Here is a 115,343-nt window from a genome sequence, read left to right as displayed (position 1 = left end):
AAACGTGCCCTTCGATATGATTGACGCCGATCAAAGGCTTTCCGATGCCGTAAGCCAGCGATTTGCCGTAGCATACGCCGACCAGAAGCGATCCGATCAGCCCTGGGCCCTGCGTGATCGCGACCGCATCGATTTGATCAAATGTCACACGGGCATCGGCCATCGCCTGTGAGACTATCCCGTCGATCTTCTCCAAATGTTCACGCGAGGCAAGCTCCGGCACGACACCGCCCCACGGCTTGTGCATATCGATCTGAGATGCGATGACCGAAGACAGTATGATCCGCCCGTCGCTCACGACGGCCGCGGCTGTCTCATCACACGAACTCTCGATCCCCAAAACCAGCATCTCTTTAGAATATCAGTTTACTCGGAATAAAACGCGGTCAATACATCCCAAGTGTCTCGAGAAAGTTCGATGCCGGTCGGAAAATGATCGGCGAAATCATCGCGGAGACGGCTCGCGTGCTCCTTCAGATATCGGCTTAGAGCCTCGCGGTCGTGCGCCTCGTACCTGATGCGGTATCGGGCGTTGTTGCGCGAAAATATCGCCGTTGCAAAGCATCCGGTTTCCATCAGATGCGGGATGTGGCGGTCGATCATATAGTTTTCATAACTCTCGATCAGTTCGGCTTGGACGGTCGCTGTAATCTCGTAGGTGATCATAATTTCAGATAGTCGATCGATCATTACAAATGCCGAATGTTGCCTAAATACTTGACTCGACCGACCTTATAGGTATAAAACTTGTTCATTCGGTTAAAAAAGGAGGACTCGTATGGGACGCAAGATATTAGCTTTGGTCGTGGCAATGATCGTCGCATTTGCCGTGATAATGATCGTCGGAATGATCGACGCGGTTCAACTCGCACGGCCCTCGGCCGAAGTAATGAAAGACCCTGCAAAGGTCGCGGAGTATATGGCAAATGGCCCCGCCTCCGCCTATATAGGGATTTTGATCGGATACATCATCGCATCCTTTGTGGGCGGATTTATCGTGACCAAAATGAGCCGCCAGGTAAGTAAGGGCACGGCCCTGCCGATCATAGTCGGCGTTTTGCTAATGATCGTCGGCATCCTTAATTTTATGATGCTCCCGGGCCAACCGGTCTGGTTCATGGCTGCGGCCCTTTTGACATTTATTCCATTGTCGCTAGTCGGCCATCGATTCGCTCGTTAGGGCTTTTTACCCTCGACCCAGGTCGGAATAAAGTTTGAATTAACGAGCCACTGCACCGGTGCGATCATCGAGTTGATCGACCGCGTCATATGTGTAAAGTCGATCGTCTTCACCTCATCGCTCGCGTGATGATAGTCGGTATGCAGTCCAAAACTCGAAACGGTATGGGCGATGATGCCCGCCCGTGCGAGCTGAATATTATCTGATCGCATAAAGAAGTTTTCTTCCGGGTGCGGGTCCTGAACGAGTTTTGCACCTCGCTTTGCGAGCTCCGGCCCTAGGTTTGAGCGTTCGTATCCAGTCAGCCAGAGTTCTTCGGGCTTGACCTTGGCATCGGGGCGGCCGATCATCTCAAATTCTAGATTGGCAACAAGCTTTTCCTTCGGAAACGGCATATTTTCGACAAAGTGACGAGCACCGAATCCGCCTGCCTCTTCGCTGCCAAAGCATACGAAGTAAACTGTGCGTTTTGGCTTCTTGCCTGCGGCGAGAATGCGGGCGAGTTCGAGAACCGCGACGGAACCGGAAGCGTCGTCATCAGCACCGTTAAAAATTTTGTCTGCGCCGGGTGCATTTTCGCGAACGCCGAGATGGTCGAGGTGTGATGTGAGCAAAATGACCTCTGAAGCGAGTTTCGGATCAGTGCCGGTGATCTTACCCATTGCGTTCCAGGTGTATGTCACTACGCCCGGAGCAAATTCGGCGTTGAGGCTGATCTTAGTACCATCGGGAAGCTTGCCCAATTCATCGCTTAAGCTATTAGCGACTGCGAGCATGGTGCCGCCCCGCCTCGAAAGCGAGGTCTTTCGATCAACTACCGAATCCCAATTTTCACGAATTTCCTTAGTTTCGGCGAGCAGCACTGCGGCGGCACCGTCCTTTTGAAATTTGGCGACTGCAGCCTGAAAGGTCTCAAATTTGTCGTCCGGCGACAGCATCAGCAGCACGACCGAACCGGCCTTTGCGGTATCACCGATCTTGAGCTTTTGCAGTTCTCCGCTGATCGCTTTCGATGTGATCGAAAAGACAATGAAGTCACGCCCGATCTTGGCATTTGCGGCCGAGTTGATCTCGAATTTAATATTCGAGAGCGTCTCGCGTCCGGCGACCTCGACGGTTTGAACGAACGTCGCCTTCCCGTCCGGGGCTTTTTCGCCCGCCGGTTCAAGCCCAAACTGCATAAATTGCGAGCCGATATACTCGGCGGCGATACGCTCAAACATCGTGCCGCTACCACGTCCTTGCATCGCATCTCCGGCCAGGAAGTTCATCTCGGCCCGCACGTTGCGTTCGTCGATCAGCGGAGCTTTTGCCTTTTGCGAATATCCGCTGACAGCGGCGACGAGCACAAACAAGACGGTGAGAGACGATCGGTACAAATGATTTTTCATAACACCTAGTACGGCTGATGCAAAATATTGTTCTCAATTAATCGACGTTTTCAGCTTTGCGGATAATGTGCGGCGGCTAAAGGCCTAATTCACCGGATAGTACCGCCAACTTGTCTTAAAATCCTTGGTCAGTGTCTGTTTCGTCAGGATGGCCCGAACCATCTCGACCGGAATTGGGCCTTGCTTGAGAATCGCGTCGTGAAATTCCCGATCGGTCATTTTCTTGGTATCGACGAGGTCGCGGTGAAGTTGGTGAAACTGTAGCCCACCCATCATATATGCCATCTGGTAGAGCGGCCCATAATCCCCTGCAAAAGAGCGACGCACCTCAGCCAGAGCGTTGTCGCGCTCGTGGCCGACCTTGTTTACGAGCAGATCGACGCACTGCTCGGGCGTCCAGTTTCCGAGGTGAAAGTTGAGCGAAAATATGATGCGTGCCGCACGATGCGAACGCCAAAACAACGCACCGATCTTGTCCTCAGGCGTTTTGTTAAACCCTCGGTCCCACAGCAGAAACTCCCAATACAGAGCCCATCCCTCGGTGTTAAATGGCGTGCGAAAATCGCGTCGGTACGGCCTGTATCGCTGCGACATAAAACTCTGCAGATGGTGGCCGGGAATTAGTTCGTGATGCGTGACAGCGCGTGCGAAATGCGGGTTATTGCCGCGCATCGACATAAGCTTTTGCTCGTGCGTCATTCCGTCGGTCGGATAGCTGACGAGGATCGTTTCGCCGCCGAGAAAAAATGGTGCGACGAGTTGACGTTCGGGCGTCATCATCTCCATTCGCCAACCGTCGCGGGCAAGCTTTGGTACGGTTACAAGATCATTCTTTTCAACGTAGTCGATCGCCTCATAAGCAAACTTTTTGATCAGCTCGGACTGCTTGCCCGGCTCGACATATTTTTGCTTGACGGCCTCGATGGCCTTCATATAGTCGTCGCCAAAGCCCATCTCGCGTGACGCCTTTTTGAGTTCGACAATGCACCATTCAAACTCCTTATTGGCGATCTGCACGAGTTCCTCGGGCGTGTACGGGATCATCTCGTGCTTGAGTTCGTCAATCAGTGCTTCCCTGCCGATAGGGTCGCCGATGATCGTCGTCTTGTCGTCCGGGGCGATACCGACTAGCTTTGTCGTAATAAATGTTTGATATTTTGCGAGTGCTTCGTCCGTCGCCTTGTACGGTGCCTCGCACCACCACGTAAACATCGGATCGTAGCCATTATAATAACCGTACCAGCGCCTTAGAGTGCTTCGCAGATCGCCGACGGTGCGGGCGGCACGGTTGGCGACCGTTCGATTCGGCTTTGTCGCCGAAGAGCTTTCGAGAGACTTTTGAGTATCGGCAATTTGTTTGGCGAGTTTATTGAGCAACGCCGCAGCTTTCTCCTGGTCGATCTCATCTAGCCGCCGCCGAGTGTCTTCCATCTCATTGATCTTGATGGCGAACGGCATCAGCGGAGCCATCTCCTCGACCTGAGCATCAAGCCTCGCTTGCTCCTTCACTTCGTGCTCAAGATAGTTCTTGAACAGCACATAGTCCACCTGCTCGTCGTGATTGAGTTTGTCAAAATCGAGGCCCGCCACGACCGCTAGATTGTCCGTGTAGAGCTGCCGCATCCGTCCCGAACGGTTTGCCGACGTGGGAGCCGAATAGAACCGATCCAGTATCCCGTAATCAGCATCAAACCGCTCGATCACACCCCGCAAGCGCGATGGCGGATCATTGAAATCATCAAGGTTGTCGGGTATCTCGCGATATCGCGTCGCCGGATCACGAAAGGTTCCAGGTTCGCTCTTGACCGTCTGAGCAAAGCCCAACTGGGCAAACATCGACACGATAAACGCAGAAACAATGACTTTTCGCATACATCGCATTCTAACGCCGACCGACTGGAGCGGCAAGCATCCTCCGTGCCAAGTCAGAACCGGGAGCGATAGCAGGCGGCCAGTTTGCAATCCCGACGAAGCAAAATCATTACAGTTCGCGTCGGTCGGAGTCGAGTTCGTCGGCACACCCAACCGCCGCGAAGTTGGTTCCAATCGTTCATATCCGTTTCTGATCGCCGCGAAGCTGTTGCCGAACTTCTCGAAGTAAGATTTAAGGGCCGCGAACCGCTTGACAACCATGAAAGCGAGCGTATGATAGTCGTGGAGCTACGTCTTCCCTCTAAAAAACAGAATTGCGAGGTTCATTTATCGCTGTGAACGTCAAAAACCTCAGAAACTTGAGTCCGGCCAGTGTTGCCGCACGTGACTATGAGGTTGACTTCGGCCTACAGGATTCCGCCGTCGGCAGTCGCATTGCCAAAAACGCCGAGATCAACGACAAAATGGCCGAGATGACATCTCTAAAAGCCACCGTCGGCCACATGGTCCCAAACTTCTGCTCCGGCAACCCCGGCGCCATCGCCGCCTGGCGCGCCGCCGCCCACGTCGAAGTCATCAACAAAAAGAAACCACCAACACCGTAACCCACGACTATGGATTTGCTAGATCTAAACAGCCCTGACCCGAACGACTACAGGCAGCCACAATTTGAAGCGGAAGACGAATTCGATATCGCCGAGCGATATCGAATTCGAGTAGGATCGAAACGTGAAAATCTGGAAAAGGCGAAGGTGTTTTATCGTCACCGTCAGGATGCAGCTAAAGTTGCGACTCAGGCCTATGAATCGGCAAAGCTCTATCTCGAACAATTAAGAAGCGGGTGGGGTGCTCCAATCGCTTGGGTTGGGCCGGCAACGCTTTATGAATTCGGGTTGACGATTCCGACCTACAGCGGCCCACTTAAGGGTTTTAGTGCTTCGTCGAGTCAGACGGGGCAAATCCAGCACGTTAGCCACGTGACAAGCAAGACTACATCTGGGGCGGGCTGTGCAACCTTAGGTTGTTTGGCTGCTGGGCCTATCGGAGCGGTCGCTGGAGCCACAATGGGCAAAAAGAATGACGTAAGGACAAATGTTCAAGTTATTGACAATCGAAGATTCGAGATTCAAATAATCGGTCCAAGCGTAGCATGGTCGCATGTTGGCAATTACACAATCGAAGAGTCGGTTCGCTCGTTCCGTGATTTATTACTTGCGCGTTCGTCGAATATGGATGATCCCAAAGTCCTCGCCCTGTCACAAGAACAGGTTGTAACCGTGAAAAACCGTTCGACTGATATTGAATACACGAAGCTTCAGGAAGCGGATGAAAGGCTTCGAGGAGCCCAATATGCCTACGAGACAGCATGGTCTGAATTCGAAGCTGCTCGACTTCCGGTCGTCACCGATTTATTGGCGAGATGGAAGAAGAGTAATGTTGGCATGAAAATAGCCTCTGTTGTGTTTGGGCCGGTACTTCTTCTCGCATGGATTGCAGGTATCATATTCGGTAATCCAAACACCTCGCCGATCGTTGCCATCGCCGTGCTAGCAGGCTTTGTTCAAGTTTTATCGGTGGCTTTTCTTGGCGTTTACTATCGGATTGAATATCGACTATTGAAGACGCTCCCATCGGAGTCCTCGAACTTCGAATCTATTGTTCGCTTTTTCGACAAACTTCACAAACGTCGTAACGGCGCATAGCCAAGACGCGACCTACTTCTCCAAAAGCTTAGCAATCCCCTTTTTTATAATCGGAGGTCATGCGGGCGGCGGCGTTGGTTTCGACGGGTTTGGGAAGAGAGTCGTGTTAGAATAATGATATGTCGGGAAACTACATATTGAGCGATTACGTCGAGGTGGCCCTTGAGCAGGCAGAGTACGACAAGCTTGACGACGAAACATTTGCCGGGCGCATACCGTCGTGCAAGGGTGTCGTCGCTTTTGCCAAAACTTTGCGTGAATGTGAAAGCGAACTGCGCTCGACGCTCGAAGACTGGGTTTTGGTCGGGCTAAAGCTCGGACATGAATTGCCGGTTCTCGCAAACTTAAACCTCAATCGAGCTCCTGCGTATGTGGAATCCGTGTAAACGAAGCGACTTTATTCGTCGGCTCAGGCGGCTCGGTTTTGATGGCCCGTACTCCGGTTCGAAGCATCAGTTCGTTACCCTCGGCGACAACCGTCTCACAGTTCCTTCAAATTCAGAATATTCGGTTCCACAGTTGAAATTTATGCTTCGCGAGATCGCCGAAATCATCGGCCGCGAAATCTCCGCCGACGAATGGAACAAACTAAAGTAACCTCACCACGTTACTTCGGAAACCGTACTTCTCCAAAAACTTAGCAATTCCCTTTTTACAATCGTCTGCGACGCGAGCATTCGCCTTTACCATCACGCCGTTTTCCATAATTATCCCAACGTCGGAGTGGCTCGGAATTGTCCTATATATGCAACGTTTATCAACACTTGACACGTATGATAGAATTGAAATAGAAGCTCGATCTTTGAAAACTCAAAACTGTAAACACAGTTTAGGACTAACTTGCGGAATGTAAACCTATTGGAGGACTAAGAGCATAAAACTGTAAACTTATTTCAGGACGACACACAAAAACTGAAAAAATCGTGGGACAGTGGGACAAGATGTGGTTATATCAATAGCTGCAACAGTTAACTTGTCCCACCTTTTGTCCCACTTTAAGTATTAGTGGGACAAATTCCGAACTATAGGGCAAATTGTCGTACATATTCCTGCGATTCCCGTTATAAAGTACTGATCTTGATCTTAAGAGACGGCAGACACTTCCCCAAAAAACTAACCCCATCCTCACTAAAACGTCGAAGTTCTCAGCGATCGTCTGGCCGTTTGAAAATATTTCGCATCGCTATCAAAGCGGGCGGGACGGAACTCGCAGCAGGTCCGCTACGCGGCTTTCAACATCCCCGAGGCCTCATATTCGGGAAACATAATTATCGCCGGATGGACGCCAAAAGCATTTGCCAGTTGCTCTGCACGACGCTTGCCGATATCGATACGGTCGTTTTCGAGGGCACTCAAATTCGTCGCCGAAATACCGCTCTTTGCGGCAAGATCTTCCTGAGTCCAATGCTTGAGTTCACGGAGCATTCGGATCACCTCGCCGGTGGTTGAACTCGAGTGAGACCGGGCCGACACAAAATCTTTAGGATCGATATTCATAATTCAGATCAATATTCGTGGGGCGTTAATGACAAAACGAAAACCGTTACGACATCCCGCTCAACGTAATAGATGACTCTATATTGCCGATTTAACCGCGACGATCGCTGGCCACTGCGAACGCCTTTCAACGCTTCGTCGTTGAAGCCTGAAAATTCCTTTAACTTTTCCGGGCCGTGCATCATCACGATCTCCTTCCAAAGCTCGTATTTCTTTACGATCTCGACCGGTAAATTGCGACAGGTCTTTGCGATGTCGCGGTGTTCATTGACCTGCCACATTATTAATTATAATAACTTATTGTATTTAATAGGTCAATGCCGGCCTTCTAAATCTCGCCCAAAAAGCTAACACCGTCCTCAATAACCACACCAAAGTTCTCCGCGATAGTTTGGCCAATATCGGAGAGCGACTGACGAGTTGCGAGATCGACGCCGTTTGCGGCAGTTTTGCCATAGACGAGCAGCGGGACGTATTCGCGTGTGTGATCAGAACCGGGAAAGCTCGGGTCGTTGCCGTGGTCGGCGGTCATTATCAGCAGATCGTCGTCGTTCATCGCGGCAAAGATCTCAGGCAGACGGGCGTCGAAATGTTCGAGAGCCTTGGCATAACCCTCGACATCGCGTCGGTGGCCGTAGAGCATATCAAAATCGACCAGATTGCTGAATATAAGCCCGTGTGAGTCGGCGTTTAACGCCTCGATCGTCACATCGATGATCTGTTCGTTATTCTTTGCCGTGAGATCCTCGGTAACGCCCATATTGTCGTAGATCGACGCGATCTTTCCGATACAGACTACATCGAGTCCGGCGTCCTTGAGCAATGGCAAAAGGTTTCCGCTCGGCGGCGGCACGGCGTAATCGTGGCGATTCTCAGTGCGTTTGAAATCGGCGGCGTTTGAACCCAGGAAAGGTCGAGCGATCACACGAGCGACCTCATCGTCACCGTGGAGGATGTTTCTGGCGATCTCGCATATCTCATACAGCCGATCGATGGGTACGATCTCTTCGTGTGCAGCGATCTGAAAAACGCTGTCCGCCGAGGTATAAACGATCGGTTTGCCGGTGGCGATATGCTCTTCGCCAAGGTCTTTAATGATCTCGGTGCCACTCGCCGGAATGTTGCCGAGGATGCCGGGAAGCTTTGCCTGTTCGACAAACGCGTCGATGATCCGCGGCGGAAAACCGTCTGGAAACTTCGGAAAACCTTGCTTCAATATGATGCCTGCCATTTCCCAATGCCCGGTCGTCGTGTCTTTGCCGTCAGATTTGAGCGTGCATTTGCCGTAATTTCCCGTCGGCGATGCCGCAGGTTCGACTCCCGACAGCGGAGCGATATTTCCCAAACCCATTGCCGCAAGATTTGGCACATTTACCTGTCGCGAAGCAAAAATGTGCCCAAGTGTATTTGCTCCGGCGTCGCCCCACGCCGCAGCATCCGGCATCTCACCGATGCCCGCCGAATCCAAAACCACCAAACAAATGCGTCGAAATTTCGTTGCCATACTTTGATTTTGCCACGAATTGCACGAATAACACGAATATCAAGCCAATTTCATTCGTGCTATTTGCGTAATTCGTGACTAACTTTCCTATTGTGTTGGAGCGGTGTAGCCATCGCGGGCACGAACCAAGGTTGCTTTTGGCAAGCCAATGACGTCGACGCGGATCTTTCGATAGGTGCCGTCACGTTTTTCGTTTGAGGGGTTATATCCGAGCGTGTATTTTGAGCCTAGTTCGGCGGCGACGCTCTTGAAAGCATCGCGGGCGTCACTCAATTCTGCGAGCGGAAACACCTTACCACCCGAAATTTTTGCGACCTCAAGCATTTCGGCGTCAGCGATCTCGTAGAGCTTTTTACTGACCGCCAGGCGTTCAAATTCGCCAAGCTGGCAAAAGCTCGTCGCCTTTTCATAATTCCCTTTAGCACCGAGCGAGCGGTAATAGCGGCGGATCTGGGCGGTCGAGAATCGGGTTGCGGTCTGACAATCACCTAGTAGTCCTTCTTCGAAAAACTCCCGGGTGTCGACCTTGATAAAAAAGCATACGATACCGAGTTTGCCAAGTTTTTCCTTGATCTCCGCAAATCCCGTCGAACTCGTCGAATCCACGCCGTCCGTTAATGCAACGAGCGCCCGGCGACCGCGAAAGTCTCCGGCCGGAGCATCGCGAAATATATCCTCGACGATCTGGATGATCGAATCGTAGAACGGCGTGCCGCCGCTCATTTTCGCACGGGCAATTGCATCGCGAAGTGCCGCTCGATCCCCGGTCAGACGGCTGAGGGTTTCGCTGACCGCAAACGCACGTCCGTCCGCAACGTCGCTACGATATGCGGTGACCGACACCCGATCGCCACTCCGGAGCGATGAAACAAACTCATTTGCCGCCCGCTGGATCAATTGCAGATCCGAACGGGTCGATCCGGATGTGTCGAGCAGCAGTGCGACCTCAAACGGTTCCGACGTCGCCGAAAAATCGACGATCTCCTGTAATTTACCGTCCTCAAAGACCCTAAAGTCTCCCTTTTTGAGTCCAGCTACGGCATTTCCTTTCTCGTTGACCACCGCCACCGGCACGTCGACAAGCTGTGTATCGATTCGGATGACGTCATCCTTGTCTGCAGGCGGTTTGATCTGAGCCGCCGTCGTCGCCGTTAGAAACACGACCAAAAGCAGAAAAAACGTAATACTAGTTTTCATAGCCGCAAACCTCACCTGGATTCAACAAAATTGTAACAGAAATTTGGTGATGCTCGGCCACTGATAACGACTCCATCGCCTAGTAATATGAGCCTTTTATGCTATCCTGTCAGAAAGGAAATTTTGTGTTGTGAAAAGTTCATTGGCACTTGTCGGTTCGCCGTCAACTAATTTTATGCTTAGATGACTAGAAATTTGTAGCCCAAAATGGGTCAAGTAAGGGAAAAGTTATGATCAAAAAATCAATTTTAGGTACGTTTATTGCGATCACAGCGATCGCAACATTGGTGGTCGGCACACAGGTGCTTGCCGGGGTCGATAGGAGTTCAAAGAACTCTTCGGATGCTCAATTGGCATCGACTACGTTGGTCTTCAGCCAAGTATTTGGCGGCGGTGGCGGTACAACCGGCACTTATTCTGCGGATTACGTTGAGATCAAGAATGTCTCGGCCGTACCGCAATCCCTCGACACGCTGCGTATAATGTACGGTTCGGCAACCGGGCAGTTTGGCAGTAGTGCCGGCAATATTTATGCGTTGCCGAACACGACACTTGCACCCGGGCAATACTTCCTGATCCAACTTGGAACTGTGGGCGGGCGGACTTCCGGTACCGTCACCCGACGTGACCAATACATCAATGAACTTGGGAGGTGCAAGCGGCAAAATGGCACTTGTGACGGCGGCCTTTACGGGCAACACCTGCGGTGCTACAGCGACACCGTGCACCCTGCCGAATGCGAATATGATCGACGTCGTTGCGTACGGTGTAGCAAACAACGCCGAAGGCGGCACGTCCGTTAACAACGGTTCGGTACTCGTCTCCACTGAGGGCGCCGTTCGAAAAACCGGCGGTTGTACCGATACAGACAACAATAATCTCGACTTCGATGTGGTGACCGCTCCGGTTCCGCGAAACATGGCAACCACACCGGCTCCATGCGGTGCCGCCCCGACCGGTAAGGCTCCGGTGGATTTTGATGGAGATGGTAAGACCGACTACTCTGTAGTTCGTAACGTAGGCGGCGGATCGGGCGGTCAGGTTCGATGGTACTGGAACATTAACGGATCGGTAGCACCGACCGCAGCAGCGGATTGGGGACTTGCGACCGATTTCTTTATCTCCGGCGACTACGACGGTGACGGCAAAGATGACATCGTTGTCTGGCGTCCCGGTGCTGCGACCGTTGCAACCTACTACATCCTGAACAGCGCGACCTCAACGCTTCGTCAGGAGGCCTTTGGCCAAACCGGTGACGATGTGACGGTCGTTGGTGATTATAACGGCGACGGCAAGGATGATCTGGCTGTGTACCGTGCGGGAGCTACTGCCGGTGCCCAGAGCACCTGGTATTTCCGCACGGTTGCAAACGGAGCTGTCTCATTTGTGCCCTGGGGCGTAAATGGTGATTTTCCGGCACCCGGCGACTATGACGGAAATGGAAAGGCCGACTTCGGCATTCAGCGCAATGCCGGCGGCGGCCAAGCTGGATTCTGGATCCTCTCGGATGCCAATGTCGCACAGCCGACCGTGATCTTTGGAACACCGACTGACCTTATTGTTCCCGGCGACTACGATGGCGACGGCAAAACGGATATTGCGACAGTCCGAGGCGTCTCCGGTGCTATGCAGTGGCAATGGCGAAACAGCTCGGATGCCGCGATCAACTATCGCACATTTGGAGCGTCCGCGACCGACTTTCCCGTACAGGGTGATTATGACGGTGACGGCAAGACCGATGTCGCTATATGGCGTCCGACGGCTGGAGCAAATGCTTTCTGGTCGCTCGGAACGTCTTCGAACGCCGTTACTACATTTGCTTTCGGTGCAAACGGTGACTTTCCGATTGCCAACTACAATGCTCACTAAGTCGTAGAACTTGATAGGGTCAACTGAAGAAGCCCCGTCGAAATCACTTTCGACGGGGCTTCTTTTCGGTCTGCTGATCAATAACCTAAGAAATAACTAAACGTACTTCCCAACTACCTTAGCGATCGCTTCGCGGTTAACCGCACCGACGATCCGCTCCTGCTCCTGGCCGCCCTTGAAAACTATCAATGTCGGAATACCACGGATGCCGAACTGATTAGGCACCATTGGGTTTTCGTCGACGTTCATCTTAAAGACGTCAACCTTGCCGGTGTATTCCTCGGCAATCGCCTCTACCGACGGGGCTATCATACGGCACGGTCCGCACCATTCGGCCCAGAAATCTACAAGTACTGCCTTGTCCGACTTCAGTACATCACTATCAAAATTCGAATCCGTCAATTGTTTAGCAAAAGTTCCCATTATTATCTCCTATCAAATATTGCTGAAATTATATCTTAGCCCCGAGCGTCACCGCAAAATGCGAACTGACAATCCTAATGCCCATATCAATACTGTAACAAATATAGTTACAGTTCGCAAATCCATCTCCGCGCGGCTAATATGTTCAACAGTATGCTAGCCGTTGGAGCTTTACTGTGGTCTAAATCGATCCGGCAGCTTTCGCCAACGTCGGATAATCTGTATATCCTTTCTCGCCGCCAGCGTAAAACGTCGACTGATCCGGTTGATTCAATTCTGCATTTTGCTCAAATCTTGCCGGAAGGTCCGGGTTTGCCAAAAACTTGACGCCAAATGCTATCGCGTCGGCCTTACCTGCTCCAAGATATTCTGCTCCGCGATCGCGGTCAAAATTGCCGCCAGCAATGTAAACTCCTGAATATAACGGCCGGAGTCTATCGTGCCAGCCGGCGTCGCTCTGTGCGGCGACGTGAACATACGCCAAACCCTTTTTGGACAGCTCGGACATAATAAACGGATACACTTCGTCGGCATCCGGTTCCTGAATATCGTTGTAGGGCATCTGGGGCGAAAACTTCACGCCAACACGCTCTTTGCCAATAGCGTCGGACATCGCATCCAGAATTTCGAATACGAATCGTGTACGATTTTTGACCGATCCGCCGTACTCATCGGTCCGCTGATTGACAGGCTGCATCAGGAACTGGTGAACCAGATATCCGCTCGCGGAGTGGAGTTCGACTCCGTCAAAGCCGGCCTCGATCGCATTCGTTGCCGCGGCAGCAAAATCGCGAACGGTTTCCTTGACCTCTTCGGTCGTCAATTCACGCGGTTCGACAAAATCCTTCATACCGCTGTCGGTGTAATTTTGTCCCGCGGCCTTTACCGCCGACGGAGCGACGGGCTGGGCATTGTCCGGCAATAGCTCAGGCAACGCGATCCGGCCAGTGTGAAATATCTGCATAAAGATCCTGCCGCCATTCGCGTGAACCGCCGCAGTCACCTGTTTCCACGCATCGATCTGCTCAGGAGTATAGATTCCCGGCGTACGTACATATCCCTTGGCCATAGGCGAGATGTTTGTTGCTTCCGATATCAGAAGCCCGCCCGACGCCCGTTGAGCGTAATACTCAGGCACATAATCCGGCTGAATGCCATCGTCATTAGCCCGACTCCGCGTCATCGGAGCCATCACGATCCGATTTTTGAGTTTCAGATCACCAATCATTAATTCGTCGAAAAATTTTGTCATAAAGTTCCCCTTGATCCGCTATGTGTCGCCCTAGTATTCGATAACGATCTTTCCAAAATGTGCACCGCTCTCCATATGTCTGAATGCCGCTTTTACGTCGTCGAAGTTAAAGACCCGATCGATGACCGGCTTCAATTCGTTAACGCTGACCGCACGGTTCATATCCTCAAATATTGACCTTGAACCCGTGAAAACTCCCTGAAGACGTACGGACTTCATAAAGAGCGGGACCGGGCTGAAATCTCCTGCAGCCAATGCTCCGATCATAGCGACGTGACCGCCGATACGAACCGCGTTGAGCGATTTGGCAAGCGTTCCCGAACCTCCGACCTCTACGACGTGGTCGACGCCGCGTTTATCCGTAAGGTCCAAAACCGCCGCGTCCCAATCGTCGCGCGTACGATAATTGATGGTTTCATCGACACCAAGTTCTCGAAGCCGTTCGATCTTTTCGTCACTGCTGGAGGTCGCGATCACGCGGGCTCCAAACATCTTTGCAAACTGAACAGCGAATATTGAAACGCCGCCTGTGCCGAGCGTCAAAACCGTGTCGCCCGCCTTGATCTTGCCCGAAACCGCCAACGCATTCCACGCCGTAATGGCCGCACACGGCAAGGTTGCCGCCTCCTTATACGAAAGGTGCTCAGGTATTTCAACCACCGAATCCTCATTAAAAGCCCCCATCTCGCGGAGCACACCGTCCCATTGTGGTCCCGCACCCAGAGCCGTTCGGCGCTTCTCTTCGGTTGATTCGCCCTCAAACCAACGCTGGACAAAGATCGGCATAACGCGTGCCCCGACTTTCCATTTCGTCACTGCGGCACCAATTGCGATAACCTCACCCGCACCATCAGAAAGTGGAATAGCGGGCGTCTTCATTCGCGGATTGTACGTCCCGTTCACGACCATATAGTCGCGGTAGTTGAGCGAGGCCGCGTGAAACCTGATCAACACTTCATGTGCCGCCGGCGTCGGTTCGTCACGCTCGTTAAGTGTTAATTCGTCAATGCCAAATTTTTGGATCTCATAGACTTTCATATTTTATCCTCGCTCGAATATATCGACGCTTTGTCACGCCTAAGGTCATCATCTGCCCTTGTCGTCCGCATAATAGCCTTATTTACCGCTGGCCGCAGAGCGTTCGCCTACCCAATTCTGCGCTAATTCTGCAATTTCGAGTTGAAGCGAGCGGCCTTTGTCATCGTTATACCAACGCTGTAGCTTTTCATTGATGGCCGGTTTGTCGAGTCCCTGAGATTTAAGGGCAGTAAAATAGTCCTGTGCCTTACGCGGACGCGCACTCCAACGACCGAGCACATTATATGTTGCCGTATCGATCGCGATCAAAACAGGGATCGAACGCGTGCCGTTTGTTAAAAACTGATCAATAAGTTCCGGATGCTGGTCCCGCAGAATGTATCGAGTTTCGATATGGTCATTAGCCGCGGCTAACTTCTCGATCACGGGTATGTTCTGCGCCGCATCACCACACCATCCCTCGGTGATAACGAGCCAAACTTGTCCTTTTTCTAGTTGCCCGATCAATCGCTCAGCTTCAATTTCCAATTCCAACGTCTTCTCCAAACGGCTCATTCGTTGACGATTAAGCCGGGCAAATTGAAACATCTCATCCGACTGCACCGGGCCCGTTGTTTTGCCTTCGGCCAAAAGTTCGTCGAGCATTTTGACATACTCGTCGAATGACATCGACTGTTCTATAAATTCTCTCATAATGCCGATCCCGTAAATCTTCTTTCCCCGCCTCAAAACCCCATAAACCGCGCAATGAGTCTTAGTAGCTCAACTGCCCTCGGCGTCCAATTAATGAATAATACTGTCATTGTTTTGCCTATTGCCACCTCTTTGTAACTTCTTTTGATACAGATGGAGGTAAAAAAAACTTAGACCTGAACCTCATCGATTTGTTCGATCAGGTCCTGCAAATGGTATTGGCCCAACTTCTCGCCAACACTTCTATCTATTTCCTTTTGTAAATTGCACAGAACTGCCTCGATATTTTTGCCGATCGGGCAATCCTGGCTTGGTGCCTTGCCGTGCAATGCGAAAACTTCGCCGCACGACACTGCCTTGTATATCTCGCACAGAGTGATCTCACGCGGACAACGCGCGAGGCGTGTGCCGCCGAAGGCACCGGTCTGCGAGATCACCAACTTGGCTGCTGACAACTGCCCCAAAAGCCGTCTGATGACAACGGCATTGGTATTGACGCTTGCGGCAATGTAGTCAGACTTCAGATTAGCGTCGTCCGCCATTGCCAGCATCGTTAAAATGTGGATCGCCATTGCAAACTGGCTGTTAGCTGCCATAACTGTAACAAGTATAGTTACAAATCATCGACTGTGTCAAGTGTAGGCATATGTCAAAGAAAAGGACCGGAGCGATGTAACGCCCCGGTCAGTTAAAAATACTAAACGTATTATCGATCTATTTCGATATTGGTATTTTGATCTCACGACCTGCCGGCAACACCGAATTAGGCAGCAAACCGTTGTACTTAGCGACCTCAGTCGGATTAGCACCGACTCGTTCGGCAAGCTTGGCAACCGTTTCGCCCGCCTTAGCCTTGACGACCTTGACGTTGCTCGCGTTTGTCACGACCGATTGATTCGTCGGACGTGAGTACGAGATCGTGTTTACCTTGTTACCCGCAACGGGCACAAATACCTTGCCGGCCGGTGACTTCATACCCGGATTCGCGGCCATCAGTTCATTGACGGTCACGCCGGTCCGGTTTGAAATATTCTGCCAACTCTCACCCGCCGATGAGTTTGCAAGGTTCGTATTGTTGACCTTTGACGCCGGGATACGACGGAATAGTGCGACAACATCGTTTGCCTTTCCTGCCGGAACATTGACGATGTAAGGCACCGGCGGCGTTGAATTGGTCCGCAGATGCGGGTTAAGGTATCGCAGATACGGCACGGTCGTGTCTGCCGCCTGGGCCAGCAGTGTCAGGTTGGTCGACGCCGGTACACGGATACGATCGTAGTTGAGCGAGGGGGCCGGACGAATGTGGCCAAATCCGTATTGGTTCGGATTGTTAGCGATCAGGATCGTAGCCAAGATGTTCGGAACGTAATTGCGCGTCTCCTGAGGCAAATATGGGTATGCCAGCCAGAAGTTGGAAACACCGGCACGTCGGATCGCTCGATCGACATTGCCCTCGCCGCAGTTGTACGCGGCCATCGCCAATTCCCAGTTACCGCCATAGCGATTCGCCAAAAACTTCAAATATCGAGCCGATGCTCGCGTGGCTTCGTCAAAGCTATTGCGTTCGTCCACCTGTGCCGTACGCTGCAAGCCGAATCGTGATCCGGTGCCCGGAATAAACTGCCACAATCCGGATGCCGCGGCACTGGACACCGCACTCGGTTTCCACGCACTCTCGACCTGCCCGAGCCAGGCGACGTTCTCGGGTACGCCCTCTTCCTTAAAGATACGGCGAGCCATACGCATAAACATTCCCGAGCGGTAAAGCCCGACTTCCATCGTGGTGCGTCCGCGACCGCGATAGTAGTTGATGTACTGCTGGATCAGCGGATGCACCTGAAACGTAAATCCAAGTGATTTGTTAGCAACCGCATACTGAATATATTGATATTGCTGTTGGGCGACCGGATTGTTGTCGATCTGCTGTTCGTCAGATGTAAGCTCAAGCTTTGCTAATTCGTCCAGCGGCGAGGCGTCAAACTGCTGGCTGTTAAAGCCTGCGTTCGTGCCGTTGACCTTAGGGCCGACGGCAGTTACGGTTTCGCTCGGTGTCACATTTTCCACCGGACGAGCAAGTTTTGCGACTCCGTCGGAGAGCGACGCGTCGATATTCCAGCCACAGGTCATCGCCAACCCGCGAACCTGCGGCAGTTGGGTATCCAACGGAAATTCGATCCGATACACGGTTTCGATAAGTTGGTTATAGCAACCCTGCAGTCGCTGGTCACGCTGGATGTCGAGCGTTGAGTACAAAAAGGTCTCAACAGATTTGTTAAATTTCAAACCTGCCTCAGAACGCCGATTCTCTACATATGCCTGGAGGGCTTCTCGGAAAGACTTTCCGGATTCGGCCAAAACAAGATTTACCGCATCCTCGGCCTTCGCGATCTCGGCCGTGCGGGTATCATTATTAGATCTGGAACTCGTGGTCTGAGCCAATCCTAGTGAGTTAAATACAATTATTAAAAATGCTGCAAAACTAAAAAATTTATATCCGATAATTTTCATCAAGTTCGTCTATACTCCTACTTACTTCCTCGGGGTTAGGGCGAATTACAATACGGCCTAAAACAAATTTATATTATGGTAACGCTCCGGCCGGCCTAAAGTTTCATTATCCGGGCACGAGCACACTACCCACATATTATCCTCGTTAGGATAACAGTTTGCGCCTTATACTGTCAAAATTACGCCTATTTCACGAGTCTTCAGTGACGCCGGTCACTAATGGGCGAATAAACTTTGCTTTATATGCCTTTCGTCTTTGAGCCGGAATTAGCGGACTCTTTGATAGTCGATTTTCGAAGAGCCGCGTCAAACACCTCTAAGACGTTTTCAACAAATATAAACGTCAAATCATCAAGAATTTCCTGCGGCATATCCTCAAGGTCACGTTTATTCGGTGCCGGCATTATGACGGTTTTGATTTTAGCCCGCCGAGCCGCAAGGAGCTTTTCTTTGACACCGCCGATCGGCAGCACGTTGCCCCGCAATGTGATTTCACCGGTCATTGCTACTTCCTTTCTCACCGGACGTTGGGCGAGGACCGAAACCATCGCGGTCGCCATCGTAATGCCCGCAGAGGGACCGTCTTTCGGGATCGCTCCCTCGGGAAGGTGTATGTGGATGTCGTAGCCCTCAAGCGTTTCCGCGGAAATACCGAGGTCCTTGGCCCGGGCCTTGGCGTACGAGAATGCGGCCTGTGCCGACTCCTGCATCACGTCCCCGAGTTGACCGGTTAGTTGAAGCCTTCCCTTTCCCTTCGTCATCAGAGCCTCGATAAAGAGTATGTCGCCGCCGACCGCAGTCCACGCCAGTCCGGTGACAGTACCTATCGTGTCCTTTTTGAGTGCACCTTCGTTGAAGATACGCGGTGCTCTGAGATACTCAGCAAGATTGTCGGCAGTAATGTGGCTCTGTGTGTATTCGCTCTCGAGTTCGGCCTTTTTCCGTGCGACCTTTCGGCAAACCTTGCCGATCTCGCGTTCGAGGTGACGAAGCCCCGCTTCCTGAGTGTATTCGCCGATTATCCGGACGACGGCCTTTTTATCAAACTTGATATCGGTCTTTTTGAGTCCGTTCTCTTCAACCTGTTTTGGTATCAAATGCCGCTTTGCGATCTCATACTTCTCTTCTTCGGTGTAACCGGAGAGAGAGATTATCTCCATTCGATCTCGAAGCGCCGGTTGAATGGTCTCGAGCACGTTCGCGGTCGTCATAAACATCACGTTGGAAAGGTCGAATGTGATGCCGAGATAGTTATCACGAAATGTTGAGTTCTGTTCAGGATCGAGAACTTCCAGCAGAGCTGAGCTCGGGTCACCGCGAAAATCCGAGCCGACCTTGTCGATCTCATCAAGCATTATCAACGGATTATTAGTGCCGACCTGCTGGATCGCTTGAATGATGCGACCCGGCATTGCTCCGACATAGGTGCGCCGATGTCCACGGATCTCCGCCTCGTCGTGGAGGCCGCCAAGGCTAAGGCGCGAAAATTTACGGTTAAGAGCCCGAGCTACAGATCGACCAAGCGACGTCTTTCCGACTCCGGGAGGGCCGACAAGGCACAGTATCGAGCCCTTTGGCTTTTCCAGCAGTTTGCGGACAGCCAAGGACTCGACAATGCGTTCCTTTACCCTTTCGAGACCGTAATGATCTTCGTCAAGGATCTTCTCGGCCTTTTTCAGATTAAGATTGTCCGTCGATGCCACTGACCACGGCAACTCGGTCATAATATCCAGCCAGTTTCGAAGTGTCGCGGTCTCGGCCGTATCCGGATGCATCCGCTCGAGTTTTTTGAGTTGCCTAAGAGCTTCTTCCTCGGCATTTTCGGGCATTTTGGCTTTTAGAATTTTATCGCGATACAGCTCGATCTCTTCGTAAAGCTCGTTGCCCTCACCGAGTTCCATCTGGATCGCTTTGAGCTGTTGCCGCAGAAAGTATTCTCGTTGCGATCGATCTATATCGGCGCGTGCCTGAGTATTGATCTCCTGCTGCACAGTCAGAACATCTATCTCTTTACTAAGCAGATCGTTGACGCGCCGCAACCGCGGTACCGGATTATGAATATCCAGAACGCTTTGCGCGTCTTCGACCTTTAGCTCGAGATTGGAGGCCGAAAGGTCGGCCAAGCGGCCCGCATCGTCAAGATTGGCGATGATAGCCAAAACTTCAGGGGAAATATTCTTGCCGAGGCTGGCAGCACGCTCCATTGAACCGCGTACATTTCGCACAAGGGCCTCGACCTCAAGTGAATTCTCGGGAGCCAGCGGCTCAGATATCGGCGTAACATTTGCTTTTACGTATGAGCCGCCGCCATCGACCGAATCGACCTGACAACGCGAGAGACCTTGAATCAGAATGCGTATGCGGCCATCGGGCAACTTCAGCATTCTCATTATTATCGCCACCGTTCCGACGGTGTAGAGGTCATTTTGTTCCGGTTCTTCTTTGTTGAGATCCTTTTGCGAAACCAAAAGGATCATCCGATTTTCGCTTAGAGCAGTTTCGACCGCCTTTACCGAACGGTCGCGCGACACGAAAAGCGGCACGATCATAAACGGATAGATGACAATGTCACGCAAAGGCAACACAGGTAACTCCGGCGGGATCTGCATCATCGGTTCGAGTATGTCGCCCTCGCCCAACGAGACCGGAAATTCTTCGATTTCGTCCATATACTTCTATGTTAAGGATTTCGCTTGCAAAGGGCAAAGCCGAGGTTGACCGTAGTTTGGCAAGAAAATGTGTAGAAAGGTGTGGGACAGCCTATTTTTTCTTTTTCTTCTTAGCGGCGGCAGTCGCGGGACGACTTTGCGAACCGACAAGTACCTTGAGTTCGGTCATAAACTCTGAGACGTCGGCAAATTCCAGATAGACTGAGGCAAATCGAACATACGCGACCTTATCGAGTGCCTTCAGACGCCGCATAATTATTTTGCCGATCTCAGTCGTTGCAAGTTCACGATCAAGCGAATCCTGCACATTCTTTTCGACCTCGTTGGCTATTGTCTCAAGTTGTGTGGTCGAGATCGGGCGCTTTTCACTTGCGCGGAAAAGGCCGGACAACACCTTGTTTCGATCAAATCCCTCGCGCTTTCCGTCCTTCTTGACGACCATATACGGGATCTCGTCGATCCTTTCATATGAGGTAAATCGTCGGCCGCAACCCAGGCATTCCCTGCGGCGTCGGATCGAATCACCGTCTTTGGATTCGCGGGAGTCGACCACCTTATCCTCAATATGTGCACAAAACGGACAACGCATAATAACTCGTGTTAACGGCCGACATCCAGACGCTCGTCGGTAAAATCAGGCGAATCAGATTCGATCTCGCGCTCGGCGTTTTCGCTAGACATTAGTGAACGAAATCGCTCAATACTTATATCACCCTTGAAGAAATAATATAAGCCAAAAAACACTGCCGGGGCAAAATAAACCAGATGCATCGCGATCGACACTGCGGCGGCATCCTCGCGGCTGATGTCATTTTTTAGAAATAAGATGCTCGCCGCCGTGGCGGTATGAAATGCACCGGCGGCACCGCCCGGCGTCGGAATAACGGAACTGACCGTCGCAAATCCCATTATAAAGAGCGAATCACTGAAGGTCAGCGGAAGCCCGAAAGCAAGCAGAACGAGCCAGGTCGGGATCGAGATCGTAAACCACAGGGTCACGGTCCAAAATGAGACCCAAAAGGTCTCACGCCAATCCCGCAAGATCGCGAGCGCAGATGCGAGTTGTCTAAAGACACTGAGAATGATCTTCTGCAAACGGTCCGGGATCCAACTTCGATCGATCGCCTTCTCAGTCCAGTCGATCACACGAACCGAGATCCGCTGAAATACGATCAGAGCGATAAAGCCGAAGATCACGCCGGCCACCATCAGCCATCCCGCCCACTCGACATATTCAAACTCTGTCTCACGGCCCGGTTGCGGCGTAAACCAAAGCAGATTTACCGCAAAGAAACTCGCAAGAGCAGCCAGATCGAATACGCGCTCGAGCCCAAGCGTCACAAGTGCGGCGGAAGGCCGTACCCGGCGATCGCGCATTGGCAACCACATAGGGCGAACGATCTCGCCCATTCTGCCGATCAGAAATATCGCTGTAAATCCGACGGTCGTAGTCGCGAAAAGCTCTCGGAGGCTCGACTTGGTGATCGGTTCGAGCAATACCTTCCATCGGACAGCCCGCAAAAAGTAGCCCAAACATATCCCGAGAGTCGCCAGACCGAGATAGAAAAGGTTCGCCTTTTTAAGGCTCGAACTAACTGCCTGCCAATCGAGATTTCTACCAAAAAACCAAAAGATGGCTATCGTAAATAGCAGCAGAATTATAAATTTGAGGTATTTGCGCAAGGGCTGTACTTTTTGGCCGTCGTGAAGCCCGGCCGATCTAGTTCATATTAGCCGCGTCCGCCAACGCTCAGTCGAAGCGAACACACAGCAAAGACACAAAGATACAGTATTTGACGTCAAACTTCTAAAGTGTCATCCCCTTTAATGCATCAGTGAGAGGTCAGAAACTCACTCAAGCGAATCTTGATCTCGTCGCGCACGCGGCGGAAAAGTGCGAGTTGTATAGCAACAGTACCGACGGCCTCAGCCGGATCGTCAAAACTCCAGTGAATACGTTTCGCCCTCCCCGGAAAGATCGGACAAGTCTCGTTGGCGTTGTCGCAAACGGTTATGACGTAGTCGAACGACTGTCCGAAAAACTCATCTAAGCATTTTGAACGGTGTCCTGAGATGTCGATCCCAATTTCGGCCATCACGGCGATTGCCTGAGGACGCACAAAACTCGCTAATGTTCCGGCACTCACGACGTCAAACCGATCGCCCGCAATATCTCGCAAAAGCCCCTCGGCCATTTGGCTACGTGCTGAATTTCCGGTACAGAGTATCAGTACTTTTTCCTTGTCCATTTTTAAGCTGCGTCAGCCGCAAAATATCTCTTTTGAAAGAACAGTGCGACACTGACCAGTCCGATCAGTGCCGGAACCTCGACCAGAGGGCCGATAACGGCCGCAAATGCCGCCCCCGAATTGATCCCGAAAACGGCAACGGCGACGGCGATGGCGAGCTCAAAATTGTTGCTCGCCGCCGTAAACGAGAGCGTCGCCGTTTTAGCGTAATCGGCTCCGACCTTTCGCCCCATATAAAAGCTGACCAAAAACATCAGAACAAAATAGATCAGCAGCGGAACGGCGATCCTGACAACATCTAGGGGCAGTTGGACGATCAGATTTCCCTTTAGGCTAAACATCACAACGATCGTGAATAGCAAGGCTATCAAGGTCAGCGGACTGATTCGCGGAATAAACTTGTCGTGATACCACTCTTTGCCCTTGGCATTGACAAGCACAACACGGGTCAGGATCCCGGCAATGAACGGTATCCCTAGATATACGAAAACACTCTCAGCGATCTGACCGATGCCGATGTTCACAGCAATGCCGGTCAGGCCGAACAATGGCGGGAGCACCGTTAAAAATATCCACGCATACAGGCTATAGAACAGAACCTGAAATACGCTGTTGAATGCGACGAGGCCCGCCGCGTATTCGGTGTCTCCGCCGGCGAGTTCGTTCCAAACAATGACCATCGCGATACACCGCGCCAGACCGATCATTATCAACCCGACCATATAATCCGGTTGATCGCGCAAAAAAATGATCGCGAGGCCAAACATCAAGACCGGGCCGATCACCCAGTTTTGAACAAGCGAAAGACCCAGTATTCGCGTATTTCGAAAGACCTTGCCGAGGTCCTCATACCGCACTTTCGCGAGCAGAGGATACATCATCAATATCAGTCCCGCCGCGATCGGAATATTTGTAGTTCCGATATTAAACCGATTGAGTACGCCATCGACCGCCGGATAAACGAATCCGATAGCGACGCCGACCGCCATCGCAAGAAATATCCAAAGGGTCAGGAATCGATCCAGAAATGAAAGGCTCCGGACCGTGTTACTGTCGGATGAAGACATATTTTTATATAGATCGGGCCGTGTCCCAAACTTAGTCTTTTCAGCAACAGGCGGTTGACGCGATCTGGATGACTAGGTGCAAAAGAGCTCTGCGGCCGGCAAACGGACATTCTTAAGCGCCAGTTTGAGCGGCGAACCATTTACGCCAAACTAGGCGTAAACCTTAATATAACTCCAAATTTCAATCCAACATTTATGTTTACCCATAATTGTAATGCCAGAGTACTCCCGCTATATATTTATGTCAAGCCATAATTGTGACGTGTTATAATCCTATCTGTATGGTTGGTCCAAACACTTTTGACGCAGCACTTTTCTTCTCAGCCCTTGCTGACCGGACCCGTCTGCGGTTACTCAATCTAATGCGTGACGGCGAGGTCTGTGTCTGTTTTTTTGCGGAGACACTCGACACTAACAACCCAAAGATCTCACGTCATCTGGCGTATCTAAAGCGTGCAAATTTAGTTGCCGGACGACGTGAGGGCAAATGGACGCACTACCGAGTAAACGAACCATCCGACAAATTCGCTGCGGACGTCCTTACGGCGACGATGAAGTTGCTCGAAAACGATCCGGCAATGAAACTTGATCGAGCTAGATTAGCCGCCGGTTGCTGTTCGCCGGCGACAACTGTCTCTATCCAGAGCCGAAAATAACGGCGACCCTTGTTAACAAACTTGTGTGATCCGCTATTTGATCTTTTTCAAACTTCCCTGTCCGCTGATCTGCCGGTTTCCGGCCACTTTCTCCATCTGAGTCATCGCCCGGAGCATATTTTCGCCAAGTACTTTCCGGACATCAACGTCCGAATAACCACGCCTGAGCATCTCGTAGGTGACAAGGACAAGGTCCTCGACGCCATTCATACCTGCGGGCAAGAACGGTACGCCGTCGAAGTCCGAACCGATGCCGATATTGTCGATTCCGGCAACCTGTTTAATATGGTCGATGTGGTCAACGATACGCGTATATGGAGTTACGTAGATCGGGTTGTCGGCAAATAATTTACGTTCGGCCTCGTTATAAGCGACACGATCATTTTTGTACTTTTCGCGGAGGGCGTTGATCTGCGGTTTGAGTCGTGCAGTTCGGTCATTTTCTTCCTTATTCGTGCGGGCGTCGAGAAATGACGGATAAAAGTTGATCATTATCACACCGCCGTTCTTTGCCACGCGCTTTAGTACGGCATCCGAAACGTTTCGGGTGTGGTCATCTAAGGCCCGGGCGTTTGAGTGAGATGCGATCACCGGAGCAGTTGTGATATCGAGCACGTCGTTCATAACCTTTTCCGAGACGTGCGAAATATCAACAAATATCCCTAGCCGATTCATTTCCCGAACGACGTCCTTACCAAAATCAGACAATCCATTGTTTTTCGGGGTGTCGTTGTGAGCGTCCGCCCAGTCGTGTGAGACGTTGTGAGTCAACGTCATATAGCGGATCCCGAGGCGGTAAAAGTCGCGTAGCGCGTAGAGTGAATTTTCGATCGCATAGCCACCTTCGATGCCCATCAGTGCACATATCTTGCCTTGCTTTTTGGCAAGACGGATCTCTGCGGCGGTGGTACAACTTTTCAGTTGGGCAGGGTGGCGTTCGACTTCCCGGTAGGTCGCGTCTATCAGATCCATCGCCCTTCTCATAGCTCCACCCGATTTCAAGGTCGAACCGGAAACGTATATTGAAAAGAATTCCCCGGTCATTCCGCCCGCCTTGAATCGTGAAAGATCGGTGTGAAACGGGTCGCCGTCCAAATGATACTTACCGGTCGAACTCATAGCTAGATCAAAATCTTCGTCCACCATTGGCGAGGTGATATCGTTGTGGCCATCGATTACGATCGAGCTCTTATGCAGTTTTACAGCCCGTGCCCATAGTTTGGGGTCAGCATCCTTGGGCATTGTCTGTGCCAGCGTTACGGCCGTAAATGTGAAAAAGAGGATCGTCGAAATAATTTTTTTCATAATCTTAAATCGGTCAGCACTAATACGTTTCGGCGCAATTCTAACGCTTTTTGTTAAATTTCAATAACGGCCTGACTAAATGTTTCATTTAGTACCCCGCAAACTGTTAAACAATGCAAAAAGATATTGTCATCCAGACCAATAACGTGATAATATTTGAGTTGTCGTATGTCTGTATGGATATATGCCACTAGTAAGCCTCCGGAGTTCCTATTAGTTTCTCGACATTTTGACTTGCCGCAGCAACGACTCCACAAACTCCCCTCGCGTGCCCTGAGACTAGGTAACCTAACTAATATTCGCTCTCTATGTCCAAAAAGCAACGGACAAATTCTGAACAAGTGATCTCGACACCCCTTGATGATGCGTTAGTATCCTCGTCCGGTGCGGCCAGCACTGCGATCAGCGACAGTACCTTTCGGGGATTTATTGAAAATCTGCCGATAATGTTTTACGCGGTGGAACCTGTTTCGCCGTATAAACCCATTTACATTAGTAGAACCGTCGAAAAATTTGGATATCACTATGACGAGTGGATGAATGATGCCAATATCTGGGCTCGAGTCATCCATCCTGAAGACCGCGACCAGGTTTTGGACGGCACACGAAGTGCAATGCAATCGGGCGAAGGAATCGATTTTGAATATCGCCTGGTTGGCAGTGATGGTTCCATTTTTTGGGTTCGTGACCGCAGTTGTTTTATTAAGGATGCGAACGGCATTCCTATCTGCTGGCAGGGTGTGATACTTGACGTCACGGAACGAAAGATCGCGGTGCTCGAATTGCAGAAGCGCGAACGCTTGTATCGCACCCTTGCACAACACATACCCGAGACGGCCGTACTACTCTTTGACCACGACCTTCGCTATACACTTGCCGAGGGTGACCAACTCAAATATCACAATTACGACGCCAAGATGTTTGAAGGCAAGACGCTGAGGGACATTTTCGACGGCGATGATTATGGTGAATGGGAGAGCATCTACCGCCGAGCTCTCGCCGGTGAGAAGATCGTTTTGGACACCGACCGTAATGGTGTGAGTTACCAGGTACATATAATCCCGGTTCGCGACGAGTATGGTGCCATATTCGCCGGTCTTGTAATGTGGCAGGACATCACTGAACGGCGTCGAGCGGACCTCGCATTGACCGAAAGTGAAGCACGATATCGTCAATTATTCGAAAACGCAAACGACATCATTTACGTGCACGATCTTCACGGCAACTACATCTCGATCAATGACGCCGCATCGAAGATCTTCGGCTATACCAAAGATGAGGCGATGTCGCTAAATATGGCCTCGGTCACGGCCCCGGAAGACCTGGAAGTGATGAAGCAGAATCTTGCCAAGAAGATCGCGGGTGACACTGATCAGACCGTTTATGAAGTAGCGTGCTTTAAGAAGGACGGCAGCCCCATTACTCTCGAGGTAAACAGCTCTGTGATCCGCAAGAACGGAGAGGCCGTGGCTATCCAGGGTGTTGCTCGCGACATCACCGAGCGGAAACGGACCCAAGAGATCAATCGAAAGAACGAGGAGCGTTATCGCGACCTTTTCGAAAATGCGAATGACTTGATCTACACCCACGATCTCGAAGGCAACTTCACTTCGCTGAATCGTGCCGGCGAGAGGATAACCGGCTATAGCCGCGTAGACGCCGTTGGAAAGAATATAGCTGATATCGTCGCCACCGAGTTTCTAGAAACTGCGCGCGCGATGACTGCCTCCAAAATGTTCGAGGATCGGCCGACCACCTATGAACTAGAGGTGATCGCCAGTGATGGCCGCCGCGTGCCGTTGGAAATGAGTACGAGGCTGATCGTAAATGATGGCGTTCCGGTCGGTGTTCAGGGCATCGGTCGAGACATCAGTGAGCGTCGCCAAGCCCAAGAGTCTTTGGTCAATACGATCTCGCTATTTGCTTCGACATTCGAATCGACTGCCGACGGTATTGTCGTTATGAGCCTCGATCGCGAGATCGTCACCTGCAATACCAAATTTCGTGAAATGTGGGATGTCCCGTCCGCCGTTGTTGAAGTGGGTAAAGGCGAATTGCTCGTCCAACATATAACCGAGCAGATGGCCGAACCCATACAATTTGCGTTGAACTGCGAGTCACTGTTCGCTGATCCGTTGGGCGTCCACACGGATATCATCGAACTGCGTGATGGTCGGATATACGAACGGTACTCTCAACCTCAGTTTATCGAAGATAAGCCCGTCGGCCGTGTCTGTTGCTTTCGCGATATTACAGAACGCAATCGAGCCGAAGAGCGGCTTCGTCACTATGCACTCCACGACACGTTGACCGAGTTGCCGAATCGCGTTCAATTTATGAATCACCTCCGGCAAGCGGTCGACCGTTCGGATGGAAATAATTTTGCTCGATTTGCGGTCCTATTTCTAGATCTTGACCGCTTTAAGGTTATCAATGACAGCCTCGGCCACGCAGTGGGAGACAAGTTATTGGTAGCGATCGCCGAGCGACTCCTGGCAGGCGTGCGTCCCGGCGATGTAGTATCCCGGCTTGGCGGCGACGAATTTGTGATCCTGCTGAATCGATGTGGTGATACTAACGAGGTCGCCCGTGTCGCCGAACGTCTCCAAGCCCGTATCTCTGAGCCGTTTAAGATCGACAACTACGAAGTTTTCACCACCGCGAGCATCGGGATAATCGTCTCAAGCGATGCTCATCGTCAACCGGAAGACTTTCTTCGTGATGCCGATGCGGCTATGTATCGTGCGAAGGAAGCGGGTAAAGCAAGATACGAGATCTTCGATCGTGAAATGCACGTTCGCAATATGAACTTGCTACAGATCGAAACTGACCTTCGCCACGCCGTCGAACGAAATCAGTTCGAAGTGCTCTATCAGCCGATCGTTCAACTTTCAACCGGTTGCGTATATGAATTTGAGGCCCTGATCCGTTGGCGCCATCCAAAGCACGGCCTGGTTTTGCCAAATGAGTTCGTCGGCGTTGCTGAGGAAACCGGATTGATCATCCAGATCGGAAAGTGGATCATGAATGAGGCCTGCTGCCAGATCGCCGAATGGCAAAAGAAATTTGGCAGGCCGCTGTCGGTGAGTGTCAATCTATCTGCCAAACAGTTGATGCATCCCTCCCTGACCGCTCAGGTCGAAGAGGTTTTGGCTAACTCCGGACTTGATTCACGTCAATTAAAGCTCGAAGTCACCGAGAGTACCGTTATGGAACACAGCGAACGGTCGCTAAAGGTGCTTTCAGATCTGGATGCCCTCGGGATCGAACTTTCGACTGACGACTTTGGCACGGGATACTCGAGCCTTAGTTATCTGCAGAAATTCCCGTTCGAACGATTGAAGATCGACCGATCCTTTGTCCAGATAATGGACGAGGATGAAAAGAGCGGTGCCATTGTCAAAACCATCCTGATGCTGGGCGAGAATTTGAATATCGAGGTAGTTGCTGAAGGGATCGAGACCGAAAGCCAACTCGAGAAATTGCGGGCTCTCGGCTGCACACTTGGCCAAGGATACTACTTTTCAAGGCCTATCGACGTCCAAACGGTTGAACGCCATCTGGTAAACGGACCGGATATGTTTGGTTTTGGCGACCAGCCCCAATTCCGATCAGCGGACCTAACCATCGAAGTTCCGAAGATCCAATAGGACTATTTCGAGACTGTCACGTTATTGACCGACAGCGTGTTGCCGATCGATCGCTGAAATGCGGATATCGCCTTGTTCAGATCAGTTTGGGCCTGTAACTCTCGCCCGCGTGCTCCCAGCAGATCGGTCTGTCGCTGGAGAACAAGGTAGAATGTGGTTGTTCCGCTTCTGAATTGTCTCTGTTCACTCGCGTACAGCTCCTCTGAGGCGATCCGGGCAGCGGTGGCTGACAAAAGCCGGGCATCCGCCGAACGTAGAGTCTGCAGCGCATTTCGGACCTCTGCCTCGATCCTTTGCTCAGCCTGCGCACGCAAATTGCGGATCTGTTCGGCCTCAACCCGATTCTGGCCGAGATTTGCCTTAGCCGTTCGGTTGCCCCACGGCAACGATATCGAGACCCCGACCCGAAAAGTCGGATAATCCTGTTGGAGTAAGTTTCCGAGCGAGTTAAAATAGCCGCCGACGAGATTAGACGGAACACGACTTAGACCCGTCGTTGGACTGATTGCGGCGGGCGTCTCGGTTCCGGCAAGTCCGGCCGTCGTGTAGATCCCGTAAAGGTCGATCTGCGGCTTTTTCTGATCCCGGAAATACCTTTCGTCGATCTTATTTATCTCCTCGGTGACCGCCCATTGATCGACCTCGGGCCGATTCTTCATCGCTTGTTGAACTGCCACATCGAGTGTGACATCCGGCGATCGGCGTGATACCGGCGTGACCGGCGTCAATGGACGCACCCACTCCGGCGACGCCCGGTCGGGCAACAAAAGTGTTTTTAGAGAATTTTCAGCACGCGTAACGTTTTCCTGAGCGAGAAAGACGGTTTGTTCAAAGGTCGATATCTGAGCGTTAGCGGCCACGATCTCGATCGGTGCCAGAACGCCCTTTGCGACCAATCGTTTGTTACTCTCAAGCTGTTCCTTTGCTTGCTTGAGCGTGTCGGTCTGCACCTGTAGGTTTCTTAACGCAAATGTCAGGTCCCAATATGCTGACTCGACACCTGAAATGACGTCGATCGCCTTGATACGTAATTGTGCGTCGCTGATCGACCGATTTCGCTTAGCGATCTCGATCGAACGCCGATTGCCGTCAAACTTCCTGTCGCGCATCAATGGTTGCGTGTAATTGAACGTCATCGACGATGGGTATTGTGGATTGAGAAAGGAGTTGGTGTTGCTGGTCGTCGTCCTGGATGAATTGAACAATACTGAATACGATCCGCCTGCAGCAGGTGTAAACCCGCTCACGCCCGCCGAATTAAAAAATCGGGTCTGCGTGACCGCACCGTTAACTGCTCCGCCGATCGCCGATGCGGTCGGCGTCGTTGCCCGTTCATAATAGTTATCCGACGTTATCAAGGGATCGTACACGCCGCGTGCTCCGTCAAGTCGAAGGTCCGTAATCTGAGAGTCATTACGCGACGAATCAATATCGTTATTATTTCGGAGCGCCATCTCGATCGCCATTTCAAGCGTTATCGAAAGCGTGTCAGCCGAATTGACTCCGATCCGCTCGTTACTTGGCATTGGTGTCGACGGCAATGCCAGATCAGGCGAAATGGGCGGCGGCAGATCCGGCGTAGGCGTCGGCGACTGACCGTATGCTCCGATCGCAAACGCCGCGAATAATACAAAAACTGCAATTACGTTCTTGAGGCTGTCCAGTTTCAGCCGAGTTTGAAAATAGGTCAAAGACATAAAGCTAGGCCGACTCCTCCGATTCGCCACCGGCCTTCTGCCGTTTGAAAACTGAAAACAGGCCACGGACGCCGCCGGAAAGCGATTGCCAGACGCCTGACCCCTTAGCGTCGTCAAATAGTGAGTAGAAAACAGGTACTGCCAATAGTGTCAGCAACAAGCACATCGATTGGCCGCCGACCACAAGGACGCCGATCGAACGATTGGTCGCGGCACCCGCTCCGCTGCCAAGTATCAGCGGTATCATACCGGCAACGAGAGCGATCGTCGTCATAAGGATAGGCCGTAAGCGATCCCGGTTTGCCTGGATGATTGCGTCGTATCGGTTAAGCCCACTGGCTCGAAGTGTATTCGTGTGATCGATCTGCAGAATAGCGTTCTTTTTGACGATCCCGAAAAGCAGCAGAATCCCGAGTGCGGAAAAAATATTCAGCGTTTGCCCGGCCATCGCTGTCGACAAGAGAGCGAACGGTATCGCGAGCGGCAGTGTCAAAAGGATCGTCACCGGGTGGATAAACGACTCGAATTGAGCCGCGAGGATCAGATACATAAATACGAATGACAAAAGGAACGCCAGCAAAAACGATTCATATGCCTTTTGCAGTTCCTTTGACTGACCGCTGACTCCGGTAATATATTCCGGCCCCATTTTAAGATTCGTCGCCAGCTTTTGCAGTTTTGCCAAAGCGTCCGACTCGGACGAGTTGGGCGGCAATCCGGCAGAGATCGTCACGACTCGTTGCCGATTAAGCCGACTGATCGACGATGGGCTTAAACCTTCTTCGACCTTGATCACCTTGTCCAGACCGACCACCGCACCGCTCGTCGACGCAACGGCAAAGTTTTGGAAACTGCTGCGGTCGCGTCTAAAGGGCTCATCTGCCTGTATGATCACATCATACTGGACCGAATTCTCGTTAAACGTTGACACCCTTTGCCCGGCAGCCAGTATGTTGAGAGCCTGAGCCACATTGCCCGCCGCAACGCCAAGATCAGCCGCTTTGGCTCGGTCTATAAGCACACGTAATTCGGGCGTCCCAATGTCGATCGAATTGTCAGGATCGCGAAATGACGGATCCTCCTTCATTTTGTCGACAAGTTGATTGGCATACAAGGTCAACTTATCCATATCGGGGCCGGCGATGAAAAATCCAATACCGCTGCCGCCGCGGCCGAGTCCGATGCCCTGTGCGATCGACGACGATGCCGAAACGGTCACCTGATATTCTTTTGACGCATATTTCTTGACGAGCGCCCGAGACTGATTGATCAGGTCCGCCTGTGATTTTTTACGATCACCGACCGGAAGTAAGCTGACGTTGATAAAACCGTTATTTGGTCCCGAACCGCGCCCGAAACCGGCGAGAACAAGCGTATTTTTAACGCCGGGCAATTGTTCGCGAACATCGCGGGCGATACGGTCGAGTATGGATTGCGTCGCCGAGAGTGACGTTCCCTGAGGGGCTCGCAGATTTATCTGAAACAGAGATTCGTCCTCATCCGGCAAAAACGCCATACCGACGAATTTATAAAGCGGCACGATCGACGCAACGGTCAGGACGCAGATCAAAACGACAGCCCACCGATAACGCATCGATAATTTCAGCAGCCACGTATACGTTCCATCGACCTTGCTGTAAAACCACCCTGCCTTCGAATCAGACCGATCGTGACCGGCGGCTTCGCTGTTCTGCTCGAGTCCCGGTTCATTCGCGACGGCGTATGCATCGTCTACTTCAGGATCGTTCGTCGCTCCGACAGGATGTTTCTTGGCTTTGATCCATCTGGCCGCGAGCATCGGCGTGATCGTAAATGACACGATCAGACTGACAGCGATCGCCGCCGCCGACGTTAGTCCGAAGGATGACATAAACCGGCCGACGATGCCGGTCATAAACCCGACGGGGATAAAAACCGCCAGTAGCGAGAGTGTCGTGGCAAGGACGGCAAGTCCGATCTCCTTGGTGCCTTCGACTGCGGCCTCAAAGGGATTCATCCCTTTTTCCTCGACGAACCGATAGATGTTTTCGAGCACCACGATCGCGTCATCGATCACGATGCCGACCATTAAGGTCAGAGCCAACATCGTCATCTGATTAAGCGAATAGCCCAAGGCCGCGATGACCGCGAAAGAGGCAATGATCGAGATCGGTATGGCCAGAGCGGCGATGATCGTCGTCCGGAAATTCCAAAGGAAAAAGAAAACAACCACGGCCGCAAACAATCCGCCGAGGATCAGATGTTCCTCGATCGCCGTCAAACTATTTTGGATAAATTCTGATTGATCGCGGATCAATGCGAATTTCATATCCGGCGGCATATTCGGCAGGATCTCTGCCATTCGCTTTTTGACGTTTTCGATAACGGCTATCGTGTTGGCTCCGGATTGCTTTCTGATACCGAGGCTGACCGCCTGAACGCCGTCGAGCGATGCCGCTGTGCTGGCATCAGCACCGGTCGACTCCACACGCGCAACGTCTTTTATCTTGATCGGATATGAATTTCGAGTCGTAATTACGATGTCGGCGAACTGGCTCACCTCCGTCAGCTTGCTCATTGTGCGGACGCCGAGGGTTTTGGCACCTTCGACGAGACTGCCGCCGGGCAACTCCTGATTCTGCCCACGGACCGCATTTGAAATTTCCGTAACAGACAGATTGTAGGCCTTGAGCCTGTCGGGGTTTACGAAGATCTTGATCTGTTTTTCGCGTGCCCCCCAAATGAAGACCTCGCCGACACCATCGGCCGACTCGATCCGCTTTTGGAGGAGATTCTGGACGAGCGTAGTCAGTTCGGTCAGATCTCGCGGAGCACTGACCGAGTACATTAGAATTGGCTGCGAGTCCGGATCTGATTTCTGAACTGACGGCGGATCGGCGTTTTCCGGCAGGCGGTTTACCGCACCGCTGAGTTTTTGCTGGATCTCCTGAAACGCCTGATCCGGATTCTTCTCAAGATTGAACGTAAGATTTACGCTTGAGCGTCCCCGAGATGATGTCGACCGCATTTCTTCGACACCAGGCACCGTGTTCAGGGCACCTTCGATGATATCGGTCACCTCCGTCTCGATCTCCTGCGGAGCAGCTCCGCTATTACTTGTCGATACCGAGATCGTCGGCAGGTCGATTTTCGGAAATCGATCCACACCTAAGGTGAAGAAACTAAAACCTCCGACAACCGTTAGAAACAGTACGATGACGGTCGCAAAGACCGGGCGATGAACACAAATTTCGGCTAACCACTGCATAATACTTCTATGTCACAAAATCTAATACCAGATCGACGGATGTCCCTACGATATGCGGCCCACAGAGCAACGGCACCGACATCAGAATGTCACTTTCGCACCTTCATACAGCTGTCCGAGGTTGCCTGTTGCAACTGTCAGATCAGCGTCTACGCCCGAGACTATCTGAACAAAATCACCTTCCTCGAGACCGATCTGCACTGTGAGGAGCTTGGCAACGCCCTCCTGAATCGCAAAAACTCGATATGACTGCGTCGCTTCGTCCTTGATCACCGCGAAACGCGGAACAAACACTCCCTTGGTCCCGCCCTCTTTGTTAATACGGACATTTGCGAACATTCCCGGTCGCAGTGCATTATCACCATTCTCAATAAGGGCTTCGATAATGGCCGCTCGCGAAACCGGATCGATGGCCGGGTTTACCGACGACACCGTTCCGGCAAACTTACGATCTTTGTAGGCGTCTACCTCAAGCGAAACTCCGCGGCCCGCGGCGATGAACGGAGTATCGGCTTCGGCAACTTGTATCTGCACCTTTATCGGGTTGGTACGCAGGATGGTCGCCACAACCGACGCAGACGAGACATATTCACCGACCGCCGCCGGACGGCTACTCACAAATCCGGAAAAAGGTGCCCTAATAATGGTGTCGACGATCGCTTGCTGGGCGTTAGCCACTTGGGTCTGGGCCGATTCAACCTGAGCTTCCGCACTAGCGATTGCCTGATTACTCTGCCGTGCTGTATTGATCGCTGCCTCAAACTGCTCCTTGGCGGCATTTGCACGGGTGCGGGCGGTATCACGCTGTGTCCGAAACTGCTCATATGTGATCATCGCCACATCGCCGGACTCAGTAAGTTCACGATATCGCTTTTCATTGGCCTCGGCTTGTTTCAATTCGGCCTGAGCCTGTTCATAATTCGCATTTGCGACCCGCACTTCCGGGATGGATGTCGCGGTAAACTTTCCGTTCCCAAGCAGCCCCAAGCGAGCCTCGGCCTGTCGTACGGACGATTTGGCAACTTTTACCGCCGCGAGTGCCGACGCAAGTTGTAATTTGGCGTCACGGTCGTCAACCCTTGCGATCACCGCTCCGCCGACGACGAAATCACCGATGTCCACGTTTAAGTTTGCGATCTTACCGGCGGACTTTGGCGCGACATTCGAAGTTTCGTTGGCAATTAGACTACCGGTTGCGCGGATGGCTGACGCCACGTCCCGGGACTCACTCTTTCCAATCGTGATACTGATTGCCGGAGCCGACAGGGCTTCGTCGTTCTTGGCATCGCCTGAGCTTTTCTTTTCTCCGCCGGACGATCCACAGGCGATCGCGGTTGCGGCTATAGTAATGGCGATCAAAGGTCTGATGACTGGTTTCCACATAAGATAAATTAACGTAAGTTCAGTATTTTATAATACTTTCGCCCGACGCAATGGTTTTGGATTGTAAATTTTTGTAAACCGCGCGCATTAGTCCCCGGCATACCTGATTTCGACGGACACGCGGCGAATTGGATAATCTCAGTCCGCAAATGCTAATATTTATATAACAAACATTAGACCGATAGGAGATACGGAAAAGACCATTATGAATGAGATCACAGCCAGCGACCTTAAGGCCCGTTTAGATGCAGGTGACGACATACAGCTAATTGATGTCCGCCAACCTGACGAATACGCATTTGCGAGAATTGCGTCGGCTAAGCTTATCCCGCTTGGTGAGGTCATCTCGCGGATCAATGAGATCGACCCAACACGCGAGACGGTTGTTCATTGTAAAATGGGCGGCCGAAGTGCTCGGGCGATCGACGTACTCGCCCAAATGGGATTTAGCGGCAAGATGTATAACCTGGTCGGCGGGATCACTGCGTGGTCGAATGACGTCGACCCGAGCATTCCCAAATATTGATGTCGATGGGCGATCGAGCGAGTCGCCTATTCACCCGCAAGATCGATCTCGTCCGACATTCGGATAATACGCATATCGGGTTTGACGGTCGTTCGGCAGGCGATGACTGCCTTTTCCTTATCGCCATTTTGAAGCCAGACCTGACAATTCAGACAGTCGCCGTTCCAGCAAAACTCACCGTATGAGATGCTCTCCATTGATAAATACTGGAAACAACGTAGTAGCGAATTGTTTTCAGGTACCAAGCGCTTCTCGCCAAGTATTTCGATTTCAACCAGCTTTTCAAACGGTGCGAAAATATCAGGTAATGTCATAGAGATCTAGGCTTGGTTTGCTAGATTATCTTACCTAAAAGGTGTAGCGTTGAACAATGAGCGTAGTTATTTACACAAAGCCCGGTTGCCCATATTGTAAGCAGGCAAAGGACCATTATCATTCGCAAGGAATTGGATTTACTGAATTTGACGCGCAGAACGATAAGATCCGGCAGCGTGAGATGCTTGAGTTTTCCGGTGGAGATCCGGTAGTGCCCTGTGTTGTCGTAGATGGAGCATATATCGGCTCAGGTTGGGGCGATCCGCCGCGAGGCTGAACGATCCACCCGGAATAATCGGCAGTTTGCCGGTTTTTTACAAAAGTTTGAGGGCGGCAGATTGCACAAATTACTTTCTGCCATATAATGGATTCTTACTCAATTTCGGAATTCGTTAGATCTGTGTTCGTTGCCGCACATTCTAATGCGCCTCGAGTTCCGCAGACTTTATGATTGGTTCGCAGATCAACCAATACAAGATCCTCGAAAAGATCGGCTCCGGCGGCCAGGGCACGGTATACAAGGCTCTTGACACCAAGCTTAACCGTACCGCGGTCATCAAGGTATTGCCGCCCGAATTGACTTTAAAACCGTCTAATTTCAAGCGATTTGAGCGCGAGGCCCAACTCTGTTCACAGCTCGACCACCCCAATATTTGCACGATCTACGATTTTCATAGCGCAGATGGCGTATTTTACATCGCGATGCAATATGTTGCCGGCAAGAATGTCCGACAACTCGTAGCCGGAAGGCCTCTGGAACTCCGAAGCTCTGTTTCAATAGCGATCCAAGTGGCCGATGCTCTTGCCTACGCGCACTCCAAGAACATAATTCACCGCGATATTAAGGCCGGCAATATAATGGTCACGGATTCGGGGCAAGCCAAAATATTAGATTTTGGCCTGGCCAAATTGCTCGAGGATGACCACGCCGACCAACGTGCCGGCCAAGATCATGCAGAGATCACCGAACTCGGCATTCCCTACGGCACGGCAACGTACGCAGCCCCCGAGCAGGCACGCGGCGAACGTGCGGATCACCGCTCCGACATTTTCTCGACCGGCGTTCTGCTTTATGAGATGTTGACCGGAATCTGGGCTTTCCAAGGCAAGACGGTCATAGACGTTCGCCATCAGGTACTCTACGGGACACCAAAGCCGCTCGCCGTAATGCGCCGCGATCCCGTTCCGCCGCAATTGCAGCAAATTATCGACAAGGCTCTGGCTAAAGAACCCAAGGACCGATATCAGAAGATCAGTCAGATGCGGGACGACCTTCGAGGTGTCCTCCAGCAGATCGCCGGTGCTCAGGTTATGCCCGGTGACACCTACGCCCCAACGCACGCAGACGGCAGTCCGGTCAAGCGGGCGTGGAATTGGATTAAGGGACGGACGGGCTCAGAGTCTTCGGTCGGTTTAACGCCGAGCATCAATAGCTATACCTCGTTTGCCCCGGATATCTCGATGACATCCGCGGGGAGCGAGAAAAAGAGCGTAGCGATACTGCCTTTCCAAAACCTCAGTGGCGACGCGGCATCAAGTTTTTACGAATTTGCTCTGGCGGACGCTGTCATTACCGAACTCGCACAGATCCGTTCCATTATCGTCCGGCCCAGTTCGGTGATCGCAAAGTATCAGGGAAAGGACGTCAACCCAAGGGACACGGGCAAGGATCTGCGTGTTCACGCCGTGCTGTCTGCCGGATTTATTCGCTCGGGTGACAAACTCCGAGTGACTGCTCAGCTGCTGGATGTTGTAACGGGCGACATACTTTGGAGCGACCGGATCGATGCCGAGGGTAGCGACATACTTACGCTTCAGGATGCGATAGCCCAGCGCATTCTCGAAGGTCTTCGACTCGAGTTGACCGATCTCGAAGCTGAAAAGTTGGGCAAGCACGCAACTGATAATGCCGAGGCGTGGGAAGAATATCTACGAGGCCGCGATAATTTTGGCCGATTTATCTTTCGTACGATCGACGCCGAAGACTGCGACGCCGCGATGGCCAATTTCAAACGGGCGATCGAACTCGATCCGCACTTTGCTCTCGCATACAGCGGCCTAGGTGCCTGTTATGCCAATCGAGTGTTTAAGGGCCTCGGCGAACCCGAAGATTACACTTATGCCGAGGCGGCATTCAGCAAAGCATTTTTCTACGATCAAAATGTTGTCGAAGCCCGTGTGCTGATGGTGATGATCTATCTCGCCCGCAGTGAAAAGAAAAAGGCACGTTCCGAGATCGAACTGCTAGAAAAGCAATTTCCGAATGATGCCGCACTATATTTTGTGAAAGGTGTGCTTCACCGCCTGGATGGCAAGTACGAGCAATCGCTCAAGGCCTTTGAGAAACTAGCCCGACTTGATCCGGCGGCACGCGCGGTCGCCGCGTACAACCGCGCACGGATCTTTATATATGACCGCAAGTTTGACGAGGCTCTAGCCGAACTGGATAAAGGTGTCCGTGCGGAACCGAATCATCCGATGCTCAAGATCTTTCGTTCGGGCGTCTATTATTATCAGGGCAAATTCGACATAGCTATAGATATGGTTGCAAAGGTTTTGGCGGACAATCCGCGAATGGACGGTATTCGTCCCCTTTACGCCGAATTCCTGGCAGGTGCCGGACGCTTTGACGAAGCCCGCGAGCAACTGACCGACGACGCACTGGCAGTCTCTCGTGCGGACCACGATATGGCATATTGGGTCGGTTCGACGTATGCGTTGCTCGGTGAATACGACCTCGCGTTCAAGTGGCTGAACAAGGCTATCCGCCTCGGCAATCAAAACAAGCCTTACTTTGAACAAGATACCAATCTCGACAGCCTCCGCGGGGATCCTCGTTTTGCAGAACTTATGTTAAAGATGAATAACGGTGATTGATCTAGTAATAAAATCGATAAACCACAAATTTCAAATACTCTCCGGCCACCATTCGCCAACCGCGAAATCCCAACCACCACGACCAAGGCCTCGGGGTAAACTCCCCCGGCGGAGCAAATGCGACCCCGACAACAACCTGTTTATCAGCCAATATTTGCTCAAATGTCCATAGTGCCCGTCGGGTGTGATAGGCAGACGTGACGATCACGATCGAGTCTAAATGACTCTTTTCGATCTCGTTCCGGAGAGCGATCGCCTCGTCGTCGGTGCCGGAAACCGTTCCCGGCAGAATAGTGATGGCGTCCGGCAAAACTCCGTTTGCGATCAATTCGCGTTGTTCCAGTTCGACAAACCGCGGGTTGGCCTTGTCCGCTAGCGACCAACCGGATCGCTGGCCGTCATCGGTGATGAAAATCCTCGGTGCAACACCTTGTTTGTAGAGTTCGGCGGCGATCCGCGTTCGTTCGCGATAAACGGCCGAACCGCTCAGAACCATTAGAGCGTCAGCGTGCTCAAGCGTTCGTTCGACGATCAGCCATTTTGCCAGAAATGGTGCTACGAATATCCAGAGCGCGATAAGACACGCAACCCCAAGTATCATCCTCGGTCTGCCGATCACCGGCGATCACCCCGTGACTGTTTTGACACCGCAACGATCGAGCGCAGTTCATCGACCTTTGCTTCCCAACTCTCGTGGGCGATCTTGTCGCTGACAGTTTCTCTGGGTTTGGGATCCGAAAGAGCGTTTTCGATCTTAGCAATGAAATCATCGTGGCCGGTTGCCACCAGACAATCCTCAAGAATGCGTACCTCGGGAATATCGGTCGACACTACCGGCAAGCCCGCCGCAAGATATTCGCGCACCTTCAAGGGGTTTGCCGCAAGTGTTAATTCGTTGATCATAAACGGGTTAAGTGCAACGTCAAAGGCCTTGCAGTACGCCGGCAACTGTTCGTAGGGTTTGCGGCCGAGTAAGTGAATATTTGGCACACCATTGAGCACCTTGATCTTTTGTTCGGCATCGACACTGGTCTTGCCAACGAGCACGATGGAGCCATTGTGAAAATATTCTGCGGTTTTCTTTATCAGATCAAAATCGACCCAGTCTGCCAACAGGCCGTGAAATCCGATGATCGGACGTGGTAAGCCGCGGATATCTTCAGGCATTGCGAGATCCGGATCGAGTGCCGTCCGGAAATGCTTCCAGTCGGTGCCGTGACGAATGATGTGCGTATTTTCGTTAAACTGTTTTTTCGAATCGTAAAGCTTTTCGGCTGAAACAATGACCAGGTCGGACATCCGAAAGAGCTTTTCCTCGATCTCCTTGAGGGCTGAGGAACCCGTAAATGCAGTGTATTCGTCGACGCAATAGTAGATCAATTCGCTTTCACCCAGATGTCCGGCGATCATACCGGCGGCGGGATTAAAGACCATATTGATAACGTCGGCGAATCCGAGCTTTCGCATCGCCTTTCTGACCTGCCGTACCAGCGAGCGCTGATTTAGGTCGACTATCAACTTGCTGCCGTACGCCGGGATCGCTAGCGGATTGAGCACAAAGATATTCGGCTCGACCTCGCGGACCGGTTCGGCAAAGCTCTTTAGTTTCTTAAAGATACGTGAGACATCTTTGGACGACGCAGTGGGCATACGATTTGCGATCGCATTTATCCAAAGTATGCGATTATCCTTTGCCAACACGCGCATCAGGTGTGTTTTGGACAACGGATCGCCGGTCCAGTCGTGGCTAAAACACAGAATGTCACGGCCTCGAAGTTCTGCTCTCGCTGCCCCGGCGGATCGCGTTGTTGACTTACTGATATTCGTCATTTATCCGGCGTTCCCCAATCCGTCAAAGAATCGCCGCTGCCATATCTCAAAATTTACGAGTGCCCATATTCTCTCGTCGTGATTCTCACCTGCCTGATGGCGGGCGACTAACGCCCTTACAAATCTCTCATCAAAGATCCCGCGTTCGATCGTTCTCGGGCTCAAAACGTATTCTTCAACAATGTGCTTGAATTCGCCGCGAAACCAGTTGCCGACCGGCACCGGAAATCCCATCTTCGGACGATCGAGGATCTCCGCCGGCAAAATTCCCTTCATAGCCTCACGGAGGATCCATTTTGTCGTATTGCCCCGCAGTTTCATCTCACGCGGCATTCGGGCCGCAAATTCGACTAACTTATGATCCAGAAACGGCACTCGGCTCTCGATCGAGGCGGCCATCGACATCTGATCCTGTTTCATCAGCAACTCGTGCAGATATGTCTTAGTATCGATATACAGCAATTGGTCGAGTGGGTCGATCGCATCGGTCTTCACCAACCATTTTCTTGACTGCAGATAGGGGTCAACATCGATGATCCTTTCCCGCACCGCCTTCGAAAACAGTTCGGACTGCATCGCTCGCGGAAATACGCCAAAATTGTCTAGAAACAAATTCTCAATGTCCGCACTTCGCGTTAGAAAGGTTCGGCTGAGTTTATTGCCTATCCCGCCCGGCAACGTCCCCACACCGCCACGGACAGCATTCCGCACGAATCCGGGCGTGAGGCTTTCGTACTTTCTACCGTAATTTAATAATTGCAGCGTCTTGGCATAGCGGCCATAACCCGCGAGCGTTTCGTCGCTTCCCTCACCTGTAAGAACGACCTTGACGTGCTCCTGTGCGAGTTTCGAAACAAAATATAAAGGTACCGAGGCAATAAAGCCGATCGGTTCGTCCTCGTGCCAGACGAGGTCCGGCAGTTGGTCAAAAAATTGCTTTGGCGTGATCGTGATCTCGTGATGTTCGGTCCCAAAAGCATCGGCGACGAGTCGGGCAAAGCCAAGTTCGTTGGCCTCACGCTCGCGAAAACCGACCGAGAATGTCTTGATGGGTTCTGAGACCATCGTCGACATCATCGCGGCGATCGCGCTCGAGTCGATCCCGCCGGAGAGAAACATCCCCAGGGGAACGTCCGACATTAATCGAAGCTCGACGGACTTGCGAAACATTTCGCGCCACGCGTCGACAAATTCTACATCGCTTCTAGGTTCGAGCTTTGGCTCAAAATTGAGGTCCCAATACTCGCGAATATCGATTCGGCCGTCTTTCCATACCATTGTATGGCCGGGCATCAACCGCTTGATACCGGCGTAGAGCGTTTCGTCGCGGGAGGTGCCGTGTGCCGCAAGTTGGTCCGGCAAAGCGTTAAAATTGATCTCAGGCTTAACCGCTCCGGCGGCAAGCAAAGACTTGATCTCGGACGCAAAATATAGACTGCCATCCTGAGAGTGAACGTAATAGAGCGGCTTGACGCCTAGACGATCACGAGCAATGAGCAGTTCCTGGCGTTTAGCGTCCCAAATGGCGAATGCAAACATTCCCCGGAGATATTCGACACAATCACGGCCGTGCTCCTGATATAGATGCAGAATGGTCTCGGTATCGCTGCGGCTGTGAAAGCTATGACCGCTTGATTCGAGTTCGGCACGGTGATCGGCGTGATCATAGACTTCCCCGTTGTAGACGATCGAGCACGATCGATCATCAGTAAACATCGGCTGGATGCCAAGTCGCGGGTCAACGATCGCGAGTCGGCGATGACCGATACCGACATTTTTATCGACAAAAATGCCTCCGTCGTCAGGCCCTCGGTGACGCATTATATCGCGCATACCGATCAGCACATCCGGTGACACCTCGCGGCCCGAATCCCTTGAAAATACAATGCCGTTTATCCCGCACATATCTTGTATAGAAAGTAACAATAGATGGAATCTTGTAGATAAAGCCGCTGCCGTCCGCCGACCCTTGATAGATTAACGCCTCAAACGCTCTTTTGCCATTCGATGAATCTGGATTATTTGCTCATTTCCGAGTTTATTTGGTCGTATCGGATAATAGAGTAGTATTGAACAATATGGTCGAACAGGCGATAAGATCAGCCGGAAACAAAGTACGAGCAAAGCCTCTACCTGCGGCAAAGACAAGGTCAAAGGCGTGGTTAGCCGCTTCCGTACTGTGTTTGGTTGCCGGAGTGGGAGTCGCTATCTACCTCGCCCTCGGCGGACTGCACGAACCGGAAGCGGCGATCATATCAAATGGCGCGTTTGCCATAATACGCGTCCCGGCGGGCGGCAATTTTCAGGCGGCACTTGATCGGGCCAAGCCCGGCGACACGATCGAGCTTGCCGCCGGTTCCACGTTTAAGGGCAAGTTCCGATTGCCAAATAAGCCCGGAGCCGAGTTTATTACGGTCCGCACTTCGGCGAGCGATGATCAGTTGCCGCCGGCCGGCAAGCGGCTCGATTACAAAAAATACGCAGCTGTTTTACCCAAGATCGTCTCGAACATAAAGGGCGAACCCGCACTTACCACCGCAACAAGTGCACATCATTTCAGATTTATCGGCGTCGAATTTGGGCCGACGATCGAAGGGCTCTACAACATCATTGAGATCGGCACCACCGAAGAATCGGCGATCGAACAAATTCCTCACCATATTGAATTTGACCGCGTCGCATTGCTCGGCGACCCCAAATGGGGACAACGCCGCGGTATTGCAGCCAATGGCAAATTCATCAAGATCGAAAATAGCTATTTTGCCGATTTTAAGCGTGACGGTGAGGAAAGTCAGGCCATCGCCGTATGGGCCACCGACGGGCCGATCGAGATCATCAATAATTATCTGGAAGCCGCAGCGGAAAACATCCTTTTCGGCGGCGCCCAGAACTCCCTCGGACTGGTCGCGGCCGATTGCATCATCCGCGATAATCACCTGAACAAACCGATCGAGTGGAAAGGCACCAAATGGAACGTCAAGAATTTTATTGAGATTAAAAGTGGACGCCGCATCAAGATCGAAAACAACTTGATGACCAATAATTGGCAAATGGCTCAAGAAGGAACCGGCGTACTTTTCCGAACTGCTGAGGACAGTGGCAAGCAAGCAGTTGTCGAGGATATCGAGTTTACCAATAACATTATGCGCGGATCGGGCAGTGCTCTGAACATCTTTGGCGGTGAAGGCAAAGGCGGCCGCAATCTAACGATACGCAATAATATTTTCGAAGACATCAGCGGCAAGAAATATGACGGCCGCGGCTTTTTTATTAAATCAACGACATTCACGAATGTCATTATCGAAAACAACACGGTAATTCACGACGGCAGCATCACCCTCGCGTATGGTGATCCGGTCAAAGGATTTATTTTCCGCAATAACATCGTTTTTAACAACGAATACGGTTTCTTTGGCGATACCGTAGGCCCGGGCAAACCCGCACTCGCGACCTACTTTCCGGGTGCAGTTATCACAAATAACATAATCGTCGGCGGCAAAGCGTCCGATTACGGCACGTCCAATTTCTACCCGCCGGCGATCGGCCAGATCGGTTTTGTAGATACCGCAAAGGGCAACTATCAACTCGATCCGGGCAGTCCGTATGTCAAGAAAGGGATTGGCGGTAAATCGGTAGGTGCCACGCTCGATCCGCGTACCGTCGGCGGTCGCTGATCAGTGATTTCGGCGATATACTTTGAAAGCCGCATTCTCATATGTGATGGCATATTCCTCACGCAGCAGTTTTGGAAAGTACTCGAAGAAAGCTGGAAATAGCCGCTCGGACTGTTCAAGCGAATCCTCGACGGCACTATCCGTCACGATAAACTCCGGCCGTTTTTTTGAATAGAATCCGAAGCGGCCGTCCGCGACGTGAACGACCTGTGGATCCAGTCCGAATATCAACTCTGATCCGCCCATCACAAGCTCACCGTTTTTTGCGTTCGCATTGAGATACTCGGTCATCGGCCGATAGTAATGAGCGTTAGTATTCTCCGAAATGCGATAAGCCATTCCACCTGCGGATATGAACAGCACCAAGGCAAAGACCGCGGCGACGGGCAATCGCAATGCGGGTCTAATTCGCCAAAGCCAGGTCGTTATTGCTGCGGCAAATATCGCGAATAGCGGCACAACGTGGATCAGATAAGTTGTCTGCTTTTGGCCGTCGAGAATCGCGAGAATGGCCGAGTACACGGCTGCCAGCACGATCAGCGGTGCATATTTCTTTCTAAGCTCGCTTACCCAAACAACGCCGACAATGCCGGCGATGTAGCCAATCAGTATCACGCTCTTAAGGTAGATCGGACCGCTGTGGCCGCTCGAGACCGCTTTTAATCCGTACGCGTGCGGATACCTTTCGGTAAATTCGCGGAGTATATTCATCACCGGAGACGTAAAGCCCTGCATCCTACCGCCCATAGTGGCATTGTCTATAAACTGCGAACGAAACGCCGCAAAGTCCAGCATTACCCAGTAACCGAATGCCAGTCCACCGATCAGATAAGGGATCGCAGCCAACGCAATATGTACTAGCCGAAGCCGCGTCCGGTCGTAATAGATCGTTAGAAACACGAGCCCGAGCCAAGCCATTATCGCGTTCGGGTGCGTTAATCCGTCCAATGTCATAACCGTATGGCTCACCAGAACGGCGGCAAACAGGTTTCGCTCACGCAAAAGCAGATACAGAGCGATGGCGAAAAATCCAAGCGACGAACTCATCATATCCATCCTGCCTGAGGACGCGGTTTCAAGGACCATATAATCACAGGCGGCGATGACCAATGCCACCGCGGCAACAGTGCGGTCACGTGATATCTGAAATACGATCAAATACACTGCGCCGAGCAACACCAGTCCCCACAAAACCGAAACGATACGGAGTTGGGTCATCCCAAAGCCAAAAGCCTCGAACGATCCAGCAACATTCAGCAGAAAGACCGGCATAACCCAATACGTGCGTTTCTCGATCCGCAACAGAGGTGAACCGTCAGTCTCAAGCGAGGTCGTGCCGAATGATCCGTGCTCGACCAAATTGCGCGCCGGATCGGCAAACATCCCTTCGTCGATCTGCGGTCTGTGAGTTAGAACGCTGCCGATCGCAAGCACGACGAATGTCAGGATCGCCAGAGCGATGACCAACTTTTGACGGCTTGTAATTATTGGAATGATGTTCATTGATCGGTCGCGGTGGCAACTGCAGGCCGGATACCGCAGGTCATTGCGAAGCCACGTCAGTATAGACGTCGATCACTGCCTGAATGTTGCTGCGATCGTTCGTTTCCGGGCGCCGTTTGTGACGTTTAACCGCGGCTATGGTGTCAATTGCGGTTTCGAGTTCAGCACGGTCGCCCACGGGGATGAGTTTAACGCCATTGGGGCGCATACCGTTATCGGTGGCGATCACCGGTGTGTCTAGAAACAGTGCTTCACGAACGGAGATCGCATCACCGTCGTAGCGTGTGGTCCGAAGAAGTATGTCGGCGCGTTCTATTAGTCGGAGCGTTATCTCGTGCGGCACGTCGCCGGCGACAAAGATGCTCTCGCGATAACTCTTTGATTCAATTTGTGCTCTAAGGCCCGACTCGAGCGAACCGGATCCGACGATCACCAAACCGACTTGCGGATTCGTCTGGACCACACTTTCCAGGGCATCGATCTGCATATCGATATCGTACTCAGGTTCGAGCAGTCCGACCGTGAGCAGAAACGGACCGTGGTTCTCAATGAAGCTTTGCAGATCCGACGGCATCTCGACATCGTTGTCCGGCAATTCGTTCACGTACGGCAGTATCACCGAGACATTTCTAGGGCTCACTCCGTATTTTAGAAAAACTTCTCGTAGCTGCTCATTAACTACCACGACCCGGTCAAACATCCGGAATATAAAGCCCCGAATCGACCAACGCCCTGCCGCAAGCCCTTCTTTCGTTTGGGGGTAACCACCGGAGTGCAGCGATAAGACACACGGGCCGCGGGATAAGAGTGCCGTGAATAAAACGAGTCCAAGATCCCGCGCACTTATCGTGCCGCCAACGTGCAAATGGGTGACATCGCGTTTTAATGAAAGCAAAAGCCGGATCAACGCAAACGGCGAGCTCGGATGATAAACGTCATCTTCCAAGGCGATCCGCGAACTGCGTGATGTTGCGATTATTGATGTTTTATGGCCGCCCGCAGCAAGGTCCGCCCGGATCGCAAGAATGTTGCGATTGATACCGCCCTCGGGCGGCGGGTATGGCCCGAGCTGCAAGACGTGCATTTAGAGTGCCTCGTTGAGGTCAAAATCAACCGCTTCGCCGGTCTGTGCAGAGCGGATCATCAACAAACAGCCGAGCGTCGCACGAATACCGTCACGGACGGTTATTTCTGTCTCGGCTCCGGTGCGGATACTCGTAACAAAAGACGCAAGTTGATCGTCATAACCCTTTGCGGCAAACATCTTTGTGCTGTTCTTACGAGTCTTCTTTTTGACGCTGAGTGACTTGAAATCTTCGCTTGTCAGCCCGACTCCGGGAGCAAATACTTCGACCAATTCACCGCCCGACGACTCGCTTCCGATCACAGTGTAGATGAAATTTCCAATAGATCCATCGTCAAACTTGATAGACGCCGCGATGTTATGTTCGCCCATACCATAAGCCGAAATGCTGACCGGTTCGCTCTCCAGCAGCCAGTGCATCAGGTCGATGAAATGGCATCCTTCACCTAGAATGACGCCGCCCTGTGCCGGTTCAGCAGCCCAACCGTTCTGAATTCCCGGCGAGTTCATTCGGGTCGAGATCACAACCGGGCTCGATCGCCCTTTCAAATTCTGCTTCATCTCCGTATAAAACGGTGCAAATCGCCGATTAAACCCGACCATTAGACGCTTACCGCTCGACTCGACGGCCGCATTGATCGCACGGCATTCCTCGACGGTAACCGCCATAGGCTTTTCGATAAATACGTGTTTGCCCGCCTCGAGAGCAGCGATCGCCTGTGCAGCGTGATCTTTGTGACGACTGGCAATGATCACTGCGTGGATATCTTTATCGCCGAGTATCTCAGCCAGATCAGAGCTCGCGTAGGACGCTCCGAACCGCTTGGCGTATGCCTTACCGCGCGCTCCGCTGTTTGAATGAACTGCGTGCAACTTGGCCCCCGCGATCTTCTTGAGAGCCGGCAAATGAGCCCATTTTGCTAGATTTCCCGCACCCACGATAGCAAATCTAATGTCACCGTCCGTGATCGGATCGGTCGACACGACGACCTTGCGTTTCGGCGCATATGCGGCAACCGCGTCCGTCTCCGACACGGATGCGTATTTCAGCACGACCGCGAGACTCTTAGAACCGGCATCCATCACCGTCGAATACGCTTTCGGAGCATCGTCGAGGTCGAATTCGTGACTGATCAGTGGCTTTACGTTGACTATGCCGTTGGAAACAAGCCGCAAAAATTCCTCCATATTCCGATTCTCGGTCCAACGCACATATGAGATCGGATAATCGACGCCCTGCTTCTCGTAAGTCGGGTCATAACTGCCAGGGCCGTAGGCTCTCGACACGATAAAGCTCAATTCTTTTATGTACATTTCGGCTCGTGGAATGTCGATCGGGCACGCTCCGACCATTACCACCTTTCCCCGGTCGCACGCCATCGAGACGCCGTCCTGCAGCGGCTTGGCTGATTTCGACGCAGCGGCCACGATCACGCGATCGGCACCCCGCCCGCCCGAGAGAGCTTTGACCTCGTCCACGACCGTGTCACTGGCGATCAGACCGTATTCTGCCCCGGTGTCCGTAGCGATCTTGACCCGATCGGCATCGAGATCGATCGCTACCGCTACACCGCCCTGACATCTGACGAGTTGGGCTGTTAGTTGTCCCACCAGGCCGAGACCGATGATCGCCACCACGTCGCCTAGCTTTATGTCGGCAAGACGGACCGCATTCATCGCGATCGCACCAAGAGTGGTAAAGCAAGCTTCCTGAAATGTCACATTGTCGGGCACGCGCGCTATCAGATTTCGTCCGACATTGATCGTCTCGCCGTGTCCGGTTCCCTCGCCGCCATACGCGACTCGTTGACCGATCTTGAGATCGCCCACTTTTGCGTCTTTTTCGACGATCACTCCGGCTCCGGAATATCCCAGTACCGCGTAATCTTCGAATTTTGCTCTGATCTCGTTAAATGTGCTGATAGGATCGGTCTTTTTCATTACATTCCAGACCGTCTGAAGGTGTCCGGGGTTGTCGGCAACTTCCTTTACGAGGCTGTCTGTATGAATATCGGCAGTTTCGGTGCCGGCACTAATCAGCGAATAGAACGGCCGAACCAAAACGTGGTTAGCCGAGACCATCGGGTCGGTCACTTCATCAACAATAATATCTTTTAATCCCTTTCGGATAACTTGTTTCATTTTGTATAAAAAAGGCAGGAAATATGGCAGGCGTGCTTCAGCACAAACTATATTTTAACGGATTCTACGGCCCAGGGGCAACTTATTTGTCCAATATCGAACTATACAACGCGATCGTGCTTTCGAGCCGGGCAGCTAGTGAGAATTTAGCTTCGGCCGTCTTCCTCCCGTTGTCGCCTAACCTCGAGCTTTCACCCTCGTCCTGCAGCAGTTCGGTCAATCGTCGAGCCATCGTCCCATCATCATCAGACTCGACAAGATACCCTGTTTCTCCCTCGATGATGGCTTCAGCGGCACCGCCGACCTTTGTCGCCACTACCGGCTTTCCCGCGGCCATATACTCGAGTATCGAATTTGAAAACCCCTCCGCAACCGACGTTAGAACGCACGCTGATGAGACGCTCAAGAGTCCGGGAACGTCCGTGCATCGGCCAATGAAATGGATCCGGCCCGAAACCCCAAGTTCACGCGTCAGTGCCTTCATCTCATCCGTAAGTTCGCCCTCGCCGGCAATAACAAAGTCAACGTCATTGAAGTGTGCGGTCACCTCGACGGCCGCCCGTAGCAGCATCGGCACATTTTTAACGCGATGCCGCAAGTTAGCGACAAGCGTCACAAATCTTCGTCCGGCTGGCAAGCCGAATTCACCGCAGTCGATGGTCCGACTCACAAATCGATCGACGTCCAGGCCGTTGTGAATAACGTGGATCTTGGCGGTTGGAATCGATCGTGCGGCCAAATACTCACGCACTGCTTCCGAATTTGCGACGATCGCGTTTGCCCTGCCAAAGGCGATCATCTCAACTATATCCTGTGGTCTCGAACGCATTTCGCCCGTTTCGCGCTTTGATGCTACACGCCCCTTAACCCCCGCAAGCGTTGCTGCCGCCATACCGAAAATGTTGGTATAGAAATCGTGTGTATGGACGATGTCGATCCGATTTTCACGCAAAAACGCGGCACAAGCCCGAACCTGCCGGACGAAATGCGTATTAAAAAAAGATGTCAGTTTGTATTCCGGTATTTCCGGCAAACCGATCGCTTCGGCCTCGGCAAGCAAGACACCTTCCTTATTGAGTGTCGCGGCATACACATCAAATTGAGCATCGGCAACGAGTTGCCCGGTCAGTCCGAGAGCCTGGCGCTCACTGCCGCCCTGGTGAAAACTACCGATAAACTGTAGGACTCTTTTTTTCACGGTCTGCGATAATGCCTTATAGGCCGCTGCGTAAGCCGATGTTAGAGGTTAGTAGGATTGGTATGCGGTAACGAAATACGAAACGCGTCTTTTTCGCCTCGCACGTAAAGGTCGTTGCCGAAACGACGGATCGATGCAGAATTTATCGATGGCGAATTTCCGATCACTTCAAAGCCGTCGATCTCAAAACGGTTGCCGCCGACCAGAACATATTCTTGCGGCACGCTTTCGCCCGGGCCGACACGAGCCCACGTAAATCGAAAATTTGTATCAAAAAGTTCGGTCCGGACCATTTTTCCGGCGTTGTCCGCGTAAACAATCAGGTCTGTGTAACCGCGGTAGAATATCGCGAATGCTCGCCCGCCTTCGATCTCGAGTTCAGTCACCTCAGGCTTGACCGCAAAGTCGCCCGGCAGGATAAACGAGAAAAACTCTTGTGACCCACTGCCCTTCGCGACGAATCTCAGAAACGGTGCGACCGTCTTTTTGCCATAAATATTTGAAATCGAACCCTCGTCCTGTTGCCATCGGCCGCCGTCACCAAAGGCGAATATTCGCCAATTGTCACCCGCGGCAAAGTCGCCCTCAGTATCTAAGACCGGACGTTCTGCATTATCGAGGTGAAAGTTAAGTGAGTGCTCGTGGACGCCCGTCGTCTTTACAAAGTCGCGTATCAGAAAATAGTCCTGTTTGAGAAATAGCACGCTTCGTGAGTGATCTGTCGGTTTTTCGAGTCTTCGATAACCGTCGTGTTCGCCCTCAAAAAAGTCGAAGCGATCGTTCGACAACCATTCGTTTGCCGAAGCATCGGCTTTTGACTTCCAGCTAAAGTAGGAACCAGGTTCAGATGACGAGCGATCATCGACTGTCAGCGTATTGTGTGCCTTGGTCGATCGAAAATAGTCACGCATTTCCTTTGATTCGTGGTAAGTGTAGGTTCCCGAATCGACAAGAAGCGTCTTACCCTGGAGTGCCATATCGATCGCGAGTGCGTCGGCGTGTCCGTGTCCGCCGGACATTGCCCCGACCTCGCCGCAATCGATCAGCAAATAGTTGTCAGAGTTTAGCCAACCGTCGCGCATCGCATAATAGCCGCCCGTACGGAACGCTTTTGAGGTCTGCTGGGGTTCATCAACAATTAGTGTCGAGTACGACAAAAGGCCGTTTGGCCCACACAGCCAAAAAACTTCCTGTGAGGCACTGCCCGCGATCGCCTTTATATCACCGCGACCGAACAGCGCCGCTCCCGCGGCCAAAGTTCCGCGATGATCGTCCGGTGCGGCACCCGTGAGCGGCAATAGTCGTCCGCCATCATCGTCACCGATGATAGGCGTCGTCCCGTCCGGACGCGTCACGAACATCATAAATTCGAGTGCAGCCTCCAGACGCTGCTCAAGTTCGGTCGTGGGGGCGCCACTCGGTTCATTGTTAAATGCGGCACGCAAAACCACGAAATGGAGGTAGATATCGACCGTATATCTCTGGTACCACGTACTCTGCTCAAAATATACGCCGTCATCGTAGATCTGACGCGTCACCTCTTCCATCAAGATATCTTCGCCGACTTTGCGCCAATGCTCGGCCCGCGTTAAGAACGGCATTTGAGTGCCGAGATAATAGAGGCCGAGTGCCTCGCCCGTCAGGTGCGTATTGGGACTGTAATACTTCGACAGATAACGCTCAATGTGTCGCCCGTGCAAATAAAGGTACTTGAGAGCCTTTGCAAAGATCTCGATCGAGAATGCCTCGGCGTGGCGAAACAGTTGAAACGCCCATAGCCAGGACATCGCACGATATGCGACCTCCAGACTGCTCGCCCAATTAACGCCTTGTCCGGGTGGGTTTTGATCCATCCAACTATCAAGTTGGTCGGCAAATGCAACAGCGTATCGCTCATCTTTAGTCAACCAAAAGGCGACGCCGAGAGTGAAGAAATGCTGATGCCGGTTAAGTTCCCACAGCACCTTCTTATCGCCGGTCTCGGTGCTGTCGAGTTCGTCAAACTCCTTCCAATGTTTGATCGGGGACTGTTTCCCGGAGATCGGTTCAAAATGCCAGTCGATTTCGACGCCAACGTTCAGATCCTTAAACCCAAGCAGGTCGATCTTACCCTCCAGAATGCGGTCCGCCGTTTTTATGAAATTAATTCTCGCCGACTCGCCGAATGTAGTTACAAATGTCTCGGCTGAGCGAAACTGATCCTTAAAGGCAGGAAAAAATGTTGCGTCGGAATTTTGAAAGAACTGCTGCCACAATGCATCTGCCGTCCATTCGGATCCGGACAGATTCGGATCGATGAGCTTTGCGAAATCATCATCATCCGGCAGGTGTTCGCCAAAACCGAGCTTTTCGCCGTAGGCCGAAAACACCTGACTGCTGCGGGTGCGCAATTCGTCCCAAGAGCGTCCCCGTATCTTCTTAAGTTGTTGTAGCGGTTCAGCCATTATTCTGAGTCAAACAGGATACTTGATCCTTACATTATCGACTTAAGTCGATAGTCTCGGTATCGTCCGGGGACGCCTCGTTCACCGTCTATGATCGCTGAGGCAATGTTGAATGCCTCTCGTGCCGAAGCAAAATGCACGTCAAAATTGCCGTTGCCTGCTCCGTATTCGATGATCTCGCTAAAAAACCGCCTTGCCCCGTCGCCGATGCAGGCACTCTGGTCGTAATCGAAGAAACCGTGGCAGTACAATTTCACAAAGATCACATCGGGCCTGCCGGCGACCGTCACATTTGCAGACATCCAGCGTTTCAAACGGGCAATATCGGCAGGCTGATTTGCCACGAGTGCTCCATCCTCGATCCGCGGCACCGGTACACCCTTGATTCGGCGCGTCCAATTAAAAACGAGCGGCCCGGTAAATATAAGTGGCAATACCGGCTCAATTCCATTTACACGCACCCGTTTACCCGTGCGGTGCGGCACCGCTTGGTTTGGGTCGCCACTATACTCGTAGATCTGATTGATCATCGCAACCTGCGTACGGTCAGGCGCAGACGGCAGCGTAAGATCGGCGTAGCACCCTGTTTCGGTCAGGATGGCCATCTCGTTATCGACGCCGCAGTACTGTCCACCGCACGAATTTGCCAAGGCAAGATTGCCGTGGACAAAGGCATACATCGGCTGACCCTCGCCGTCCATCCGCGACAGGCATTTATGCCGTTCGGCAAGCATATCGCGAAATTCGACCAGCGCGGCTCGCAAATTCTCAGCAGTATCCGGCTGCTCGACACCGTGGTGCAGATGGACCTCGACCTCGCCAAGCCCTTCGGCCTGCATCTCGGCCATAATATCCAATAAATCCGGATGATATTGCTCCGCCGGAAAAAAGTTAGTGTGGCGAAATTTGGTTCCGTCGATATCTCGGACGGCATCGCCGGTCTCACGAGCCATTTTATGATAGGCCTTGAGCCGCTCGATCTGCGTTTTGATATCTGCGTGTCCGCTTACCGACCAACTCGGCTCAAAATGGTCCGCGACGGTCAAAACCAGTTGTTTTTTATCAAATACGGTCCGTTCCATCAGCGATCCAACCCGCGAAAGCGGGTATTGGAACAACCACGGAAGATTCCATTTTAGTTTGGTGATGAACGTAGGTTCTGACATTTATAGGTCGAAAAATATTCTCATCGATTGCGCATTCCGCTAACGTAACCGCCCGTTCAATTCAGTACATCTTACGCATCGCCCTGTGATATTGGCTCCGCCCGGCGTCGGGATAAGATGCGGCTGATCAAGGCTCTGACACTCTGCTTTTCGTCTTCTTCAATGACGCCCCAGAGGTTTGCCAAAAATAAGTATATCGGAGCAAATACAGCAGCGGAAATAAACAGCACGAGGCTGCCGCCAACAAAATTCAATATCGCTAATTTCTGTGTAGAAAAAATCTCCCGAGCTAGATGTTCACCGGTTGTTTCGACAACGACCTTGATGTTTTCGTAAACAAAATACGTCACGATCCCGGCGGCGACGCAAATGACAGCCGTCTTGAGAACGTCGGTCATCAGCGGTAGGTGATGCATTCCAAGCCCGAGCTTTCGTATAACCATCGTCTCTGCGATGATCTTTTCCAAAATTATGGCCCCGACCGCCGCAGTGATCATTCCGGTCAGGCCGAAATGCTCAAGTCCATAGTAGAGCACCGTCACCAAAGTCAGGAGAACGGCGACTCGTGTGACCAAAAACAGCCTGCCGAGCTCCTTATACGAGCGAACGATCGGATCAGTAATGAGAATGCTGAACGGCAGAATAGTGATGTTAATTACGAATATTGACGCACTTTGCTGATAATTGGTCGTAAAGAGCGTAATGATAAACGTCTGTGCGGTAATGAGCAGAAAGGCATAGATCGGAAAATAGAAGAACGCAAGCTTTTGCATCGCCCTTGCGGTCAAACGGATCATCTCTTCCTTATCACCCACGACCTGTAGCGTGTTCATTCGCGGTATTAGAACCGCAGTCACCGACTCGGCCAACATCGCTATCAGGGGTACTTCGAAACAACCGTAAGCGTAGATCGCATACTCTGCGGAAGTGAATTTGTATCCGACGAAATAGTTATGTATGTCGTTTTGAAGCATCCACAGAATGCCCGCGACTCCGAACGGGATGGCGTACACCATCTGATCCTTAAAAAACCCCAACTCGAATTTCGTCCAAAACCTCGGAAATCTTGACTTCAAATACCAAAATAAAATGCAGGATTGAATCAAGCCCTGAATCATCGCCGCGTAGATAAACGATTCGACCGTAGCAAATAGGAACACGGCCGATCCCATTAGAAGTGTCTTGCTGAACTGTGCAAGGACGATAAATACGGTTGCGACCTTTGCTTCCTGATTGGCGATTGCCACCGTTTCGAGAAAGGTCGAAAATACCCAGATCCAAATAACGACCCCGATCAGCGGGCCGAGTTGCGTGAGTTCCGCACTCTTGAATATGTTCCCGATCAATTGCGGGTATAGAAATAGGGTTACACAGGCAATCCCGCCGACGACGAAATTAAACAGCAGAATATTTAGAATTGCGGCCCCGCGGCGGTCGGCCGTCTCTCTCGCCAGAAAATAAAATGAACTCATCGAAAACCCGAGCGGCAAGATCACGATCGCGTTCATAATTACCTGAAATGCCTCGCGATAATGCCCGACCTCGTCCTGCGTCAGGTACCTTACGATCAGCAGAGGCAATACGAAACTAAAGCCAAAGCCGATGACCTTGGCCCCGAGCAGCCAAGCGCTTTGCTGTTTCAATGATTGGGTTGCCGCCTCAGCTTTATTCATTCGCTGGTCGGGCCTCCTGCAAGGGAGCGATGGCGGGCGTGCGTGTCATACCAGCCCGGGATCGAGCGGCGAACCACACGTTCCAGATTGGCGATCAGCTTTCGGCCTCGGACAGTCTGGATCAGATACGAGTAATCGCCGAATAGCCAGTATTTGATAAATACCGTTCGATACCGGCTGAGGACATCCTCACGCGAACGCCAACGGCCCGGAGTTTCCTCACCAAACGGCCCCGAAGCACCTTCTTCAAAGGTGTGGAAAGCATAGCCATTGTCTGCCGGCAACTCGCTTTGTATGTGGTCAAAATCCTGCTTTATCGCCTTAAAACCGTCATATCCGAGTTGCTCAAGCAGATCAAACTCATACTCTAAACGGCGAAATACCAATTTCTCCGACCGTATGGAGATATAGTCCGGCTTTTGCTCAAATCGCAGCATCGCTCGCAGGCATATCACCTCAGAGCCCACAATGTCCGCTTTAAGATAATGCGGCACCCCAAAGCGTTCGATCTGTTCGGTGAAATCGATAGCGGGTACGCTGATGATCTCATTTGTCGTCCCGAGAACCTCATTTCGGACAGCCCAGTCCTCGGAGGTGCTACCCCACAGCGTATGATTCTCATTACGATAAAATTTGACAACCCGACCGCTGTCGGACTGAGCGTAGGTCTCGGCTATGGCTCCCTCGACGATGGTCAATCGTCTATCAGCGATCGCTGCGGCAAATCGATCGCGGCAAAATTGAGCATTTGTAGGGTCGGCCTCAAAGGCTACCACTCGGAAGCCTTTTTTGAGATAGTGATCCGTGTCCTGGCCGTGGTGCAGCCCGACATCAAAGATCAATCCCGGATCTTTGGCGGTAGAGATTAGTTCTGACATTTGGCACTCCAAAATGCACGCTTGCTCATCGATGGGCGATCGACTCGCAAAGCATCTCTAAATCATATACCGAATCGGGCGTTTATTTCAGTATTTTGTACAAGTTAAACAAATTTAACACGCTGACGAAAGGTTGACTTTCACTCAAAAATAAGGGTGGCGCAGTCCGATCAAATCGGTTATTCTAAGTGTTGGCGTCCCTTTCACACCATCCGCCGATTGTATGAACGATATTGAGATAAAGCGCCGTGACATTCGTCCAGCTTTGGTTTTCCTTAGCGGCGAATTGATCGCCGTTCCGATTCCCCTGGAACGCGAGGAGGTCATCCTTGGACGAGCACTCGAGGCCGACGTTCGTGTCAATGATACGCAAGTCTCACGTCAGCACGCCCGCGTGACAACACAGATCGATCCGTCGACCGGCAGCAGTCAGTACTTCTTGTCCGATCTCAATTCGCGAAATGGCACCTTTCTCAATGGTGATCGGATCACGATGAGTCGTTTGACCAACGGCGACAAGATCGCGATCGGTGAGACGCTTTTGCGATTTGACCTGCTGGACGAGATCGATCGGGAGTACCAACGCCAGATCCACCGTTTGATCTCGCACGACGATCTTACGGGGCTTCTATCAAGCCGATCTTTCTTTTCTGAGCTTCGGCGTGAGGCAAGTCGGGCGACCACCGAGAATCGACCGTTCTGTGTGCTGATGATGGACGGCGACCATTTCAAGGGCGTTAATGACAAATACGGCCACCTTACCGGCAGCAAAACGATCGAGGAGATCGGGCTATCGATAATGGCCGACTTGCGCAGCGGTGATGCCGCGGCCCGATTTGGCGGGGACGAATTTGCCGCATTCCTGCTCGACGCTGAAATGCCACAGGCATTAGTTGCCGCGGAGCGGATGCGTGCCTCGATCGAGCGCCGCGAGTTTAGCGTGGTCCAACCCGGCCGCACCTCCGAAAAGCACCATATTACGGTCAGCATCGGCGTCGCATCTTTTCCCGAAGATTCGTCCGACCCGATCGAACTTGTAGAAATGGCTGACTCTGCTCTATACCGCGCGAAACGCGACGGCCGCAATCGCGTTGCCGCATATCGCGATATGACACACGAAGAACTATCGCGTCACCTGCCATCGCGGCGCCGTTGAGCTTGACATCAAAAGTTGGTTTGGCTGTCCGATCGACGGCTCCGGATCGTTCGCAGTCGGGGTGACCGGCGGGAGATGATCGCCGCGAAATACGATCCACTCCGTCAGTGCCGCATTCAGCTATCCACATTTTCTAATTATTCCATTCCAACGTCTCTGCTACATTATCCACCGAGTCGGTTTTAGCAACGGCGAATACCCGCATCATTAACAAACGAATTTGCAACCTTTTTCTGATGTTCGGCGTGTTAGAAACTGCGTGTGTTCGTGGTAAACTCGTGCTTTGTCCGGAAGAGCTCCGCCGGTGATACCCGATGTATTTTTCTGGAGTAGGATATTAGGTGATCAACACTCTCAATCTAGCAACCAAGCCCTTTAGAAACCGGGCGTTACCGTTTTTACTCGCGGCTCTCCTGCTGTTTACGGCGGCGGTGGGGCTGGTCGTGAGCCTCGCGTATTGGAAGCAGACCGCGGACACCAATAAACTGCTTGCCGAGCAAAATGCACGTACCGAGGCTGAGATCAAACAACTCAAGGGCGAGGGCGAAAAGGTCCAGCAGCAACTTACTCCCGAGCAAAAGGCGATCTTGTCGGCCTCGCATAAGCTCGTCGCGAATAAGACCTTTGTCTGGTCACGTCTATTTGCCGATCTCGAGGGTGTGCTGCCCGGATCAGTTTCCGCATCGCGGATCGCAGTTCGGAATATTTACAATGACGAAGGACGCGTCAAAGCCGATCTCGAATTTGGAGTGCTTAGCCGCGATTATCCTGCCGTGAGGACTATGATCGACAATATGCACAATTCCGGACTTTTCCAAGCCGAACTACGCGGCCAGGATCTGCAAAAGAACGAACGTATGATCTATACCGAATATACCCTGCGGCTGATCTACTCGCCCGGATACGGATATTCGTCCGCACCTGCGACCGACGTTGCTGAGAATAATCCCGGAGGTGCCCGGTAATGGCTGAGATCGAAGCGACCGACATTGAAACAGTCGAATTGCCGCCGGCACATCTCGCTCCGGTTACTCCGGAGGTTTTGGCGCGTCGTCCGCGAAAGGTCGCCGGTGGTATGTGGGGCCCGGTCGAGGTTGCCGCCCTTGCGGGTGGTGCGGTGGCGCTTGGCCTCGTAGTTTTGCTATATATATTTGCAATCGCTCCGGCGGGGCGTGAGCTCGCCCGAAACCGCTCGGAGGCGGATCGCCTCGAGGCTGAGAAACTATCCGCCAAGACCAAATACGGTGAGATCACTACCACCGAAGCTCAGGTCGGGAAGCTACTGGCAAGTGTTGACGATTTTGAAACCAGGTTTCTACCGCCGTCGGTAAATGGCCGCTCGGCACTCTATCAACGTATCAATTCGCTGATCCTTGCCTATGGCCTGACCAATACCACGGGCCCCGATTACCAAAACCTTGAGACTGCGGACGCCAATAAGGAAAACGTGACCGATGAGGAACGAGGGCGTGCCAAATTTCGCAGCCTGTTTCCGGGTATCTATGTGACGATGACCGTCGAAGGTTCTTACCAGAGTTTGCGGCGGTTCATACGCGACCTAGAGACCGGCAATGAATTTGTAGTCGTTAGTACTGTCGAAATCGAGCCTTCTGATTCCGAGACCGATGCCAAGCCGGACCTGACCAAACCGCCCGCTGTGCAACCTGGCGGTGATGGATCTATCGGCGGCTTTCCGGGCACCGGCAAGCCCGATGTCGGACAAACCGGCGTTGCAAAACCTAAGGGTAAGACACACGGTGAGATCGTCGCTCTTCATCTCGAACTCGCGGCCTATTTCCGCCGTGCCAATTACGCACCGATGATCGATAAGGGGACTAATCAGTAACGCAATGGCAGTAACCGCAGGCAAAACCACTGCAGAACGTAACAAGCTGATCGCGGCCTCGCTGCTCGGCTTACTTGCTATTGCGGCGCTCTACTTCGCCTTTGGCCGCAGTCTATTTGGCGGCAATTCGTCGGCCGCCTCAAAGGCAACGCCGACGCCAAAGGCGACGCCTGCCGGCACTCGCAAGGATATCGAGATGCCGTCAGCGACCGAGCAGGATTTTGCATACCAAACGACGCCGATAGACTATCGTCCGGGAAACGCATATGCACCCGACGCCGGACGCAATATTTTTGCGTTTTACGAACCGCCGCTACCGACCCCATACAGCCCGACACCATTGCCGCCGTCAACTCCGCCGCCGACGCCCGTGCCGACGCCTACGCCGGAGATGCTCGTCGGATTTATGATGCCGCAGAACGTTTTCGCCGGCTCAAAGAGTTTTAAGCTCGAGATCAACGGCGACCGTTTCACGCCCGAAGCCCGAATTTATTTCAGCCAGAGCGAGATACCGACAACATTCATAAGTGCCCAGAAGTTGATGGCCGATATTCCGGCAAACTTTATTGCACAGGAAGGCCCGAGGCAGATAATCATCCAGACGCCGGACGGCAAAAAATATTCTAATCAGGTGATCTTCCAGGTTCAGGCACCGCCGCGGCCGACATTCCAATATATTGGAATGATCGCCCGAAAGCGCTATAACAACGACACCGCGTACTTCCTGGAGGGCGGCAAGACAACGCCATTCGGTGCTCGCCTCAATGACGTCGTCGGAGGCCGATTTAGGTTAATAAACATCTCGGCTTCTGAGGTAATATTTGAAGATACGAGTTTAGGCTTCAAGCATAAGATCGCAATTGTTAAACAAAGCACGTCCGGATCGACCGGTTCGCCCGGCTTTCCCGGTGGCCGCCCCGGAGCGAACCCAATAGATCCCGGATTTATGCCGTTTAACCCCGGCAATATTCCGCAGGGCGATATTCCCGGTATCCCGAGTAATATACCTCGGTACGTGCCGCCACAACCGCCCAACCGAAATCCGACGGACAAAAAGGATGTTGACGACAACGACGATGGAGACAACCTGTAACAGACGCGGTGAACGCGGAATGACCTTGCTCGCTGTAATGGCGGTGATGGCCGTATTCGCGATCGGACTGTTGGCGGTCGCACCCGCGATCCAGCAGGAGGTTCAGCGTGAAAAGGAACTTGAGACCATTCGCCGCGGCGAAGAGGTCGCTGACGCTATCCGTCAGTACGTCGAATTTTATCGCGGCGCAAAACTACCCAATTCGATGAACGACCTTCTCGAGGGGCTACCGCAGGGAACCAAAAAGCGGCAGATATTACGGGCCTCTGCGGCGATCGACCCACTTAGTGATGACGGCAAGTGGAGACTCATAAAGGCGGAGGTCCAAACTCTGGGGCCATTTGCCAAACGCGTGCAGAATTACAACGGCGGCCTTTTGCCTTCGAACCCAAGCCAGGTCTTTGACCGCTTTGCGATTGTTTTGGTCAACACTCTAAATACCGGGACCGAAAGTGAGACGACCGACCCCGACGATAGCGACACCGAGGTGCTCACCGAAAGTACTCCGTTCATCGGAGTTGCCAGTCAAAGCCGCAGTAAGTCGGTCATCGCCTATTATGGCATCGAAAATCACTCCAAATGGATCTTTACGCCGCTCTTTCGCGGCGCCGGAGCCAGTAATATGCGTCCGACGCGGCCCACTGCTTTCGGAACGAACGCCAGATAGATCGCTTGTAGAACGGCACAGGATCTGTCGATCTTCGAAGGCATGTGAAACGGGCTCATACCGGAATGTTCAAGTTTAACGATTACCGCCGATACAAATGTGGTCCAATTATCGAGTGCAATAAGTTAGCTTTCTTTTGACTGATCGTAACGCTCGGGTATGCAACGCCGCACGCTCCAACCATATATCGCCTTGACTTTAACAATAATAGTAATTAGAATAATTATTGTAATAACAGGTAAATACTATGCATAAAACAAAAATAGATATCGCAAAAGGTAAACGGGAAAAACTGATAGCTTTACTTAATCAAAGGCTTGCCGACGCGTTCGATCTCAAATCGCAGTCAAAACAAGCCCATTGGAATGTAAAGGGAATGAATTTTATCGCCCTTCACGAACTTTTTGACCAAGTTGCAACCGAACTCGACCCGATGGTCGACGACATTGCCGAACGCATCACAACGCTCGGCGGCACCGCCCTCGGAACGGTTCGTGTAGCGGCACAAAATTCGTCACTGGCTGAGTATCCTCTCGAGATCTCGGACGGAGCGGATCACGTGGATGCACTATCGAACGTTCTTGCTGACTTTGGTAAAAAGGTAAGAGCGGATATCGACACCGCGGACGAACTCGGTGACGCAGACACGGCAGATCTGCTTACGGGCGTATCTCGCTCGATCGACAAACTTCTCTGGTTCGTCGAGGCTCACCTGCAATAGTCCTCAGACGCAATATTCGAAGAGTGTGCCTCCGCATTGGCGACGGCACACTCTTCGTTTGAGGCTTATAGCCATCACTTCTCAAAATCAAACACAATATTGCAAAACGCCTTAATTCCCACGTCGAGGCGACTGTCATCGATAAAGAAATCCGGAGTGTGGTGTGACGCCACGGTCTTCTCATCGCCGCCTTTCGGCATTCCGCCAACGAAAAAGAAAAATGCCGGAGCTTTTTCCCTATAGAATGCAAAATCCTCGGCCCCGGTGACCCAATCAGCATCGTGCACATTGCCCTTCCCCACGGCTTTTTCGAGTGACGGGAGCATTTTTTTGACTAGTTCCGGGGTATTGTAGGTCACGGGCGTCTTTCGGTCGATAGTTACCTCGGCGGTGGCTCCCATGCTCTCGGCGATCTTCGTCGCCGTCCGCTTTATTCGCTCGTGAACTTCGTTCTGCATTTCGGTATCCAGCGTTCTGATCGTGCCGGCCATCGTGACTTCCTCGGGGATTATATTCTCCCGGACGCCTGCAGATATTTTCCCGACCGTGATAATGACCGGAGCCTTTGGCAGATCGGACTGGCGGGCGACGATCATCTGTAAACCGGTATAGATCTGGGTCGCAACAGCGATCGGATCAATTCCCTGCCAAGGGTATGCACCGTGTGCTTGGCGGCCCTTGACCTTGATCTGAAACCAGTCGCTTGCCGCCATCGTCGAGCCGGACTTGTACTTGATCGTTCCGATCTCGGTCGCCGAGTTGATATGTATGCCGAATATCGCGTCGATCTTCGGGTTATCCATTACGCCCTCTTTGACCATATCCAGGGCACCGCCGGTCTCTCCCGCGGGAGCCCCTTCTTCCGCCGGTTGAAAAATAAAGACAACTGTCCCTTTTATCTTGTCCTTCATTCCCGCAAGTACTGTTGCCGTACCCAGCAGCATCGCAATGTGGGTGTCGTGGCCGCAAGCGTGCATCACACCGACCTGCTGGCCGTTATATTCGGCCTTGACGGTTGAGCGAAACGGCACATCGACTCTCTCGGTCACCGGCAAACCGTCAATATCTGCCCGCAATCCTATGACCGGGCCGGGCTGACCGCCCTTAAGAATACCTACAACACCGGTTTTCGCAATTCCGGTGCGAGTCTCGATGCCGAGCTTTCGCAGTTCCTCAGCAATTAGTTTTGCAGTATTTATTTCGCGGTTGCCAAGCTCCGGATGTGCGTGGAAGTAGCGCCGCCATTCGATCACCTGCGGCATTGCCTTGGCGGTGGCCGCGTTGATCTGGGAGGACATATCGACTGCAAAGGCCGAAACCGAGACGGAACATATAACCAGAAGAGCAAAGATAGTTCGCATTGTGACAGGACTCCTTGGGGGTAGAATGCCTGCAATTGTAGCGCGGTACCGTGCTTTCTTCCTATTTGACCACAAAGTGCTTTCGCTCAACTGATGCCCATTTCGCCGGGTTCCAAAGATCCTCGTTGAGCTCGATGCCGGTTCGTATATCTGAATACACCTCCGAAGTCGATAGCTTGCCGTTGACGATAAACTGCACTTCGGCGGCAACCCATCCACCGCCTTTCATCTTCACATATTTGTTAAATTGAGTTTCGTTAGTGCTCTTTTTATTTGCGCCGCCGGGCACTAATAGCCGCACGAAAAGCAATTCCTTCTTATCGATCCAAAACTGTGGCGAAGTTAGATCACCGGGGTTTGCACCTACAATGTAGACGGCTTTGCCCTGCCATTTGCCCGTGCGGAGGATCGACATTTTGATATTTAACGAGGCTAGCTGTTCGAGTGATTTTTTGACAGGCTGGGCATAGACGTCAAAGCCGAGCAGAAGCAAAGGGTGCATCAGCGGACGCTCCGCCGTCTGTTTGCCGTCACGAAACGAAAAGAGTTTTCCGTCGCTGAAGAGCATTCCGCCCTTGTTCTCGACTGGAGCAATATCGATGCGCAGGCGACCGGGAACGCTCATCGCTTCGTACCACATCGTTGAGTTGGACGTGCCGTCAGCTAAGTAATTGATGGTTTGCTGTTGGAATGTGAGCGTCTTGTACCATTTGCCGTCGTACTTATCGTGCATTGCGGTGATCAGATCCTCGCCGGACCTGATCTTAGCCAGTGACGGTAACGCCAAAATAAACAAAAGAAACGATATCTTGAAAATTTTCATATTTTAGTTGGACGGCTTGACCCGAATGGCACTACTAGGAATTATCGCCTTTTCTTCTTCGGTGCAGGCGTCGGGATCGATGACCGAGGCTCCGTTGGCGATCTTCCAACCCGCACCGGTGCGGACTAGATTAAACTGGTTAATACCGCAATGCGACAGTTTGCCGCTTGCGAAGTACACATATCGCCCCCAAACCATTGCCCAGTCACCACTGACTTCGGCGTTGGGTGCGTACATAACCTCTTCCATCACTTTTGTCTTGTCAGCGAACATTTTTGCAAAGGCTTCACGCGATATCACCTGCATCCTCGACTTGCCGTCCTTTTGCTTGAAAAGTGCGACGAGTTGATTTTCGGGAGTTCCGACCGCGATTATTCCAACGGGATTTGCCGCCGCCATTTCAGCGAAAAGCTGTTTTACAACGGCAAGTACAGCCGTTCTGTCGTCGGATCTCTGCCCCGCGGCGGATGCCGCAAGACTCATCGCCAATCCAATAAGCACAATCGCTTTTTTCAACATTTCAATGTTCCTATTCGCCAAGCCCTTACGCCGACGCTTAATAATTTGATCTTGGCGGCGGCGTCTCGTATTCGAGTATTTTGTATAGTTCCGTGGCGTCAGCGCCGGCGATATCCTTGCGAACGAGCAGCATCAGGTCGACTCCCGGCCTCAACGGGTAAACGCCCGCGAATTTGTAATGAGCCGAATAGCGCCTGATCACCTCGGCGTCCTGAGCGTCCTTCTTGGCAACGATCATCTCCGCCGCAGTTGCATCGACCAGAGACCCGTGAAAGTTCGCGTGTTCATAGTCTTTCAGATACCACGTCATCGGCCAATAGTCCGGTGAAACGATCTCGACGGTCGCCTGCTTGCCTTGGCCGCTCTTTTCGGCAAAGTGATCTATCTCTGCCACGAGGTCGAGCATCTCACGCTTCGTGTGGGCATAAACGTATCCCATTTCTTCGTCATCATAACGGACAAAATTGATCGAATACGCTTGATATGCCAAAACCGCCGAACCGATGACCGCCAGGATCACTCCGAGTGCCTTGAGCGGCATTCGTTTCGACGTAACAAATTCGTTAATGCCGTAGCCCGCGATCAAACACATCGGCAAATAAAAACTCAGGGCGAGCCACGGCGTTTTGTATGGAATGATCGTGTACGCAGCAAAGAGTCCAAATGCCCAAAACGCGGTGAAGATCGCAAATCTATGCCTTGCTCTCAACAACGAAACTGCCGCTCCGATCGGTGCGAGGATAATTAACGGGGACTCGACCTTAAGCCCCCACTTTACATAGCCCATCAGGCCGTTTTGCGTGTGATCCTTATTGCCGGTCTTGGTCCAAATCGCGTATGCCTCAAAGGCTTTCTGCACGCCCTCGGCATAGCTGAAAAATGATGAAAAGAATAGAACATTGAGATAAATGAACACCACCGCAACCGCGACAAGCATTAAGATGAGGTCGTTTCCTATGCCCAGTGCAGGTCGAAACGTATGCCAGTTGAGATTGCTGTCTTCGACAAGAACGGACTCATTATCTTTGCTGTAGCTAAACAGAAAGATCGCCCAAGCCGTCATCGCCGCGACCGCGAGCGATACTATTCCATAAAACGCAAACGCCTCTTGGGGACGGCCTTCGCCGAAAAAGTTCGCGTAAAACCATTGCCCGCCCTCGATAAACTTGTCCTTATATACTAATACAATAAGTATCGCGACGGCGTGAGCCAGCACAATGCCCCACATGCCTCGGTTCCTAAACAGATCGCCGGCGGCAAACCTGCGCCAAAGCCAAACACAGAATATCGAGATAAGCATCGTGCCTAGCGTGATGAATGCCGTTTCTTTGGTCGCAAATAACATCGCCGCCGCGGTCGACGCAAGCAAAAGATAGATCGGCCGGCCGTCTTCCCACGAAAGCAGCATCCGCATTACGAAGAACACCAACACCGCCTCAACGATAATGAAGGCTACCCGAAACGCCCAAAGTGCTCCGGCATTTTCTCCGCCAAGTGCCGCTGCCAAGTTCAGTGCAGACGGTAAGAATGCCGTCAGGAGCACGATCACCATCCAAACATTGGCGAATATGCCTGATTTACGCCGATCGATAAATAAGAGAACCGCAACCACTACGGCGAGGCTGCAAAAAACAAAGAACATCTCGTGGATAAAATACCTTGAGATGTAGACCATACCCGGCGATAACGCCAGAAAGAGTGCCGCCGAGAGTGAGCCGATCTTCCCGATATATCGCCTTAGAAAAAATGCCAGCACCACTGTCAGAACGCCAAAAACAGCGACACTCGCCCTGACCGGAACGGTTTCGAGCCCAAACACCTTGGCAAACGCAAGCGAGATGTAATAGAGCGTCGGCCCGTGATAGTTGGCAGGGTCGTAGGCGTAGGTGCCCTTATCAAAGAGGGTTTTTAGAAAAAAGCCGTTGACGCCCTCATCGTGATGAAATGGCTTTAGGCCGAGCCAATAGAATCGCAACAGCGTCGCCGCGGCCGTTACGATCGCACAACTCACCAGCCAGCCGATGTCGTAAGGCCGCTCTGTTATCTGATCGTTTGTCTCTTTTTCGCCATTCATCGGTCGCTTAGTTTTTAATCTTATATACGCGATATTGGCCCGATTCTGCTATCAATGGAAACTTTTTGAAAAATTCCTCATTGGCTCCGAGCGTATTGCGTTCGTCGGGTGAAACGAGTACGTACTCGATATTGTTCTGTCGCAAATACAGGTCCGCAACTCCGCCGCCGGAATAAATGAGCTTTGTCTGCTCTTCGCGTTTGGCGTAGTCGATCCCGTGCGATGACAGATGGCCGATGTACCTCATAAAGGACGGTCGCCCCGAGAGTACGACGACAGTGTTATACGTCGGAGCATTCAGAAACAATGCATCGGGGCTCGTCTTTGCCTTGATCTGTTCGGCCAAGCGAATCGCGTCCGTGTCGAATACCTTTATATGATTTTGCCCACTCATCGTCCGCCATACGTCGAGTCCGCCAGCCGACGTCAGCACTATCAAGCAAGCTACCGCCGCAGTTCTGAGAAATTTACCACTCTCCCAAGCCCTTGCAATTGCATATGCCATCAACGGTAGCGACCCGACGAACCAATAGATCAAAACCTTGATATTGTCCCACTCCCAAGGAGCGAGTTTTACCACATTTGAGACAATAAATAGTACAGCGAACGGCACGTAAAATAGCAGGAGTGTCCGGCCGTCCGGCAATTTCGCATCCTTTTTTGCTCTCGCTTTGTGATCCGGTTCCTTGATCGTTAATAAAGCGTAGACCCCGGCGGCGATGACCGGAATTACGATACCGGTATTTTTTAACCAAAACCATAATATGTTCGCGTCGCCTTTGTCCCAACCGAAATGCCATCCGATGAATTTGCTCACATCCGACGCGCTACCCGCCATTGACCATATGAGTTCGGGAATCGCGATCACCGTCACACCAACTCCAAACGCGATCCACACCCGCCATTTCTCAGGTCGAAAGATAAAACAGAATCCGGTTACGACAAATAGCACGATCAGGCTATGCAAATGTATCAGCGGCAGCATTCCGGCAAAAAGCCCGAGAGCAAATGGCCGCCACAATGTCGAAAGCAGATCGCTGTCACCGGTCTTACCTGCAATATCCGGCTTGGCGATTTTTTGGATATCATCACTTTCCCCAGAAAAAACGCGCCAGAGAAACCCTAAAACCAATACCGTTATCGGCATCCCGAGCAGCAAACTTCGCTGAGTTATAAACAGCACGACCATCGAGTTTCCCCATCGGAATTTGTCGCCGATCGTGTAGTCTCGCGGCAGTTGCCATAATACTTCCCAGAGACTCTTACCCTGTTCCCAGTAGTCTTTCGCAAACCATACGAAACCAAGCCCGCCGCTGAAAAACAGCAGAAGCGGAGCTATGCGGCCCGCGAGTTTGTTTCCGGTCAGTTTGACCGTGAACCGCTCGAGGATCACCAAAAGTGAAAATGCCCAAGCAAAATCCTGTATCACTAACGCACCGCGAACATCCGCCCCGAGCTTAATAAACGCGGCAGTGACAAAGTCAGCAACAAATGGATACGAAAATCTTGCACCTGCAAATGACGGATTCTGCGGCGGAAAATTAGCTCCGTCGGTAAACCCCAAGATGGCTCCAAGATGGAACGGAAGGTCGCCGAGGTTGTTCGAACCACCGGTGAATATCCCCGCGTCCGTCTGGTACATCGCTTGTCCAAAGAATAGCCAGAAGACCAGAGCAAAAAATGCATAATACCCGAAACCCGAAAATCGCTTGAGGTTACCGCCCTGAAATTTGCCCTTTGCCTTTGCCCAGTCGTGCTTGAATTCCCGCTTGTAAGGTTTGCTCCTCAGCAACATCAGCGGCAATAGTGAAACTGCGATCGCGGCGGCGGCAGTGACGGCGTTAAGCCCGAAAAGCGATGCGAGAATGAATCCCGCAAGTCCGAAAATACTGGTCCCGACGATATTGCCAACGGCCAGTCGCCACATAAACCGCTCGTCAGCGACGATCGGATATGTCAGAGCGAGTCCGCCAAACGAAATGGCACAGATCAGTAAGATCGATATCAGCATTTAGTTTCCTTTGTCGCCAAACCGTACAATATTTTCAACGTACTTTGCAATGACGTCCGCCTCTAGATTTACTGCATCGCCGGGCACAAGTGTCGACAGATTGGTCATCTCCCAGGTCTTAGGGATCACGGCGATGTCGAACTGAGTATCGTCAAGGTGCGCAACTGTCAGACTGATGCCCTCCACCGCTACCGAGCCCTTAAACACAAGATATCGGCGAAATTCTGCCGGAAAGCCGATACTGACGGTCCAAAACTCACCCTCGTCCGTGGCGGCGAGGAACTGGCCTCGGCCGTCCACGTGTCCCTGTACGATGTGGCCGCCGAGACGCGTCGTCGGCGTCACCGCCCGTTCGAGATTCACTCTCGACCCAACTTTCAAACGCCCGATCGTAGATCGCTCGAGCGTTTCCGGTGAGACGTCCGCCGCGAATCCGTCCGTCGTTGCATTGAGCGCAGTTAGGCACACACCGTTCACAGCGATCGAGTCGCCATTGCCGATATCCTCCGTCACGATATCCGCGGCGATCGTAATGCGGACGCCCGCCGCTAGTGATTCTACTGCGGAAACACGGCCTAATTCTTCGATTATACCTGTAAACATTATGACTCCGCCCGCTCTACGCTCGATAACCGCCGAACGTCGATCGAGATCGGCTCGCCCTCGGGCACCTCGCGGTAAATACTGATAAATTTATGACCGAATTTGATCTGGCTCGGTTTATACGATGTCCGTGTGTGAACGACCTGAGCAAAGGTCTCGTCGATCGCTGACATAAGTATCAGTATCTCGGCATCGGATCGTAAAAGGTCCTGGTGCGAAAGCCCTTTGAGTGGCGATTCCATCGTGATCGGGTGCACGACCGTCCAGGCTAGAGGGAAAAACGACACTTTGCTTCGCTCAAGTTCCAAAAGGTCAAAACGCCTCACCGGGCGGCCGTTTTCGGCCACCAGACGCGAAAATATCACTTGAGCCGTGACCTCGATCAACTGATTGTTTCGTCCGTTCACTAGCCGAAACATCAATCCGGTCGTGTCGCGGTATGGTGCGACGACGGCGATCTCGCTATAGATCAGCCGTGCTGTCGGCCGTGCAAAACGGGCGAAGACCACGCCGGTTATCAGAGCGTTGACGAGCAAGCTGTAATACGATTCGACTGTGACAAGCAAATTCGGGATGATCCCGACCGGATGGATCGTGCCGTAACCTATCGTGGCAAATGTCTGGACGCTGAAGAAAAATCCACGTATATAGATGCTTTGTGTCGCGTCTGCCGAAGTATCTACGAGTGCCGCCTCGCCAAATGCGGCATACCCCATCCCAAAAACGATATTGCTTACAAAATAGATCGCGAGCAGCAGTGACAGAAACGACGCCCACCTCATTTCGAGAAAGATATGAAATAGATTGAGTGTGGTGCGAAACGGCAGTCCGGACCGCTGCACGTTAAACGATCCGTCAGGATTGATCAGCCTTTGCCGACTCTGGCCGGAAACGATCGAGCCAAACCCAAGGTCGCGCTCTTCGCCGTCGGGCCGCACGCCGGAACCCGCACTATTTTCGATGGTTTCTGTGGGCACGTTGATACATTGGATTATAACGACCACCCGCAAGAATTGTAAAAGCGATTTGGTTTTTGCCCTGCAAAAGTGATGAAATACCCCTTATGTCAAATGTATCATCGGCACAGGATCAGCCGCCCAAACTTAGAATAACCGCCGATGGCGGGCCCGATATCGGTTCGCTTGCCGACATTCTGGAGTGGTTTCTCAATTACGACGAGCGCGTTAGCCGCGTCCGTCTGCCCTACGTCGAACAGCTTTTTCAATGGAAACAGCAGGATGACAAGGTCAACGGCATCGCCATTTATCCCTTCGACAACGCGGAGGCTCGATTTGCGGTCGGTGCATTTCAGGCTCTGGCTGAAAACGACTCAGAACCAACGCTCAATGCCTGGATCACAGACGTCCTGAACGCCCTGCAGGAAGCCCGAGCCACACGCACCGATCTGACTGATACCTTCGGACTGGACGAAGACCACGATCTATCTGCCGTCGAAAAGGCTGAAAAGCTGACTACCTCGGTTGAAAAACGGATCTATTTAACGAGTTCTTGGATCGAAAATCTTTGCACCGCGGAAGCCCGATTTCTGGGCTGGATCTATCAGGAGATATACGGCAAACCGTTTACCCCAACAGTTATCGAGGAGTAGAGATAGAACTTGGTACAGCCGCTAATCGCCGTTGCTCATCGGCAAGCTGCGTGGAACAAAGGCTATCTCGTCAGGCCGACGGGTGCGGTAATGGTTGAGCAACCATCTCGGTGCGAGGCGTGCGAGCCAGGTGATCGTCCGGAGTTTCATCGATGGACGGATACTGTTTGCCTCCGCAAAAGAAAGATAGGCGTTTCGAAAATCTTCGTTTAGTAAGTATGCCTTGCCGTATTCGATCCTCAGGTCGCACTGCAGTCGTGTAAGCATTCCATCGACGACCGCCAGTTCACTTTTGTCCAGATCGATCGACCGCTTGACGCGGCCCAGAACGTCGATCTCACGCTTAACGCGGCTGACTGAATCGCCGGACAAACTCTGCAGATGCACCCGGTACTTGAGTAGCGGTATTCGCTGATAACCGATCCGTGCCCCGGACTTTGCCATTCGTACCCATAGGTGAAAGTCGTGAGCCTTATTTCGCTCAGGTTCAAACAGGCCTGCCCGTTCCAGTGCTGACTTATATGCTATCGTGCCGGACGTGATCACATTACACGAATAATCTAGCAGCGATAGAGCCGTAACTTCTCCGTTCGACGGAGCTCCTTCCATAAAGGTCTTTCGCGTCGCTGATCTCATTCCGAACTGCAAGGCATCGCAATAGACCATATCGTAACCACGCCCTAAAAATATCATCTGCGAGGCGAGAAAATCAGGCATCCATATATCGTCTCCGTCCAGAAATGCGATGATCTCGCCCCGGGCGTGCCTGATACCGGTATTGCGAGCGGCACCGGCACCGAGGCTCGGCTGTTTGATATATACGATGTCTTCACGAAAGGCTCCGATCGCCCGTTCAAAGGCCGGCGTATCCGGTGAACCGTCGTTTATGACTATAACCTCGTAATCACGAAATTTTTGTTCTGCAACTGATTTGAGAGTTTCGGCGATAAAGTCGGCGACGTTGTACGCAGGTATTACGATACTGACCTTCGGCGCCCACGAAAAAACGTTGCGGCCGACGAAGATCTTTGATTCGGGGTTGTTTTGGTCAGATGATCTCATCTGTCAACGTGATTCGCGGATCGGTTCCCAGGTCACGACACGCTCGCCGCGGACAAACCTGAAAAATGCGATCGCCGAGGCAAGATTGGCCAAGACAAAATATAGTGGTATCGCCAAAAGAGTGATCCGACGGCCGGCACGCTCGACCAGCCATCCGAAAAATGCCGCAATATAGACCGCCATTTGGCCGAGCAGCAAAAAGTCCCAAAAGAGACTGCGGCCCGCCAAAAAAACGTTTGTGACAAGGATCAAAGCCAATATCAAAGGAACGCAATATCGTAAAAGCTTATGCGAGATCAACTGTACGGCGTAGAAACCGCTCTTAAACGGATTGAGCATATCGGCATTGCGCCAAAGGTCTGTATAGGTCTGTGAGATGACACGAACCCGCATCTTAAACTCTTCGTGCGTTCGTTGATTCGTGTGCTCATAGCAGACCGCATCCGGCTCAAAGATACTTCGCAGGCCTTGCCGGTACAGTTCAGTGCAGATCAGAAAATCGGAGCACGCCTCAGCGTACATTGGCCTGTATGCGGAACGGCGAACTGCGTATAGACATCCTGATGCCCCGATCAGCGAACAAGCACGGCTTTCTGAGGTTTTTAGAAAAGTCTCGTAGTTCCAATAACTTTGAGCACCGGTACCGACGTTGGTTTCGCCGTTGTCCAGATATACCAATCGCCCTGCAACGCAGCCTACGGTATCATCGGCAAAGGCCGGCAGAACCCTGCGCAGAACGTCGGGCGTGTATTCGGTCGTCGCGTCCGAAAACAGTACGATCTCGCCCGATGCTGCGGCCACGGCGCTATTTTGGGTAACAGTCTTGCCGAGACGCCCCTCCTGCCGATAGAGCTTGACGCCAAGATGGGCGTGCTCTTTGACGATCTCATCAGTCCGGTCGGTCGAGCCGTCCGATGCAACCAGAATTTCCAGTTTGTCCTTCGGATATTCTATCGCGAGAGTATTGGCAAGCTTTTCGCGGATGGCGGATTCCTCGTTAAATGCCGTGATCAGGATCGTCACTGTTGGCTCGATATTATCGCGGCGAACCGGACGGGCAAGTATCAGCCCGGCCGCATACACGACCAGAGGGTAGCCGACGTACACGTACGCCAATACTACGATACAAACCAAGAACAATATCGATGCTGCTGCCGTCATTTCGCCTCGGCGGAGCGCCATTCCCATAGCGGACCAGCCTGCACGTCCTCTTTTAAACCATTTTCGAACGAATAACACCGCCGGAAAGCGACGGCGTACGCGATCAGATAGTATATGAACCAATTATACGCAACCGATGCAAAGAAACTCGAGACCATATAGCCGACGATGCTCGCCTGCAATCCGATCGCCATATAGTAATACCAACCCTGTTCGCCTTTGTCGAAGAGCAGACGCTCAATCGCGGCGAGTTTTCGGAATGGGCTGATCATAAAGACCAAATAGGCCGCTAAACCTAGTATGCCTAATTCTGACGATACCTGAGTAAACGCATTGTGAGACTGCAGATTGTGGATGCCGACGATCGGAAAATTGCCAATACCGATCCCCCAAGGATTGCGTGCAGTGATCAAAAGCGAACGGATCAAAAGCTCTTTTCGCTGATCGCTGGAACCGACCGGGTCGAGTCCCGGAATAAAGATAGACAGCATCCGCAGGCCATAATTTCCCGGTGCCGCCAGTACGGTTACTGCCCCAAGGGCCAATGTCACGATCGTAACATTCAAACGGTGTTTTCGCCCCAGTTTCCAACCCAGCATAGCTCCCACCACGATAAGGCCGATGAAGCCGCCGCGGGAAAATGTGACCATATTCCCACCGACGAATAACAAGGCAGATCCGAACAAGCCAAATTTCGCGAGCTTAGACTTAGTCGCGATACCGAGGGCGATAACGAGTGGAGTCATCATCACCAAATGCATCGCCATTTCGTTCGGGTTACCGAACATTCCCCTGACATCGACACCGACTCGATATGATTCGACCGTAAACTCGCCGTTCATATACATATCGAGCGCCGAAAACGACAGGTAAACGGCGATCAGGATCGAGAGCCACATTAAGCCCATCAGACGTCGACGCGTACGCACCGCGTTTACCAAAACCACGAATATAATTACCGCCTTGATAAACGGATCATTAAACGTTTCCCAAGCGACGGCCGGATCGCGAGCGATGGGCATCGTCACGATCGATAAGGCCGTAAGTGCCAGGACGGCCTTAACCTCGGTCGATAGCATTGTCAGATTGCCCTCGGTCGCGATCTGGGCCGGCAGATAGATCGCAAGCGTCGCCAGAGCCACATAGAATGCGGTAGCCGAAAGAAATGACAACTGCGGTATCAGTTCATAAGGACGAAATAAAACAAGGATCGAGAAAATAAAAAGGCCCACGTAAGTAAACGTGTGGCCGTTGCGTACAAGCCAACGTTCCCCGGTGAGTAGTTTGACGTCTTTTTCCTGCTTTCGTTCGCGTCGTCTCGGCGGTTGTCCCGCCGGATCGATATCATCGGCAGTGAGCGAAATATCGGGGCCAAACTCGCTTGACAGACCACCTTCGCTCTTCGGCTCGGAGTGCTCAGCTCTTCCGCTTCGATGCACACCCGCGGTGTCCTGCCGGATATAAGGCTCGGCCGACTGGTTCAGGATCGGCGATGGACGCAGCGATGAAACGCCGCGAAGCTCCTGGTCTTCGTTGAAACTACCTGTGGATGAGAGCGGCTTGTAATCACGATCTTTTGAACTTTCGGTGGGCATTTTTGGTTACCGGTATTCGTAATAGAATACCTATATTTGCATACCGTTGCACACGGCCGAATTGCTCAGCTATGCGGCCACCGCTTCTTTTTCGACCGTCACCATCTCGCGGACTTTGCGTTTTAGGGCTTTTTCAAATTGCCTCGCCTCGTTGACGCCGCCAAATTCAAGCTGCTGCAGATTTGCCTCGATCCGTTTTCGGTAATCCGAAACAAGCGAATCCGATACTCCGAGCAGATCGGCGACTTCGAGTTGAGTGCCGCTATCGGCGATCAGGTAACAATGCCATAATACGTTGATCATTCGGTCATACTGTTTCGCTTTGCCGCGAACGGATTTGTTAAGCGTCTCCAAAAAGCCGTCAACATAGCCTATGGCCTCGATTTCAGCTTCGTTTCTCAGCAGATCTTGCTCAGGCGTTTCCCGAACATCCTTGAACTCAAACTGCATTCGATCATCGTCGTCGCCATCAGCCGGACCGCCGACGGGCACGAGATGAATATCCATTATAGGAAGCCTCGACATTACAAATGACCGAAGCGAACGAACGTCGACCGGCGAATCGATCGCCTTAAATACGCGTATTATCAGCTTCTCAAGTTCGACATTGCTGATCACGATCTGAGCATCACCGGTGCAGCCCACCATCCTCGTATCGCGCTTTTGAAATGAGACCGCCTTTACTCGCTCGTCCATTTCCTGCACGTCACGACGCGATTTCTGATTGGCCCAAACGGCGAGCCCGTAAAGTCGGTCCGCAAGGCGGCGATGGGCCTCCGGATTGCCGATATTATCAAAACGCTTGAATGTCTCACTTGTTTGAATGAGCGTTGAGACACGACGAGCTAGACGGTATGATTCCGGATAACGCTTTCTCAATTCCGCGGTCAACAAATTTGTGAGTTCGATCTGACTGATCTCAGCTTCGATCTCAGGATCGGTCATCTGAGTATCTATATAGTGCTGAAATCTCTCTTTGCTGAGCAATGCGACGAACAATTCCTGTGTGAGGTCAGTGTAGGCGTTTTGCTTTCCCTCTTCGACAAGGAATCCCGCCCTTTTCGACGCCCGAACCAGCGGGTGCGAAGACACTATGCGATGAAGTTCAGTCCAGATCTGATTAACATCAGATTTTTCGAGACTGGCATTCCATTTACCCACCTTGAACTGTCGGCCTTGGATGTTTTTTGGCAGAGATACCTGCACTTTCATTTCGTTCATAATAAACCTGCGGTAGTTTCAACCATCGAAAGGGTTCGCGTTCGGCGAGCGATCTTGACGATATAGCCCAAAATGGCCTGTTCGTTGATGCTCTACGGGCAACGTTAGATCGCTCAAAACGTGCGGCTGCTGTTTCGCTTGGTGGGGGAAAGTTGAGAAACTTTATGTTTGGTGCGGCCGCTGAGCGAGGTGCCGAACCGGGTTGGTGTAGTGTGAAACATTCCTGTCTCACTGCCTACATTTAAGATACTAGCAGGAAAATTCTATTTGAGCAACAAGTTTTTCTTTTGTTTGTTTTTGTTGTGCATATATTCTTAAACGTTGCATTTAAGTAGTTTACGGGCCGGATTGGCGAGAAATGGTCAGTCCCTGAACAAATTTAGCGAAACTTTTCCTCGAAAGTTATGGAAGCAAAGCCTGATTGCTGATTTATTTTCGAGTAGCAGAAGAAAAATAGGCCGGCGTAACCTTAGCTCCTGACTCAACGTGCTACTCGTGCGATTTTTTGATCGCTTGTTTTTTGTATGGTAAATTTTTCTAAGAACGAAGCCTGTCCCACATCGGAAGAGCTGCTTGAATTCCAAACCGGCGACCTCGCCAGGTATCGCTGCTCTGAGGTGCGTGGGCATCTGCATTACTGCGAATTTTGTGCGGCAGAGGCGGAGTTCTACTCCCGATACCCACAAATAAGCGGTGAGGAGATGGCGGACGCAATTCCAACGGCAATTCCCGCTCCGTTATTTGAATTGGCCGAATCGCTCTTAAAACTTAAGCACGATGATCCGGCCTCACTCGAATGCTTACTCAATTGAATTCTTTTCGCAGTTAACTGCCGCAGATCTCGTCGATCGCCTCACCAAATTTTTCGTCTATGACGCCCCGTTTTATCTTGAGCGTCGGTGTCATTTCACCTTTGTCGATCGAAAACTCTCTTGGTAGGAGATAGACGCGTTTTACACGTTCATAATCGCTGAGTTCCCGGGTAAGATCGATCGCGTCACGTTGGACTCGTTTGACGAACTGCGGATCCTCGCAAAGTTCTTCGCGCGTGCCGGTCGCGGGATGCCCTTCGGCCCTCATTTCTTCTTTTAACGCATCCCAATCAGGCACGATCAGGGCACCGACCTGTTTCCGGCCCGAACCGACTACGACGGGTTGGGAAACAAGCGGACTTTGCTTCAAAAGGCTTTCGACCTGAAGCGGTGCGACATATTTACCGTTCGAGAGCTTAAATAGGTCCTTGATGCGGTCTGTTATGTAAAAATGGCCGTCATTGTCCTGATAGCCGACATCGCCCGTGTGGTAAAACCCTTCGTCATCGATCACTTTGGCGGTTTCCTCAGGATTATTATAATAGCCCTGCATTACGTTTCTGCCGCGGATCAGAATTTCGCCGTCCTTCTCCGCGATCTTCATCTCGATCCCGTCAAAAGGACGCCCGATCGAGCCGACCTTGTTATCCTCCGGACGGTTTGCAGACGTCACGCATGCCTCGGTCATACCATATCCCTGCAAGATCGGGATGCCGGCCGCTAAAAACGCATACGACAGCCTTCTCGATAGTGGTGCTCCGCCGGACACGAAAAAGCGAAGACTGCCGCCAACACCGTCGCGCCATTTTGAAAACACAAGCCGACTGGCTAAAGCGTGCCGGGCGGCCAGTAAGGGTGAGAGCGATCCGTGTCGATCCTTAGCATCCGAGTATTCCTGTCCGACCACCAGAGCCCATTCAAAAAGCTTGGTTTTCCATCCACCAGCCGCTTTCCCTTTCTTCACTATCTTGTGATAGACCTGCTCGAAAAGCCTCGGTACCGCCGTCATTATCGTCGGTTTGACCTCTTGCAAATGTGAAGCGAGTTGATCGAACGCGGCACAATAATGGATCGATACACCATTCGAGCAGAGCACGTAAAATACGGTCCGTTCAAAGATATGCGATAGCGGTAGCACCGCCAGACTGCGGTCCGAATTCCTGATAGGCAAAGCCTTTGAGACGGCGAGGATATTTGAGACAAAATTCTCGTGGGTCAGCATCACGCCTTTTGGCTCGCCCGTCGTACCGGACGTATAGATGATCGTCGCGAGATCCGTGGTTTCGATCTCGGCCATTGTGCGGTCGACGGCGTCGCGGTCGATGCGGTTAAATTCATCACCCTTCGCCTCGATGTCAGCCAGAGTCGTCGCCCGGCTATTCCCTTCGGGCTTTCCGTCAATGTCAAAAAAGACCAGCTTTTCGAGTCGTTCGACGCTCTGAATAGCATTCTCTGCGTGCTTCCAGAGTTTCCTGCCCGAAATGAACAAGATTTTTGCTCCCGAATTTTCGAGTATGAAGCGGATCTGTTCGACTGCCTGAGTGGTATAGATCGGCACATTAACGGCCCGCAAACTGAGGATCGCAAGATCCACAAATGACCATTCCGGTCGATTTTCGGAAATGATCGCGACTCGGTCACCGGCCTTTACGCCCAGCGATGCGAGACCGGCGGCGATACGCTTCACCCGCTCGATCACCTCTGTGCCGCTCAGATGTTTCCAGATATCCCCTGCCTTGTATGCAAGTGCGTCCTGCTTGTCGTTCCGTCTGAACGACTCAAAGCAAAAATGCGGAATGGTCTGCGGCAATTGTTCAAAGCCACTTATGTTTTCGCCAAAAGTTGTGGACATCAATATTTATATGCCTTGCGGTTACCCGTTTGTGTGATCGGCTATATCCGCAAATGATTAAAGGATATCACCATCGTTCAAGATTTCAGAGTTTACAATCTTTCACGTCACAGTCAAAGTTCTGCACGGCCAATGCAGTATTCCGGTAGGGTTCAAGTCCAGTAATTGCGATCAAGCGAACGATAATTGATCGCCTCGCTGATATGGGTCGGTTGAATGTTGCTGCTGCCTTCGAGATCGGCGATGGTACGCGAGACCTTTAATATGCGGTCGTGGGCGCGAGCGGACAAACCCTGTCTTTGCATCGCCTTCTCGAGTAGGTTTTCGCACTCAGTGTCGAGAGCACAGAATGTGCGGATCTGCTTTGGCGACATCGCAGAATTTGAAAAGGACTTGCCCTCAAATCTCGTGAGTTGGATCTTGCGGGCCTCTATCACTCGTTCGCGGACTACCGCCGAACTCTCGCCTTGCGGCACTCCCCGGCCTCGCAGTTCGTCAAACTTCACCGCAGGCACGTCGATATGGATATCAATGCGGTCCATTAACGGACCCGATATCTTGCCGACATATCGCTGGATCATCGGCCCTGAGCATTTGCACTCGCGCGTGGAACCAAAGTATCCGCACGGACACGGATTCATCGACGCGACCATTGTAAAATCAGCGGGAAATGTCATCGAGGTCGCCGCCCGCGAGATGGTCACCATCTTGTCCTCGAGCGGTTGGCGGAGGACTTCGAGCACGCTCCGGTCAAATTCCGGCAGTTCATCCAAAAACAAAACGCCCAAATGAGCCAACGAGACTTCGCCCGGCTTTGGGATCGATCCACCCCCGATCAATCCGGCCTGACTGACCGTATGATGCGGAGATTTGAACGGACGGTCAGTAACCAAACCCGACTTGCCGGTTAGTCCTGCGACCGAATGTATTTTCGTGATCTCGAGAGCTTCTTCAAACTCGAGCGGTGGCAATATCGTCGGCAAACGCTTAGCCAACATAGTCTTGCCGGATCCGGGCGGGCCGATAAAAAGTATATTGTGCCCACCGGCACTGGCGACCTCCAATGCCCGTTTGGCAGTCTGTTGGCCTCGAACCTCAGAAAAATCGACGTTATAATGATTCTCCCGCTCGCGGAGTTCCGAAATGTCCAGAACGAGCGGCCTGATCTTTGTCAGCCTTCCGGCATCGAGGTCGATGACAAGTTCGGCGGCCGACCGGAGATCTCGAACCGGAAAAACGTTCACACCCTTCACGACCGCCGCCTCGGTTGCATTCTCTTCGGGAACCAGAAGGTTTACAACGCCGTTTTCGCGTGCCGCGAGGGCGATCGACAAAGCCCCACGTACGGGTCGCACTCGACCGTCAAGCGACAGTTCGCCGACGCTCATCGTGCGCTCGAGTCCCTGTCCGTTGGTCAGATCGCCGTTTGCCCCAAGTATGCCGAGAGCTATGGGCAGGTCAAAACTAGCACCTTCCTTGCGCACGTCCGCCGGAGCGAGATTGACAGTCGCCTTATCTAAGGGGAAAAAATAGTTACTGTTCGCGATCGCCGCTCGGATTCGCTCACGCGATTCCCGCACTGCGGTGTCCGGCAGGCCGACGATCGTTACGCCCGGCGTCTGATCTCCGTCGCCGCTCGCCGGGCGCAGATTGACCTCTATATCTACAATTAAGGCGTCGATACCGTAAACTGCGGCAGATTGCGTCAAAAAAAGCATATGGACTGTGCGTTAAATTGATCGTTAGGGCACGCAGATTTTAACGCATTTATGCCTCAATTGACAAAATCAGGTAACGGCCCGACCTCCGCAACCATTAAAATGAATAACTTGCCGCCAGATTTACGTGATTCGCGTGCTGCTGTCCGCGGAGCATATAGGTCGTCCAGAATCCGCGATACTCGATCCCGAACGAGAATTGCGGTGTGAACTTATATATCATCTCACCCGCGACGGACATATTCCTGAGCCGCCAATCGCGGCTTGCAATGCTCGTCAGATCGCTGTTTTTAGGATCATCGATGCCTACCGTTCCGTAGATGCCCAATCGATCTTTTAGGACCTTAGGGGTAAATCCGATCTGTGCCCAACCGCCTCGGGTCCCGATCGCACGCACGCCTCCCGCCGTCGAAGCTACGCCCTGTCGGTATGCAAAGTCAGTGTTGTAACCCTGAAAGACGCCGCCCTGAAATCCACCGAGATTGCGGCCGACAAACGCCTCGCCGGTCAACGACAGTCGCTTTGAGAACGGAAGATTCCAGTCCAAGGCAAGCCCGACCGAATCGAGATCGTTTCTAACATTATTTGCACCCGTGAAGACCGCGGATCGGCCGTAATGGCCCGAGATGCCGATCGAACCCGCTTTTTTGCTCTGGAACCAATTCTTCCCGCTAAACGCGATACGGCTCTGCAGATACGGCACGCGAGATGCAGTGCCGCTCGTCGGTTGTAAAAAGAAGGCCGCGTTCGTTGCAAAATCACCGGTCTGCGGGGCGAGCAATGCAGCTTGCAAAGTAACGTGAGGAGTTAGTTTCCGCTCTACTTTTACCTGTGGTAAGCGCGACCAGAGATTGCCGGACGCCGCCATTTGCGGGATGCCCGCTGCAGCGAGTGATGTCGGACTGGCAGGCGCAAATACCATCCAGTCTTGGCCGATCGTCATGGACGTTTTTTCCCAATCGAGACGCGCGTTTGCTAAACGCAGTCGAAACACGCCAAAGTTCTCACCGATGGCGACCGAAGGGAACCCGCCGAAAAAGTCGCCTTCGAAGATGGCCGAGAGCCTTGCCTTGCCGACCTTTGCACCCTCAAGCCGTATGCCCAGACGAGTCTGCCGGACACTCGCACTCACATTCCCGGTGCCGCTCGTTGTAGCAAATAGCGGAATATCGGAGTTGTTTGTACCGCCGCTGTTTCCAAAGGCATTGAAAAACAATATTCCGTAAGGCGTCAGTCTGGCTGAGCCGACATCCATACCGAGATCTTTTTTCGCAGGCGCCGCGGCCACGGCTTCGACTTTTTGGGCCACCGCAGGTTTCGGCTCGGCCTTTGCAGACGTGTCGGCTCCAGAATTGCTATTTTTACCGACCGCCGATCTCAGCTCAGCTAGTTCACGCCGCATCATTTCAACCTGCTCCTCAAGCAGCTTTACCCGATTTCGCATCGCATCATCCGTTGGCGTTGCCGAAGGCATCGGGCGAGCAGACCCAACATCCGTTGGCGGGACCGTGCTCTGGGCACTCGTGATAAACCCCGTGACCAAGATAAAAACTATTACAATTCCGACATTTTTAACGTACTTACACATATTAGTTATTTTTAATAATTCCCTTCGGGCGGTGCGACGATCGTGGTTAAACAAGCGTCGCCGTCCGTCATCTATTCCGTTTTGCCTTGAAACGGATGGACCGGCTTAAAGCCTCCAAGGCTCATCAATCCAAATCTAGAAAAATTGATCGATTCGCCCAGGACCCTTGTTGACTCTTGCGGGGCGTGAAACCCCATAGAGTTTTCGGCTTCGATAAAGTCCAGATAGAATTGGGCCTTTCTTTGATAGTCTCTCGCGGCGGAAAGATCGGCGTCTGATCGACCTGCTGCCTTCGCGGCCTTTATCTGGGCGATCAGATCCATCAGAGCGTCCATAGCTAGATTTCGGAGGCTATAGGTCCGATTCTGGATCGTCTCTGCCCGCGACTTCAATTCATCCGAGTCAGCCTTGTGGCACGCCTGGCAAGATTGAGCGATGTTTAAGAGCGGGCTGCGGATCCAATGATCAGTTATCTTCGCGAGCCCGGCCGTTTTCGGCATATGACAATCGGCACAGGAAACGCCCGCACGTCCGTGCGACCCTTGGTTAAACATTTCAAATTCAGGATGCTGCGCCTTTAACACCTCCGCACCGGTTTCCTTATGCACCCAGTCCTTGTGCTTTGCTTCATCATAGTAGGCGAGAATATTGTCCACTTTCAGTCCATTACTCCACGGGAAGGTCAATGTTTTTCCCTCGCCCTTGAAATAGTATTCGACGTGACATTGTCCGCAGACAAACGAACGCATTTCGTTTCGCGTTGCATCACGGTTTACGTCGTAATCTTTTACGCCTTGAGACGCCTTATAGGCTGCTATCCCGACCATAAATGCCGGCTTTGTAATGCGGAGTTTCAACGTCTTGGAGTCGTGACAATCGATACACGACACCGGATGGCTCACCTCTTTGCGGGCGTCGGTAAATGGCATCTTATTGAGTGCGTCAAACCCCTTAAAAATGTCGCCGTCGCCAAGCCGTTTGTATGTCAGATAGGTAGATGCGTGGCAATTGATACACGACCCGGGCTGTTTGACGACCGCTTGGCGACCGGTAAATGTCTGGTCGTCAAGCATATAAGCGTATCCGCGTTCTTCGCGAAAATCGACTGAGAATGCATAGCCATTCCACATTGTGACCAGACGCGGATCTTCCTCCAGACGCGACTGCGATACGACCGATCGCGGGTCGGAATCTTTAGGCGTTACTTGTACCGCCTCACTCCCGCCAAATCGCGTACGGGATTGATCGACTGTCTTCTTAAAGAGTTCGTAGTGTAGCGGAAATCGCTTCCCCCAGACCGCGGGGTCATCGGATTCTTCAGTTTGAGCGGCTTTGTTGACTTGCGGAAATATGGGATCATTTTTGCTCTTTACCGGATCGGTCCAGAAACTAGCCGCCAAAAACACCGTTGCGATAGATATAAAGACGACGAGTACAATTCCATTAACCACACGTACTCGAATATTTCGAGCTTTTGGTTCGGATTTTATCGACGATTTTCTCATTTGAACCTCCGAGCATATTTTCGACAAGCTGGGTGCAAGAGCTATGTAAAAACACTCTATAGGGGTGGCCGCAAGGCAAAGTTTATTAGCAAAATAGTGCGCTGGATATGATTTAAATCACATTTGCACGGATATTTCGTGGCAGGTCTTTAAGAATTGTTTTGGTATGTATTGCCAACAAATGATCGCGAATACGATGAGTCGGCCGACACCTACGCCGACCGCCACAACTTTGTTGCAAGTGTATAGATCGCGAGCGTTTGTGCCGCTCCATCGCGGGTGCATTCCTTGATCTGCCTGACAATGTGCCGTCGTCTGTTATCGACTGGCAGTTCCCGGGCGTGACGCCGGTTTCCACCAGAGTATTATCGTCAGTGCGACTACCCAGCAGACGACCGAAGCGATGACAAGCGGCCATAATTGGCGATACTCATTGGCGATGGCTGCCTCGATGGCGGCTGAGAGTATCCACATTTGTGCCAGATTGATCATTATCAGCAATGCGACGCGTGCCTGCCAGACGGCGGTTCGTCCGCGGGTCTGTGGTCTTGAAATTTTGTGAGGCCTCTTACTTTCGTTTTCTCGCATTTCAGCCCTCATTTCCTCTCACCGTTCTGCCGGTGGCAAATACCTCGCCGTTGTGGACCTCGAGTTCGATCAGATCCAGCGGCCGCGGCGGCGGCCCGTAAAGCACGCGCCCCGTGCCGGCATCAAATCCGCCCTCGTGACACGGACACTCAAGCCGTGCGTGCTCCTTCGAGTAATAGACCGGACACGAAAGATGGGTACATTTCTGTCCGAAAGCTCGATAGCTGCCGTCCTGATTTCGGATCATTATCGCGGTATCTTCCTTGCCGGGATAGGTAAAGTTCAGGCTTTCGCCAGGCTCTAACTCGAGGGCTCCATCGACCTTCGCCGGATAGAACTGCTTTTCTTTCTGCGAATCGTATGCCGATTTCGCAGCAAATCCCGCAGTACTGACCGTAAACGCGGTAGAAGTCAGGAAAAGGAAATTACAGAACTCTCGGCGTGTTACCTGAGTCTCCTCATCACGATCATACGGAAATTCACGGGAGTAGGCCGCCGACGCATCCTGGACGTCCCTTTCATCCGAAAGCACTCTATCGATCGAATCTTTCAATGTATCAGAACTCATTACTATTATCAGTCTCCTGTGCCTGTGTATCCATCCACGATGAGGCTCCGACCGCTCCGTCGTGTTTCACCCGGCCTTCGAAAACACCGCAACCGTCGATATTTACTTCTTCGTCGTCGGTCGGGAGCATTAAATAGACCTTGGTCTCAACCACCTGATTACCGAAAACGTGGGCATTGACCGGCTTAGTCTTGCGCAACGGCACGATCTGCTCATAGGTGCCGAACGCGATCGCACCCGTGGGGCAGACGCTGGCGCACATCGGCATCAATCCCTCACTTGAGCGATCAAAACACATATCGCATTTCATCTGTAGATGCATCTGCGTATTGTACTTCGGAACGCCAAATGGGCACGCGTTCACACAATTGCGGCAATCCAGACATCTCGGCTTTAACGCAGACATCACCACACCGTCATCGTTCTTTTTGATCGCGTCTGCCGGACATACGAGAGCGCAGGTCGGTTCGTCGCAGTGCATACAGACCGTCGGCATCGTCGCCGTGGACTCGTGGCGGTCGATGTGGTCTAAAAAGATCATCGAGTAGCCTTTGTGAGTCGAACATTCCCTACACGCTGCCACGCACGAACGGCATCCGATACAGCGTTGCGGGTCGATGAACATTGTTTCTTTCATAAATCGATTTCCTTATTAAACCTCACTCCTCGAGACACCCTTTAAGGCTGCTCCGAAAATCGGCAGTTCACGCGAGTGGATCTTTTCGATCCTGGCCGCACAAGCCTTGAATTCAGGTATTTTTGATGTCGGATCCAACGCAGGGTTGGTCATCTGATTGGCGGCAAGTTCCTCGCCCCAGTGATATGGAATAAAGATCGTGTCCGGCCTGATAGTTCGGACGACCAATGCGGGGAATATGCCGAATCCGCGCCGTGATACGACCTTGACGCGTTCGCCGTCTCGTATGCCGAGTTTGGCTGCGGTGTCGGGATGAACCTCAACGTATGGCTCCGGACACTGATCGACCAGAAACTTGATCCGGCGCGTCTGATTGCCCGAAAGGTACTGGAATACGACCCGTCCGCTGGTCATAATCAGCGGATATTCGTCGTCGGGCTTTTCGGCAGCACCCTTGTAGGTTACAGCGTGAAACTTCGCTCGCCCATCCGGATGATAGAATCGATCCTCGAACAGCCGCGGAGTTCCGGGATGATCCTCGGTCGGACACGGCCAAAATACGCCGTTTTCGCGCTCGATCCGCTCCCAGGTGATGCCGCCGTAATCCGCTGTACTGCCGCGTGACGCTTCAACCATTTCGTCAAACATTTCCCTTGTGTTGTTATAGGGAAAAAACTTTCCGCGACCTAAGCGTTCCGCAAGTTCCTTGACGATCCACCAGTCGGGTTTTGCTTCGCCCGGAGGTTCGGTCGCCTTGTTTATCTTGAGTACACGTCCTTCGCCGTTCGTTGTGACACCCTCGTCTTCCGACCACGCCGTTCCCGGTAGCACGACGTCTGCATAACGTGAAGATTCCGACATAAAGAAGTCGATGCAAACGTAAAAATCGAGCCCCTCGAGCGATTCGCGGATCTTGTTTGTGTCCGGCATCGAGACCATCACATTGTTACAGACCGACATCAGTCCGCGGATCTCGCCTTCGCGCATTTTGTCGAACATTTCGACGACCGAAACGCCTGCTTGCGGCATTTCGCTTTCGGGAATGCCCCAGATCTTGGCGACCTGCTTTCGGTGTTCGGGATTATTGATCGAGCGCTGTCCCGGCAATTGGTCGGCTTTTTGACCGTGTTCGCGGCCGCCCTGTCCGTTTCCCTGTCCGGTAAATGTCGCATAGCCGCGGCCGGGTGCTCCGATCTTGCCGCTCGCCAGTACGAGATTGATATAACTGAGCACGTTGTCCACACCATTCGAGTGGTGCTCGATACCGCGTGCGTGCAGGACGAAGGCCGTCGCCGCACGTCCGTACAAATGGGCCGCCTTGATTATCTTTTCGGCGGGCACACCGGTGATCTCCGCACAATACTCAGGCGTGTATTTTTCAAAGACTGCCTCGCGGGTCTCGGCCCAACCGTTCGTCCTTTCGTCGATGAACTTCTGGTCAACGTATCCTTCCTTGATCATTACGTGAAGAATACCGTTGGTAAGGGCGACGTCGGTGCCCGGTTTTAACTGGAGATGCAGGTCGCCCTGTCGTGCAGTCGGTGTTTCGCGGGGATCGATAATTATCCAAATGCCCCCCTTGTCACGCTGCTGCCAGAGATACTTATTGAGAACCGGGAATGTCTCGGCCACATTAGCACCGGCAATCAAGAGCACCTCAGCCAGCGGAATATCGCTCCACGGATTAGCGGCGCGGTCGATACCAAATGCCTTGTTGTTGCCCGCGGCGGCCGAAACCATACATAAACGGCCGTTGTAATCGACATAGCGCGTTTGTAGTCCGACCCGGGCAAACTTGCCCATTACATAGGTCTTCTCGGTCGTCAGCGACGAGCCAGAGTAAATGGCAAGTGAATCCTGCCCATATTCTTTTCGCAACCCCTGAAATTTCGCAACGACCAGATCGAGAGCTTCCTCCCAACTTGCACGCTCGAATACACCGTTTCGCTTGATCAGCGGATACTTTAGGCGATCCGGATGGTGAGCCTGTAGATACGCGGTCACCCCTTTCGGACAGAGTTTGCCCTCGTTAACGGGAAAATCATACCGCGGCTCAAATCCAACGACGTGGTCGTCTTCGACCAGCAGGTTCATCCCGCACTGGACCGCACAGTACGGACAATGGGTCTGCACAACCTTGTCTATGACCCGGTCCGCACGCCATCCGCCGTACGGTTCATCGTGGAGAGTTGGTCCGAATTCCTTAATTATTCTGTCGAGATTCTCAACTTTTGACATAAATTTCCCAGCCGCAAACGACTATTTCTCGTCGGCCCTTACTCCGTAAAAGACCGGCTCGGCCGGTTTGGCCAGTCCCGAATAGGCCAGTGCGCGCATTATCCGCTTGCATCGCGGACAATAATCCTGGAGTGTCGTGCCGTCTTCCAGGGTGTAATCAAATCCAAGTTCTTTTACCACGCCTTTAAGGTCGTCAACCCACATTTGAGCGGCAAATTGTGTACTGCATCGCGGACACTTTGCCTGTTCCATTTCTTTGGAACGCGATTGGTATAATTCGACACCGACCGACGCCGGACGCTGAATGATATGAAAGAACTTGCCGAACGGCAGAAAGAATATCGTCATTATCACCACTGCCTGATGGCTGAGGGCGATAAATGAGTACATATAGCCGTGAAACCAGAGACTCGATGCTGTTAGCATAAGTCCCGAAACGGAAATCGCGATCAGGAGCAAATGTGGGACAAAATCCAGCAGAAACTGCTGCATTGCGATAGCACCGCGGTCACGCAAACGTCTCTGGATCGCGATCGCACATCCGGCGATGACCATTAGGGCCGAAAAATCCAGGGCGTGAAATATGATCCACGCGATGACACTGCGACCATTTACCAGTTGTAGCGGAAAACCGAACAGGTACACCCGGTAACCCAAATCACCTTCGAGATTGAAATGCACCCAACCGAAAACTAGTGGAAATGTAACTGCCGCCGCCGTCAGACAACCCCACATTATCAAAAAGTGCATCAGCCACCGCATCGTACCGCGCTTGAATATAAAACGCTGTCCGACGATGTTGGTAGCAAGGGTTTTCGATGAATCGGCAGTATTGCGGATAAACTTTTTGCGTTGAAAAAAGAGTTGGATACCGCGCCGAAAATACACTCGCGTCGCTGGTCGTTGAAGCCATAGTGCGTATCGAAAGAAGATCGCACCAAATGCCACGACACTCGCCACGGTGTATCCGAAAAGGGCGGAGTCAAAATGCTCTAGATTCCGTGACCCGACAATGACCAGGGCGGTCAACAAAATCGACGCCGCAAGACCGATCAAAGTCGGATTAAGGTAGTTTAGCTGGCTGGTTCTTTCGCTCATTTGTTCGCCTTTTGATCTTCTATAAGATCTCTTTGCTCGATCGTCAGGTGCACACCACGAATGTTAATTACGATCCTTCTGGTCACAACCAAAACGCTAATTTCTTTCGGCCGTCGCCCCGGCAGATAAACCCTTTCGTGTCCGCCCCAAATTATCCGGCTTGCACGACCGATCTGTTTAAGTACTAGTTTACCTCAACGTCCGCTTTTATTCGAAAGGTCACGTTATGGATTCTAAATGACACCCGAAACCTCTCGTAGACGGCACTCACCTGGCGGCATTTTCTATGATCCGGGGCCAAGCGTCAGTCTATTGAAAATACTAGTCGGATCTCGCCGTTGGAACTATGATTTGAATCACAAACACTAGCACTTTTTCTACTTATCATTAAAAGTTTCTAATGCCATGGTGGCAACCGCAGTCGATGGCCACACTAACGAAAATTGACAATGTTTGTTAAGCTAAACCCTTCAGTTTTGAGTATTTTCAATGAATATCATTCTCGCCGAGATCCGGAGTGACGGGAGCGAAACTCCCGAACAACCTTACGCAAAGAGCGTGCTACGCATCGGGCGTGACCCGTTTGATTGCGATATCGTGTTTCCAAACGATGGGTATCCGATGGTTTCGCGCAAACACGCAGAGATCCGCTGGGATAACGACCGATGGCACCTGGTGGACCTTAACGCAAGCTACGGGACATTTTTGGAAGGCCGCCGCATCTCCGCTCCCGCACAATTATCGGCCGGACAAGTCATTCAGTTCGGCACCGACGGTCCGCGACTTCGAGTTGTTTGGTTTGAGTCTCCGAAGGAATCGTTCGTGCCGCACAGCACTGCCGAACCGCCCAAGCCGATCCCTCCTCCGCCTTTGCCAATTCCACCGCCGGTCTCGGCGCCTGTTGCTCAGATCCCGCAAGCCGCACCCAATGCCGCTGGGCCACGGATCGTTTTTGTCGAACAACCGGGCCGAAAGCCGTTGGACCTTCTGGGCCGGGAGGTCTCGATCGGACGCGATCCCGCGTGTGAGATCAATTTTGATCCGAAGGCCATAATGGTCTCGCGAACTCACGCCGTTCTACGCTCGGAGTCGGGCCAATACGTAATTGAGGACAATGGCAGTTTTAACGGCACTTTCGTTAATGATCAGCGAATATCCGCACCGACTCCGCTATATCACCGGGATATGCTCCGTTTCGGGATCGGCGGTCCGGTATTAGAGTTTGTTTCGCCAAACGATCCGGCGCCGTCTAACGCGGTCATCGCTGGACAACGCTCCGTCGCCGCCCCCAATGTCGCAAAATCATTTCAGTTAGACGAGCCCGTCAGCTCTAAGACGATGGTCTTTAAGGTCGATAAATCGACCTCGGCACCGGCAAAGTCAACCGAAGACGGGCAACGTCAGTTGCTGATGTCCCTCACCTTCGGCGGCGGCAAGGAACTCTCTATCGGGCGCGATCCGAAGAGCGACATTACTCTCGACGGACTTCAGATATCCAGCCGACACGCCCGTTTGCTGAGTACCGCCAGCGGCGTCTATATCGACGATCTCGGGTCTACCAATGGTGTTTTTGTAAATGGCATAAGGGTCTCAAGGCAATTGATCACGCCTGATGACCACGTACAGATCGGGCTGTTCGAGATCCGGATCGATCCGAGTGGGAACATCGGTGTTTTTGATACCCGGTCGCAAACGCGGATCGATGCCGTCGAACTGGTCCGCGAGGTCAAGATACGCGGCGGCAGATTGCGCTTACTGGACGGCGTTTCACTATCGATCCAGCCAAATGAGTTTGTCGGGATACTTGGGCCGTCCGGGGCGGGCAAATCGACGTTGATCGAGGCGATGAACGGAATGCGGCCGGCATCCGGCGGCAACGTACTTGTCAATAACCTCGACCTGTATCGCCATCTCGATTCGCTCAAACACGTGATCGGCTACGTTCCGCAGGACGACATTATTCATCGCGAACTGACCGTTTACCGGACACTCTATTACGTAGCCAAACTCCGGCTCTCACGCGATATCTCTTCGGCTGAGATCGACCAGACGATAAGCGAAGTACTCGACGTGACCGGCCTGGCCGACCGTCGCGACGTTCCCGTAAGCCGCCTCTCCGGCGGTCAGCGAAAGCGTGTATCGATAGCCGTCGAGTTGATCACCAAGCCATCGATCATCTTTCTGGACGAGCCGACATCGGGCCTCGACCCTGCGACAGAAGAAAGGATAATGAAGCTGTTTCGCCAGATCGCGGAATCTGGCCGGACTGTGATTCTGACGACCCACGCAATGGAGAACGTCGGGCTTTTCGATAAGATCGTCGTTCTGATGCGTGGCAAACTTGTCTTCTACGGCAAGCCCGCCGAGGCACTGGCTCATCTTGGAGCCCAGAACTACAAACAGCTCTTCGATATGCTTGAAGCTCCGATCGAGGATGCCGTCAAGATCCGCGGCGAAAGCGTCCGCCAACAGGTGCAGCAGGAAACCGCCGAAGAATGGCGACAGAAATTTCGTGCGACGCGTCAGTACACTCAGAACATCAGCGATCCCTTAAAACAACTCGGCACTCTGCCGCCGAGCGGCAATGTCAAGCGACGGCGATTAGGTATTGCAGGGACGCTAAATCAATGGCTCACACTCTCGCGACGGTACTTTGAGGTGCTACTCAAGGACAAGTTCAATCTGCTTATCCTGATGGCACAGGCTCCGATCATAGCCCTTCTGACTTTTTTCGTGCTCGGTTCCGAGCGGCCGAGGGATTTTGCGTATTTCATCCTCACCATTGTGTCGGTCTGGTTCGGGACGAGCGTCGCCGCCCGCGAATTTATCCGTGAGCGCCCTGTGTATCGGCGTGAAAGGATGGTCAATCTGGGGCTGATCCCATATCTTTGGTCGAAACTCGCTGTATTGAGCTTGATCGTCGGGCTGCAATGTGTCCTGCTGTTTCTGCCGCTTAAGTTCTTTGATCTGACCGGCCTTATGCCAATGCCGGGTGAGATGCTGGGGCTTCCGCAGTTGTGGACAATGCTATTGACCGGCGGCGTGGGGATCGCGATCGGGCTATTCGTATCTGCGGTAGTACGCTCGTCTGAGATGGCAACTAGCTTGGTTCCTTTGATCCTCATTCCGCAGATCCTGTTTTCCGGGATCGTCGGCGTTCCCGGCGGCGTTTCAAAGCCGGCATCGTTGCTTGTGCCCGCGGCTTGGTCATTTGACACTATCAAGCGTTTTTCGACGCTGGACACTCTCGAACCTGAAGGAGCGACTCCGAATGGACAAACACGTGGCCTTGGGTTGTACAAGTACATCGAGACGGAAAATGACAAGATAATGTCAGATGCCCGAAGGGATATGGAGGATTATCAGGCGGATGTCGAAAAGAAGATCAGAGATTTTGGCGACGCGAGCAACGCGGGACTTTCGCCGTCTATGTCCAAACCCGACGAACTGCCGGCGATGCCGGCGGCAAAGAAATTACCTAAAGATCTGAGCGGATACATCACATTTTTACATCCCTGGATGAATGAAATTGTAAATCAGATCGTATTGATGCTAATGTTTGGAATATTAGTTATAGCGACGCTGATCGCCCTACGGCTGCAGGATAACCGCTGAACGAGTCGAGTTTTATGAAGCGAACAACCATCAATTTGTTGACTTTCGCCGCGATCGCCGCGGCATCTTTCTATGTGTCCGGATGCGGCGGCGTAGGCTCGAATACTAACGGTGTAAGCCCTGCACGGTCGTCTAATTCGACTAGCCCGGAATCCGGCAAAACGACCGAATCAGTATATCCGCCGTTGAAAAGCGACGTTGCGGACGCCGAAATGGAAACAATGGACGGCGGAAAGACAAAGATAAGCGACCGCAAAGGAAATGTCGTCCTCGTAAATCTCTGGGGCATTTGGTGCGGACCGTGCCGTGCCGAAATGCCGCACTTGATCGAGTTGCAGAATAAATATAAAGAAAAAGGACTTCAGATTATCGGTCTGAATGTTGGCGACGACGACGGCAACCCCGAAGATTTCGTGAAGATCAAAGAATTTGGTGAAAAGACGGGCCTTAATTACGAACTCACCCGTGCTTCGCGTGAGATGAAGGCCCAAATATTCCGGTTAGCGAATTTTGACGGTGTGCCGCTCAGTATACTCGTCGATCGCGACGGCCATCTGCGAGCGGTGCTCCGAGGCGGCGGACCGCCGTCTATCAAACAGTTAAAGGACACCGTCGATAAGACAATGGCCGAATGATCACTTGTCGTCGTCGTCAAAAGGCACTTTTGGCTCAACGAGGATCGTCTTAAAACTCGCCAAACTCACCAGGCCGGGATTTGACCGTTTCGGCTTATTTACAAATTTTTTCAGCGTGTAATTTACCGCCGCCTTTCCCTCTTTTCGCGCACCGCTATAAAATGCGGCGATCTGAGCTGCCTCGAGCAGCGTTCGGTCAGGCATTTCCTTGCGATTCGGATTGTGGATCACCACGTGAGAGCCCGGGAAATCCGCGGCGTGCATCCAAGTATCGAGCGACTTTGCGACGCGAAACGTGAGAAAATCATTGTCCTTTGCCTTTTTCCCCACCAGGATCTCAAATCCATCCGATGACACAAATCGCCTTGCGCCGTTGAACCCAACGTCCTTTTTCTTTTTACGTGCCTTTTCGACGATCTTTCGAGGCGGTTCAAGCAAAGCCTCAAGATAGCCAATATCTCGTGCCTCGATCGCCGCCTCGGCCCGGGCCGATCGTTCGATGTCCTTTTCGATCGCGGCTTCGGATGCGGCGATGCGTTCTGTGATCACCGCAACGCCGTTTCGGGCCTTTGTGTATAGTCGAAAGTAGCCTTCGGCGATCTCATTCAACGGTTTGTGCTCGTCACCGTCGATCGTTATGTCCGGCACATCATCGCTGAAATAGTCTTTGACGATTATGCTCGAGCCGATCCGTCGGGCGTTATGCACATTTGCGAGGATCAGGTCGCCGCAGCGTTTCCAGTGATCCGGACTGCCGTGCTTGGCAAGGTCGCTGTATAGGTTTTTGATCAGCCGCCGGCGTTTGGCGATCGAACCCGCGAACTTCTTACGCACGGCCGCGGCACATTGCTCGAACCGTTCGTTCTCGAGTTCGATCTTGGTCTTTGGCCGCTGTTCGTCTTCCATATCGATAAGTGTAAAGTAAGCGCACAAAAGCCCAAAGGAACCGCAGTGCAGAACTTTTGGGCGTTTCGGGTTACTTTATATTATTAGAATTCGCGAACTATGATCGTCCCCGACAGCAGATCGTGTGCTGCGCGCCTCTCATCATTGAACAACATCGGAATAAACCCGAGACCTGCGCAAATGATCGACAAGATATATATAGACGAACTGACCGCGGCCTGATGGATCGACGGATATTCATTTGCCTCAGCGTCCACCAACTCAAGGGCGAATAGACGCATACCCAACGTCTTGCCAAAAAATCCGACCGACAGCGTAAGATAAACAAACGCAACCAACACACAAGTGCCGACAAATGTCAGTACCGCAGCCTTCGAAAACCAGTCGCCACCTGTGAGAGCAAAGGGTGAAAGAGCCAACATACTGACTGAAACGGCTACGATGAGGTCAAATAAGCCGGCGTTGAACCGCATCGAGAGCGGCGCCAGATCTTCGATCTCCTCGTCGTCGTTAAGTGCCGTATCCGGCTCAGCGTATTCGTGCTCAGCGTTGATGAGTATCCGCTTCACATCCGAAAACCCGGTCTGGGACGGCATAACTGCGGGCTTTGAGATCTCGGTTTCTTCGACTGCCGCCTCGGCGGTCGGTGGCGGTATGACCGTTTCGATCCGCGGCAATTTATTTGTATCGAGTTTAGCCTCCATCCGCAGTGGTGTGACCATCGCCGGTTTGGGACGAACGGCCGTTTGGACGGACATCGGTGGCCTGACCGGCTGATTTGGCGTTGGCGACACAACGTTGAACGGAAAATTCTTAGCTGCCGCTACCCGTTCGGTCGCGGGGGCCTTTGCGTCTTCCGGCAAAAATGCACGACGCGAATCGGCGATCCGCTTGAGGGCAGCACCGAGCCTGGGGTCAGCATTTTCGATCTCCGCCATCGGAATGGGATCTGCGACCGTTTCGGTCTTTAGGGCAGTTGCCCCGTGGGTTGCCATCTGCGTATGCTTTACCGCAACAGCGTTGTCCGCAACACTTTCCTCCGCCATTCCCTTTCGCTGACGGACCGCGTTCTGCATTTGCAACCGCCATTCCGGGACGACGATATTTTTATTTTGGAATTCGACCAACGTCGGACTAGTTTGTTTCGTGTTCAAATTGGCGGTTATCACGCGATTTACCGGTTCAGCCTTCTTCGGTGCAGGAGTTTGCAACGGTGCCGCCACCTGCTCCAGAATCATCGGCCTCGGCGGCGGGGCAAGCACAGCTTTTTTCGGGTCCGCCGGAGAAGTCGCGGGGTGAACCATCGCTTCAATACGCCGCAGTTTGGCTGACGGGGTGATCTTTGTTTGTAGCTCTTCACGGACCGAATCGTTCATCATTGCGCCGCATGTGGGGCAAATTGACAAAGTCGGCGCCAGATCTCGATCGCAAACCGGGCATTTCATAGGCGTTTCCGTTCAACTGTACAGTATCGTGGTAAGGGAGATTAGCAAAAACTACGTGATGGTATCAGGAATCGCTTTAACTCGTCAACCCTAAAGCGCACTAAAGCTTAAGCTTTTCAAACATTTTTCTTACCCACTCTATAACCACAAATTGTGGAAAACACTGTGGATAAATTTAAAGCGGTTTTCGTCCGGCAAATCCCGCATCCGTCTCGTGCCACCAACCGATCTCATCCCCATCGCCGATCTGCCAACAGAGCAAAACTACACGATCATTCCTCATTGAAGGAAAGTCGATCAGTCCGCGGGTATAGTCTTTCAACTCGATACCGATGGCCCCAAGTTCAGTCGTCAATTTTCCGACTTGGTACAGTGCGTTTACATATCCTGTGCCGCCGACCATACCGCCCCCAAACTTCGACGCAGCCGCCGCCGTCCTGGCTTCGTCCCGCATCACTTCGATCATTGCGTAGTACTCACGGATGTCGAGAAGTTTCGGAATCACCGACGGCAAAACGTCATTGGCTTCCTTAACGGTGAATAATTTCATCTTTCGTTAGAAATCCGGTCGATATCCGTTTGTGAATCGCGTACATCGTCGGCGAAATCCCGTGCCGGCGGCGCCGGACGAGCGTGGCGGCCATATCCCTCGGCTCGCGGTTCCTGTGAAAGCATTTCGCCTGCGGGGACAAATGACGGCACGTCATACGCACCCGGTTGAGTCGTGTCTTTTCTGATCAGGTCGGCAATATCACCAAGGTCGATAAAGAAGTCTGCAACGTCTATCAGTCGCGGAGCGGTGTTTGATCTGAATCCTGCAACTTCGACGCGGCACCCTTTGTAAGCGACCGCATTGATCGCGTAAACAAAGTCCTCATCGCCGGACACGAGCACGGCAGTGTCATAACGCCCGGCCAGACTGAGCATATCCACCGCGATCTCGACATCCAGGTTTGCCTTTCGAGTTCCATCGTAGAAGGTCTTTAATTCTTTTTGAATGACCCGAAATCCATTTCGCCTCATCCACAAAAGAAAACCTTGCTGCCGCTCGGCCCCCACGTCCACACCGGTGTAAAAAAAGGCACGCAACAGACGGCCGTCGCCAAGCAATACTCGGAGTAGCTTATTGTAGTCAATATCTATGTTGTGAAATCGGGCCGCGTGGAACAAATTATTTCCGTCTATAAAGACAGCAACCCTGCCACGATGCCCAAACTCCCAGGATGAACCGGTCGTTGTATCGAACTGCATTTTACACACCTCTACCGTCGAGATCTACGGCAGATCCCAGAGGCGAATGACGAGCTGAGCGATGAGGCTTAAATAGTCTGAAAAGTGAACCCAATAGTTCAAAAAAGTGAACCAAAAATCGAATAAAATATCTTTTTCAATACCTAACCAACTAACAGTAAACGACTTACGACCCCCGCCGCTCGAACCTTTCTCTTCGCGTCCAAGGATATGCCCATCCTTAGTGTGCCTTTGGCACGATGAATGGTCAAGCAAATTGTCGATGATAATGTTAAAATTCAGTTTTTCGACGCAGAATTCTATGACATCGAACGATCAAGACCCTTCGGACAACTATCTCTCGGACGGGACCGCTATCCGGAGCGAAGACATCGGATTTGCCCCCGGTCAACTGATCGTATGCGGCAAATGCAGCCGCAATAACTCGCCCGACCGGTCAAAGTGCATATATTGCGGCAGCCCAATATCGGATGTGGCCGCAACAGAATCGACCGGCGACCTGCGAAGGCCCGACGATATCGAGCCCGGATACAACGTGATCGCATATTCCTGCGAACCCGTGTCGGCGGACACGGTCCGCGAGGGGGCAAAGCTGACCGGCACTCCCGCAGATGTTGTAGCACAATGCCTGAGATCTATGGTCCCTTTGCCGATAGCGAGGCTCGCAAACGAAATACACGCCGTGACGGCGTCGCAGCGGTTGGCCGGGCTCGGAGTCGCGTCAAAGGTCGTTGCGGACAAAGACCTGATGACAGATCAGTCTCCGGTGCGGCTACGCGGCATCGAGTTCGGTTCCGACGGCATCACATTTATTGATTTCAACAACGGCCAACCTTATTCGGCCAAATTCGATGATCTGGCGGTGATCGTGATCGGCACAATTCGGGAGACACGGACCGAACGCCTTGAAAAGCGAAAGCGGGCCGGTGAGTCAAAGCTGCTGGACGAGTCGGAAACGTCAGCCGACCATCTGTTGATCGACATCTATAGCCGCGGCGACAAACGCGGCTGGCGGATTTTGCCGACCGGCTTTGATTTTTCGTGTTTAGGCGGCGACAAGGGCCTGATCGCGGCCGAGAATATGCGGCGCCTTGCCCAACGCATTCGGCAAGTATCGACCGGTATCAGGTTTGCTGATAAATTCGATGTTGTGATCGACGAGATATCGCTGGTTTGGGAAATTGACCGACGGCGCGATTCACGCGGCCTTTTGCGAAGCGGAATGATGAGCTTTGATTTTGGGGCGGCGTCCTCGAGCTCAAATCTGGGACAATTTAATCGGTATTCGCGCCTGCAATGGCATCTTTTATGAAGAAGAAGTTCAATACACCGCCGCGTGAGCCTCGGCAGCAACCGCGCCCCGAACGCAGCAAAGCCGAAGGTTTCAAGACCAATGCGACTGCGATCTATGGCGTTCTGCCTGTGCTTGAGGCTCTACGGGCCGAGAATCGACGGGTGGACAAGGTGCTGATCGCCGATGGTGCTCTGGAGCGGCGTCTGTCCGAGATCATCGACCTTTGCCGTGCCCGTTCGATCGCCTGGAGCCGGGTGCCGCGTGATAATTTTGCCAAACATCTCGATTCCGGCGTTAACCACCAGGGCGTCCTCGCGTTTACTTCGGCGGCAGCTTACGTGGATGTTGAGGCGGTAGTTGACGCATCTGAAATACCTCTGGTGCTGATCCTGGACGGTGTTGAGGACCCACGCAATCTCGGAGCGATACTCCGGACTGCCGAGGGTGCCGGCGTTGACGGTGTGATAATCCCTGAGCGTCGCGCCGTCGGGCTCAACGATACTGTGGCAAAATCCTCCGCCGGGGCGATCGAGTATATTAAAGTTGCTAAGACGGGCAATCTCAATCGCCTGATCGAGGACCTGAAGCGTCGCGACATCTGGGTCGTAGGCACAAGTATGGACGCGTCGATGACCTACAACGAATGGGATTGGACAAGGCCTTCGGCACTGGTACTAGGCGGTGAGGGTTCGGGTTTGCACCGCTTGGTCGCCGAGAACTGTGATGTGTTGGTAAAGATACCGATGTATGGCAAGATCGATTCCCTGAACGTTTCGGTCGCGGCCGGCGTAATACTTTTTGAAGCTAGAAGACAACGATCAAAGGACGAATAAAGCTTATGTTTTGCCCAAAATGCGGAACTCAAAATCCTGACAACGGCAAATTTTGCCGAAGTTGCGGAACCGATCTAGGCAATATTTCGACGGCCCTGGCAAGTCCGGCCGAGCATCCCAAACAGCTTTTAGATCGCAAAGGTAAACCTATCTCGATCGAAAGTGCGGTCACTAAGATTTTCACTGGCTTTTCCTTTCTGGTTGTGGCAGGTGTGCTTGGCTATACCGGTATGGCGGGAGCAAAGGTCTGGTGGTTTTGGATGTTGATCCCGGCGTTTATGTCGCTCGGTGCGGGAATTGCGCAGTATATGCAGATTCGCCGACTTGATCGAGGACAACCAGTGTATGGTGCCGTGGACGCTCAGTCATCGCTACCGGACGCTCAACGTCCGTCGTTGCCGCAGCAGCAGAATGATTTTATCGCCGCGGACTCCCGCTTTAAGACGGGCGACCTTGTCCCCCCGAGCGTGACTGACAATACGACCCGCCCGCTCGAAATGGATACCGAGGGCAAGACGATGACGTTGCCGAAAAAGTAGGTCTACTTTTTACGCAAACTCATCTTGTGTCCGCTGAGGCGTTCGAGCAACCTCAGGTATCGTTTTGGGAAAAGCCGCGAAATTGTACTAATAGCGTAGGCATCCTGCCCGATCAGGATCCGTGGATTTTTAGCCTTGATACCCTTCACTATCACATCCGCCGCCGTTTCCGGCGATGTGCGGGCGACCTTATCAAAGAATTTGGCACCTTGTTGCTTCCAGTCTTCGGGAGTGTCTTTACCAACGCGTGAATTGCGTGCGATATTGGTCTTGATGCCGCCCGGATGGATCGCGGAAACCGTCACATTGGTTCCTGCGAGTTCGTGCCGCAGACTCTCGGTAAAGCCGCGGACAGCAAACTTGGAGGCACAATATGCCGACTGTTCCTCAGGTGCGATAAATCCAAATACACTCGAAACATTGAGGATATGGGCACTTTCCTGTTGCCTTAAGATCGGCAAAAAAACCTTGCAGCCATATATCACACCCCAAAAATTGATGCTCATCAACCACTCAAAATCCTCGATCGACAGCTGTTCGAAATTGCCAAGCACGCCAACGCCTGCGTTATTTATAAGGTGCGTCACACCGCCGTGAGCGGCAACCGCCTCATCCGCCAGTCGCTGCACCTGGTCGATTTTGGACACGTCGATGATGTGTGTCGAGATGGGCACGCCCGCCGCACCGGCCAAGTCAGCAGTTTCTGACAATCCCGCTTCGTTCACATCCGAAATGGCAATTCCCGCGATCTTTTCTTCGGCGAGTTTTATGGCCAACGCCCTGCCGATACCCGACGCCGCTCCTGTCACGACCGCGACACTCTTAGCTGAAAGGCTCATCTAGTTCTCCGTTTTACTTGCAATTACTTCCTGACGACGATGCGGGCATTACCGGCGTTCGAATTCACGTCAAACGCGCGTAAGGTAACGACATATTCGCCCGCCGCGATCACCGGGATGTCTATCGAGAAACGTTCCTTAGGCCCGTCCGCGATCCCATCATCCGGATAGACATTGACCCACTCGCCACCATTGACGCTGTACTCTGCTCGTTTGATGTAGCTGGCGGCGTCGATCGCGTCGAATGTGACGCGGGCCTTGTCGCCCGATATCGACGGTGTTCCGACAGCAGTTACGATCGGGGCGGTATTGTCGATATCGACTGGTTCGGTCAGGCGTTCACCCGCAAGGGCGAGCTTAACGGGATTTGACGGGTTATCTCGAGCGACTACCTTAAAAAGGTATCTGCCGTCAGCCAAAGATTGTCCGTCGATCGCCGCAAAATTATCGGTCAGGTCGGCTTTTAACAGTTTGAAGTCACGGTCACCGATCTCCTTAAAATACAGGTCATAGACCATCTTGTCGCCGTTTCGGTCCTCGGCCGTCCATTGTAGCGATGTCGCCGCTCTCTGAAACAAACGCCTCGGCGGGACCGCCGCGTTGGGTATGCCAAAAGTTGACGAGTCCATCCCTGAAAGCTCGATATTAGGATCGACCTGTATCGGCGGATTGGCCGCAAGTCCGACGTTTGTCGGCAGCACCTGGATGGATAGCACCTCCGGAGCAATATTTACGGCAGCAAATGACAGATTTACCTCGCTCAATGACGCCGCCGCCGCACCCGCTTTGAATACTGCACGCCATTGGAAAAAACGGGCCTTTGGGCTAGTGACCTGGACGCCCTTCGGGTCCGTCATCGCATCGCTCCAAGTGCTCCAGGTTTCATCCGATTTTTCGGTATTTCCGCTGCGGGTCTGGATACTGACGCTGCCGCTTGCTCGCCACCAGATGCGGCCAAATGTCGAGGTCGCCTTAGTATCGAGCACCGCCGACTCATAACTTCCCTCCGTCGCATCGCCCTGAATTCGGTAGAAACTTCCCTGATTACTCGATGTCGCATATAGCGACCTACCGTCACTTCCGAGCGTTGAGACCTGACTGGCACCGGTCTGCAGCACAAGCGTCTCCCGGCCATCATTGCTGACGTTGTAAACTCGTCCCTTGTCCGATGTCCCGATTAGGACGCCGTTTCCGGCACTCTGCGGAAAGATCGAAAACCCTACGACGTTGGCTGAAGCCCAAAGCAGATCCGTTTTGCCGTCGGCGGTGATGCGATACACAGCAGACTTTGCCGCCGCGAGATCGTATTTGCTCTTTGCCGGCGTCTCAGGCGTCAGCGGATTGGCCTTTTCGACCGTTACGGCCTTAGATTCGGTAGCGGTTGCGGCGGTAGTCTCGGCGGGTTTGGCCGCAACTGACTCAGCGATCGCCAGAGCATACAACGAACCATCGGTGCCGATCGCAAGGCCGTGGATCTCGCGTAGCGGCGAATCGAGCAATCCGAATGGCTTACCGTCTGCTCCAAACTCTATCACCAGGCCGTTAGAGTCGGTGCCCGCGAATAAATTACCCTTTTTATCAGCCGCAAGCGAGATGATGTGCGTTTCGCTTGTATCAAAAAATAATGAGGTTTCAGGAGACGCTTTTGGCGTTTTGACCTTGAATATCTTGCCGTTATCACCCGTAGCGACCGCAAGGCCGCCGTCAGCGAGCACGGCGAGAGCCCAAATATACTTCTCCTTGGGCTCGAAATAGATCTCGGCCTTGCCGGTTGCGTCGATGCGATAGACCTTACCGTCCGGTGATGTCGCGGCGAATATCTCGCCCGCCCTGCCTAGCACAATTGACGACACGTTCAACTCCGCGAGGTCCACAAACAGCGAGCCTTTGCCTGACGGGTCAACTTTGAAGATCTTGCCGTCACCGCCCGTTCCGAGATACACGTTTCCGGCCGCATCGGCTGTGCTGGACCAGATGTACGATTGCTCGGTCTTGAACGCTTCGGTCAATCTCGGGGCTAAGGTCATCGTCCCCGTATCGTCGATCGAGATCCCGCGGGCGTCGCCTCTCAACACCTCGGCTCGCGAATTGACCGACCAGACCATCGGTTCAACCGCCGCGACACTCATTGCAAAAAAAACAGAAAAGATCGGCAAAAGTAAGTATTTCTTCATTTAGTGCGTTTCGTACCCTGTACTCGGAACGTAAAAATTTAACCACAATTCACACAAAAAAGACACCGATACACACGGTGCAGTGCCTTTCAGACGCTGACTTGTGCTGTGCGATCCGGATTTCAGCTTTTTTTGGTTATATTCAGAGCGGATCTTGCCCTGATGAATGCCGTTGCCTCAACGAGTTCGTCGGCATCGCCGATGATCAATCTGGCACTTCGCTCCCGGGTAAGATAAGCCCAAAACCATTCGAACATTACGGAAAATCGATTGCGAAAACCGATCAGGAAGAACACGTGCAAAAAGAGCCACATCAGCCACGCGATAAATCCCTTGAACTTAAGCCCGGCGGCCTCCGCGATCGCCTTGCGGCGGCCGATAGTTGCCATTTTGCCTTTGTCCACGTACCTAAAGTCCGTTCGCGGTTCGCCCTTGATGTCACACGAAATATTTCCGGCGGCGGCCCTGCCCATCTGCATAGCCGCCGGACTGACGCCCGGCACAGGCTCACCATTTTCCTGCATCAACGACGCCATATCGCCGATAACAAAGATATTTTTATAGCCCGGCACCGATAGATCGCGTTCGATGTGTACGCGTCCGGCACGATCTGTTTCAACGCCGAGAGCCTTGCCCAGCGGCGATGCGGCGACACCGGTTGCCCAAAGCACAAGATCACATTCGATCCACTGCTCACCGACCTTCACCTGTCCGGGTTCTATCTCTCTGACAAAATTGTTGAGCCTGACCTCGACGCCCAGATCTTCTAGCTGTGACTTTCCGCTTTCCGAAAGGTCGCCGGCAAATGTACCGAGGACACGGTCAGAACCCTCAAACAAAATTACCTTTGCCGACGTCGTATCGATCGCGTTGAAGTCCTTTGCAAGAGCCTTTCTTGCGATATCGGCGATCGCCCCGGCGAGTTCAACGCCGGTTGGTCCACCACCGACAATGACAAAGGTGAGGCTTCGTTGCTCACCAGTCAGATATGCGTCACGCTCGGCCATTTCGAAGGCGAGCAGAACGCGGCGGCGGATGTCCACCGCATCCTCCAGCGTTTTCAGTCCGGGTGCCGACGACTCCCATTCATCGTGGCCAAAATAAGAGTGCCTCGCACCCGCCGCGACGATCAGATAGTCGTACGGCACGACCTCACCGTCGGACAGTCTCACGTTCTGCGTGTCCGTATCAAAACCAACGGCGTCGCCGAGTAAAATCTCGGTATTCTTGTTTCGGTGCAGGATGCGGCGTATCGGTTGGGCGATCTCGCCCGGCGAGAGTACGGCAGTTGCGACTTGATAGAGCAACGGTTGGAAAACGTGGTGATTTTTGCGATCGATCAGCGTGACATCGACCGGAAGCTTTGCCAAAGCCTTGGCTGCCCAGAGTCCGCCAAAACCGCCGCCGATTATCACTACCCTTGGAGTATCGCCCATATCCGTGATCCCGATATGTATAGTGTAACCGTTTGTGATGGGTATCACATACTGACTCAGCTACCTACAAATCTCGCATACATAGAACGGGCAGCCGCTAGGTCATCCGTGCCTTTAACGATCGCCCGTCCGTCACGAAAGACCGTCATTTCATATTCACCTGACGTAAATCGCAGAAGATATTCGTTTTGATTGACGCTGACGACAAACTGCAGTCGCTCAGCCAGTTGGTCGAGATCGAGCGTGATCGCGTGCGGTGGGGCGATCTGCACCGCGTTACGGCCGCACAGTGCCGCCGAAAACTCCGGTGTCTCGGTGTCGAGATAGTCGAAAATGCGCAGGCCGCACGTCCGACAATCGGGATTCGGCTCGACGAGTTTGATGCTTTGCCGGTCATTTGCCCATAGGTCAAACTGCATCAGCGACCCGTGCAGTGCATCGATCTTGCCGATCAGCAGTTTTAACGCTTCGGCCACCTGCACGGCCGAAATGGTCGTAATTATCGGCATTATCACGCCGGCGGTGTCACACGTCGGAGCAGATCCGGCGTCCGGCATTTCGTCAAAAACACATCGCAGGCACGGCGTCTTTCCCGGAATGATCGTCATCGTCGTTCCGTAACTCGACACGGCCGCACCATATATCCACGGTGTGCCGAGTTTGACGCACGCGTCATTGACCAGATAACGGACCTGAAAATTATCCGTGCCGTCTATAACAAGGTCGCATCCGTTGATGAGCGCCTCCACATTCGAATGATTTACGTCTGCAATGATCGCCTCGACCTCGATCTCGGAGTTCACTGCGGCGATCCGCTGCTTTGCCGCGATAGCTTTGGGCGTGCGCTCCGCGGCGTCGTCCTCGCTGAACAATGTCTGTCGCTGCAGATTGGTGTATTCCACAAAGTCCCGATCGACGATCCGCAACTTCCCGACGCCCGCACGTGCCAGCATCTCGGCGTGCGATGCCCCGAGAGCTCCGCAGCCAACGAGCAGAACCCTCGATTCGAGCAACTTCTGCTGACCGTCAACTCCGATCTCCCTGAATAATATTTGTCGGCTGTATCTTTCGTTCAACTATTTAACCTGATCTTTTAAGACGGTTGCCCACTTACAATTTTCACTCCGAAACTCGATCTAATCGAAAAGACGTCGGACAAATGATCGGATGCTCGCATTGCTATCACTTGCAAAGATCGAACCGAGCCCGGTCTGAGGTTCTTCGGCACCGTATTTCCGTTGCTCTTCGCGAAGCCGTTTGCGTTGTTCCTCGATCTCTACCTTTTCCTTCTGCCTCGCGAGTTCCATTCCGCCGCTTTGGATAAATTCGATTATCCGCGGCAGTTCCTCGGCGTCAAACCACACACCGTGACGTTTACAAATATCGATAATAACGCCGGATGCCCTCGCAAAATTGCTGCGATTCATCAGTTGGCTACAATCGGGACACGGAACATAGCTGATCTTGGAAGCCGACACGGTGTGAGATTCGCGGTCGCCGATAAAGCCCATGACGGCAGATTGCTCTTCACGCTCGACACATAGCCGCTCAAATGTCGCAACATCGGCCCAGAGCCCGTCGCATCTCAAACACTCGCGAAACGCCGTATCGGCGATCTTCAGCATTTCCAGGCCTGATTTGCATCGCGGACAATTGCCAAGACCGTCGCCTTCGGGCGTCGCGGCTTCAACCATTTTTTCGCCGCAGTGCCCGCAGAATTGTGTCCCGACAAACATCAGGCCCATACACGATGGGCACGCCATCGTTTTCAAACGCGAGTTACAAAATTCGCACTGTGTGTGATCGCTCGCGACGCCAACGCCGCAGTTAGGACAATTTAGGGCTTCGATATCCATATCTTATCTTTCCATTCCGGCAAGCAGTGAATCCCGCATCAGTTCCGCCGGTGCCTCGCGACCGGTCCATATCTCGAACTGCCTGGTGCCCTGAGCGATGAGCATTTCGATGCCGCCGATCGTCGGGATGCCGGCAAGTCTGGCTTCGCGTATAAGCGGCGTATCGGTGAGTTTCGTCACGAGGTCATAGACTAATTTTACGCCGCTCAGACCCTCAGCCATAAATAGCGTTTCATTCTCCAACGGCCCTTTCATCCCGGCGGGCGTCGAATCGACAATAATGTCCACGCCGCACGCATCCTCGGTAAGCTGTCCCCATTCGACACCAAATTCGTCGCCGAACAGACGCGCCTTTTGCTTGTCGCGTGCCAACACGATCACGTCCGCACTTTCTAACTTTAACGCATAGACCGCCGCACGCGCGGCACCGCCCGCACCACAGACCGCAACCCTCGCGCCTTTTAGATCGCCAAACTTTGCTTTCAAAGGTGAGATAAATCCGTGTGCGTCTGTATTAAAGCCCGTCAGCATCCCTCGATCGATCTTGACGGTATTGACCGCCCCTATCTTTTCGGCCGTCGGATCGATCGCGTCAAGGTACTGCATTATCGTCTGCTTATGCGGCATCGTGACCGAAAAACCACCGAAATTAAGCTCAGCTTCCCTAGTCTCCGGCCGCACCATTCGTCTTAAGAATACACCGATGTCCTTGACCAGAAGACTTACAAAAACTGCATCAATACCGGCCGAAGCAAATGCGGGATTGTGCATAAACGGTGACATCGACTGAGCGATCGGGTTACCCAAAACGCCGAACACAAGGCTTCCGCCTCCGAGTTCCCTGACGCGGTAAACGTCACTCATCTCTTTCGCGGTGATCTGTCCGTCGGCCGTCGCCATTCCGTCAGATGATGCGGCGAATGTCAGAAACGCTCCGTGTGCAGGCCCTAAGATCCGCGTCCATTTGCCGCCATCGCCCATCGCGATCGCGATCATCGGCTTGCCGTCATTTTTCGCTTTCTCGATCAGATTCCAGACCGCCAAGGCGTCAGTTGCATCGTCCGCCCGAACCGCGATCTTGACGATGTCGCCGCTGCTCGCAAGTCTGCCGTAAACCGCTTCGATATCATCCGGAATGCCATCGAGATCGTGAAAGGACGCGATGCGACGCACGCCCGCCGGGGCAAATTGGATAATGTCGTCCTCGAGATCGACTGCAAAATAGTCATTCGGCAGGCTTTGCCAAAACTGCACGCGCTCGTCGAATGTCGCCCGCCCGCGACCACCCTGCGCCGGAGATCGAAAGGTCGCGATGAGAGGTATCTGCAGGCCGATCGAGCCTATCATCTCGATCGCCTTTTGCAGTTCGTCGGGTCGCAGACAGTCAAATCTAACCTCAGCAGCATCGCCCGTGGCGTCCGCTCCGTCCAATTGCAAACGCAATTCCTCGGCCGTTTCGGCACAGGTTGAGATACAGATCAGGCCGTCGTTCACGCGTTTTTGTTAGTCGAATCTTTCAGACTGGTGACAATACTGCCGGCCGTGACAAGTCCGATCACTGTCGCAACCGCAGCGGCCACAACTATGGCCGTGTTTCCGCTCTGTTTCACCGCGATCGAAGACACTGCCCAAGCGATCGCCAGCGGAAAGAGATAATTTCGCAGCCAGACCCGGGCCGCGATAGCCAGGGCTGCCGCCGCCAAGATACACACGACCCCGAAAATATTCCAACCCCGCGGCGTCATTTCCACATTTGCCCACTTCAGCACGACCGCAAGATTTACGATCGATGCGGCGGCCACCCAACCCGCGTAAAAGCCGAATGGAGCTTTAGTTAACAATGCAAAGCCCGGGTCTTCGGCATCGCGAAAATTGCGCAGGATCAAGACGAGCGTCAAACAAAGGGCGACGATCAAACCAAAGCTGATAGCGATCTGCTCGCGGTGCCAGAAATATATCCAGGCACAATTCAACAAACAACTGATAACATAGAGCGTGCGAACCGACCGAAAGCGTGCAAGTTGGTTGGGCAACAACTGATAAACGCTAAATGCTATGATGCCGACGTAGATCAAACTCCACATCGTGAACGCATATCCCGCCGGTGTGATCACAGTTGGATACTTGTTCGAGATCATATCCGGCGATACGCCATTCACATATCCTCCAGCCGCCAATAAGTTAAACGTGATCGTTGCGATCGTCGCTATCAGGACGAGTACCGACCGAATGCGGTCTTGCGAATTTATCGATTGAGTCATAGTTCGATTATGCCACCGATTGATAGCGATGAGAGACCGTCAAACACAATTTTCTCGCGACGACAGATGCCAAAATATCGAGCAGATTCACCATTTCGTATATAAATACCTGAAAACGTAAAGTTTTGTAAATGGAAAGGACGGCCTAAATGATAGAATCCAACCTATTTACTGGATAATCAATCATATGTTCGCTTGTGGCATCGCGATTGCTATAAAACAAGCGGAACGCACGTTCCTCTTTCCCCAAGAGCGTTATTTTAACGAAAGAGGAAACCTTAAAGCGATGAAGAAATTAAACAAGATCTTGCTAATGTGTACGATGGTGATCGGCCTGTCAATGGCGATTGCGGCACAAAAGAACGACGATCAGAAAAAGCCGCCGCCGAAAAATCCGCCGCCGGTCGTCAACCCGCAACCTAAACCGCCGCCTCGCGAAAATCAGCCACCCAAAAAGCCGGGCACTGAATTCGCGCTTTATATGATCATAGGCGACAGCCGCGATAGCTAAGTTACTCGGGTTGAAAAGATTAAACGAAAAGGTTGCCGGATATTTAAGTTATCCGGCAACCTTTTTTGTGTCCGACGATCGGCTTCAGACTCACAGAACCGTAATTCTGCGGACACTTGCAGTGGTCTTTATTGCGTGACGATATTATGCACTTGAACGGCGCAACCAAGGCGGCCGGGCAAGTGGCTGATCGCTGGGGTGTCTATACGGCTAATTCGTTTACAAAGGTCGGCTGTTGTATGCTTACTTAAATAATCAAATGGCGAAACAACCGGCAACAATATTCGTTTGTCAGAGCTGCGGCGGGCAGTCGCGTAAGTGGCTCGGGCAGTGCCCCGACTGTCAGGAATGGAACACGTTGGTCGAAGAGCGTTTCCGGCCAACGCCGTCGATCGACACCAAACATAATTATGTCTCGCAGTACCGCCAGACCTCCCCGATCGCCTATGGCACGATCGAATCGCAGGACGAATCGCGGACTCCGTCGGGCATCGACGAACTCGACCGCGTACTCGGCGGCGGCATCGTTGCGGGCTCACTGGTGCTGATCGGTGGTGCTCCGGGCATCGGCAAATCGACCATAGTCATCCAGATGGCCGATAAGCTCAGCCGCCACGGTGCAAAGGTGCTCTACGTGTCAGGCGAAGAGTCAGAACGCCAGATCAAGATGCGAGGCGAACGCCTGAGCGTCGAGGCCGAAAATCTTTTCCTTTTGCCGGAGACCAATCTGCAAGCGATACTGGCCGAAACTGATAAATTGAGGCCCGATTTTGTCATTGTCGACTCGATCCAGACCGTTTTCAGCGACAAGATCGAGTCGGCTCCGGGCAGCGTTTCGCAAGTTCGGGATGTGGCGGCGCAGTTTATGATGTTTGCCAAACAAACAGGGACGCCCGTCTTCCTGACTGGCCACGTCACCAAGGAAGGCTCGATCGCCGGGCCCAAGACGCTCGAACACATTGTCGATACCGTTCTTTATTTTGAGGGCGACCGCCACCACAATCACCGCATCATCCGCGCGACCAAAAATCGTTTTGGAGCGGCAAACGAGATCGGCGTTTTCGAAATGACCAACGCTGGTCTGATCGCCGTTGCCAATCCGTCCGAGCTTTTCCTGCAAGAGCGGCCCGAGAATGCAACCGGATCAGTCGTCACCGTCTGTATGGAGGGCACGCGGCCGCTGCTGGTCGAGGTGCAGGCATTAGTGAGCGGCACCAAGTTTGGCACTGGGCGCCGAATGACGCAGGGCTTTGACCAAAATCGCGCATCGCTGCTGATCGCTGTTATGGAAAAGCAGCTCGGCTTTCAGCTTGCGGCCGACGATGTCTTTATCAATGTCGCCGGAGGTATGGAGATCGACGAACCGGCCGCCGACCTCGGGATCATCGGCTCGATCGCCTCGAGCTTTCGCAATCTGCAAGTCCCGCCCGAAACCGCCCTATTTGGCGAGGTCGGCCTGACCGGCGAAGTCCGCGGTGTGCTTCAGGCCCAAGCCAGAGCCCGCGAAGCTCAAACCCTTGGATTTAAAAAGCTGATCCTGCCGGAATCGAATAAAAAAGGCCTGGAAAAGCTTTTAGGAATTAGAGTTGTAGGCGTTAAAAACCTCGAACAGGCGATGGATGAGTTGTTTTGAGATCGATCATTAGATGTCGCGTTATATTTACGGGCAACTAAGCATTGAGCCGGTGCAAGCAGATCGGCGTTATGACTGTCCACTCTTGGGCTCTTTAGTCTGGGGTCATTATCCGCTCCAGGATGGCGTCGGTCTTTTCGCGGATGTCCGTGACCCGCGGAGTTGACTCTTGGTCGGCGAACGTCGGCGGATGGGCAAACGGATTGACTTGTAGGGGAACGCCTTCGGCGTCGAGCCTGGCGGCGATGATCTGAGTGATCAGCTCTTGTTCAAATTCGGTAATATCGACAAATTTTACACCAATCCCGGTGTGTTCAAAACGGTACAGAGCCTTGCAGTGCAGCGGTATATAATTGCCGTTCGGCATCTGAATTTCCATCCGAAATTCATCGCCGATGTAGATATTCTCTTCCCATCCGGTAAAGCAACCGCCGATACTTATCTGCTGCAGCAGAGTTTGCTGCTTTTCGCCAAACTTCGTGTATATCCACGCCGGAAGGTCGAGCGAAAATCGTATGTGCTGGCGTTGGCTGATTGACATTGGCGAAGCCCGACTAGGGTAAATAGAGTCCAACGCTATTCTAACGGTATTATGCCGCAAGGGCAATAACTATTTCAGCGGCGGCAAATATAAAAAAGGCCGCCAAATCCTTGACGGCCTTTCCGCTGAGTTGAAAGTAATGGACCTAGTTATTTGCCGCATCCGTCTTGACGCAATGCGATTCAAAAGCTTCGACCAGCGACTGTGCTATCGTCATCGCCGGACGGCCTTCGAGGTCACGGCGTTCGAACATCTGTACGAGTTTGCCGTTTTGCAGAATGCCGATCGCCGGTGACGACGGAGCATATCCCTCGAAATAGGCACGGGCAGTGTCGGTGGCATCTATGTCCGCACCGGCAAACACAGTGATCGAACGATCAGGCTTGTGCGCAGCATTCTGAAGCGCCATCGCGATTCCCGGGCGGACACCGCCGGCGGCACAGCCGCAGACCGAGTTGACGACGACCATCACCGTTCCGTCAGTATTTTTGACGGCTTCGTCGACGGCCTCAGTGGTTTTGGTTTCTTCTATCCCGAGCTGCGCAAGTTCCTGTCGCATTCCGTGGATCATCATTTCTGGATAAGGCATATTATATTTCCTCTAAATTCTATCGTTTTAAGAAATGTATAGACAGGAACTAATCCTGACCTTTTTTTCAAGTATCGAATATTGGGCAATTTCAGTCAAGCCCTGTAAGTTGATAACCGACTGTTTGCCGTGCACCCGCAGAATACGTACTATTTACCAGAGGAAGATTTTCGACCCGGCCAATGGCTATAGAAATTGAAAAAAAATACCGTTTGGACAAAAAACTGCTTGTCGAAATGGAAGCAAAGCTTCGAGAGTTGAATGCCGTCTTCGTTGACGACGTTTTCGAGGAAAATTATCTGCATCGCGGGCAACTGCTTGACGACCGAAATGCCGTGCTGCGCGTCCGTAAAACCGGCAATACTAATCTGCTCACCTATAAAGAAAAGGTCGGGACGAGCCCGGACAGCGACTTCAAACACAAGATCGAGTTTGAAACGATGGTCGCAGACGTCGAGGCAACCGAACGGATCATCGAAAAACTCGGCTACCGACTTGCGGTAGTGTACGAAAAGCACCGTAAGTCTTGGCATTTAGGAAATGTCGAGGTCGTATTGGACGAACTGCCGTTCGGATATTATATGGAGATCGAAGGCTCGGTCCAAGACATTATCGAAGCCGAAAAGTTGCTCGGTGCCGAGCGATTCGAGTCTGAGTTGCGTGGATATCCGCGTTTGACCGCAAAATTCGGAAAACAGGTCAACGGTATTATGGAATCGAGGTTTGAAAAGACAGCAACGGTTTAATCCGCGACATCCCGTCCAACAAAATACATTTGCGAATCGAAGGGATTTGAGGCGGAAACGGCCACCTTGCGGTAAGTGCCGTCTGGCCTTAACACACGGGCATTGACGTCATCCTTTAGATAAGCATCCAGAAACGTATCTTTTATGTACTTTCGGATATCGGCACCGAGGATCGGAACCAGAACCTCGATCCGCCGGTCCAGGTTTCTCATCATCCAGTCAGCACTCCCGATATAGACCTCTTCATCCGCATCGTCGCCGCCATTGGCAAAATAGAATACGCGACTGTGCTCGAGCAGACGTCCGATCACCGAACGAACGCGTATATTCTCGGACAAACCCTTGATCCCGGGCCTAAGCACGCAGATACCACGCACGATCAGGTCGATCTCGACGCCGGCTTTTGATGCAGCGTAGAGTTCCTTCACGATCGCAACGTCGGTGAGGCTGTTAAACTTAGCGATGATCCGTGCCGGCTTGCCGGCCGACTTATTACGCACCTCGCGGCGGATCATTTGGACGATCGTTTCACGCAGGTTGAGCGGTGCGACCAATAGCCGATGATATTTCATCTGCTGCGAATACCCCGTCAGCATATTAAATAGATTTGTCGCGTCAACCCCAATTTCTTCGTCGGTCGTGAGGAGGCCGAGGTCGGTGTAGATCTTGGAGGTCGCCGGATTATAATTTCCGGTCGCAAGATGGACATATCGGACGAGCTTGTCCTTTTCGCGACGAATCACCAAAAGAACTTTGGAATGAGTTTTTAATGAGCTTATGCCGTAAACGACGTGGACGCCTTCATTCTCAAGACGTCTGGCCCACTCGATATTGTTCTCCTCGTCAAAACGTGCCTTGAGCTCGACCAGTGCCGTCACCTGTTTGCCGAGGCGACTGGCGCGCATCAGCGAATCGACGATCGGCGAGTCCTTTCCCGTACGATACAAACATATCTTTATTGCCTGGACGTCCGGGTCCTCAGCGGCCTCAGCGATAAAATCCGAAACGACGCTAAAAGAGTTATATGGATGATGCAGCAACACATCCTGACGTTTGATCACATCGAATGCACTCTTTTTACCGTGCAGCGATATCGGGTGCCGCGTCTGAAACGGTTTGTCCTTAAGGTTAGGCTTGACCAAGCCGTAAAGCTGCATCAAGTCCGGAATATCGAGAAGTCCTTCGATACGGTCAACGTCGATATTGCTCAGGCCGATGCCCATAGTCAGAACGCGGAGCATCTTATCGGGCATCGTCGCCGAGACCTCCAACCGGACCGGAAACCGGTCACGACGGCGTTGCAGTTCGCGTTCCAGAGTCCTGAGCAAGTCACCGGCCTCGTCCTCACGAAGCTCGATGTCGGCATCACGCGTGACGCGAAATAGAAACGAGTCCGAAGTTTTCATATTCGGAAATATTTCTTGAACATTCGCCGCGATCACCTCTTCGATAAGAGCAAACCGTCCTTTTTTCTCGTCGATGGGTATCAACCGCGAGGCTGTGGGCGGCAATTTGATCCGCGTAAATCGCTTTTGCCGATATAGGTGCTTCAGGCTCTTCTGCGTAAATGCACGATCCGGCTCGATAAAGAGTCCGATATTGAGGCTTAAATTGGAAATATATGGAAAAGGATGGCTGGAATCGACCGACTGTGGCGTCAGGATCGGAAATAGATTATCGCGAAAATACTTATCGAGCTTTTTGCGGTCTTTGGCGTTCAGGCCTTTATACGGCTCGATCGTCAATCCGGCCTTTTTCAGTTCCGGCAGCACCGTTTGCTGCAAATGATTGACCTGTCGTTTGAGCATCGGCCGCAGACGCTTTCGCAATTCGTCAAGCTGATCCTCCGCGGTCATTCCGTCAGGCGAAAGTTCGCTAATGCCTTCGTCGATCTGCTCCTTAAGTCCGGAGACGCGGATCATAAAGAACTCGTCGAGATTGGTCGAGAAGATCGACAGAAATTTAAGCCGCTCAAGCACCGGAACACCGTCGCGAAACGCTTCTTCCAACACCTGCCGGTTAAATTCGAGCCACGCGAGTTCACGGTTGAATAGCAACTGACCGTCAAATGCCGCCGCGGCATTCTCAACCGAGTTTACCTCGTTGGCCTTTTTGCTATCTTTTCCACCCACTTTGCTTAACATTCCAACTAAATTATATCGGATTAACGGCAAGCATTAAATATTTGTGATGTTAAATTTTCGATCGCGGCCTAACGGTCGATAGTTATGGTCCGTGGTTCGTCGCCATCACCTTCGATCTTTACGTTAATGACTCCTGATCCAACGGGGCTTTGAGCGAGTCGCTCAGGCCACTCGATGATCGTTAAAGCTCGATCGCTGTCCAATATCTCATCCAATCCGATCGCCGTGTAGATATCCAAGCCGGGATCAAGCCTCCACAGATCGACGTGATAGACATCTATCTCAGGGAGTTCATATAGATTTACGATCGCAAAACTCGGACTTGTCACTTCATCGACATCGTACCCAAGAGCATTTACAATTCCCTTGGTAAACAGGGTCTTGCCCGCACCGAGTCCTCCCTCGAGCAATACAACATCACCGGAACGGAGGCCGCGGCCAAGCTCTTGCCCTAATTCGAACGACATCTCAGGTGTCGGGCAGATGGTTTTAGTCGTTGACATACGATCCATCGATCATCATAAGCTCACCGGCAAAAGTTCTATTTTGCGGCTAATCGGCCGAAGACCTCGACCAGACACTCCCGCACGTCGGACGCTGTCATTACAC

The 115,343-nt window shown here is 52.4% G+C and carries 101 protein-coding genes (2 of these 101 only partly in view); 30 read left to right on the top strand and 71 right to left on the bottom strand.

Annotated features, from left to right (window positions below; all coding sequences use genetic code 11):
* Both tsaD and IPQ00_04750 read right to left on the bottom strand, forming a co-directional pair.
* On the bottom strand, positions 1–349 hold the 5' end (the start) of the coding sequence (gene tsaD, locus IPQ00_04755; protein ID MBL0239870.1) for a tRNA (adenosine(37)-N6)-threonylcarbamoyltransferase complex transferase subunit TsaD. The gene continues 728 nt to the left of window position 1, outside the view; only the first 349 of its 1,077 coding nucleotides appear in the window; the start codon lies at positions 347–349; its stop codon lies beyond the left edge, outside the window.
* Between the two features lie 17 nt (positions 350–366).
* The gene (locus IPQ00_04750) at positions 367–666 is read right to left on the bottom strand and encodes a DUF4286 family protein (protein MBL0239869.1); all 300 of its coding nucleotides are present in this window, start codon (positions 664–666) and stop codon (positions 367–369) included.
* 112 nt (positions 667–778) lie between these two features.
* Between IPQ00_04750 and IPQ00_04745 the strand changes: the two genes are divergently transcribed.
* Positions 779–1,180, top strand: coding sequence for a hypothetical protein (locus IPQ00_04745; protein MBL0239868.1), 402 nt, complete (start codon positions 779–781; stop codon positions 1,178–1,180).
* On the opposite strand, the gene IPQ00_04740 is transcribed toward IPQ00_04745, so the two are convergent.
* Both IPQ00_04740 and IPQ00_04735 read right to left on the bottom strand, forming a co-directional pair.
* Entirely contained in the window at positions 1,177–2,118 is a 942-nt protein-coding gene (locus IPQ00_04740) for a M20/M25/M40 family metallo-hydrolase (protein ID MBL0239867.1), read from the bottom strand. The two genes, IPQ00_04745 and IPQ00_04740, sit on opposite strands and share 4 nt — an antisense overlap.
* A 537-nt stretch (positions 2,119–2,655) precedes the next feature.
* Positions 2,656–4,272, bottom strand: coding sequence for a DUF885 family protein (locus tag IPQ00_04735; GenBank protein MBL0239866.1), 1,617 nt, complete (start codon positions 4,270–4,272; stop codon positions 2,656–2,658).
* Between the two features lie 157 nt (positions 4,273–4,429).
* Between IPQ00_04735 and IPQ00_04730 the strand changes: the two genes are divergently transcribed.
* The 5 genes from IPQ00_04730 to IPQ00_04710 all read left to right on the top strand — a co-directional run bounded on the left by IPQ00_04730 (position 4,430) and on the right by IPQ00_04710 (position 6,743).
* Entirely contained in the window at positions 4,430–4,672 is a 243-nt protein-coding gene (locus IPQ00_04730; protein MBL0239865.1) for a hypothetical protein, read from the top strand.
* A 106-nt stretch (positions 4,673–4,778) separates the two neighbouring features.
* Complete coding sequence (locus IPQ00_04725; GenBank protein ID MBL0239864.1) at positions 4,779–5,048, top strand: hypothetical protein; 270 nt, start codon at positions 4,779–4,781, stop codon at positions 5,046–5,048.
* 15 nt (positions 5,049–5,063) lie between these two features.
* Positions 5,064–6,146: a hypothetical protein gene (locus IPQ00_04720; GenBank protein MBL0239863.1), complete on the top strand. Its 1,083-nt coding sequence runs from the start codon at positions 5,064–5,066 to the stop codon at positions 6,144–6,146.
* Between the two features lie 119 nt (positions 6,147–6,265).
* On the top strand, positions 6,266–6,532 hold the full coding sequence (locus tag IPQ00_04715) for a type II toxin-antitoxin system HicB family antitoxin (protein MBL0239862.1): 267 nt from the start codon (positions 6,266–6,268) through the stop codon (positions 6,530–6,532).
* Entirely contained in the window at positions 6,516–6,743 is a 228-nt protein-coding gene (locus IPQ00_04710; protein MBL0239861.1) for a type II toxin-antitoxin system HicA family toxin, read from the top strand. Before IPQ00_04715 ends, IPQ00_04710 begins: the two co-directional genes overlap by 17 nt.
* Before the next feature lie 624 nt (positions 6,744–7,367).
* Here the strand turns inward: IPQ00_04710 and IPQ00_04705 are convergent.
* From IPQ00_04705 to IPQ00_04690, 4 genes are all read right to left on the bottom strand, one after another.
* Positions 7,368–7,643, bottom strand: coding sequence for a helix-turn-helix transcriptional regulator (locus IPQ00_04705; GenBank protein ID MBL0239860.1), 276 nt, complete (start codon positions 7,641–7,643; stop codon positions 7,368–7,370).
* 8 nt (positions 7,644–7,651) lie between these two features.
* Positions 7,652–7,924 (bottom strand): type II toxin-antitoxin system mRNA interferase toxin, RelE/StbE family, encoded by a 273-nt coding sequence (locus IPQ00_04700; GenBank protein ID MBL0239859.1) that lies wholly within the window; start codon positions 7,922–7,924, stop codon positions 7,652–7,654.
* Between the two features lie 47 nt (positions 7,925–7,971).
* Positions 7,972–9,147: a phosphopentomutase gene (locus IPQ00_04695; GenBank protein ID MBL0239858.1), complete on the bottom strand. Its 1,176-nt coding sequence runs from the start codon at positions 9,145–9,147 to the stop codon at positions 7,972–7,974.
* 87 nt (positions 9,148–9,234) lie between these two features.
* Positions 9,235–10,344, bottom strand: coding sequence for a VWA domain-containing protein (locus tag IPQ00_04690; GenBank protein ID MBL0239857.1), 1,110 nt, complete (start codon positions 10,342–10,344; stop codon positions 9,235–9,237).
* 230 nt (positions 10,345–10,574) lie between these two features.
* On the opposite strand from IPQ00_04690, the gene IPQ00_04685 reads away from it, so the two are divergent.
* Positions 10,575–11,147 carry a hypothetical protein gene (locus IPQ00_04685; protein ID MBL0239856.1) on the top strand — a complete coding sequence of 191 codons (573 nt, stop codon included), beginning with the start codon at positions 10,575–10,577 and terminating at the stop codon, positions 11,145–11,147.
* Complete coding sequence (locus IPQ00_04680; GenBank protein ID MBL0239855.1) at positions 11,089–12,213, top strand: VCBS repeat-containing protein; 1,125 nt, start codon at positions 11,089–11,091, stop codon at positions 12,211–12,213. The genes IPQ00_04685 and IPQ00_04680 overlap by 59 nt, the downstream gene beginning before the upstream one ends.
* A gap of 96 nt (positions 12,214–12,309) precedes the next feature.
* Here IPQ00_04680 and trxA read toward each other — a convergent pair whose 3' ends face one another.
* The 11 genes from trxA to arsB all read right to left on the bottom strand — a co-directional run bounded on the left by trxA (position 12,310) and on the right by arsB (position 24,112).
* The gene (gene trxA, locus IPQ00_04675) at positions 12,310–12,636 is read right to left on the bottom strand and encodes a thioredoxin (GenBank protein MBL0239854.1); all 327 of its coding nucleotides are present in this window, start codon (positions 12,634–12,636) and stop codon (positions 12,310–12,312) included.
* A 181-nt stretch (positions 12,637–12,817) separates the two neighbouring features.
* Positions 12,818–13,888: an alkene reductase gene (locus IPQ00_04670; GenBank protein MBL0239853.1), complete on the bottom strand. Its 1,071-nt coding sequence runs from the start codon at positions 13,886–13,888 to the stop codon at positions 12,818–12,820.
* Positions 13,889–13,918: 30 nt separating this feature from the next.
* On the bottom strand, positions 13,919–14,926 hold the full coding sequence (locus tag IPQ00_04665; GenBank protein ID MBL0239852.1) for an NAD(P)-dependent alcohol dehydrogenase: 1,008 nt from the start codon (positions 14,924–14,926) through the stop codon (positions 13,919–13,921).
* Positions 14,927–15,004: 78 nt separating this feature from the next.
* Entirely contained in the window at positions 15,005–15,619 is a 615-nt protein-coding gene (locus IPQ00_04660; protein MBL0239851.1) for a thioredoxin family protein, read from the bottom strand.
* A gap of 170 nt (positions 15,620–15,789) precedes the next feature.
* Positions 15,790–16,215, bottom strand: coding sequence for an Rrf2 family transcriptional regulator (locus IPQ00_04655; GenBank protein MBL0239850.1), 426 nt, complete (start codon positions 16,213–16,215; stop codon positions 15,790–15,792).
* A gap of 118 nt (positions 16,216–16,333) precedes the next feature.
* Positions 16,334–18,127: a transglycosylase SLT domain-containing protein gene (locus IPQ00_04650; GenBank protein MBL0239849.1), complete on the bottom strand. Its 1,794-nt coding sequence runs from the start codon at positions 18,125–18,127 to the stop codon at positions 16,334–16,336.
* Between the two features lie 239 nt (positions 18,128–18,366).
* Positions 18,367–20,796, bottom strand: coding sequence for an endopeptidase La (lon, locus tag IPQ00_04645; protein MBL0239848.1), 2,430 nt, complete (start codon positions 20,794–20,796; stop codon positions 18,367–18,369).
* A gap of 91 nt (positions 20,797–20,887) precedes the next feature.
* On the bottom strand, positions 20,888–21,385 hold the full coding sequence (nrdR, locus tag IPQ00_04640) for a transcriptional repressor NrdR (GenBank protein MBL0239847.1): 498 nt from the start codon (positions 21,383–21,385) through the stop codon (positions 20,888–20,890).
* Positions 21,386–21,396: 11 nt separating this feature from the next.
* The gene (locus IPQ00_04635) at positions 21,397–22,479 is read right to left on the bottom strand and encodes a flippase-like domain-containing protein (protein ID MBL0239846.1); all 1,083 of its coding nucleotides are present in this window, start codon (positions 22,477–22,479) and stop codon (positions 21,397–21,399) included.
* Positions 22,480–22,628: 149 nt separating this feature from the next.
* The gene (locus IPQ00_04630) at positions 22,629–23,045 is read right to left on the bottom strand and encodes an arsenate reductase ArsC (GenBank protein MBL0239845.1); all 417 of its coding nucleotides are present in this window, start codon (positions 23,043–23,045) and stop codon (positions 22,629–22,631) included.
* 2 nt (positions 23,046–23,047) lie between these two features.
* The gene (arsB, locus tag IPQ00_04625; protein MBL0239844.1) at positions 23,048–24,112 is read right to left on the bottom strand and encodes an ACR3 family arsenite efflux transporter; all 1,065 of its coding nucleotides are present in this window, start codon (positions 24,110–24,112) and stop codon (positions 23,048–23,050) included.
* Positions 24,113–24,393: 281 nt separating this feature from the next.
* Between arsB and IPQ00_04620 the strand changes: the two genes are divergently transcribed.
* The gene (locus IPQ00_04620; GenBank protein MBL0239843.1) at positions 24,394–24,768 is read left to right on the top strand and encodes a metalloregulator ArsR/SmtB family transcription factor; all 375 of its coding nucleotides are present in this window, start codon (positions 24,394–24,396) and stop codon (positions 24,766–24,768) included.
* Positions 24,769–24,801: 33 nt separating this feature from the next.
* Here IPQ00_04620 and IPQ00_04615 read toward each other — a convergent pair whose 3' ends face one another.
* Complete coding sequence (locus tag IPQ00_04615; GenBank protein MBL0239842.1) at positions 24,802–26,073, bottom strand: dipeptidase; 1,272 nt, start codon at positions 26,071–26,073, stop codon at positions 24,802–24,804.
* A gap of 308 nt (positions 26,074–26,381) precedes the next feature.
* Here IPQ00_04615 and IPQ00_04610 point away from each other — a divergent pair, with 308 nt between their 5' ends.
* Positions 26,382–29,723 (top strand): PAS domain S-box protein, encoded by a 3,342-nt coding sequence (locus tag IPQ00_04610; GenBank protein MBL0239841.1) that lies wholly within the window; start codon positions 26,382–26,384, stop codon positions 29,721–29,723.
* A gap of 2 nt (positions 29,724–29,725) precedes the next feature.
* Here the strand turns inward: IPQ00_04610 and IPQ00_04605 are convergent, their stop codons facing one another.
* The 3 genes from IPQ00_04605 to IPQ00_04595 all read right to left on the bottom strand — a co-directional run bounded on the left by IPQ00_04605 (position 29,726) and on the right by IPQ00_04595 (position 36,050).
* Entirely contained in the window at positions 29,726–31,420 is a 1,695-nt protein-coding gene (locus IPQ00_04605; GenBank protein MBL0239840.1) for a TolC family protein, read from the bottom strand.
* A gap of 4 nt (positions 31,421–31,424) precedes the next feature.
* Entirely contained in the window at positions 31,425–34,667 is a 3,243-nt protein-coding gene (locus IPQ00_04600) for an efflux RND transporter permease subunit (GenBank protein MBL0239839.1), read from the bottom strand.
* An 81-nt stretch (positions 34,668–34,748) separates the two neighbouring features.
* Complete coding sequence (locus IPQ00_04595; protein MBL0239838.1) at positions 34,749–36,050, bottom strand: efflux RND transporter periplasmic adaptor subunit; 1,302 nt, start codon at positions 36,048–36,050, stop codon at positions 34,749–34,751.
* Positions 36,051–36,255: 205 nt separating this feature from the next.
* On the opposite strand from IPQ00_04595, the gene IPQ00_04590 reads away from it, so the two are divergent.
* Complete coding sequence (locus tag IPQ00_04590; GenBank protein ID MBL0239837.1) at positions 36,256–36,576, top strand: hypothetical protein; 321 nt, start codon at positions 36,256–36,258, stop codon at positions 36,574–36,576.
* Between the two features lie 26 nt (positions 36,577–36,602).
* Here IPQ00_04590 and IPQ00_04585 read toward each other — a convergent pair whose 3' ends face one another.
* Positions 36,603–36,890, bottom strand: a complete 288-nt coding sequence (locus IPQ00_04585; GenBank protein MBL0239836.1) for a hypothetical protein — start codon at positions 36,888–36,890, stop codon at positions 36,603–36,605.
* Between the two features lie 56 nt (positions 36,891–36,946).
* Between IPQ00_04585 and IPQ00_04580 the strand changes: the two genes are divergently transcribed.
* Together IPQ00_04580 and IPQ00_04575 are read left to right on the top strand one after the other, a co-directional pair.
* Entirely contained in the window at positions 36,947–37,168 is a 222-nt protein-coding gene (locus IPQ00_04580) for a glutaredoxin 3 (protein ID MBL0239835.1), read from the top strand.
* A gap of 170 nt (positions 37,169–37,338) precedes the next feature.
* Positions 37,339–39,768, top strand: coding sequence for a protein kinase (locus IPQ00_04575; GenBank protein ID MBL0239834.1), 2,430 nt, complete (start codon positions 37,339–37,341; stop codon positions 39,766–39,768).
* 1 nt (position 39,769) lies between these two features.
* On the opposite strand, the gene IPQ00_04570 is transcribed toward IPQ00_04575, so the two are convergent.
* The 3 genes from IPQ00_04570 to asnB are packed head-to-tail and all read right to left on the bottom strand — an operon-like array spanning position 39,770 to position 43,503.
* Positions 39,770–40,387, bottom strand: a complete 618-nt coding sequence (locus IPQ00_04570) for a YdcF family protein (GenBank protein ID MBL0239833.1) — start codon at positions 40,385–40,387, stop codon at positions 39,770–39,772.
* A complete protein-coding gene (locus tag IPQ00_04565; protein ID MBL0239832.1) occupies positions 40,384–41,598 on the bottom strand; it encodes a glycosyltransferase in 1,215 nt (404 codons plus the stop codon). The genes IPQ00_04570 and IPQ00_04565 overlap by 4 nt, the downstream gene beginning before the upstream one ends.
* On the bottom strand, positions 41,599–43,503 hold the full coding sequence (gene asnB / locus IPQ00_04560) for an asparagine synthase (glutamine-hydrolyzing) (GenBank protein ID MBL0239831.1): 1,905 nt from the start codon (positions 43,501–43,503) through the stop codon (positions 41,599–41,601).
* 164 nt (positions 43,504–43,667) lie between these two features.
* Between asnB and IPQ00_04555 the strand changes: the two genes are divergently transcribed.
* A complete protein-coding gene (locus IPQ00_04555) occupies positions 43,668–45,272 on the top strand; it encodes a right-handed parallel beta-helix repeat-containing protein (protein ID MBL0239830.1) in 1,605 nt (534 codons plus the stop codon).
* Here the strand turns inward: IPQ00_04555 and IPQ00_04550 are convergent, their stop codons facing one another.
* The 8 genes from IPQ00_04550 to IPQ00_04515 all read right to left on the bottom strand — a co-directional run bounded on the left by IPQ00_04550 (position 45,273) and on the right by IPQ00_04515 (position 57,360).
* A complete protein-coding gene (locus IPQ00_04550) occupies positions 45,273–46,775 on the bottom strand; it encodes a glycosyltransferase family 39 protein (protein MBL0239829.1) in 1,503 nt (500 codons plus the stop codon).
* A 40-nt stretch (positions 46,776–46,815) separates the two neighbouring features.
* A complete protein-coding gene (locus IPQ00_04545; GenBank protein MBL0239828.1) occupies positions 46,816–47,859 on the bottom strand; it encodes a glycosyltransferase family 4 protein in 1,044 nt (347 codons plus the stop codon).
* Positions 47,860–50,001, bottom strand: coding sequence for a bi-domain-containing oxidoreductase (locus IPQ00_04540; protein MBL0239827.1), 2,142 nt, complete (start codon positions 49,999–50,001; stop codon positions 47,860–47,862).
* A gap of 82 nt (positions 50,002–50,083) precedes the next feature.
* Complete coding sequence (locus IPQ00_04535; GenBank protein MBL0239826.1) at positions 50,084–51,199, bottom strand: glycosyltransferase; 1,116 nt, start codon at positions 51,197–51,199, stop codon at positions 50,084–50,086.
* A gap of 41 nt (positions 51,200–51,240) precedes the next feature.
* On the bottom strand, positions 51,241–53,643 hold the full coding sequence (locus IPQ00_04530) for an alginate lyase family protein (protein MBL0239825.1): 2,403 nt from the start codon (positions 53,641–53,643) through the stop codon (positions 51,241–51,243).
* A gap of 29 nt (positions 53,644–53,672) precedes the next feature.
* The gene (locus IPQ00_04525; protein MBL0239824.1) at positions 53,673–54,809 is read right to left on the bottom strand and encodes a hypothetical protein; all 1,137 of its coding nucleotides are present in this window, start codon (positions 54,807–54,809) and stop codon (positions 53,673–53,675) included.
* A 71-nt stretch (positions 54,810–54,880) separates the two neighbouring features.
* Positions 54,881–56,482 carry an oligosaccharide flippase family protein gene (locus IPQ00_04520; protein MBL0239823.1) on the bottom strand — a complete coding sequence of 534 codons (1,602 nt, stop codon included), beginning with the start codon at positions 56,480–56,482 and terminating at the stop codon, positions 54,881–54,883.
* Positions 56,479–57,360, bottom strand: coding sequence for an FkbM family methyltransferase (locus IPQ00_04515; GenBank protein MBL0239822.1), 882 nt, complete (start codon positions 57,358–57,360; stop codon positions 56,479–56,481). Before IPQ00_04515 ends, IPQ00_04520 begins: the two co-directional genes overlap by 4 nt.
* Before the next feature lie 223 nt (positions 57,361–57,583).
* Here IPQ00_04515 and IPQ00_04510 point away from each other — a divergent pair, with 223 nt between their 5' ends.
* The 6 genes from IPQ00_04510 (at position 57,584) to dps (ending at position 62,843) form a co-directional block, all read left to right on the top strand.
* A complete protein-coding gene (locus IPQ00_04510; GenBank protein MBL0239821.1) occupies positions 57,584–58,516 on the top strand; it encodes a GGDEF domain-containing protein in 933 nt (310 codons plus the stop codon).
* A gap of 341 nt (positions 58,517–58,857) precedes the next feature.
* Entirely contained in the window at positions 58,858–59,481 is a 624-nt protein-coding gene (locus IPQ00_04505) for a hypothetical protein (GenBank protein ID MBL0239820.1), read from the top strand.
* Positions 59,481–60,362, top strand: a complete 882-nt coding sequence (locus IPQ00_04500) for a hypothetical protein (protein MBL0239819.1) — start codon at positions 59,481–59,483, stop codon at positions 60,360–60,362. Before IPQ00_04505 ends, IPQ00_04500 begins: the two co-directional genes overlap by 1 nt.
* Positions 60,363–60,366: 4 nt before the next feature.
* Complete coding sequence (locus IPQ00_04495) at positions 60,367–61,455, top strand: hypothetical protein (protein MBL0239818.1); 1,089 nt, start codon at positions 60,367–60,369, stop codon at positions 61,453–61,455.
* Entirely contained in the window at positions 61,421–62,122 is a 702-nt protein-coding gene (locus tag IPQ00_04490; GenBank protein ID MBL0239817.1) for a type II secretion system protein, read from the top strand. The genes IPQ00_04495 and IPQ00_04490 overlap by 35 nt, the downstream gene beginning before the upstream one ends.
* A 247-nt stretch (positions 62,123–62,369) precedes the next feature.
* Positions 62,370–62,843 (top strand): DNA starvation/stationary phase protection protein Dps, encoded by a 474-nt coding sequence (gene dps, locus IPQ00_04485; protein MBL0239816.1) that lies wholly within the window; start codon positions 62,370–62,372, stop codon positions 62,841–62,843.
* 74 nt (positions 62,844–62,917) lie between these two features.
* Here the strand turns inward: dps and IPQ00_04480 are convergent, their stop codons facing one another.
* From IPQ00_04480 to IPQ00_04450, 7 genes are all read right to left on the bottom strand, one after another.
* Positions 62,918–64,204 (bottom strand): amidohydrolase, encoded by a 1,287-nt coding sequence (locus tag IPQ00_04480; protein MBL0239815.1) that lies wholly within the window; start codon positions 64,202–64,204, stop codon positions 62,918–62,920.
* A 61-nt stretch (positions 64,205–64,265) separates the two neighbouring features.
* The gene (locus IPQ00_04475) at positions 64,266–65,027 is read right to left on the bottom strand and encodes a hypothetical protein (protein MBL0239814.1); all 762 of its coding nucleotides are present in this window, start codon (positions 65,025–65,027) and stop codon (positions 64,266–64,268) included.
* 3 nt (positions 65,028–65,030) lie between these two features.
* Entirely contained in the window at positions 65,031–65,546 is a 516-nt protein-coding gene (locus IPQ00_04470; GenBank protein MBL0239813.1) for a hypothetical protein, read from the bottom strand.
* Positions 65,547–65,583: 37 nt separating this feature from the next.
* Entirely contained in the window at positions 65,584–67,620 is a 2,037-nt protein-coding gene (locus IPQ00_04465) for a TIGR03663 family protein (GenBank protein MBL0239812.1), read from the bottom strand.
* Between the two features lie 7 nt (positions 67,621–67,627).
* Positions 67,628–69,631: a hypothetical protein gene (locus IPQ00_04460; GenBank protein ID MBL0239811.1), complete on the bottom strand. Its 2,004-nt coding sequence runs from the start codon at positions 69,629–69,631 to the stop codon at positions 67,628–67,630.
* Positions 69,632–70,234 (bottom strand): riboflavin synthase, encoded by a 603-nt coding sequence (locus IPQ00_04455; GenBank protein ID MBL0239810.1) that lies wholly within the window; start codon positions 70,232–70,234, stop codon positions 69,632–69,634.
* Entirely contained in the window at positions 70,234–71,211 is a 978-nt protein-coding gene (locus tag IPQ00_04450) for a transporter (protein ID MBL0239809.1), read from the bottom strand. The genes IPQ00_04455 and IPQ00_04450 overlap by 1 nt, the downstream gene beginning before the upstream one ends.
* Positions 71,212–71,297: 86 nt before the next feature.
* Here IPQ00_04450 and IPQ00_04445 point away from each other — a divergent pair, with 86 nt between their 5' ends.
* Positions 71,298–71,843: a hypothetical protein gene (locus IPQ00_04445; protein MBL0239808.1), complete on the top strand. Its 546-nt coding sequence runs from the start codon at positions 71,298–71,300 to the stop codon at positions 71,841–71,843.
* 21 nt (positions 71,844–71,864) lie between these two features.
* Here IPQ00_04445 and IPQ00_04440 read toward each other — a convergent pair whose 3' ends face one another.
* The 4 genes from IPQ00_04440 to IPQ00_04425 form a co-directional block, all read right to left on the bottom strand.
* Positions 71,865–72,905, bottom strand: coding sequence for a glycosyltransferase family 2 protein (locus IPQ00_04440; protein ID MBL0239807.1), 1,041 nt, complete (start codon positions 72,903–72,905; stop codon positions 71,865–71,867).
* 3 nt (positions 72,906–72,908) lie between these two features.
* The gene (locus IPQ00_04435; GenBank protein ID MBL0239806.1) at positions 72,909–74,066 is read right to left on the bottom strand and encodes a glycosyltransferase family 2 protein; all 1,158 of its coding nucleotides are present in this window, start codon (positions 74,064–74,066) and stop codon (positions 72,909–72,911) included.
* Positions 74,063–75,661 carry a hypothetical protein gene (locus IPQ00_04430; protein ID MBL0239805.1) on the bottom strand — a complete coding sequence of 533 codons (1,599 nt, stop codon included), beginning with the start codon at positions 75,659–75,661 and terminating at the stop codon, positions 74,063–74,065. Before IPQ00_04430 ends, IPQ00_04435 begins: the two co-directional genes overlap by 4 nt.
* Positions 75,662–75,730: 69 nt before the next feature.
* The gene (locus tag IPQ00_04425) at positions 75,731–76,882 is read right to left on the bottom strand and encodes a hypothetical protein (GenBank protein MBL0239804.1); all 1,152 of its coding nucleotides are present in this window, start codon (positions 76,880–76,882) and stop codon (positions 75,731–75,733) included.
* A gap of 524 nt (positions 76,883–77,406) precedes the next feature.
* On the opposite strand from IPQ00_04425, the gene IPQ00_04420 reads away from it, so the two are divergent.
* Entirely contained in the window at positions 77,407–77,694 is a 288-nt protein-coding gene (locus IPQ00_04420; protein ID MBL0239803.1) for a hypothetical protein, read from the top strand.
* Between the two features lie 13 nt (positions 77,695–77,707).
* On the opposite strand, the gene IPQ00_04415 is transcribed toward IPQ00_04420, so the two are convergent.
* The 9 genes from IPQ00_04415 to IPQ00_04375 form a co-directional block, all read right to left on the bottom strand.
* On the bottom strand, positions 77,708–79,546 hold the full coding sequence (locus IPQ00_04415) for a long-chain fatty acid--CoA ligase (protein ID MBL0239802.1): 1,839 nt from the start codon (positions 79,544–79,546) through the stop codon (positions 77,708–77,710).
* Between the two features lie 152 nt (positions 79,547–79,698).
* On the bottom strand, positions 79,699–81,264 hold the full coding sequence (locus IPQ00_04410; protein ID MBL0239801.1) for a YifB family Mg chelatase-like AAA ATPase: 1,566 nt from the start codon (positions 81,262–81,264) through the stop codon (positions 79,699–79,701).
* Positions 81,265–81,361: 97 nt separating this feature from the next.
* A complete protein-coding gene (locus tag IPQ00_04405) occupies positions 81,362–82,852 on the bottom strand; it encodes a hypothetical protein (protein MBL0239800.1) in 1,491 nt (496 codons plus the stop codon).
* A gap of 71 nt (positions 82,853–82,923) precedes the next feature.
* Positions 82,924–84,357, bottom strand: coding sequence for an ammonia-forming cytochrome c nitrite reductase subunit c552 (locus IPQ00_04400; GenBank protein MBL0239799.1), 1,434 nt, complete (start codon positions 84,355–84,357; stop codon positions 82,924–82,926).
* A 318-nt stretch (positions 84,358–84,675) separates the two neighbouring features.
* Positions 84,676–84,945 (bottom strand): hypothetical protein, encoded by a 270-nt coding sequence (locus tag IPQ00_04395; GenBank protein MBL0239798.1) that lies wholly within the window; start codon positions 84,943–84,945, stop codon positions 84,676–84,678.
* 1 nt (position 84,946) lies between these two features.
* On the bottom strand, positions 84,947–85,513 hold the full coding sequence (locus tag IPQ00_04390; protein ID MBL0239797.1) for a ubiquinol-cytochrome c reductase iron-sulfur subunit: 567 nt from the start codon (positions 85,511–85,513) through the stop codon (positions 84,947–84,949).
* Positions 85,503–86,150: a 4Fe-4S binding protein gene (locus IPQ00_04385; GenBank protein MBL0239796.1), complete on the bottom strand. Its 648-nt coding sequence runs from the start codon at positions 86,148–86,150 to the stop codon at positions 85,503–85,505. Before IPQ00_04385 ends, IPQ00_04390 begins: the two co-directional genes overlap by 11 nt.
* A 15-nt stretch (positions 86,151–86,165) precedes the next feature.
* The gene (fdhF, locus tag IPQ00_04380; protein ID MBL0239795.1) at positions 86,166–88,388 is read right to left on the bottom strand and encodes a formate dehydrogenase subunit alpha; all 2,223 of its coding nucleotides are present in this window, start codon (positions 88,386–88,388) and stop codon (positions 86,166–86,168) included.
* 21 nt (positions 88,389–88,409) lie between these two features.
* Positions 88,410–89,486, bottom strand: coding sequence for an MFS transporter (locus tag IPQ00_04375; GenBank protein MBL0239794.1), 1,077 nt, complete (start codon positions 89,484–89,486; stop codon positions 88,410–88,412).
* 489 nt (positions 89,487–89,975) lie between these two features.
* Here IPQ00_04375 and IPQ00_04370 point away from each other — a divergent pair, with 489 nt between their 5' ends.
* Both IPQ00_04370 and IPQ00_04365 read left to right on the top strand, forming a co-directional pair.
* A complete protein-coding gene (locus tag IPQ00_04370; GenBank protein MBL0239793.1) occupies positions 89,976–93,101 on the top strand; it encodes an FHA domain-containing protein in 3,126 nt (1,041 codons plus the stop codon).
* A gap of 14 nt (positions 93,102–93,115) precedes the next feature.
* Positions 93,116–93,736: a TlpA family protein disulfide reductase gene (locus tag IPQ00_04365; protein ID MBL0239792.1), complete on the top strand. Its 621-nt coding sequence runs from the start codon at positions 93,116–93,118 to the stop codon at positions 93,734–93,736.
* Here IPQ00_04365 and IPQ00_04360 read toward each other — a convergent pair whose 3' ends face one another.
* The 4 genes from IPQ00_04360 to IPQ00_04345 form a co-directional block, all read right to left on the bottom strand.
* Positions 93,737–94,642, bottom strand: a complete 906-nt coding sequence (locus IPQ00_04360; protein MBL0239791.1) for a DUF814 domain-containing protein — start codon at positions 94,640–94,642, stop codon at positions 93,737–93,739.
* Positions 94,643–94,725: 83 nt separating this feature from the next.
* Positions 94,726–96,021 carry an RDD family protein gene (locus IPQ00_04355; GenBank protein ID MBL0239790.1) on the bottom strand — a complete coding sequence of 432 codons (1,296 nt, stop codon included), beginning with the start codon at positions 96,019–96,021 and terminating at the stop codon, positions 94,726–94,728.
* A 241-nt stretch (positions 96,022–96,262) separates the two neighbouring features.
* A complete protein-coding gene (locus tag IPQ00_04350; GenBank protein MBL0239789.1) occupies positions 96,263–96,637 on the bottom strand; it encodes a DUF2203 domain-containing protein in 375 nt (124 codons plus the stop codon).
* The gene (locus IPQ00_04345) at positions 96,634–97,338 is read right to left on the bottom strand and encodes an NYN domain-containing protein (protein MBL0239788.1); all 705 of its coding nucleotides are present in this window, start codon (positions 97,336–97,338) and stop codon (positions 96,634–96,636) included. Before IPQ00_04345 ends, IPQ00_04350 begins: the two co-directional genes overlap by 4 nt.
* A gap of 301 nt (positions 97,339–97,639) precedes the next feature.
* On the opposite strand from IPQ00_04345, the gene IPQ00_04340 reads away from it, so the two are divergent.
* The 3 genes from IPQ00_04340 to IPQ00_04330 are packed head-to-tail and all read left to right on the top strand — an operon-like array spanning position 97,640 to position 100,004.
* Positions 97,640–98,650, top strand: coding sequence for a hypothetical protein (locus tag IPQ00_04340; GenBank protein MBL0239787.1), 1,011 nt, complete (start codon positions 97,640–97,642; stop codon positions 98,648–98,650).
* Positions 98,647–99,465 (top strand): 23S rRNA (guanosine(2251)-2'-O)-methyltransferase RlmB, encoded by an 819-nt coding sequence (gene rlmB, locus IPQ00_04335; protein ID MBL0239786.1) that lies wholly within the window; start codon positions 98,647–98,649, stop codon positions 99,463–99,465. The genes IPQ00_04340 and rlmB overlap by 4 nt, the downstream gene beginning before the upstream one ends.
* Positions 99,466–99,470: 5 nt before the next feature.
* Positions 99,471–100,004, top strand: coding sequence for a zinc-ribbon domain-containing protein (locus tag IPQ00_04330; GenBank protein MBL0239785.1), 534 nt, complete (start codon positions 99,471–99,473; stop codon positions 100,002–100,004).
* A 2-nt stretch (positions 100,005–100,006) separates the two neighbouring features.
* Here IPQ00_04330 and IPQ00_04325 read toward each other — a convergent pair whose 3' ends face one another.
* From IPQ00_04325 to IPQ00_04295, 7 genes are all read right to left on the bottom strand, one after another.
* Complete coding sequence (locus tag IPQ00_04325) at positions 100,007–100,843, bottom strand: SDR family oxidoreductase (GenBank protein MBL0239784.1); 837 nt, start codon at positions 100,841–100,843, stop codon at positions 100,007–100,009.
* A gap of 23 nt (positions 100,844–100,866) precedes the next feature.
* A complete protein-coding gene (locus tag IPQ00_04320; GenBank protein MBL0239783.1) occupies positions 100,867–103,017 on the bottom strand; it encodes a hypothetical protein in 2,151 nt (716 codons plus the stop codon).
* A 122-nt stretch (positions 103,018–103,139) separates the two neighbouring features.
* Entirely contained in the window at positions 103,140–104,453 is a 1,314-nt protein-coding gene (locus tag IPQ00_04315; GenBank protein ID MBL0239782.1) for an NAD(P)/FAD-dependent oxidoreductase, read from the bottom strand.
* 56 nt (positions 104,454–104,509) lie between these two features.
* The gene (locus IPQ00_04310; protein ID MBL0239781.1) at positions 104,510–105,529 is read right to left on the bottom strand and encodes a ThiF family adenylyltransferase; all 1,020 of its coding nucleotides are present in this window, start codon (positions 105,527–105,529) and stop codon (positions 104,510–104,512) included.
* Between the two features lie 60 nt (positions 105,530–105,589).
* Complete coding sequence (locus IPQ00_04305; GenBank protein ID MBL0239780.1) at positions 105,590–106,309, bottom strand: zf-TFIIB domain-containing protein; 720 nt, start codon at positions 106,307–106,309, stop codon at positions 105,590–105,592.
* Between the two features lie 3 nt (positions 106,310–106,312).
* Positions 106,313–107,803: a shikimate dehydrogenase gene (aroE, locus tag IPQ00_04300; GenBank protein MBL0239779.1), complete on the bottom strand. Its 1,491-nt coding sequence runs from the start codon at positions 107,801–107,803 to the stop codon at positions 106,313–106,315.
* Complete coding sequence (locus tag IPQ00_04295) at positions 107,800–108,570, bottom strand: tryptophan-rich sensory protein (protein MBL0239778.1); 771 nt, start codon at positions 108,568–108,570, stop codon at positions 107,800–107,802. Before IPQ00_04295 ends, aroE begins: the two co-directional genes overlap by 4 nt.
* Before the next feature lie 286 nt (positions 108,571–108,856).
* On the opposite strand from IPQ00_04295, the gene IPQ00_04290 reads away from it, so the two are divergent.
* Positions 108,857–109,081: a hypothetical protein gene (locus tag IPQ00_04290; GenBank protein MBL0239777.1), complete on the top strand. Its 225-nt coding sequence runs from the start codon at positions 108,857–108,859 to the stop codon at positions 109,079–109,081.
* 259 nt (positions 109,082–109,340) lie between these two features.
* Positions 109,341–110,714, top strand: coding sequence for a DNA repair protein RadA (radA, locus tag IPQ00_04285; protein MBL0239776.1), 1,374 nt, complete (start codon positions 109,341–109,343; stop codon positions 110,712–110,714).
* 94 nt (positions 110,715–110,808) lie between these two features.
* Here radA and IPQ00_04280 read toward each other — a convergent pair whose 3' ends face one another.
* Both IPQ00_04280 and IPQ00_04275 read right to left on the bottom strand, forming a co-directional pair.
* A complete protein-coding gene (locus IPQ00_04280; protein ID MBL0239775.1) occupies positions 110,809–111,255 on the bottom strand; it encodes a PilZ domain-containing protein in 447 nt (148 codons plus the stop codon).
* A gap of 145 nt (positions 111,256–111,400) precedes the next feature.
* Positions 111,401–111,844, bottom strand: a complete 444-nt coding sequence (locus IPQ00_04275; protein ID MBL0239774.1) for a BrxA/BrxB family bacilliredoxin — start codon at positions 111,842–111,844, stop codon at positions 111,401–111,403.
* Between the two features lie 182 nt (positions 111,845–112,026).
* On the opposite strand from IPQ00_04275, the gene cyaB reads away from it, so the two are divergent.
* Positions 112,027–112,590: a class IV adenylate cyclase gene (gene cyaB / locus IPQ00_04270; protein ID MBL0239773.1), complete on the top strand. Its 564-nt coding sequence runs from the start codon at positions 112,027–112,029 to the stop codon at positions 112,588–112,590.
* Here cyaB and ppk1 read toward each other — a convergent pair.
* The 3 genes from ppk1 to IPQ00_04255 all read right to left on the bottom strand — a co-directional run.
* Positions 112,587–114,734, bottom strand: a complete 2,148-nt coding sequence (gene ppk1 / locus IPQ00_04265; GenBank protein ID MBL0239772.1) for a polyphosphate kinase 1 — start codon at positions 114,732–114,734, stop codon at positions 112,587–112,589. The two genes, cyaB and ppk1, sit on opposite strands and share 4 nt — an antisense overlap.
* Positions 114,735–114,802: 68 nt before the next feature.
* Entirely contained in the window at positions 114,803–115,237 is a 435-nt protein-coding gene (gene tsaE / locus IPQ00_04260) for a tRNA (adenosine(37)-N6)-threonylcarbamoyltransferase complex ATPase subunit type 1 TsaE (protein MBL0239771.1), read from the bottom strand.
* A 38-nt stretch (positions 115,238–115,275) separates the two neighbouring features.
* Positions 115,276–115,343 carry the final stretch of an NAD(P)H-hydrate dehydratase gene (locus IPQ00_04255; GenBank protein ID MBL0239770.1) on the bottom strand. It continues 1,630 nt past the right edge of the window, so only the last 68 of its 1,698 coding nucleotides appear in the window; the start codon falls outside the window, past its right edge; the stop codon is at positions 115,276–115,278.

Source organism: Chloracidobacterium sp. (assembly GCA_016720705.1).
Lineage (GTDB): Bacteria > Acidobacteriota > Blastocatellia > Pyrinomonadales > Pyrinomonadaceae > OLB17.
The sequence above is the reverse complement of the archived record's forward strand: the minus strand, read 5'-3'. Positions and strand labels throughout refer to the sequence as shown.

What these genes read in the sequence shown, in the direction of transcription:
- IPQ00_04750 (MBL0239869.1), bottom strand. Translation starts at nt 666, where the DNA reads ATGATCACCTACGAGATTACAGCGACCGTCCAAGCCGAACTGATCGAG.
- IPQ00_04745 (MBL0239868.1), top strand. Translation starts at nt 779, where the DNA reads ATGGGACGCAAGATATTAGCTTTGGTCGTGGCAATGATCGTCGCATTT.
- IPQ00_04740 (MBL0239867.1), bottom strand. Translation starts at nt 2,118, where the DNA reads ATGCTGTCGCCGGACGACAAATTTGAGACCTTTCAGGCTGCAGTCGCC.
- IPQ00_04730 (MBL0239865.1), top strand. Translation starts at nt 4,430, where the DNA reads ATGACTTTTCGCATACATCGCATTCTAACGCCGACCGACTGGAGCGGC.
- IPQ00_04715 (MBL0239862.1), top strand. Translation starts at nt 6,266, where the DNA reads ATGTCGGGAAACTACATATTGAGCGATTACGTCGAGGTGGCCCTTGAG.
- IPQ00_04710 (MBL0239861.1), top strand. Translation starts at nt 6,516, where the DNA reads ATGTGGAATCCGTGTAAACGAAGCGACTTTATTCGTCGGCTCAGGCGG.
- IPQ00_04705 (MBL0239860.1), bottom strand. Translation starts at nt 7,643, where the DNA reads ATGAATATCGATCCTAAAGATTTTGTGTCGGCCCGGTCTCACTCGAGT.
- IPQ00_04700 (MBL0239859.1), bottom strand. Translation starts at nt 7,924, where the DNA reads ATGTGGCAGGTCAATGAACACCGCGACATCGCAAAGACCTGTCGCAAT.
- IPQ00_04695 (MBL0239858.1), bottom strand. Translation starts at nt 9,147, where the DNA reads ATGGCAACGAAATTTCGACGCATTTGTTTGGTGGTTTTGGATTCGGCG.
- IPQ00_04690 (MBL0239857.1), bottom strand. Translation starts at nt 10,344, where the DNA reads ATGAAAACTAGTATTACGTTTTTTCTGCTTTTGGTCGTGTTTCTAACG.
- IPQ00_04685 (MBL0239856.1), top strand. Translation starts at nt 10,575, where the DNA reads ATGATCAAAAAATCAATTTTAGGTACGTTTATTGCGATCACAGCGATC.
- IPQ00_04680 (MBL0239855.1), top strand. Translation starts at nt 11,089, where the DNA reads ATGATCGACGTCGTTGCGTACGGTGTAGCAAACAACGCCGAAGGCGGC.
- trxA (MBL0239854.1), bottom strand. Translation starts at nt 12,636, where the DNA reads ATGGGAACTTTTGCTAAACAATTGACGGATTCGAATTTTGATAGTGAT.
- IPQ00_04670 (MBL0239853.1), bottom strand. Translation starts at nt 13,888, where the DNA reads ATGACAAAATTTTTCGACGAATTAATGATTGGTGATCTGAAACTCAAA.
- IPQ00_04665 (MBL0239852.1), bottom strand. Translation starts at nt 14,926, where the DNA reads ATGAAAGTCTATGAGATCCAAAAATTTGGCATTGACGAATTAACACTT.
- IPQ00_04660 (MBL0239851.1), bottom strand. Translation starts at nt 15,619, where the DNA reads ATGAGAGAATTTATAGAACAGTCGATGTCATTCGACGAGTATGTCAAA.
- IPQ00_04655 (MBL0239850.1), bottom strand. Translation starts at nt 16,215, where the DNA reads ATGGCAGCTAACAGCCAGTTTGCAATGGCGATCCACATTTTAACGATG.
- IPQ00_04650 (MBL0239849.1), bottom strand. Translation starts at nt 18,127, where the DNA reads ATGAAAATTATCGGATATAAATTTTTTAGTTTTGCAGCATTTTTAATA.
- lon (MBL0239848.1), bottom strand. Translation starts at nt 20,796, where the DNA reads ATGGACGAAATCGAAGAATTTCCGGTCTCGTTGGGCGAGGGCGACATA.
- nrdR (MBL0239847.1), bottom strand. Translation starts at nt 21,385, where the DNA reads ATGCGTTGTCCGTTTTGTGCACATATTGAGGATAAGGTGGTCGACTCC.
- IPQ00_04630 (MBL0239845.1), bottom strand. Translation starts at nt 23,045, where the DNA reads ATGGACAAGGAAAAAGTACTGATACTCTGTACCGGAAATTCAGCACGT.
- arsB (MBL0239844.1), bottom strand. Translation starts at nt 24,112, where the DNA reads ATGTCTTCATCCGACAGTAACACGGTCCGGAGCCTTTCATTTCTGGAT.
- IPQ00_04620 (MBL0239843.1), top strand. Translation starts at nt 24,394, where the DNA reads ATGGTTGGTCCAAACACTTTTGACGCAGCACTTTTCTTCTCAGCCCTT.
- IPQ00_04615 (MBL0239842.1), bottom strand. Translation starts at nt 26,073, where the DNA reads ATGAAAAAAATTATTTCGACGATCCTCTTTTTCACATTTACGGCCGTA.
- IPQ00_04610 (MBL0239841.1), top strand. Translation starts at nt 26,382, where the DNA reads ATGTCCAAAAAGCAACGGACAAATTCTGAACAAGTGATCTCGACACCC.
- IPQ00_04605 (MBL0239840.1), bottom strand. Translation starts at nt 31,420, where the DNA reads ATGTCTTTGACCTATTTTCAAACTCGGCTGAAACTGGACAGCCTCAAG.
- IPQ00_04600 (MBL0239839.1), bottom strand. Translation starts at nt 34,667, where the DNA reads ATGCAGTGGTTAGCCGAAATTTGTGTTCATCGCCCGGTCTTTGCGACC.
- IPQ00_04595 (MBL0239838.1), bottom strand. Translation starts at nt 36,050, where the DNA reads ATGTGGAAACCAGTCATCAGACCTTTGATCGCCATTACTATAGCCGCA.
- IPQ00_04590 (MBL0239837.1), top strand. Translation starts at nt 36,256, where the DNA reads ATGAATGAGATCACAGCCAGCGACCTTAAGGCCCGTTTAGATGCAGGT.
- IPQ00_04585 (MBL0239836.1), bottom strand. Translation starts at nt 36,890, where the DNA reads ATGACATTACCTGATATTTTCGCACCGTTTGAAAAGCTGGTTGAAATC.
- IPQ00_04580 (MBL0239835.1), top strand. Translation starts at nt 36,947, where the DNA reads ATGAGCGTAGTTATTTACACAAAGCCCGGTTGCCCATATTGTAAGCAG.
- IPQ00_04575 (MBL0239834.1), top strand. Translation starts at nt 37,339, where the DNA reads ATGATTGGTTCGCAGATCAACCAATACAAGATCCTCGAAAAGATCGGC.
- IPQ00_04565 (MBL0239832.1), bottom strand. Translation starts at nt 41,598, where the DNA reads ATGACGAATATCAGTAAGTCAACAACGCGATCCGCCGGGGCAGCGAGA.
- asnB (MBL0239831.1), bottom strand. Translation starts at nt 43,503, where the DNA reads ATGTGCGGGATAAACGGCATTGTATTTTCAAGGGATTCGGGCCGCGAG.
- IPQ00_04550 (MBL0239829.1), bottom strand. Translation starts at nt 46,775, where the DNA reads ATGAACATCATTCCAATAATTACAAGCCGTCAAAAGTTGGTCATCGCT.
- IPQ00_04545 (MBL0239828.1), bottom strand. Translation starts at nt 47,859, where the DNA reads ATGCACGTCTTGCAGCTCGGGCCATACCCGCCGCCCGAGGGCGGTATC.
- IPQ00_04540 (MBL0239827.1), bottom strand. Translation starts at nt 50,001, where the DNA reads ATGAAACAAGTTATCCGAAAGGGATTAAAAGATATTATTGTTGATGAA.
- IPQ00_04530 (MBL0239825.1), bottom strand. Translation starts at nt 53,643, where the DNA reads ATGGCTGAACCGCTACAACAACTTAAGAAGATACGGGGACGCTCTTGG.
- IPQ00_04525 (MBL0239824.1), bottom strand. Translation starts at nt 54,809, where the DNA reads ATGTCAGAACCTACGTTCATCACCAAACTAAAATGGAATCTTCCGTGG.
- IPQ00_04520 (MBL0239823.1), bottom strand. Translation starts at nt 56,482, where the DNA reads ATGAATAAAGCTGAGGCGGCAACCCAATCATTGAAACAGCAAAGCGCT.
- IPQ00_04515 (MBL0239822.1), bottom strand. Translation starts at nt 57,360, where the DNA reads ATGTCAGAACTAATCTCTACCGCCAAAGATCCGGGATTGATCTTTGAT.
- IPQ00_04510 (MBL0239821.1), top strand. Translation starts at nt 57,584, where the DNA reads ATGAACGATATTGAGATAAAGCGCCGTGACATTCGTCCAGCTTTGGTT.
- IPQ00_04500 (MBL0239819.1), top strand. Translation starts at nt 59,481, where the DNA reads ATGGCTGAGATCGAAGCGACCGACATTGAAACAGTCGAATTGCCGCCG.
- IPQ00_04495 (MBL0239818.1), top strand. Translation starts at nt 60,367, where the DNA reads ATGGCAGTAACCGCAGGCAAAACCACTGCAGAACGTAACAAGCTGATC.
- IPQ00_04490 (MBL0239817.1), top strand. Translation starts at nt 61,421, where the DNA reads ATGTTGACGACAACGACGATGGAGACAACCTGTAACAGACGCGGTGAA.
- dps (MBL0239816.1), top strand. Translation starts at nt 62,370, where the DNA reads ATGCATAAAACAAAAATAGATATCGCAAAAGGTAAACGGGAAAAACTG.
- IPQ00_04480 (MBL0239815.1), bottom strand. Translation starts at nt 64,204, where the DNA reads ATGCGAACTATCTTTGCTCTTCTGGTTATATGTTCCGTCTCGGTTTCG.
- IPQ00_04475 (MBL0239814.1), bottom strand. Translation starts at nt 65,027, where the DNA reads ATGAAAATTTTCAAGATATCGTTTCTTTTGTTTATTTTGGCGTTACCG.
- IPQ00_04470 (MBL0239813.1), bottom strand. Translation starts at nt 65,546, where the DNA reads ATGTTGAAAAAAGCGATTGTGCTTATTGGATTGGCGATGAGTCTTGCG.
- IPQ00_04465 (MBL0239812.1), bottom strand. Translation starts at nt 67,620, where the DNA reads ATGAATGGCGAAAAAGAGACAAACGATCAGATAACAGAGCGGCCTTAC.
- IPQ00_04460 (MBL0239811.1), bottom strand. Translation starts at nt 69,631, where the DNA reads ATGCTGATATCGATCTTACTGATCTGTGCCATTTCGTTTGGCGGACTC.
- IPQ00_04455 (MBL0239810.1), bottom strand. Translation starts at nt 70,234, where the DNA reads ATGTTTACAGGTATAATCGAAGAATTAGGCCGTGTTTCCGCAGTAGAA.
- IPQ00_04445 (MBL0239808.1), top strand. Translation starts at nt 71,298, where the DNA reads ATGTCAAATGTATCATCGGCACAGGATCAGCCGCCCAAACTTAGAATA.
- IPQ00_04440 (MBL0239807.1), bottom strand. Translation starts at nt 72,905, where the DNA reads ATGAGATCATCTGACCAAAACAACCCCGAATCAAAGATCTTCGTCGGC.
- IPQ00_04435 (MBL0239806.1), bottom strand. Translation starts at nt 74,066, where the DNA reads ATGACGGCAGCAGCATCGATATTGTTCTTGGTTTGTATCGTAGTATTG.
- IPQ00_04430 (MBL0239805.1), bottom strand. Translation starts at nt 75,661, where the DNA reads ATGCCCACCGAAAGTTCAAAAGATCGTGATTACAAGCCGCTCTCATCC.
- IPQ00_04425 (MBL0239804.1), bottom strand. Translation starts at nt 76,882, where the DNA reads ATGAACGAAATGAAAGTGCAGGTATCTCTGCCAAAAAACATCCAAGGC.
- IPQ00_04420 (MBL0239803.1), top strand. Translation starts at nt 77,407, where the DNA reads ATGGTAAATTTTTCTAAGAACGAAGCCTGTCCCACATCGGAAGAGCTG.
- IPQ00_04415 (MBL0239802.1), bottom strand. Translation starts at nt 79,546, where the DNA reads ATGTCCACAACTTTTGGCGAAAACATAAGTGGCTTTGAACAATTGCCG.
- IPQ00_04410 (MBL0239801.1), bottom strand. Translation starts at nt 81,264, where the DNA reads ATGCTTTTTTTGACGCAATCTGCCGCAGTTTACGGTATCGACGCCTTA.
- IPQ00_04405 (MBL0239800.1), bottom strand. Translation starts at nt 82,852, where the DNA reads ATGTGTAAGTACGTTAAAAATGTCGGAATTGTAATAGTTTTTATCTTG.
- IPQ00_04400 (MBL0239799.1), bottom strand. Translation starts at nt 84,357, where the DNA reads ATGAGAAAATCGTCGATAAAATCCGAACCAAAAGCTCGAAATATTCGA.
- IPQ00_04395 (MBL0239798.1), bottom strand. Translation starts at nt 84,945, where the DNA reads ATGCGAGAAAACGAAAGTAAGAGGCCTCACAAAATTTCAAGACCACAG.
- IPQ00_04390 (MBL0239797.1), bottom strand. Translation starts at nt 85,513, where the DNA reads ATGAGTTCTGATACATTGAAAGATTCGATCGATAGAGTGCTTTCGGAT.
- IPQ00_04385 (MBL0239796.1), bottom strand. Translation starts at nt 86,150, where the DNA reads ATGAAAGAAACAATGTTCATCGACCCGCAACGCTGTATCGGATGCCGT.
- fdhF (MBL0239795.1), bottom strand. Translation starts at nt 88,388, where the DNA reads ATGTCAAAAGTTGAGAATCTCGACAGAATAATTAAGGAATTCGGACCA.
- IPQ00_04375 (MBL0239794.1), bottom strand. Translation starts at nt 89,486, where the DNA reads ATGAGCGAAAGAACCAGCCAGCTAAACTACCTTAATCCGACTTTGATC.
- IPQ00_04370 (MBL0239793.1), top strand. Translation starts at nt 89,976, where the DNA reads ATGAATATCATTCTCGCCGAGATCCGGAGTGACGGGAGCGAAACTCCC.
- IPQ00_04365 (MBL0239792.1), top strand. Translation starts at nt 93,116, where the DNA reads ATGAAGCGAACAACCATCAATTTGTTGACTTTCGCCGCGATCGCCGCG.
- IPQ00_04360 (MBL0239791.1), bottom strand. Translation starts at nt 94,642, where the DNA reads ATGGAAGACGAACAGCGGCCAAAGACCAAGATCGAACTCGAGAACGAA.
- IPQ00_04355 (MBL0239790.1), bottom strand. Translation starts at nt 96,021, where the DNA reads ATGATGAACGATTCGGTCCGTGAAGAGCTACAAACAAAGATCACCCCG.
- IPQ00_04350 (MBL0239789.1), bottom strand. Translation starts at nt 96,637, where the DNA reads ATGAAATTATTCACCGTTAAGGAAGCCAATGACGTTTTGCCGTCGGTG.
- IPQ00_04345 (MBL0239788.1), bottom strand. Translation starts at nt 97,338, where the DNA reads ATGCAGTTCGATACAACGACCGGTTCATCCTGGGAGTTTGGGCATCGT.
- IPQ00_04340 (MBL0239787.1), top strand. Translation starts at nt 97,640, where the DNA reads ATGACATCGAACGATCAAGACCCTTCGGACAACTATCTCTCGGACGGG.
- rlmB (MBL0239786.1), top strand. Translation starts at nt 98,647, where the DNA reads ATGAAGAAGAAGTTCAATACACCGCCGCGTGAGCCTCGGCAGCAACCG.
- IPQ00_04330 (MBL0239785.1), top strand. Translation starts at nt 99,471, where the DNA reads ATGTTTTGCCCAAAATGCGGAACTCAAAATCCTGACAACGGCAAATTT.
- IPQ00_04325 (MBL0239784.1), bottom strand. Translation starts at nt 100,843, where the DNA reads ATGAGCCTTTCAGCTAAGAGTGTCGCGGTCGTGACAGGAGCGGCGTCG.
- IPQ00_04320 (MBL0239783.1), bottom strand. Translation starts at nt 103,017, where the DNA reads ATGAAGAAATACTTACTTTTGCCGATCTTTTCTGTTTTTTTTGCAATG.
- IPQ00_04315 (MBL0239782.1), bottom strand. Translation starts at nt 104,453, where the DNA reads ATGGGCGATACTCCAAGGGTAGTGATAATCGGCGGCGGTTTTGGCGGA.
- IPQ00_04305 (MBL0239780.1), bottom strand. Translation starts at nt 106,309, where the DNA reads ATGGATATCGAAGCCCTAAATTGTCCTAACTGCGGCGTTGGCGTCGCG.
- IPQ00_04295 (MBL0239778.1), bottom strand. Translation starts at nt 108,570, where the DNA reads ATGACTCAATCGATAAATTCGCAAGACCGCATTCGGTCGGTACTCGTC.
- IPQ00_04290 (MBL0239777.1), top strand. Translation starts at nt 108,857, where the DNA reads ATGAAGAAATTAAACAAGATCTTGCTAATGTGTACGATGGTGATCGGC.
- radA (MBL0239776.1), top strand. Translation starts at nt 109,341, where the DNA reads ATGGCGAAACAACCGGCAACAATATTCGTTTGTCAGAGCTGCGGCGGG.
- IPQ00_04280 (MBL0239775.1), bottom strand. Translation starts at nt 111,255, where the DNA reads ATGTCAATCAGCCAACGCCAGCACATACGATTTTCGCTCGACCTTCCG.
- IPQ00_04275 (MBL0239774.1), bottom strand. Translation starts at nt 111,844, where the DNA reads ATGCCTTATCCAGAAATGATGATCCACGGAATGCGACAGGAACTTGCG.
- cyaB (MBL0239773.1), top strand. Translation starts at nt 112,027, where the DNA reads ATGGCTATAGAAATTGAAAAAAAATACCGTTTGGACAAAAAACTGCTT.
- ppk1 (MBL0239772.1), bottom strand. Translation starts at nt 114,734, where the DNA reads ATGTTAAGCAAAGTGGGTGGAAAAGATAGCAAAAAGGCCAACGAGGTA.
- tsaE (MBL0239771.1), bottom strand. Translation starts at nt 115,237, where the DNA reads ATGTCAACGACTAAAACCATCTGCCCGACACCTGAGATGTCGTTCGAA.